The sequence below is a fragment of the Rhizobium viscosum genome, from assembly GCF_014873945.1.
GTDB classification, from domain to species: domain Bacteria; phylum Pseudomonadota; class Alphaproteobacteria; order Rhizobiales; family Rhizobiaceae; genus Rhizobium; species Rhizobium viscosum.
In genome coordinates this window covers 2,745,001-2,859,205 of sequence record NZ_JADBEC010000001.1, presented here as the reverse complement: position 1 = coordinate 2,859,205, position 114,205 = coordinate 2,745,001, and the positions used below count along the sequence as shown (strand labels likewise).

Sequence of the window (114,205 nt, the reverse complement as noted above, 5' to 3'; positions counted from 1 at the left end):
CTTCGCCGCGATAGGCGACGTCGAGCATCTGCTTGTTGTCGGCGGCAAGCTGCACGGCCTTGCGCACGCGAATATCGTCGAACGGCTTCTGGTCGGACTGCATGCGCATGACAAGCGTGTGCGCAGCCTTGCCGGTCAGGATCTGGATGTTCGGCAGCGACTTCATGAGATCGTATTCGGCGATCGTCGCGCGGTAGATGATATCGATCTGGCCGCTCGAAAGGGCTGCGAGATGCGTGGTGATATCAGTGCCGAGGTCGATATACTGAATGCCGTCAAGATGGGCCGGCGTGCCCCAGTAATCGGCGCGCTTGGAAAAGACGGCCTGACGGCCGACTTCGTAAGCGTCCAGCTTGAAGGGGCCGGTACCGATTGGATTGGCCGGCCAGTTGGCGCCACCCTTGACGAAATCACGGTGCAGCATCGGGCAGGTATAGGAATAGAGCTGTTCGGGCAGCGAGGAAACCGCGCGCGACAGCGTGATGCGGATCGCGTGATCGCCCGTCTTTTCAACCTTCTCGACGGCCGAGAAGGCTGTCTTGTTGGAAGACTGCGAGTCCGGTGCGATCCAGCGCTGGATGTTGAAGATCACGTCTTCGGGCGTGAAGGCATCGCCGTTCGACCATTTGGCGCGCTCGTCGAGTTCGAAATCCCAGGTCTTGAGATCGGCGGACGGCGTCCAGCTCTTGGCGAGATAAGGATGAGTGACGTTATCGGCATCGACATAGGTCAGGAATTCCAGGCTGTTGCGATAGAGGTTCGAGGCCTCGATCCAGCTCGTCATCATCGGATCGGTCAGTTCCTGGATCTGGCAGCCGAAACGCAGCGTGCCGCCATCCGTCGGCGTTTCCTCGGCGAGTGCCGGCTTGCTGTCACCAAGGAAGGCGCTGGCGGAGGCCGCCGTCACACCAAGCCATGCGACGGCACGCAGGAAACCGCGGCGATCGATCTTGCCGGCACGGACCTGTTCGCACAGTTCCGGCACCGAGGGATGCAGCGGATTGCCGCTGTTGGTTTTCAATTCAGTCATGATCTGCCTCCTCCTTGAATGGCAGTGTGTTCGCTATCAGACACCCTCTGTGCCAGACACGATGCGCAGGGCGGGCTTTTCACCGTCGTTCACCATACGATTGCTGAAGCGGCTGATGATCCAGGATCGAAACCCTGCAATCAGAGGATCCACCAGCCCTTCCGCATCGGTCTTCAGGTAATAGCCGAAGCCTTCGTAATAATGTGCGGTAACCGGCGCAACCAGGCGTCCGCTTTCTATTTCCTCTCGAAACAGCGCCGGGTCTGCTAGCACGAGGCCCTGCCCCGACAACGCGTACTGAACCCCGAGGCTGGCGCTGTCGAATGTCACCCCCCGCGCCACGGAAACCCCGCCAAGCCCGTTCTGCACAAGGAAGCGCTGCCAGGTAAGGTAGGGCTCCATGTCGACGATCTTGACGTGGATGATCTCGTTTGCGGCAATGAAACTCGCCAGATCCGAAATCCCTCCCCGCACCAGATCGGGATGGCACAGGATCGTCGGCCGCTCCTCCCAGAGCAGGTCGGTGATCCATTCATCGACGGCCGGCCGCGCATAGACGACCGCCACATCGAATTCGCTGTCCGGCACCCCGTAAGGCGTTGAAACCTCCAGGAGCACCTCAGGAAAGCTGCGTCGGAAATCCGTCAGCAGCGGCACGGTGAGTTTCATCGCAAAGCTCGGCGGCAGATTGATGCGCAGCTTGCGTTGGCGCTGTTCTTCCGGCGCGCAAACCTCCTTCAGTGCCTGTTCGATACGGTCAAAACCCTTGCCGATGCCGGCGGCAAGCGAGCGCCCGGCATCCGTCAGCGTCGTGGCCTTGTGCCCGCGTTCGAAAAGCTTGCGCCCGATGCTCTCTTCCAGACCGATGACATGCCGCGAAAGCGCGCTCTGCGAAATGTTGAGCGCGGCGGCTGCCGCCGTGAAGCTGCCATGATGCGCCACAGCCTCGAAGGCCCTGAGCGCATTCAGCGGCAACCGGCGGCGATCGACCGCTGGATCCTTCTTCGTCTGGGGAGAGCGATCCTCCGTCATTATCCTGCAAGCCCGCCGAACAGGACGTATTTGCTCTCCAGATATTCATCGAGCCCTTCGGCAGCACCTTCGCGACCGAGGCCGGATTGCTTGACGCCACCGAATGGCGCTACTTCCGTCGAGATCACGCCTTCGTTGATGCCAACCATGCCCGCTTCCAGCGCTTCGGCAACACGCCAGGCGCGGCCGAGATTTTGCGTGAAGAAATAGGCCGAAAGGCCAGTCTCGGTATCGTTGGCAAGCGCGATCGCCTCTTCCTCACCCTTGAAGCGAAAAAGGCCGGCGACGGGACCGAAGGTCTCTTCGGTCGCAAGCGCCATATCCTTCGTCATGCCGGTCAGCACCGTCGGCGCATAGAACAGGCCGCCGCGCTCGTGCCGCTTGCCGCCGGTCAGCACCTTGGCACCCTTTTCGACGGCATCACTCACATGCCGCTCGACCTTCGTCAGCGCCGGCGCATTGATGAGCGGCCCCTGCAACGCGCCATCCTCGACGCCGGGTGCCACCTTCATCGCCGCAACGGCCTTGGCAAGCGCCTCGGCGTAGCGGTCATAGATGCCGTCCTCGACGAGGATGCGGTTGGCGCAGACGCAGGTCTGTCCGGTATTGCGGAACTTGGAAGCGATCGTGCCGCGCACGGCCTGGTCGATATCGGCATCATCGAACACGATCAGCGGCGCGTTGCCGCCGAGTTCGAGGCTGATGCGCTTTACCGTATCGGCACTCTGTCGCATGAGCAGCTTGCCAGTGGCGGTCGATCCCGTGAACGAGAACTTGCGCACGACCGGGCTCTTCATCCAGACGCCGACCACATCGGCCGGCGACTTCGTCGTCACGACATTCACGACACCGGCGGGAACGCCGGCCTCTTCGCCGAGGCGAGCAAGCGCCAGCGCCGAAAGCGGTGTGTCCTCGGCCGGCTTGATGATGATGGTGCAACCGGCAGCGAGCGCCGGGCCGACTTTGCGGGTGATCATCGCCAGCGGGAAATTCCACGGCGTCACAGCTGCGACGACACCGACCGGCTCCTTCATTACAACGATGCGAGCATCCGCCTTGTGCGACGGCACGACACCGCCATGCGAGCGGCGCCCCTCCTCGGCAAACCAAGTCAGGAAGCCGGCTGCATAGGCGACTTCGCCGCGCGCTTCGGCTAGCGGCTTGCCCTGCTCGGCTGTCAGTAGCCGCGCGAGGTCTTCCTGGTTGGCGAGCATCAGCTCCGCCCAGCGGCGCAGCACTGCGGAGCGCTCTGAGGCGAGTGTCTTGCACCATGTCTTGAAAGCCCTGGCGGCAGCATCGACCGCCTGCTGGGCTTCAGCAGCACCGCAATCCGGCACCGTCGCAAGCTCGCTGCCGTCGGCAGGATTGAGCACGACGAAGCGCTTGCTATCAACAGCACCTCCCCAGCCTCCGCCGATCAGCGCATTGTCTTCGATGAGTTTCATATCAGGCGACCTTAGGCGTAAAGAACGGATTGCCGACCGTTGCTACGCCTTCGGCAAGCTCGGCACGCGACGGCCAACCTTTCACCAGTGCGCGCTTGGCGGCAAGATGCGTCGCAGCCTTGTTGTTATGATATACCTCTTCCGCGTCGTTTGCCGATGGATTGACCCATACGGCTGCAATCGCGACCCAGTCGTCCTCGGCTTCTGCCGGCAATGAGCCGTCGAGCAACGCCGCAGTGATGCCGGCGGCAACACCGGCCTGCGCCGGCCCCCAGGTCATCAGTTCATGCGAAGAGCCTGACTCCATCACGGCCTTGGCGATGAAGAGCGTCACCGGCTTTGCCGGCAGGTTCGGTTTCAAGACCGCCTGGAACGGCAGATGGCCGGGACCGGGGCTTGCTGCCGCACCGGCGAGTGCGCCGGAAATCGGGCCATTCTTCGGGCCGAGATAGAGGTTGATATGCGCGGCGTTCGGGCCGGAACCCTCGAAACCTTCACCGATATAAAGCATTGAAATCTCCAGTAGCGATGCCAGTCGAACCCATTATGCCTTCGCCCATTACGCCTTTGAAAGCGCGCGGGGGCGACGGACCGGGTTATAGTCGTTGATCATGTCGCGCGGGCGGTAGGGCTCTTCCAGGAAGGCGCGCTCTTCCGCCGTCAGTTCGATTGCAGCCGCTTCGATCGCGGCAGTGACGTGCTCGGGGCTCTCGGTGCCGACGATCGGAACCGTGCTGTTGCCGGAGCCGATGACCCAGGCCTGGGCGATCTGGCTGGCTGTCTTGCCGCGCTTGGCGGCGATCTCGTTGACGCGCTTGGCGATCTCCTGGTCGATCTCGTCGCCGAACCAGTCGAGATAAAGGTCATGGGCGATACGCGGCGCCGAACCGCCGCCGGCAAGATAACCGCGGGCGAGCGGCGAGAAGGTCGTGACCGCAATGCCCTCATCTTGGCAATAGGGCATCATTTCGCGCTCTTCCTCGCGGTAGAGCAGCGAATACTGGCACTGCATGTTGACGAACCGCGTCCAGCCGTTCTTGTCGGCGACATGGTTCATCTTGGCGAACTGCCAGGAATACATGGTGGAGGCGCCGATATAACGCGCCTTGCCCGACTTCACGATGTCATGCAGCGCGCTCATCGTTTCTTCGATCGGCGTTTCCGGATCGAAGGCGTGGATGACATAGAGGTCGACATAGTCGGTGCCCATCTGTTTCAGCGACTTGTCGATCGAGGCCATCAGATGCTTGCGAGACAGGCCCTTGTCGTTCGGATCGTCGCTCATCGGGTAGAAGGCCTTGGTGGCGAGCACCAGCTTTTCGCGATCCGTCAAAGACAGCAGCGTGCGGGCGACGACCTGCTCGTTGACACCGGTCGAATACCAATCTGCCATGTCGAAGAAATTGATGCCGACATCAAGCGCCTTCTTCAGGATCGGCACCGATTTTTCTTCGTCCAACACCCAACCCTTCCACTTGGATGTCCCGATACCCATGGTACCAAGGCAAAGCGACGAAACCTTCAGGCCGGTCTGGCCAAAGCGCACATATTCCACAGCAATGTCCTAAAAGTGTTTCTCCCTCCTAAGACTATGCCGTGGCGACACTATTGTGACAAATAGGTTTATTCGATGCGGCTATCTCAAAATGAGATAGCACCATCAACCGCCGCAGGAGCGAGCCTGTGCCGCAGGCTTTTCCCTTGCAGACCCGATGTCCAGCAGCACAGCGACAAGTCCGTAGATCGCGGCAAGTCTCTACGGCGTGAGGAACGGTTCCCGGGGCGCCTGAAGCGGAGCGCCGAGCTGCGACGCCTTAGCACGCCATAAAGTCGCGATCGTGTCGGAGGGATTTTCATCAGTTCTGCTTGCCACCTGCAGCGTCACTATTGCGATTGCGGAAGTCGTCGGGACAAGTTTCAAAGCCATTCGCCCAGGAAACCGACCTGCCGCTTTGTATGGCCGGACCAAAACCTAAGTATAGTTATGTCCCAGGGCTCTTGGATCTATCTTGTACTCGTAGCTCGGAACCGACCTGACCATTCACGGTTCCAAGCTAACCCGGTGGCACCGCCCCTTGCCACCTCTAGGGCAGGCGTCCCCCTCCGCCGAAGCCCTGCGGATCCTCCCATCCGCCAGAGACCGTCCCGCCGCCCGGGACGGTCTTTCTTTTTCAAGCGTAGAGACAATTCGGCCCATGCTTCCAACACTTTGGTATAGTTTTGCGCCGATAAACAGGCCATTAAGGTAAACCTTACTAGCCGGTATGGGTAGAAGACCTCAACCGACAGCGAGGGGGTATGGGATCAGCCATTGTATCGAAACTCATCAACCGGCGGGGAACGCTCTCGCATGAGATCACGCTCGGCCTGATCGCGCTGGTGCTCGGCGCCACCGTGTTCTACGTCGATGCCTTCACCGAGGTCGAAAGCGCCATCGCCGTCCTCTATGTTATCGTGCTGCTGCTATCGGCCGAAATGCTGACGAGGATAGGCACCACGCTGCTCACAATTGTCTGCGCCGCCCTTACCCTTTTCGCTTATTTCTATTCGCACGGTCTCGGAGAAAATGTCCCAGCCCAGTTGCGGTTAGCGGTCTCTCTCGCCGCCATCACCATCACCTGCGCCCTCATCCTCAGGAACGAAACCGCACGTGCCGGCCTCATCGAAGCCAACCTGCATCTTCGCGACAGCGAAACCCGCTATCGCTACATCTTCGAGCACAGCCGCATCGCACTCTGGGAGCGCGATTATTCGGCAGTGCGATCCTTCCTGATGTCTTTGAAGGCGGAAGGTGTGAGCGATCTCAAGGACTATTATCGAACAAATCCAGGCGTCATCGTTGCCTGCACGGGCCTTATTCGCACCATCGCCGCAAACGACGCGGCAATGGAGCTGCTGGGCCATATGACCGACGGCCTGCACTCGCGCACGATGCGCCGCTACATCGCGCCCGATGACGATACCTTTTTGGACCTGATGAACGCCATTTTCTGTGGCGAACGTCATTTCGAGGGCAAGGGCAATCTGATCACCGAGAATGGCGAAAGCAGGCTTGTCATCATGAGCATGAGCTTTCCGGAAGATCCCACCGCCTTCAATCGCGTGGTGGTGGGCATGGTGGATATCACCCAGCGGGAAATGATGCAGAAGGCCCTTCGTGAGGCTCAGGATGAGCTTGCCCGCGCCTCACGCGCCGCGACCGTCGGCACATTGTCCGCCTCGCTCGCTCACGAGCTCAATCAGCCGCTTGGCGCCATCGTCGTCAACGCCCAGACGCTGCTCAGATGGCTGAACCGCGAGCCGCCGGATCTGGCCGCCGTGCGCCGTTCGGCCGAGCGCATCATTCGCGACAGCCAACGCGCGAGCGAAATCATCCATAATACCCGCTCCATGCTGACGCAGGGCGATCGCACCCCCGAACGGGTCGATCTCGAGACGCTGATCGAGGAAACACGCGCCCTGATGGAGCACGACTTCCAGCGCGACATGGTCGACTTCGATGTGAACCCAGCCGAAATGCCGCTCAAGGTGAAGGCGATCCGCATCGAACTGCAGCAGGTCCTCATCAACCTCGTCACGAATGCAGTCCAAGCCATGCGAGAAACGGCAATCGACCGGCGCAAGATTCTGGTCTCGCTCGGCAGGAAGGATGATATATTCGTCAGCCTCTCCGTCAGGGATTTCGGCCCCGGCATCAGCGAGGAGGCCATGGCGAAGCTCTTCACACCCTTCTTCACGACCAAGCCCTCTGGAATGGGCATGGGGCTCTCCATCTGCCGCAGCACGCTGGAAGCAAGAGGCGGCCAGCTGATTGCCGGCAACCATCCTGACGGGGGCGCCATCTTCGAAATGATCATACCGATTGAGGACGACCATGACCAACGCTAGCGCCGCATCGAAGGCAACCTCTCAATCGGCATCGCCGATTGTCTATGTCGTCGATGATGACGAATCCATTCGCGAGTCGCTTGTCGACCTCTTCCGGTCGATCCAGATGGATGCCGTCTCCTTCGCGACGACGACCGCCTTCCTTGATACCGCCGACCTGCGCCGGCCGGGCTGCATTCTCCTCGACATACGTCTGCCCGGTCTCAGCGGGCTGGATTTCCAGCTTCATCTTGAACGGATCGGCAGCAGGATGCCGATCGTCTTCATGACCGGCTTCGGCGATATTCCGATGAGCGTGCGCGCCATGAAGGCCGGTGCTGTCGACTTCCTCACCAAGCCCTTCCGAGACCAGGATATTCTCGATGCGGTCGGTATCGCGATCGAGAAGGATATGGCCCGCCGGCGGGAAATGGCGGCAAGTGATGCAGTCGCATCACTTGTCGATACACTGACACCCCGCGAGCGGGAAGTCATGGCAGCCGTCGTCAAGGGTCTGATGAACAAGCAGATCGCCTACGATCTCGGCATCAGCGAGATTACCGTGAAGCTCCATCGCGGCAACGTCATGCGCAAGATGCAGGTCCGATCGGTGGCCGATCTGGTGCGCAAGGCCGAAATGCTGGAAGGCAGATAGTGGAACCTAGACCCTTGTATGGTACCGCGACACGGCCTCGATCCTCATAATATAGCCTAACGGAATGTAAGAATAAGCAAGGCTACCAATCTCGTGTCACATACATGCACAATCGCTATCGTCGATGACGACCAGGCTATCCGGGAGGCGCTTGACGATCTGATCCAGTCCTGCGGCTACCAGAGCAAGCTTTTCTGCTCGGCGGAAGAGTTTCTGGCCTTTGATGACAGGGCGGCAATCGACTGCATGCTGGTCGACGTCAAGATGCCCGGACTGAGCGGCATCGAACTGCAGGCAATCCTCAACGGCGAACCTGAAAAGCCGCCGATGATCTTCATGACATCCTATCGCGACGAAAGAACCCGCACAGCCGCCATGGAAGGCGGTGCGTTGGCCTTTCTGGGCAAGCCGGTCGAATTCGATTCTCTCATCAACTACCTGGAAATGGCTTTGAAGCTGTAAGGCTCTGCAGGGGAGTATTGTTTCCGCCAAAAGATCAAATCGAATTATACACCTATGTATAATTCAGGACTGAAGCAATAAAGTCTATAGTTAACCTCGTTGCATCCGGTAAAGCGGACAGAAGAAACGAGGTGAACGCCATGATAAAGCTCAAGCGCCCTATATTTATCAGCGTCGGAAAGAATATCCTCATGGATGTGATCTTTTCGAACATCGTGACCGGTGCGAATTACAAATTCCACTGTGCGCTTCTGCGCCTGGAACCGGAAAACCCGATCTACGAATACCAGCCGGTACGCATTGCCGCGCACCGTCGCCCGGAAGAAATCAACCGGACGCTTTTCTGATCCTCCCTCCTCCTGGCGCTGACCGGCTCCCTCCCGGCCGGTCAGCGCATTTGCCGGCAGATGATCCATGATCCTCAAGAATAGGGCAAAGTTCTCCTTCCCGGGGGAACAGCCAGCACCACAGTCCAGGCCGATCCCCACGAGAAGTTTCTCCATTTCCCTCCAGCATGTCATGCAGGCGCATGGCTTCCGCTTCTTTCTGGCTGCCAGCTTTCCGCAGGCTGACAAGCTCGGCTTTCGTGCCAACATCATCGCCAGCAACTGGCCACAGGAACTGATCGACCGCTACGACGCTTCCGATCTCTTTTGGCGCAGCCAGCTGATCGAGGACCTGAAGAAGACCATCATGCCGATCTATTCCGGCACGGACTTGTTCGCCCAGCCCGGCAACGCAAGCGGTTCGGAAGAACTCGCCCGCAATTTCGAGGATCTCGGCCTTCACAACACCGTCAGCTTCACGCTGCATGACGCCATTCTGAGGCATTATGTCATCATGTTCTCTGGCCTGCGCAGCCAACCCGACGAGCAGGAATGCGCGCGCATGGTCTTTGCCGTACTGAAGGCGTTGGACAGCTTCAGCTTGGCGACCGAGCCGCCGCTTGCCGATTACGAGCGCCTGACCGTTCGCGAGATCGAATGCCTGCGCTGGTCAGCCTCCGGCAAGAGCAGCGAGGAGATTGCCATCATCCTGCACATTTCCGCCCATACGGTGAATGGTTACTTGAAGACAGCGATGCGCAAGCTCGATGCCGTCAACCGCATGCAGGCCGTCCTGAGAGCCTATCGTTTCCGCCTCATCTGAAGGTCTGCAGGCCTGAAATTCCCCGGTTTCAAGCGCCTCAAGCTGTTCCGCATGATTCAACCTACGCATGCAGGGTAAATATCCGCGCTCTTATTCCCGTTGTCGACAGAACATGCTAAGTTCCTGGTGAGAAGGATATTTCTCAGGAGTTTTCTTGTCTGGCGAATACACGCCTGCCGATATAGTCCACGCCGTGGACGATCCACCGCATATCGACTCGCGCCAGCGTGCCGAGGCGGTTGCCGCGCGTCTCGTCACCGAACAGCATGACAGGCCGTCGCTTGTTTCCACCATCGCCCGCGAAGTGGCGGCCGAGATCATCGAGGACATTCGCAAACCGGGCGATGATCTGAACTCCGTCGAACTTGCACGACGCTACAAGACCAGCCCAGCCGGACGCCTATCCGCGAAGCCCTGATGCTCCTGGAAAAGGAAGGGCTCGTCGAAATCCCGCCGCGGCGTCGCCCGCGCGTCGCTAGTCTTTCGATCAAGGAAATTCGCGATATCTACCGCGTCCGCGCCAATCTGCTGGAACTGATCGCCGGCGATATTGCGCGTGACATGTCGCTGGACGATATCCGCACCCTCCAGCCGATCATGCAGGTCATGGAAACCGCAAGCAAGGCCGGCGACGTGAACGCCTATTTCTGGGCAAATATCGACTTTCACGAACGCAACACCGAACTCGCCGGTAATCGCACGGTCAAGAAAATCGTCGATTCCCTGCTTCTCAGAACACTTCGCTTGCGCCGTATAGGTCTATCCCAGCCCGGCCGCCTGCAGAAATCCTACGAGGATCACGAACGACTGTGCCGTGCCTATGAGGATCGCGATCCGACGCTCGCAGCCGCGCTCATCCGATCCAACCATGCCACCGGTCTTTCGGTGCTGGAGAAGATTTATTCACAGTAAGGGACGTCAGGGAAAAACGGCATGACAGGCATTACCGACCTCTCAGTTCTTCTCGCGACGATGGAGCCGGAATTGGTAGCGGGCGAATTCGTCTATTGCACCGTGCCGGCCTCGCAGCCGGAAGACTACCTCAATCTTCGCCCGCTCGCCCTCTTTCACGAAAAGGAAGGGCTTACGCTCATTCTGCGCCAGGATACGGCAGACAAAGCCGGCCTGCAGGCAAGCACGCCCCTGCGACAGATCACGCTGAAAGTGCATTCCTCGCTTGAAGCCGTAGGCCTGACTGCCGCCTTCTCCCAAGCGTTAACGGAAGTCGGCATCGGCGCCAACGTGGTCGCGGCCTATTACCACGACCACATTTTCGTGCCGGCCGGCGACGCCGAACGGGCCGTCGAAGCGCTGAAGCAGCTTTCGGCGGCAAACAGGAACTAAAGCAATTCCAGCAAAAGTGCGCAGCGGTTTTGCTGGAATTACTTGCAAACAGAAAAATCAGGTCGGCGGCGCGTCGAGTGCGTGCAGAATGCCGCGCAGCTCGGCAAGGCCGCGAAGACGGCCGATTGCCGGATAGCCGGGTGTGACATTCTTCTGCAAGTCGTCGAGCATGCGGTGGCCGTGGTCCGAGCGGAAGACAATCGACTGGTCGGCGCTGCGGCGACGGTCTTCGGCCACCAGTTCCTTCAGCACGGAAACCATGTTCACGTCGCCTTCAAGATGCGCGCTTTCGTGGAAGGTACGGCCGTCGCCCTCGCGGGTCGTGGCGCGAAGATGGGCGAAATAGATGCGCGAGGCGAAGCGTCGCGCAATCGCCGGCAGATCGTTGTCGGCGCGCACGCCGAGGCTACCGGTGCAGTAGCACATGCCGTTGGCGGCCGCCGGCACGGCATCGAAAAGCGCCGCATAATCCTCTGCCGTCGAAGCGATGCGCGGCAGGCCGAAGAGCGAGCGCGGCGGGTCGTCTGGATGCAGCGTCAGCTTCACGCCGCGCGCTTCCGCGACGGGAACGACGGCTTCGAGGAATTCGACGAGATGCTGGCGAAGTTTCTTCGCGTCTATGCCCTCATAGGCGATAAGCTTTTCGCGGAACGCTGGAATGGTGAGCGGTTCGGTCGTCGAACCGGGCAGAGCCGAGGTGATGATGCGGGTAAGCTCGGCAATCTCCGCTTCCGTCATGCTTTCGTAGACAACCTTCGCCCGCGCCTTGTCTTCGTCGGAATATTCGGCGGCAGCGCTCGGCCGCTGCAGAACGAACAATTCGAAGGCTGCAAAACGCTCGTGATCGAAGCGCATGGCGGTAGCACCGGTCGGCGTCACGTAATCGAGATCGGTGCGCGTCCAGTCGACGACGGGCATGAAATTGTAGCAGACGATCGGGATACCGCAGGCGGCCACGGCCTCGAGGCTGGCAATCCAGGCCTCGATCTCTGCCTTCGCCTGAGCACCCCTGCGCTTGACGGCATCGGGGATCGGAATGCTTTCCACGACACTCCAGGTCAGTTGCGAGCGGCCTGCCGGCGTGGTTTCGATTAGCGCCTGGCGTTCGCGTACTTCCGTCTCGGTCCAGGCACGGCCGATCGGCACCTGATGTAGCGACGAAACGATGTTCGTCGCACCCGTCTGGCGCACCTCGTCTAGCGTGACCGGCGCCTCCGGCCCGAACCATCTCCAACCTTGCCGCATCTCGTCTTTCTCTCCTTTTGTATCCCGCGTTTTGTCGTTTCGCCGTCAGCAGAAATAGTCGGGGAACTGCGAGCGCAGTTCCGCCACATCGGGTATGACGGCGCTTAGGTGATGAACCATCGCCTCGCGCGCCGCCGCGATATCATGCGCAGCAATGGCGTCGCGGATCACCATATGCTCGTGCACGACATTGTCCATGCGCCCGAGCACCGGCAACGTCAGACGCCGCGCCCGGTCGATCTGCACCTTCACCGTCTTCAGAATGGTCCAGATGCCGGGATAGCCGGCAATCTGCGTGATCGCCTCGTGAAAGGCCTCGTCTTCTTCATGAAAGCTCGAAGCATTGCCGAGGGCTGCATGCGTCTTCTGCCGGGCGATGATCGCATCCAGCCGCGCAATATCGGCCTCCGTCGCGATACCGGCGGCCATCTCGACCGTCGTCCCCTCAAGCGCCTTGCGCACGACGACCGCCTCCGGAATGGCCGAGACCGGCACTCTGGAAACCACCGTGCCCGATTGCGGATAGATATCGACGAGCCCGCCCTCGGACAGCCTCAGCAGCGCCTCGCGCACGGGCGTTCGGCTCACACCGAAATCCTCGGCGATCCGCTTTTCCTGCAGCACCGTACCGGGCGGGATCCTGAGAGAGACGATATCGGCGTGCAGCCGCCCGTGGATAGCGGCGGCCGTCGTCACGCGGCGGATCTTTCCGGCTGCGTCTTGGGACGCCGGAAAGGCAAGGATTTCAGGGTCGGAAGCCTGCCGCATGCATGGTCTCGGGACGTTGACACTTTCGTGCATACTAGTATATCAATTGAATCCTGTTGCCAAGATATGCCGCGGAGGAGAACGGCGGCATGGCATTGCACCCGGAGGAAAAGCTTCGAGCTGCGAGCATTTGATGCTGTCGGAAAACCGGCGCATCGAAGCATTGGACGTGCATTGCGATGCAAACGGGTGGGGCTCGGGGCAAAAGCCGGCACCGCCGCAAAGGAGGAGGAATAAAATGAAGATTACACGCAGAACCTTCGTCGGCGGAGCTGCCGGCGTCGCCGCCGCCGGAATGTTGCCGCTTCGCGCTTTCGCACAGGCCAAGGCGCCGGCAAACCCGGTCACCATCACTATCGTCGACGTCGCGGGCAACCTGGCGCTGACGCAGGGCATGTTCGAGAACTACGCCAAGGCCAAGCCTGAATTCGTCGCCAGCTTTTCCTTCACCAAAGCCCCCGCTCCGGAACTGCCGGCCAAGATCCAGGCCCAGCAGGCTGCCGGCAAGGTCGATATCGATCTCGTGCTAACAGGCACGGACGCGCTTTCGGCCGGTGTCGACCAGGGTCTCTGGGTCGACCTGTCCAGCAAGAAATCCGCCCTTCCCAATCTTGAAAGCATCCTGCTGCCGCAGGCTTTCAAGATGCAGGCACTCGCCAAGGACCAGGGCGTCGTCATCACCTATTACCCGTCCGGCCCGCTGATCGAATATATGCCGGACAAGGTGGCGACCCCGCCGAAGACGGCGCAGGAGCTGCTCGACTGGACGAAGCAGAACAAGAACAAGTTCCTCTATGCACGCCCCGCCAATTCCGGCCCGGGCCGCACGCTGCTGATGGGCCTGCCATACCTGCTCGGCGACAGCAATCCGCGCGACCCGGTCAATGGCTGGGCCAAGACCTGGGAATATCTGGCCGCTCTCGGTGAGAACATCGAATATTACCCGACCGGCACCGCAGTGGTCTTCAAGGAACTCGGCGAAGGCACGCGTGACATCGTCGCCACCACCACCGGCTGGGACATCAACCCGCGCGCGCTCGGCATCGTTCCCGAGGAAGCCAAGGTCGGCAAGCTCGAAGGCTTCCACTGGGTCACCGACGCTCACTATGCGGCGATCCCGAAAGGCGTTTCCGACGAGAAGGTTGGCGTTCTGCTCGACGTCCTGAACTTCATCTATCAGCCGCAACAGCAAGCAATCGCCTATGATGCAGGCTACTTCTACCCAGGCCCGGCGGTAAAGGATGTCACGCTCGAGATGGCGCCTGCAGAAAGCCAGGAAATCATCAAGGAATTCGGCCGGCCGGAATATGCCGACTGGATCGCCGGCAGCCCGCTGGAAGTGCCGCTCGAGCCCAAGCAGCTCGTCCAGGCTTTCCGCATCTGGGACGAGAAGATCGGCGCCAAGAAGGGCTGATTATCGGTGATTGAAATGAGCCGGCGCCGGGTATCTCGGCGCCGGATTTCTAACGGCCATGGTTGCCGATAAATGGAGATTGCATTGACTTTGCCGGTTCAAAACGCAGCAACAGCGTCATCGCGGAAGAATGCGCGCCTTGAGCTCGATGGCATCAGGCGATCTTTCGGCGCCTATAACGCCCTTGATGGCATCGACCTCACGATCGAACCCGGCGAATTCATCGCACTTCTCGGCCCCTCCGGCTGCGGAAAATCCACCGCGCTGAACTGCATTGCCGGCCTGCTTGGCCTATCCGGCGGCGAAATCCGCCTCGGCGGCAATCGCATCGACCAGTTGGAGCCGGAAAAGCGCGGCTTCGGCATGGTCTTTCAAAGTTACGCCCTCTTCCCGCACATGAGCGTTCGCAAGAATGTCGGTTTCGGCCTTGCCATGCAGGGCATTCGCGGTGCCGAAGCCGACAAGCGCATCATCGATGCGCTGGCGCTCGTGCGCCTGGAAAGTCAGGCGGACAAGCTGCCCGGCCAGCTCTCCGGCGGCCAGCAACAGCGCGTGGCGATTGCCCGCGCAATCGTCATCCGCCCGCCGATCGTATTGATGGACGAGCCGCTCTCCAACCTCGACGCCAAGCTGCGCCTGGAAATGCGCGCCGAAATCCGCGGTATCCACGACCAGATCGGCTCGACGACCATCTATGTCACGCATGACCAGGACGAAGCCCTGTCGCTTGCCGACCGCATCGTTGTCATGAGCCAGGGTCATATCCAGCAGATCGGCACGCCACAGGATCTCTACCAGCGCCCGGTCAACCTCAACGTCGCCGATTTCATGGGTTTCCGCACCCGCATTCCCGGCCGCGTCGTCTCCATCTCCGGCACCGAGGCCGAAATCGAAGCCGCTGGCGCGCGGCTGACCGGCACGATGCGCGACACATTGAAGGTCGGCGATGCCGCAGTGCTCTCCGTGCGTCCTGAAGATCTCGTTGCGACCACCGACGACAGCGGCATTCCCGTCATTGTCGCGAACACCGAATATCGCGGGCGTGCCTTCTTCGGTATGGCCCGTTCGGCGGACGGATCGGAGCTGTATTTCCGCTCCGATGATGCGTTGCCGCGCGGCTCTGCCACCACTCTGCAGCCCGTCGCGGGCCGTTCGCTGGTCTTCAAAGGGGCGCCAGCATGAATGGCGGTCCCTCACTGAAAACCCGGCTTGCCGCTCAGGGCCTTGATGGCACGACATTGCTGGTGCTGCCAGGCCTGATCTTCATGATCGCCCTCTTCATCTACCCCTTCGTCTACGGCGTTGCGGATTCACTGATGCCGAAGGATGGCGGCGTTTGGTACGAAAATTACGCGAAGTTCTTCTCGGACCAGTTCCAGTACGGCACGATCGCCAATACGATGTGGCTTGCCTTGCCGGTCACGATCGTCAACCTGGCCTTCGCAGTCCCGGTTGCGTTTCGCGTCCGACTGATGCGGCGACAGCGGCTACTGACGACAATCCTCGTACTGCCGATTACGCTCGGTACTGTCTTCGTCGCCGATGGTCTGCTGACCTTTCTCGGCCCGCGCGGCTGGTTCAACGAGACGCTCATCCTGTTCGGCATCCTGGATTCACCGGTCAAGCTCACCAACAACTACTGGGGTGTCTTCGCCTCGCTGCTGATTACCGGCTTCCCCTTCGCCTTCCTGCTGACGTTGTCCTATATCACAGGCATCGACCCGGCGATCGAGCAGGCTGCCGCCACGCTCGGCGCCAATGCGCGCCAGCGCTTTACGCGCGTGTTCCTGCCGCTCCTGGTGCCCGGCCTCGCCGTGACCTTCTGCCTTTCCTTCGTGCAGGCCTTTGCCGTCTTCCCGTCCGCCGTCCTGCTCGGCGCGCCGGCTGGTCCGACGCGCGTCATCTCGATTGCAGCCTATCAAGCCGCTTTCGAGCAATATGATCATTCCTACGGCACGGCGATCGCCATTATCATGGGTGGCGTCGAGCTTATTGTTGTCGTCGCCGTCCTCGGCGCGCGTTCCTTCTTCTACCGCGGCCCGGCCGGCGGCACGAAAGGCTAAGCCATGATCCGTGACCAGGGCCTTACCTCGAAGATCTGGCGCATCGCCGTCTGGGCGCTCGCGACCCTCTTTGTCCTCAACCTGCTTGCGGTCATCGCGGCCGTGATCGTCAACTCTTTCGCCACACGCTGGCTCGGCACATGGCTGCCGCGCGGCTGGACGGATCGTTGGTATTTCAGCGCCTGGAGCGAATTCCAGCTATCCAGCGTCGTCATCGTTACCTTCGAGATGGCCTTTGTCGTCGTCATCATCTCGGGCATTCTGGGCGTATTGACAGCCTATGCTCTGGCGCGGCGCGATTTCCCGGGCAAGCGCGCCATCATTCTGCTCTTCCTGCTGCCGCTGCTGATCCCACCGCTGACCTACGGCATTCCGCTGGCAACAGTGCTCTACCAGCTCGGGCTCGGCGGCACCTTCTGGGGCGTCGTGCTGATCAACCTCGTGCCGTCTTTCCCCTTCGTCGTGCTCGTCATGATCCCGTTCATCGAGCAGATCGATCCGCGCATCGAGGCCGCCGCCCGTGTCTTCGGTGCCGGCACCACCAGCCTCTTTATCCGCATTCTGCTGCCGCTCCTGCTGCCCGGCATGCTGGCAGCACTTCTGCTCGTTCTGGTGCGCACGCTCGCGATGTTCGAGCTGACCTTCCTCATCGCCGGACCGCAGACCCAGACGCTTGTTGTCTCTCTTTATTACGCGGTCTTCGCATCCGGCGTACGAGCCAGCCAATCAATCGATGCGATGGCGGTGATCTATATGGTGACGACGCTCTTCTGGCTCATCATCGCGCTGCAATTCGTCAATCCGACCCAGATCGTCGCCCGCGCCAAGCAGCAATCGGCGCATTGAGGCATGTCGCGCAACGCTTGAATCGGTTTTGCGCGACATGCTGAAAAGGCGCTGCTGCCGGAAACCGGCCGCAGCCATTTCAATCAGTAGACTTCGGGAACATACATTTCCGGCGGAACCGGGGTGCGATGGTAGTCATCGTGACGCACGCGATCCGGCAGCACGATCCCTTCCTTCGGAACGTCCTCATACGGGATCTGGCCGAGCAGATGGGCGATGCAATTGAGGCGCGCGCGTTTCTTGTCGACGGCCTGAACGACCCACCACGGCGCTTCCTCAATATGGGTGCGGGCGAGCATTTCTTCCTTGGCCTTGGTATATTCCTCCCAATGGACGCGGCTCTGCAGGTCCATCGGCGAGAGCTTCCACTGCTTCAGCGGATCGTGGATGCGCATGTTGAAGCGGAACTCCTGCTCCTCATCGGTGATCGAGAACCAGTACTTGATGAGGATGATACCGGAGCGGACCAGCATGCGCTCGAATTCCGGCACGGAGCGGAAGAACTCTTCCAGCTCGTCCTTCGTGCAGAAGCCCATGACCCGCTCGACGCCGGCACGGTTGTACCAACTGCGGTCGAAGAGCACCATCTCGCCCGCCGACGGCAGATGCGACGTGTAGCGCTGGAAATACCACTGGTTCCGCTCGCGTTCGGTCGGCGCCGGCAGCGCCACGACGCGGCAGACGCGCGGATTGAGGCGTTGGGTCACGCGCTTGATTGCGCCACCCTTGCCGGCGGAATCGCGGCCCTCGAAAAGCACGACCACCTTCAGCTTCTTGTACTGGACCCAGTCCTGAAGGCGAACCAGCTCATGCTGCAGGCGGAAGAGCTCGCGGAAATAGAGTTTGCGCTCGAGCGTCTGTTCCGCTTCGCCGGACATGCCCTCGGCGACCAGCTCGTCGAGCCGGTCCTCCTCCATCTGCATTTCCAGCTCCTCGTCGAAGCTGTCGGCGATTTCATTCTTGATACGGTCGAGCTGAGTGTTTTCGATCATGGCACGCTCCCTGTTCAATTCGCTCGATAAAGCACGTTCTCGCCATAGCTATATGACAGAGTTGCGACGATCGAAAATTTGCTTTCGCAAAACGCAAAACTTGCAAGCGCAAAAGACCGTCCGCCGGGCCTTTCGTGATCAGTCTGCCAGGCATGGTTTGCAGGTCTGACAGGTAGCGGCAGCTTGTACCATGTCAAGTTTTATGTATACATTGATGTCGCTGAGCAATTTTCGCGACAATGGCGTTTTCCTCTGGAGGAGAGAAGAAAAACGTTCAGGTCGCGGCATATCTCCGGGAGAGAGATATGATGCACAACAATGGGAGGAGTATACATGATTTCGTTTTCAAGAAGACTATTGATAGCCGGCGCGGCGCTCGCCACACTTGCTGGCGTGCCTGCATTTGCGCAGGAAACGGTGAAGATCGGCGTGATCCTGCCGATGACAGGTCCTTTTGCCTCAACCGGGCGTCAGGTCGAGGCCGGCGCTCGCGCATACATGGCAATCAATGGCGACACGGTTGCAGGCAAGAAGATCGAGCTTGTCCTGCGGGACGATGCCGGCACGGCCGACCAGACCCGCCGCATCGCCCAGGAACTCGTCGTCAACGACGGCGTGAAAATGCTTGTCGGCTTCGGCCTGACTCCGCTTGCCATGGGTGTCGCCCCGGTTCTCAACCAGGCAAAGATTCCGGCAATCATCACCTCGGCCACGACCTCGGCCATCATGAAGCAGTCGCCCTATTTCGTGCGCACCTCGATGGCAGGCCCGCAGTCTGCCGTTCCGGTCGCCACCTGGGCCGTCCAGAACAATCTGAAGCGGGTCGTCACGCTGGTGACCGACTATGGACCGGGCATCGACATCGAGAAGGGCTTTACCGACCAGTTCAAGAAAGACGGCGGCACGGTTGTCGAAGCACTCCGCGTTCCCCTGCAGAATCCGGATTTTGCTCCCTTCCTGCAACGCGTGCGCGATGCCAAGCCTGATGCCCTTTTCGTCTTCGTCCCCTCCGGTGTCGGCGCAATCTTCATGAAGCAGTTCGTCGATCGCGGCCTTGCGGATGCCGGCATCAAGCTGATTGCCACCGGCGATGTCACCGATGACGATCTCCTGAACGGGATGGGACCGTCCGCCAAGGGCGTCATCACCGGCCACTTCTATTCGACCGATCACGACAGCCCGGAAAACAAGGCCTTCGTCGCCGAAGTCCGCAAAGCCAACAAGAACATGCGCCCGAATTTCATGTCGGTCGGCGGTTATGATGCCATGCATGTCGCCTATGCCGCCCTCGAAAAGACCGGCGGTGACACCGATGGCACCAAATTGGTCGATGCAATGAAGGGCATGGAATTCGTCAGCCCGCGCGGGCCTATCACCATCGATCCTGATACCCGCGACATCGTGCAGGATATCTACATGCGCGAGGTCAAGGAGAAGAACGGCGAACTCTACAATGTCGAGTTTGCGACTTACCCTGACATCCACGATCCGAATACGGCTGCCAAGTAAGCCTTTGGAACAGGCGGCGGAGGCAATTCCGCCGCCTGGATGCAGTGAGGTCTCATGCTGACAATCCTGTTCGACGGCATCGCCTATGGCATGCTTCTCTTTGTTCTCGCCTGCGGATTGTCAGTCACGCTGGGCCTGATGAATTTCGTCAATTTGGCGCATGGCGCCTTTGCCATGGCAGGCGGTTACGTCACCGTCATCATGATGAATAGATACGGCATCTCCTTCTACTGGTGCCTGCCGGCGGCCTTCATCGTCACGGCGCTTGCCGGCGCCGTATTGGAACGGCTGCTCTACCGCCGCCTTTATTCGGCTTCGCATCTCGATCAGGTGCTGTTTTCGATCGGCCTCGTCTTCATGTCGATTGCCGCAATCGATTATTTCATGGGCGGCCAGCAGCAGTTGATCAACCTACCGCCCGAACTCAGCGGCCGCTTCGGCTTCATGGGCATCGATATCGGCCGCTACCGGCTCTTCATCATCGTCATCTGCGCAGTGCTGACGGTTGCACTGCAACTGGCGCTCACCCGCACCCGTTTCGGCAGCCAGTTGCGCGCCGCCGTCGATGACGGGCGCGTCGCTCGCGGCATGGGCATTAACGTCTCCGTCATCTTCGCGCTGACTTTCGCGCTCGGCTCCGGTCTCGCCGGCCTTGGCGGTGCGCTCGGCACCGAACTGCTCGGCCTCGACCCAAACTTTCCGCTGAAATACCTGATCTATTTCATGATCGTCGTCACGGTCGGTGGCACCTCATCCATCACGGGCCCCTTCATTGCCGCGCTCCTACTCGGCATCGCCGACGTCGCCGGCAAATATTATGTGCCGCAACTCGGCGCCTTCATCATCTATGCCGTCATGATCCTTGTGCTGATCCTCCGGCCCCATGGCCTCTTCTCCCGGGAGGGTGGCCGATGAGCGGTGAACGCAACAACGCCTCCACGGAGGCCATGGAGCTCCTGAGGCGCGCCGGCCGCTGGCAGATCTGGGAATTCGCGCTGTGGCTGGTGGCCATCGCCGCGATCTTCGTCCTGCCGTCACAGATGCTGATCCTGACGGAGATCGCCATCCTGGCGCTTTTCGCCGTCTCTCTGGATCTCATCCTCGGCTATGCCGGCATCGTCTCGCTGGGCCATACCGCCTTCTTCGGCCTCGGCGCTTATGCAGCAGGTCTCTTTGCCGTCCATGTCTCCGGCGAGCCGGTGATCGGCCTGTTCGCGGCCGGCCTTGTCAGCGGCCTCTTTGGCTTCCTGACGAGTTTCCTCGTGCTGCGCGGCTCTGACCTCACCCGCCTCATGACCACCTTCGGCGTCGCCATGCTCCTCGCCGAACTCGTCAATCAGGCGGCATGGCTCACCGGCGGCGCGGATGGCTTGAGCGGTGTGATGCTGAATCCGATCCTCGGCTATTTCGAATTCGATCTCTGGGGCCGGACCGGCTACATCTACTGCCTCATCGTTCTTATTGTTCTGACCTATGTCGCCCGTCGCATCGTCAACTCGCCCTTCGGCCTGTCGCTGAAAGCCATCAAACGCAACCAGCGCCGCGCCTCCATGCTCGGTATTTCGCCGACCCGCCGTATTGTCGCGATCTACACGGTCTCCGCTGCTTACGCCGGTATCGCGGGTGCGCTGCTCACCCAGACCACCAGCTTCGTCTCGCCTGACGTGCTTGCCTTCCACCGTTCCGCCGAAGTGCTGCTCGTTCTGGTCATCGGCGGCGTCGGTTACCTCTACGGCGGCGTCTTCGGTGCGGTCGTCTTCTCCATCCTGCGTAACTGGCTGTCGGTCATCACGCCGCAATACTGGATGTTCTGGATCGGCCTCGTGCTCATCATCATCGTTCTGGTCGGCCGCGAGCGTCTGACAAGCTGGCAGACGCTGTTGCCGGGCTCGGCGCGCAAGCGCGAAGCTCGCATTCAGCACACCATGGCGGAGGAAGGCAAATGACGCTCGCCCTCGAAACACGCCACCTTGTCAAGCGTTTCGGCGGCTTCATTGCCACCAATGACGTCTCGCTGCAGATCCGCCAGGGCGCCCGCCATGCGCTGATCGGTCCGAACGGAGCCGGCAAGACCACGATCATCAACCTGCTGACCGGCGTTCTCTCACCGAACAGTGGCGAGATCCTGCTAGGTGGCGAGGACATCACCAGCGTCTCCTCATACCGGCGCGTCGGCAAAGGTCTTTCCCGTACCTTCCAGATCAACCAGCTCTTCGGAGACCTCACCCCGCTCGATTCCGTTATGCTGGCAATCAGCGAACGGAAAGGCCATGGACGCTTCGCCTGGCGGCCGCTATCAGCCGACCGGGAGGTTGCCGATGAAGCTGCCAGCCTGCTGGAGCGCTTTCGTCTCGTCGATGTTATGGGAATGCCGACGACGCTCCTGCCCTACGGCAAACAGCGCCTGCTGGAAATCGCCCTTGCGATTGCCATGCAGCCGAAGGTGCTCTTGCTCGACGAGCCGGCCGCCGGCGTTCCTGAGGAGGAACGGCATGAGGTTCTCGGCATCGTCCGCGAGCTGCCCGCCAATGTCACGGTCGTGCTGATCGAACACGACATGGATCTCGTCTTCTCCTTCGCAGACCGTATCTCGGTGCTCGCTGCCGGCGCTGTCTTTGCCGAAGGCACCGTCGCCGAAATCTCTAGAGATCCGCAGGTCAAAGCCATCTATCTCGGGGAGGATGCCTGATGGCCGAGCTGCTACGGGTCGAACGCCTCATCGCTGGTTATGGTGAAGCCCATGTGCTTGCCAAGGTCGATTTCACACTGGAGGAAGGCCGCTCGCTGGCCTTGCTTGGCCGCAACGGCGCAGGCAAGACGACCCTGCTCAACACCATCATCGGCGTCACCACACACCACGCCGGCTCCATCCACCTGCAGCAGCGCGACATCACCCGGCTGCGCGCGGAAAAACGCGCGCCGCTCGGCGTCGGCTGGGTGCCGCAGGAACGCAATATCTTCCGTTCGCTGACAGTGGAAGAAAACCTGACGGCAAGCGCGCGGCCCGGCGCCTGGAATGTCAGCCGCGTCTACCAGATGTTCCCGCGCCTGCAGGAGCGTCGCCGCAACCTCGGCAATCAACTATCAGGCGGTGAACAGCAGATGCTCGCCATCGCCCGCGCCCTGATGCTCAACCCGAAAGTCCTGCTGCTCGACGAGCCGCTGGAGGGCCTTGCACCGATCATCGTCGACGAGCTGCTGGCGGCGCTGCGCCGCATCGTCACCGGCGAAGGCATGTCGGCGATCATCGTCGAGCAGAAGGCACGCAAGGTGCTGCCGCTGACGGATGAGGTCATCGTGCTGGAACGCGGCGCGGTGACCTATCGCAACACATCCGAAGCGCTTCTCGCCTCACCAGAAATCCTCGAAGCGCATCTCAGCGTCTAGATTTATGCCTCGCGCGGCGGCACGCGGGTAATGCGCGCGCCGAGCGCATTGAGGCGCTCCTCGATCCGCTCATAGCCGCGTTCGATCTGCTGGGCATTGTTGATGACGCTCGTTCCCTCGGCGCACATGGCGGCGATAAGCATCGCCATGCCGGCACGGATGTCAGGGCTTTCCACCTGTGCGGCGCGCAACTTGGACGGGCCGGCGACAATTGCGCGGTGCGGATCGCAAAGCACGATGCGCGCGCCCATGGTAATCAGCTTGTCGACGAAGAACATCCGGCTTTCGAACATCTTCTCGAACATCAACACCACGCCGTCACACTGCGAGGCAGTGACGATGGCAATCGACATTGTATCGGCCGGGAAAGCCGGCCAGGGCTGATCCTCGATCTTCGGAATGTGCCCACCGAAATCCGGCTGGATCTTCATCTCCTGCCCCGTCGGCACCACAAGATCGTCGCCTTCGATACGGCAGCGGATGCCGAGACGCTCGAAGGTCATCAGCGTCGAACGCAGATGCTCCACACCCGCGCGGCGGATGACGATCTCGGAACCGGTGACGGCAGCAAGGCCGATCAGCGAGCCGATCTCATTATGATCGGGGCCGATGCGATGCGAGGCGCCACCAAGCGGCTGGCCGCCATGAACGATCATGGTGTTGGTGCCGATACCCTCGATCTTCGCACCCATGGCGATGAGGAAATGCGCGAGATCCTGAACATGCGGCTCGGACGCGCAATTGCGCAAGATTGTCTTACCCTCGGCAGCAACAGCCGCGCAGAGCGCATTCTCCGTCGCGGTGACCGATGGTTCGTCCAGGAAAACGTCGGCACCGCGCAGGTGTCCGGCGCGGAAACTATAGGAACCGTTGACGCTGATCTCGGCACCGAGCTGTTCGAGTGCCAGGAAGTGGGTGTCGACGCGGCGACGGCCGATGACATCGCCGCCCGGTGGCGGCAGCGTGATCTCGCCGCAACGCGCCAGCATCGGGCCAGCAAGCAGGATGGATGCGCGAATGCGGGCGCAGAGGCCAGGGTCGAGATCGGCCGGCTTCAGATCACTCGCTTCAATCTCGAGTTCGTTGCGGCCGAGCCAGCGCGCCTTGGCACCGACGGACTGGATTAGCTCGACCAGCGCTTCGACATCACGGATGCGCGGCACGTTGGTCAGATGCACGAGCTTGTCGGTCAGCAGCGAGGCGGCAATGATCGGCAGGGCAGCATTCTTGTTGCCACTCGGCTGGATCTCGCCGGCAAGGCGATGGCCGCCCTCGACGATGTACTGAATTCGCTCATGCGGCTGGGCCTGTGCCACTGCTGTCATCCTTGTTCGATTCGATTTTTCAGGAGGCATATCTGCGTTGTCATTGTGACATCGGAGTGATCGCCGATCGGGAAGTGTGGCTGTTTTAACAGCTGCCATGCGTGGACGGCTAGAGGCAATGCGCGAGGACGAATCCATGAAAAACGGCGCCCTCCCGGGCGCCGTCGTTAACACCGTGGATGGAAGTGTCGGATTTCAGCCCTTCTTGCTACGCCAGCTGTCGGCGTAATTCTCGCGGGCTTCACGGGAATAGGGAGTGGGCGACACACGCACACGGATTTCCGCCTGCTTGTGCGGCTCGACCGAGGTCTTGCCTGACCCACCATCGGGTTCGCCCCAGACGAGGGTCAGTACATCGCCAACCTCAATATCGGCATCGACGATGCCGAGCGAGAGCATGCAGCGCTCGTTGTAGCTGTAGCCATTGAACATCGACATGCCGACCATCTTGCCGTCGCGCATGATCTTGTCGGCGCTTGTCGAGGCATAGTTCGGCTGCGGGAAATCGATCCACTTGAAATGATCCTCGCCCGGCCGGAAGGCCGAGGCGATGACATTGACGACATCCTCGGCATTCCACTCAAAGGTCACCTTCTTGCGGCTCGTCTGGCCCTTCATTTTCTCGAGCGCGGACTTGCCGATGAAATCGTCCTTCTTCCAGCCGATGTAGAAGTCGTAGCCGAGTTCGAACGGCGTGACGTAATAGTCCTCGATATTGCTGGTAACGAAGCTGCCGCCGATCGCGCCTGTTGCCTCGTAGCTGTCAGCGCCCAGCCAATCGCGATAGGCCGCCAGCATGCCGTCACCCGTATAGATGCCGGGCAGCGGCGACGGGATCCAGCCGGATTCCAGCGTATTGGTGGAATAGGCGCGGCTGCCGCAGCGAACGAGATCGACGCCGGCCGCCTTTGCCGATTCCAGGATGACAGAGTGGATATAGGCCTTGTCTTCGTAAGGCCCCCAGATTTCCAGGCCCGGCGCGCCGGACATGCCGTGACGCAGCGCATTCACGGTCTTCGAGCCGACCTTGATCTTATCGACATGGAAGAACTTGATGTCGGGGATCGGTCCGCCATTCATCTTCTCGAAGATCTTGGGAGCATCCGGTCCCTGGATCTGGTAGCGGTAGTGCGTGCGCAGCACACGCTCGCCTTCCGGACGTGAGGGCGAACGTGGGTCATATTTCAGGCGCACGTTCCACTTGCCATAGGCAGCGCAGAACATCAGCCAGTTGGAGGTCGGCGCGCGGCCGACGAGGATGAATTTGTCTTCCCGTTCACGGAAGATGATCTGGTCGCCAATCACATGACCGGCAGGCGTGACCGGCACGAAATGCTTGGCGCGGTTGGTATCGAAATTCGCGAAGGAGTTGACGCCATGATGGGCAAGGAACTTCTCCGCATCCGGGCCTTCGACGGTCAGTTCGTCCATATGGTGCGACTGGTCGAAGAGGACGGCGGAGTTGCGCCACGCGGCCTGCTCCGAACGCCAGTTGGAAAACTCGGCCGCCACGACCGGGTATACATACATGCCGACTTTGGAGTTACGCAGCAACTCCACCGTATTGCCGGCCGACTTCAAAACTTCGGATAGGTTCGATCTCGCCACCTGATGTCCTCCCATTGGCATGCGATAATGTATACATGAAATGCCCAATGCGATCAGATTGCAAGCCCATTTTCACCCGGCAGCACCCAGTTTAATGCTCCGAAAATGAAAAGGGCGGCCGTCAGCCGCCCTTCTGAAGCAGGAATTATCTGAAAATTACCGGTGAATCAGCGCAAGTCCCCTGATCTGCTCGATCAGGGTTGGGTCCTCCGCCAGAATGTATTCAAGATTACGCCGCGCCGTCCGTGCGTGCTCCCGCGCGATCGCTTCAGCACGGCTGCCTTCGCGCGCCTCGATCGCACTGACGAGGGCTCTGTGCTGGTCCTGTGCGGAGCGCAGCGAACGGCGGAAGGCGGTGATATCAGCCTTGTCGGGCAGGAACGCCGAGGGCGAGGCAAAGGGCAACGAACTCGCCCGCTCCACCTCACGCCTGATAATCTCGCTGCCGGCGAGTGCTGCAAGCTGATGGTGGAATTTTTCGTTGAGGTCGGAATAGGCGTCAAAATCGACATCGTCGAGTTGCTCGCCGAAACAGGCATCAAGCTTGATCACCGTGTGCTTGATCTCATCGAGCGCTTCGGGCGCGGCTCCGCGCTCCGCTGCCAGCCTTGCCGCCATGCCTTCCATGACACCCCGCACCTCGATGGAATCCACCACATCGGCAAAGCCGAAGCGGCGGACCACAAAGCCGCCATTTGGCAGACGGTCGAGTAGCCCCTCCTCCGTCAGCCGGGACATGGCCTCGCGCACCGGTGTGCGTGAAATATCGAGCGCCTCCGCCAGCGGCACTTCAAAGAGGCGCGTGCCGCCCTGCAACTCACCGCTCAAAATCTTTTCCCGCAACTCGATAACGGCGCGACGGCCATGCGTTGCGGCTTCACTCTGCTTCATCGGCGCCTCCAATCCCGGCTAAATGTATATAGCAGCGCGAACGCATACAAAACCCCACGCCGAACCATCACCCTAGCACAGATTTGTATGCATATGAGAGGCCCTGCCCACGTGAAATAGCAATTATCGCAGCCATATCAGCCGATCTCTTGACATAATGTATACATTTGTGATGTCTGGTTAACGGGAGGAAAATCATGTCAACGCTCGTCCTCATTCCGGGGCTTGTGTCCGACGGCATTGTCTGGGCGCCGCTTGCCGAGGCTGTCGCGCAGCACATGGCTGTGCATGCAGCCGATATCTCTCGCACCTCCTCGATATCAGCCATGGCGGAAAGCGCTCTCGCTGCCACCGACGGCGATCTGATCGTGGTTGGCCACTCCATGGGCGGTCGCGTCGCCATGGAAATGGCTCGCATTGCACCGGACCGCGTCCGCGGGCTGGTGCTTGCCAATACCGGCCATCACCCGAAACGCGACGGCGAGGAAATCAGACGTCAGCAGATGATCGACCTTGGTCACCGCAGTATGGAAAAACTGGCGGATGAGTGGCTGCCGCCCATGCTGAGTCCAGCCCGGCTGGCGGATGCGGAACTCATCACCAGCCTGCGCGCCATGGTGCTGCGAGCCGGCCCCGATCTGCATGAGCGGCAGATCCGCGCATTGATCAGCCGGCCGAACGCCAGCGCCTATATGGCCGAACTCGGCTGTCCTATCCTGCTCGTTGCCGCGCGCCACGATGGTTGGAGCCCGATCGTCCAGCATCAGGAAATCGCGGACGCGGCATCCGATACAGAACTCGTCATTATCGAAGATGCCGGCCACTTCGCACCGGTAGAACGGCCAGTCGAAGTTACAGCCGCAATCGCCAACTGGCTGACGCGCAGATTTGGAGGAATTCATGCCTGAGAATACCGCGACCATTCCCGATACGCCGCTCTTCGACCGGGCCGGCTCGATCCGTGGCTACCGGCTCAACAAGATGGCGATGGCACTGAGTCAGCCCGCTAACCGCGACGCCTTCAAGGCGGATGAGGATGCCTATCTCACTCGCTTCGGCCTGAGCAACGAGGAAAAGGCCGCCGTCAAAAGCCGCGACTGGCATGAGATGGTGCGCCTCGGCGGCAATCTGTTCTTCATCCTGAAGATCGCCGCTGTCGACCCGACGCCGATCACTCAGATCGGTGCCGCGCAGGCCGGCATGTCGCATGAGGATTTTCTCTACGAAAGACTGGGAAAGAAAAGACATGGCTAAAATCATCGGCGGCCTCGGAACGAGCCACGTCCCATCGATCGGTGCTGCCCTGGACAAGGGCCTGCGCGACACACCGGACTGGAAGCCCTTCTTCGACGGTTACGAAGCCGGCAAGCAATGGATGCGTGAGGCAAAACCCGATATCGCCGTCGTGATCTTCAACGACCACGGCAACAGCTTCTTCCTCGACCGCGTGCCGACTTTCGCAGTGGGCGTAGCGGAAACCTATCAACCGGTCGATGAAGGCTGGGGACCACGGTCCATTCCAGCCTTCGAAGGCGCCGCCGATTTCTCCTGGCACTTCGTCGACAGACTGGTCGAACGTCACTTCGATCCGCTGGTCTGCCGCGAGATCGAGGTCGATCACGGCTTGCAGGTGCCCATGGAACTGTTCTTCGGAAGGCCGGCGCGCTGGCCGGTCAAGGTTCTGCCGATCTGGGTGAACACCATCCAGTATCCGATCCCCACACCGCAGCGCTGCTGGGAAATGGGCAAAGTGCTGCGCGAGGCGATCGAAAGCTGGCCCGGCGACGAGCGCGTCGTCATTCTCGGCACCGGCGGCCTGTCGCATCAGTTGCAGGGCGCGCGCGCCGGTTTCATCAATCAAGCGGCCGACCGCGCCTGGCTGGATGGCATCGCCGCCAATCCGGAACACTACCGCGCCATGAGCCGTGAGGATTATGTCGAGCAATTCGGTTCCGAAGGCGCCGAACTCATCATGTGGCTGGTCATGCGCGCCGCCATGAACGAGCAGGTCAATCTCATCCACAAGCACTATCACGCGCCCGCCTCCATGACCGGCGCCGGCATGGTCGTTCTAGAAAACGCCGCCTGATGCCCGCCTTCTTCCTTATGCGCTGTTTGCATCGTTCCGGGCAGGATAGCGCCCGCGACCTGCACCGCCCGGCCCATCGCGCATGGGTACAATCCGGCGGCGAGGGCCTCGCGACAGTGCTGATTGGCTCTGCCTTGCACGATGACAATGGAGCCTCTATCGGCAATTTCGGCATACTGGAGACCGCAGGTCTTGCTGAAGCAAAAGCCTTTGCTGAAGGCGACCCTTTCAACAAGGCGGGCATTGTGGCAGAGATTGAACTTACGCCATTGCCGGCGACATTCCCGGCCGGACGCATCAGCGACCCGATGACACCAAGGACATAGAATTCAAGTTCCGCACCAGCGGGAGGGGTGCCCCGGAGAGGGGCAGATGAGGGGGCTGGCAAAGCAAGGGAGGGAACGACCGGATCGAGAGAGACGGTTGCTTGCGCGCTACGGCCCCCTCATCCGCCGTACGATCCCAACCTCGGATACTCATCCCTTCTGAGGCTTCAACCGCAACTCCAGGACACGCCCGACAGTTTCTTCCAGCCCGCCAGTCTGGCCGAGGCCGCAAGCACCCATGCGCTCCTGCACCTCGGCAATCTCCATCGCCAATCCGTCGCGAAGCCCAAGCGCATTGAGCGTCGCGGCACTTTCGCGCATCTCCGCCGCCCGCCGCCGCCCATGTCGCGTCGTGCGCTCCATTTGATATTCGGCAAATTGCGGCCAGTTGAGGCCAGGGAAAGAACCGGAAAGGGATGAAAGGATTTCTTCGTAACAACCTGACGCCTTCGCCGCGAGCAAGGCCTCGACAGTGATCGCCTCCAGTCCTTTGACGAATAGCGAGCGCACCATCTTGATTGCTGTCGCAGCACCAGCCGCCGGCCCCGCAATCTCAGCAGAAAACCCAAGGGCCAAAAGCTCCGGCAGCAACCTCTCAGCAGGAGCACCCGCAAGTAAAACGGGCGTCTGGTGTTTACGCGGATGAACCGGCGCCATGACAGCCATGTCGAGATAATCGCCGCCTGCAGCCTCCACGGCGGCTGCCGTCTCCCGCTTTCGGCCCGGTGATACGGAATTGATATCGATAACCACCTGCCCCTGCCGCAGATGTGGCAGGAGCGGTTCGACGGCAAGCAGGCTCTGGTCGGCGGTCACAGCGCTGAACACCCAGTCCGCCTCCGAAAGTCCGGCAATGGTCTCGGAAATATCGGCACCACGGGCGCGCATCGCCTCGCGTATGGCTTCGTCCTCTGAAGCGAGCAGGATATCATAGGCGATGAAACTCAAACCAAGCCGGCTCAAACCCTCATGAAAGGCTCTCGCTGCTTCGCCATAGCCCAGAAACCCGATCCTCATCTCAGTCTCCTATTTTGCGAAAGACCGCGCCGCGACTGAACGCTGCCGCAATCAAGCAAAGACATATCCGTCGAAAAGCTTGCGGGCGGTGCGCAGCACTGCGGCATTGGTCACGACGCCGCTCCTGACCGTCGCGATCACGCTCATTTCTCCGGTCGGATGCTCGACCGAGATCAGTTTCTCGTCACCATCAGGCACCACAGCCAGTTGCGCCGCCGGCCCTTCCGGCAGAAGGCAGGCTGTCGCAATGCTGACGGCACCGAGCACGCCGATCGCATCATGGCAGCGATGCGGAATGAAGGTGCGCGTCGAGATCACACCCCCGGCCTTTGCGGGCGAAACCATCGTCATCTTCGGCACCGATTTCTTGGCGACATCGCCGAGATTCATCATCGGCCCCGCCCGTAGCCGGATCGCCTCCAGCTTCGATTTGAGGTCTCCATTGGCTTCAAGCACGTCAGGCGTTTCCGTCCCTTCGATACCGAGGTCGCTGGCCAGCATGACGACACAGGGCATGCCGTTGTCGATCAACGTGCATTCGATACCCTCGACGACGTCGACGACACGGCCCGTAGGCAGCAGGGCTCCACAGCTTGAGCCCGCGATATCCGCAAAGGTGATTGACACCGCCGCTGCTGTGCCCGGTACCCCATCGATGCGGGCATCCCCCGCATAGGTCACCCGCCGATCCGGCGTGGCGATCTTCGCGGTGGCGATCTGTCCGGTGTTTTCCATGAATATCCGCACTTCGGTCTGCCCGTCCTCGGCCTCGATCAAACCGCGCTCGATGGCAAAGGGTCCGACACCGGCAAGGATGTTGCCGCAGTTCTGCGTATCGGTGACAATGGGCTCATCAACAAAGACCTGCAGGAAGAGATAGTCGACATCGACGCCGGGGCGTTCGGATCGCTTGACGACGGCGATCTTGGAGGTCAGCGGATCCGCCCCGCCCATGCCGTCGATCTGCCGCGGATCGGGCGAGCCCATGACCCGCAGCAGAAATAGGTCACGATCCTCAGGCAGATCTTCCGCCAGGAAATAGCCTCCCTTGGAGGTTCCGCCGCGCATCCACATGCAGCGCACGCCTTCCCCCGCGCTGGGCCTAGACATATTTCAGCCCCTTCTCCGCCAGCCGTTCGCGCATCTTGTAGATATCGAGCCCGAGCTCACCTGCGGCAAGCCGCCGGCGCTTTTCCTCTTCCGCCGCGACCCGCTGCTCCGCCTTGTCGGCAACGTCAGTAGCCTCCTCTAGCCGCACAACGCAGACGCCGTCATCGTCGGCGACGATCACATCGCCCGGATTGACGAGCGCCCCGGCACAGACGACGGGGACATTGACCGAGCCCAGTGTCTCCTTGACGGTGCCCTGCGCAAAGATCGCCTTCGACCAGACCGGAAAATTCATCGCCTTGAGATCGGCGACGTCACGCACCCCGGCATCGATGACAAGCCCGCGGCAGCCTCGCGCCATGGCTGAGGTCGCCAGGAGATCGCCGAAATAGCCGTCTTCGCAGGGGCTGGTCGGTGCAAGCAGCAGGAGATCGCCCGCTCTGATCTGCTCAATCGCCACATGCAGCATCCAGTTGTCGCCCGGAGGAGCGGAAACGGTCACCGCGCTCGCCGCGATCCGCGCGCCCGGATAGATCGGCCGCATGTAGCTTGCGAGCAATCCCTTGCGGCCCTGCGCCTCGTGCACCGTCGCCACTCCGCAGGCGGCGAGGCGATCGACGACGGATTGTTCCGCCCGCTGAATATTCTGAACGACGACACCCATCAGAGCTCGTCCACCGTTCGTGGAAAGACCGACTGGAAGCCCTCGGCATGCGTCGCCTTGCGACCACCAGATTGGCCGCCGGAATTGCGCATGAAATGATTGCCGCGGTTCTCAGCGACATTCTTGTAGTAATGCCAGAGGTGCTCCTGCCCCTCCATGCACTGGATTGCCGCCCACTTCTTCTCCCAGACCGGCGAAATATCGAGAAAGACGTCAGGCTTCCATTCCATCTGCTCGGTCTGATGCGGTTCGAAGAGATAGAGCTGCGGGGCGCCGAGAACCTTCTCGCCGGGATTATGGCCCCAGGCCTGCGCGATCATGCGCGCCTCGAGTGCCACCTGCGTCGCGTACATATGGTCCGTATTGTAGGGATCCCACTTGGAGTGGCTGAGCATGAATTCCGGCTGCACGGCACGGATCACATCGACCAAGCGAAACTTTGCCTCCTGAGCGACGACCAGCGGGTAATCGCCGAGATCGAAGAACTGGATGTCGTGCACGCCAAGCGCCTTGGCGGCATTCTCGGCCTCGACACGCCGAGCCGCTTTCACCTTCTCCAGCGTCATCCCGGCATGCTTCCAGAGCTTGGCGCTCTCGCCGCGTTCGCCATAGGACAGGCAGAGAACGGTGACCTCGTAGCCCTTTTCCTGATGCAGCGCGATAGCACCGCCGCATCGCCAGACGAAATCCGCCGAATGCGCGCTGATGACCAAGGCCGTCTTCGCCATGAACTAGTCCTTCCTCGCCACAGGGGGCGTGCCATGCGTGTGAAATGTCTCGATCGTCTTCAGGCCCCAGGCCTGGCCCTTCTTGCGCTCGGTCTCCGTCCAGGTGACGGTCGGCCAATCGGGCCTCAGGATCAGCCGCGCCCCGGCATTGGCGAGCTCGACGCGATTGCCCGCCGGCTCCCAGACGTAGAGGAAGAAGGTGCCCTGGATTGCATGCTTGTGCGGGCCGGTTTCGATATGGACGCCGTTTTCGAGGAAGATATCTGCCGCGCGCAGAATGTCCTCGCGCTGATCGACGGCGTAAGTAACGTGGTGAAACCGCCCCCTCGCCCCAGTATGGTCCTCGGAATAGGCGATATCATAGGTCTTGTTGTTGACAGTGAACCAACAGCCGCCAAGCCGTCCGTTGTCGAGCTGGATCTGTTCCGTCACCCGGCTGCCGAGCGCCCTGGTCATGAAATCACGGATCGCCCCGACATCGCTTGCAAGCAGGTTCAGATGGTCGAGCCGGCGCGGGCTGGCGCCGCGCCCATGATAGCGCTGGGCGATATTCTTCAGCGCCGGACGCTCACCTTCAGGCGCCTCGTAGACATGCGTGTCGTAGTAGAGCTCGAAAACATGACCGTCCGGATCGGTGAAGCGATAGGCGCGGCCATGTCCCGCATCGCCCTCCACCCAGCCGATGCCGCAGCCCATCTCCTCGATCACCTTCACCCGCCGCTCCAGGGCTTCCGGAGACGAGGTGCGATAGCCGACATGACCGACACCCGTTGTGTCATGGCGCACGAGCTTCAGCGTATGGAATTCATAATCGTCGAAAGCGCGCAGATAGGCGACGCCGTCTTCGATCAGGCTCGGCGTCAACCCATAGACCCGCGTGAAGAAATCAAGGCTTTCGTCGAAGCGGTCGCTGTAAAGCTCAACATGCCCGAGATGGGCGACATCAAAGCAAGGCTCGGTCATGCGCCAAAACCCCAAGCGACGGCTTCGCCGGCTTTCAAAAATCTCATGAGAATCCTCCTCGCAGGCGGACGCCTCCACGTTCACCTGTCGTTGAAAACACTAGGAAGGTTGGCAGCAACGGGCAATTTCGTTCTGCTGACGGGTCATAAGCTGAGGTTACAGATCGATACGGAATCGATCTGATAGGAGCTATTTCATTCGAGATAATGCATACTTTTCTGATTGAGGTAGCGACGATTTTGTCGTTTTTTCATACAAAAATGACTCATAATGATTGAAATAGAATCCATTATGTATACATTTTGAACAGCACGGAGGAGTGCCGAAAGGGAGCGATGGAATGGCTTTGTTGAATTTCACCGGCAAATCCAGGGAGCTTACTACGGAGCCGAAATTCGCAGACATGATCGAGGGGTGGTCGATCGAGGTCATGCCACGCACGGCCGCTAAGGTTGACGACTTTCGCGAACTCCTGCCAGCCGGGACTCGCGTCTATATCGCTCACCTCGACGGCACTCCGATCGAGGATATGGTGGCGACAGCAAGACGGCTGAACCGACAGGGCTTTCCGGTCATGCCGCATCTGCCTGCGCGCAGCATTCCTGATATCGGTACATTGGCGGATTGGTTGGAACGATATCGCGGCGAAGCCGATGTTCGCCAGGCTCTCCTGCTCGGTGGCGGCAGGGCCACGCCTGTAGGAGACTTTCACAGCTCCATGCAATTGGTCGAGACCGGGCTTTTCGACCACCACGGCTTTACTCATCTGCATTTTGCCGGTCATCCGGAAGGCAGCCGTGATGTCGATCCGAATGGATCAACTGCCATGGCCGATCGGGCACTGCGCTGGAAGCAGGATCTCGCCTCCCGAACCGATGCCAGGCTTGCTATCACCACTCAATTCGCCTTCGATCCTCAGCCTGTCATCGACTGGGCTGAACGCATCCAGGCCGCCGGCGTTACCATGCCCATCCATATCGGCATTGCCGGCCCTGCCAGGCTGCAGACGCTGATCAAATACGCCATCTCCTGTGGCATTGGCCCCTCCATGAAGGTGCTGCAGAAACGCGCCATGGACATGAGCAAGCTGCTGCTGCCCTATGAACCGACCGATCTCGTCGCTGCCCTCGCCGATTACAAGGCAAGAAGGCCTGAAAGCCTTATCAGTCAACTGCACATCTTCCCGCTCGGCGGCATCCAGGTGGCGGCCGACTGGATGAACAAACACCGTTCCGTCGAAACACCTATCGCGCTACCCTGACGCGGCCCGGCTGCGGGCTTTCAGGAAGAGCCATGTCGAAGCCGATCCATCCGAACTTCCGCCACATCAGGCTATTCACTGCTTGCGCAGAGACCAGCTCGCTGACATCGGCCGCGACCGCCCTCGGCATCACCCAGCCGGCGGCGTCTCAGGCCCTGCGGCGGTTGGAAGAGCTTCTGGACGCGACCCTGATCGAACGCGATACCATGGCACTGACAGCGGAAGGAAAGATCGTCCTGCCGCGGTTCCGCCGCCTCTGCGACCTCATCCGCCAGGCATGCATATCGACCGCGAAAGCGGCAATCGACATCACCGAGGCGCGTCTGACATGGCCGCACCTGCACGCCCTCACTTCCTTTGCCGAGCACGGAAGCTTCAGCGCCGCAGCTCGCATGATGGAACAATCGGAGCCGGCCGTGCAGCGCGCGGCTCGCGAGGCCGAAGCCGTTATGGGCATTTCCCTCTTCGAAAATTTCGGTCGTAACCTCCGCCTGACGGCGGCAGGTCTTTCCGCCACTCGCTGGTTCAGCCTGGCGCTTGCTGAATTCGAAAGCCTGCGCGACGAGCTCCAGGAGGCCCGCAATCACTATGCCGGCCGTATTTCGGTTGGTACCCTGCCGCTGACCCGAACCTTCCTGGTGCCTGACGTAATCGCGCATCTTGCCAACCGCCATCCGCTCGCACGCTTCGAAATCGTGGAGGGCAGCTACGAGGTGCTGATAGACGATCTCGAGCGAGGCCGCGTCGATATCCTTGTCGGCGCGCTGCGCAAAAACCTCGTCTCGAAAACCCTGTATCAGGAACCGCTCTTCGATTTCGAACTCAGCATCGTCGGGCGCGCCGACCATCCGCTGACGCAGCATCGCGGGATCACCCCCGACGATCTCGCTGACTACTCCTGGGTCGTCGCCCGCCGCGATACGCCTTCGCGCGAAACCTTCAACACCATGGCAGCAACCTTCCCAAAGGACAAACCCGCCCGCCAGAGCGTCGAGACCGGCTCGCTCAATGCCATCAGGGGCGTGCTCCTGAAATCCGATCACCTCGCCCTGCTCTCACGCCACCAGATCCGTTATGAGCTGGAGGCAGGCTTCCTCGCTACGATGGATCATCCGCTGTCTGGTTCCCGCCGCCCCGTCGGCGTCACGTTACGCCGCCATTGGCTGCCGACTGCTCTACAGGCGGAATTTCTGTCTCTGCTCAGAAAGCATTCGGCAGAACTCATCTAGCCCAAACGTCTTTCACGATTGCGCGAGCGGTCCCCATATCCTCGGAATATGCGGTAATGGTTCTCTGGCCGGGACAGCCAGCAACGATGTTTCATGGAGTTCTTCGAATGCCTTTACGCTGCGCCATTCTCGATGATTACCAGCGCGTCGCCCTGTCCATGGCCAACTGGAGCAGCATCGAGGCGAAGGTCGAGATCGACTGTTTCAACGACCGTGTCGCAGACACAGACGCCCTCATTGCTCGGCTCGCGGACTACGAGATCATCGTCGCCATGCGGGAGCGCACCGTCTTCGATGCCGAATGCCTTGGCCGCCTGCCGAAGCTCAAACTGCTGATCACGACCGGGATGGCCAATGCCTCGATAGACATGGCCGCTGCCGCCCGTCTCGGCATCACGGTTGCCGGCACAGGCGGCTTCGTCGGTTCGGCTGCCGAACTCACCTGGGCGCTGCTGATGGCGATCGTTCGCCATATCCCCACGGAAGTCGCGAATTTCCGCGCAGCAAAGGACCCATGGCAACTGTCGGTCGGGCGCGACCTCAGAGGGCTGACGCTCGGCGTCGCCGGGCTTGGCAAGCTCGGCCGGCAGGTTGCTGCTTACGGCCACGCTTTCGGCATGAACGTTATCGGCTGGTCGCGCTCCAACACGCCGGAGAAGAGTGCCGAACTCGGCATCGGCTATGCCGCTACCGTGGACGAATTGCTCCGCGCCGCCGATATCGTCTCGTTGCATCTGACCCTGAATGCCGAAACAAAGGGCATCATCGGCAATCATGAACTCGGCCTGATGAAACCGGGCGCCATCCTTCTCAACACATCCCGAGGACCGCTTGTCGATGAGCAATCACTGATCGCAGCACTGGGAAGCGGCCGTCTCGGCGGCGCCGGCCTCGATGTTTTCGACGAGGAACCACTGCCTGCAAATCACGCCTTCCGGCGGCTCGCCAATGTCGTGGCGACCCCGCATCTCGGCTACGTGACGGAAGAAACCTATCGCATTTTCTACGGGGACGCCGTGGAGGATATCGCAGCCTGGATCGACGGAAAGCCAGTGCGTGTCCTCAATGCGCAGAATTGAGCGGGCTCCCGCTTTGCCGCGGGGAGCCGTTTTCGTCAAACGGGTGCGCGTGGATCATGCCGCGCAAGACGGCGCAGTAGATAGTCGACCTCCGCCCGCGCCGTGGCGCTGAGTACGCTTCCGGGCTTACGCTGCGCATCCGAGGTGATGACGCCCCGGCGCATCAGGACATGCTTGCGAACGGCAAGGCCGACGCCGAGCTGCTGCTCGTAGCGGATCAGCGGCAGATGGGCATCAAAGAGGTCATGCGCCTCATCACGTTTTCCCGCAGCAAACAGATTGACCAGTTCCACCAGCATGTCCGGGAAACCGTAGCCAGTCATGGCGCCGTCGGCACCACGCTCCGGTTCGAAATCGAGGAACATGCCGCCATTGCCGCAGAGGATCGAGATGGGCCGAAGCTCGCCGGCTTTCTGCATGGCGCGCAGCTTTGAGATCTTCTCCAGCCCCGGCCAGTCCTCGTGCTTGAGCATGACACAGGAGGGATGATCGGAAATGATCTTGGCAACCACGCTGGCCGACATGACGACCGTCAGCGTCAGCGGATAATCCTGTAGCACCCACGGAACGTCCGTGCCGACGGCTTCGACGGCCTGCGCGAAATACTGGACGATCTGCTCATCGGTGCGAAGCGCCGGCGTCGGCGCGATCATCACGCCGGCAGCCCCCATGTCCATCGCATCGCGGGCGAGCGAACGCATCGCCGCAAATCCAGGTGCAGAGACGCCGACAACGACCGGCACTCTTGAACGGCCGACCACCTGGCGAATGACTGCTCGCGATTCCGCGGGCTCAAGCTTCGGCGCCTCGCCCATGATCCCGAGGATGGTCATGCCGGTAACGCCGCTGTCCTGATAGAAGTCGGTCAACCGATCGATTGACGGCGCATCGAGAGTACCATCAGGCAGGAATGGCGTGGTTGCGATCGCATAGACGCCCTTTGCGTCAGTTCCGAAGCTCATTGTGCATCCTTCCACGCCTGATAGCGTACCTTGGTTTCCGCGTTCATGGGATAGAGACCGGGCAGCGGCACGCCCCGGTCGATTTCGGTCATGATCCAGCCTTCCATACGCTCCTGTTCCGGCGCTTCAGCAAGCACCACGTCGAGCAGGGCGGCCGGGATGAGCACGGCGCCGTCCTTGTCGGCAACGACGATATCGCCGGGGAAAACCGCAACACCGCCGCAGGCAATCGGCTGCTGCCAGCCGACGAAGGTCAGCCCGGCGACGGAAGGCGGTGCCGCCATGCCGTCGCACCAGACGGGCAGCCCGCTCGCAAGCACACCTTCCAGATCGCGAACCACACCATCGCTGACCAAGGCCGCGACCTTGCGCTTCATCATCCGGGCGCAGAGAATATCGCCGAAGATGCCGGCATCCTGCACACCCATCGCATCGACCACGGCGATGCATCCTTCGGGCATATCCTCGATCGCCGCCCGTGTGGAGATCGGCGAAGCCCAGCTTTCGGGCGTCGCCAGATCCTCCCGCGCCGGCACGAAGCGCAGCGTGAAGGCTGGGCCGACCACCCGCTCCTGGCCCGGCCTTAGCGGCTTTGTGCCGCGCATCCAGACATTCCTGAGCCCCTTTTTCAGAAGCACGGTTGTCAGAGTCGCTGTGGAAACGCCCTTCAGAGTTTCGATAACGGCTGGATCTAGAGACATGGATTGCACCTCATATGCTCTGGATGAGGCCGCCGTCGATGCGGATGACGGAGCCGGTAATATAGGATGCGCGCGGGCTGGCGAGAAAAGCAACCGTGTCGCCATATTCCTCCGGCCGGCCGTAACGCCCGACAGGAATGGCGGCTGTGCTCTCGGCCGTCACCTCTTCCACCGGCCGGTTTTCGCGCTTCGCCTTCTGCTCGTCGAGGAAAGTAATGCGGCCGGTCGCGATGCGCCCTGGCAGCACGATATTGGCGGTAATCCCATCTCGGCCGATCTCACGGGCGAGTGTCTTCGACCAGCCGACTAACGCCAGGCGCAGGCTGTTGGAGATACCCAGATTGGGGATCGGCGCCACGACGCCTGATGACGTGGAGGTGATGACACGGCCCCAACCGCTCGCCTTCATGCCGGGCAGCACGGCATCCGTCACGGCAATCACCGAGCGCACCATCATGTCGAAATATTTCGACCAGGTTTCCGCCGATTGACCGGAGGCCGGTGTCGGTGGCGGTCCGCCCGTATTGTTGACGAGGATATCGACAGCCCCAAAAGTATCGGCGATCACAGCCAGCCTCGCCTCGATGACAGAGAGATCGGCGATATCCCAGCCGATCGCCAGTGCCTTCCCCCCCGCGGAAACGATGCCTTCCGCCGTCTTTGCGGCCGCGGCTTCATCGATATCGGCAACGGCGACGCGAACACCTTCTAAGGCCAATGAGCGGGCAATCGCACCGCCCAATCCACCACCCGCACCGAACACAAGCGCGGTCTTTCCATTCAATTGCATATCCAAGGCAGATACTCCGGTTTCGCCAGCATTATGGCGATCACGAAAAGGAGAAAAATCTCGCTTTTTCTGGTTTCAGAAGATAGAAAAACTTTTCTTATGGAAACGCGCTTTCTCGATACCTTCCTGCTGGTTGCCGAACTCGGATCGCTGGCCGAAGCCTCCCGCCGCCTCGGCATTACGCCGGCCGCGGTCGCCCAGCGCATGCAGGCGCTGGAAGACGATGTCGGCGTGCCGCTGCTGACCCGGGTCGGCCGTCGTGTCCGCCCGACCGATACCGGCCACGCCATCATCGAAAAGAGCCGCAGGATCCTCGCCGAGGTCCGCGATCTGCGCAGCCTTGCCAATGCCGATCTCCCCTCGGGCGAACTCCGCCTCGGCGCCATCACTACTGCGCTGACCGGGCTGCTACCATCAGCCCTGCATGAGGTCTTCGCCAGCATGCCACTAGTGGAGCTCTTCCTGCTGCCAGGGCCGTCGACCGACCTCTACCAGCGGCTGATAGACCGGAATATCGACGCGGCAATCATCGTAAAACCACCTTTTTCGATACCGAAAACATTGGAATGGGAGCTGCTGCGGGCCGAACGTCTGGTTCTCGTGGCCCCCGCCGATTGCCGGGGCGAGAACCCGCACGCGCTCCTGAAGACCCGCCCCTTCATCCGCTACGACCGGAACAACTGGGGCGGCCGCCTTGCCGACGAATATCTTCAAAGACAGGGTTTGAAGCCCGCTGAACGTCTGGAACTCGATTCCCTCGAAGCGATCTCGGTCATGGTCGCTAATGGGCTCGGCGTCTCGCTGGTGCCGGACTGGGCAAGACCCTGGCCGGAAGGCCTCAACCTCGCTGTCCTCGAACTGCCTGTGCCCTTTCCACCGCGAGAGGTCGGGATGCTCTGGCCGCGCAGCTCCCCATCGCGCCGGTTGACCGGCATCGTACTCGACGCGCTCAAACGCTCGCAGACCGCCATCCGGCCCTAATCGTTTTTGGCCGAAATCAGGTTCTTGCGCTGATAGACATGGATATAATCGACCAGCAGATAGGACGGATTCGGCGTTTCATCGATCGGCCAGCCTGACCCGAGCGCAAGATTGACCAGCGGATAGAAGGGCATGTGGAATTCCGGCGGCGTGTCGAAGCTCCAGAGGGGATTGCGATCCAGATAGAAGGTTGATTTCTGCGGGCCGATATCGACGCCAAACGTGTGGTAGTTGCTGCTGAGCGAGCCTTCGGGCACATTCGTCAGATGACCGTCCGTCGTGTGCTGGTTGCTCGGGCGCCAGACATGATAGCCCATGCTGAACTCGCCGGGCGCGCGACCATAATATTCGATCACGTCGATTTCCGAGGTAAATTTGGACCGGTCGAGGCCGATCAGCCAGAAAGCTGGCCAGACGCCCTTGCCGGGCGGCAGCTTCATACGCGCTTCAAAATAGCCGAACGTCTGGGAGAAGCCTTCGCCCTTCGGATTGGTGGAGGCGAGCAGACCAGAGCGCCACTTACCATCCGCATCCTTCCGGGCCTCGATCCGCAAGATGCCGTCATTGACCGTAAACGGGAAACCGTCCATCGGGTCGGTAAATTGGGCATCGCCGAAATCGCCATTCCACGGTGTATGCGCGATCCAGCGCGACCCGTTCTCGCCCCAGGCCGAAGCATCGAGCGTGTTGAAATCTTCGGCAAAGGTCAGCTGGAAATCGTCGAGATTGAGCGGCTCTTCTGCCTCGCTCGGCCGCGGACCAGGCGGGCCGAAAAGGCCGATGACGATCAGAAGCGCAAATCTTCCGGCAAATTTCGCGTGACGCATGTTTCTCCCTCCCGGAGATTTCGACCCCGTCGCGGGGTTTTGCGAACCGATCATGAAACGACGACTCCGTTCCGCCAGGGCATGATCTTCCTGACGACGATGGCCTCCAGCCCGTCGGGCCGCCCCACGGCCTGCCACAGGAGCAGGGAGAAAACCCAGAAGATCGCAAGCGCGGCACCGCTGCATAAGCCGACACCAACGACGAGTTCGATGCCGAGCGGCATGGCAATGAGAACAGGCTGAACCCAGAGCAGGAAACCGATCATCGGCAGGCAGGCCGCAAGCGGCCGGACAAACGCGTAGAGCTGCGCGCCAATCGAAGCACCGATCAGCCGCTCCGTGATGACAAGGCAGACGACGTAGGCAACGACAGCGGCGATGACACGCGCTGCCAGCGCACCGTCAAGCCCGAACATCATGACGCCGAGCACTGTAACCGGCGCCCTAACTGCGAATTCAACAAACATCCTGAGCGCCACATAGCGGGTTTTATCGAGAACCATGACAAGCGGCGGCATGATGGTCGTCGGCAGACCGATCAGGCTGACGATGCAAAGCCACTGCAGGATCGGCGCTGCAACGACCCATTTCTCGCCAACGACGATGCGCAGGATCGGTTCGGCCAGAAGAATGATGACGAGCAGGATCGGCGCCGCAACGACCATGATTGCATTAGTGGCCTTCAGATAGGCGGTGATCTGCTTGCCCCGGTCGCTGACATTGGAGAAGGCCGCCATCAGCGGGCGGAGCAGCGGACCGACGAATGTCTGATAGGGAATGCCGGCAAGATTGTCCGCGACGCTGAAGGCACCGTAGGTGGAAAGGCTGGTAAAGCGCGGCAGCAGCAGCCGATCCATCTGCCAGTTGAGTGAGTTGAGAACCTGCGAAATCGTATTCCAGCCGATCATGTCCTGGAAGTGCTTCCATTCCGAAAGGCTGAGCCTCGGCCGCATCGGCGCGAAGATATAGGAGACGATGGTCGACGCCGTCGGACCGGCAACGGCGCCAATTGCCAGCCCCCAGTAACTGTTGGTCGCAACCGCGACACCGACGCCGAAGATGAGGGTCGATCCCTTGGCGATGATGTCGAGGGCGAATTCGCGCCGGAAGTCGAAGCGCTGCATGAAAAGCACCATGCGCGGGCTGATCAGGCTACGCATCGCAGGCGCGATCGAAACCACGGCAACCAGCTGAAAAAGCCGCGGATCGTTGTAAAGGAGAGCCATCGGCCAGGCGATGATAATCATCAGCAGGCTGATCGCCGTTCCCCTGATGAGGCTCAATGTAAAGGCTGTTGCAAACATCCGCTCGGATGGCGAGGGAATGCGCACCAACGCCTGGGTGAGCGGCAGATCGAGGATCGCCTCGACGATGACAAGAACCGATGTGGCAATGGCGACGATCCCGAAATCTGCCGGGCTCAGAAGTCTTGCAAGAATGAGCAGGCTCGCGAAATCGAGCAGTCGTGCCAGGAATTTTCCGCTGATCGTCCAGATACTTGCTGTCGCCGTTCTATGCGATACGCTTGACACGATTTATTCCTTGGCCATGAGCAACGAACCTCTTCTGGGGAGCGCCGGGGCCGCCGCTCCGGGGTTTTTGGGCGTGTCAGCTTACTTTCCTCCTGACGGGGCTTGCGGCCGGATGGCCATGCTTGGCGAGTTGCTCATCGATGAGCGAGCCGAGACGGTCGCGGAAAACCGCTGCGGAGAATTTCAGGGCGTGGTTATGGATCGCCACCGGATCGAGCGTGTCCTCGACCGCTTCGAAGGCTGCCATCGTTTCCATCAGCGCTTCCGTACTCTGCTCGGCAAAGCGGAAGCCGACATGCGGTGCGCAGACAGTTTCGCGTGCGCCACCCGCATCGAAAGCCAGAACCGGCCGGCCGGACGCCATCGCCTCCACCGGCAGAATGCCGAAGTCTTCGATGCCGGGGAATAGTAGCGCGCGGCAGCGCGACAGATGATCGCGCAAAGCCGGGAATGGCTGATGGCCGAGGAATTGCACCGTCGGGCCGGCGATTGACTTCAGATAGGCTTCCTGCTCGCCCTCACCGATCACGACCAGATTGCGGCCCATTTCGGTGCAGGCCTTGACGGCGATGTCCGGCCGCTTATAGGCGGTGAGCTGGCCCGCATAGAGATAGAACTCACCCTTACCCTGCCCGATGGCGAAATCGTCGGTCGCAACCGGCGGATAGATGACGACGGCGTCGCGGTCATAGAAGCGGCGGATACGGCCCGCGACATAGCTGGAATTCGCAACGAACGTATCGACGCGCGAGGCGGTCGTCACGTCCCAGGCACGCAGTATGGGAGCCGTGAGTGACATCATTGCCTTGCCGATCCAGGAAACGCCGCGCCGGTACAGGTGAAACTGGTCCCAGATATAGCGCATCGGCGAATGGCAGTAGCAGATGTGAAGCGCATCCGCCCGCGTGATGATTCCCTTGGCGGGACCGGATTCGCTTGAAATAACAAGATCATAGTCCTGAAGGTCGAAATGCTCGAGCGCGAAGGGCATGAGCGGCAGCATCTTTGTATAATGGCGCGTAGACCGCGGAATCTTCTGCAGGAAGGACGTTTGGATGTTGCGACTGTTCAGGAAATCGCTGGTACGATCGGGATTATACACCAGCGTGAAGATGTCTGCCTGAGGGAACATGCGGCACAGTTCTTCCACCACCTTTTCACCGCCACGCATCGATACCAGCCAATAGTGGACGATAGCAACGCGAAGCGGCTTCGCATCGGCCCTGCTGCCGGCTTCGACGGCCCGGCTTCTTGCCACGACGGGCGCATCGCCACGGAATGTCATTGTTTCGGGGAGAGAGCTTGCTGCTTTGACAGTCACCTGAACGCTCCTTGTACGATCGCCCCGCCCTTCGGCTCGGGCACTACATTCGTCGGAATCAGACTGCGGTATTGCGCGAGAAGGGCATCGCGCCATTCTTCGTGTGTCGTTGCCAGATTGGGCGACAGCCGGAAGGCACGCTCGCTCATGAGGCGAACATCCTCCTTCGGCATGTGCCGGAAAGCCGTCAGCGTTGCTGCAAAGGCTTCCTCATCTATCGTGTTGCAGGAGATGGCCATTCCAGCCCTCTCCATCTCCTCGGCAAGGAAGGCACCCCTCGTCATGATGACGGGAAGGCCGCTGCGCGCCGCCTCGATCGCCACAAGGCCAAACGGCTCCGGATAACGGGACGGCATGACAAGCGCGCTTGCGCTGCGGATGATCCGGCCGATCTCGGCATGCGATTGCCAGCCCATGGCCCGGACATGATCGCCGGCCGCCACGACCTTCGGCATCAGCGGCCCGTCGCCAATCACGCAAAGGCTTGCTCCGGCTCTGCGCGTCGCGGCAAGCGCGTCTTCGATACCCTTTTCCTCGTCCAGCCGACCGATGAAGACAAACTCGTCGTTGTCCTCGGCTGCGACACGCTCTGCCGTCAGTGGCGCGATCGGATTGCGGATGGTGACGAGCCGTTCCGGCTGGTAGCCGGAGGCCACCAGGAATTCGGCCATCTTTTCATGGAGCAGGATGATCTTGCTGAAGGCGGGACGGCTTCTCAGCGCACGCAAGAGATTAGCACCGCGGGCCGCACGCCACAGCTTTTGCGCATAGCTGCGCTTGTCGCAGGAGGTGGTGATGCAGCCTGCCCCGAGCGGGCGCCGCCGGCAAATCTCCTGCGCCTGATAATCGAAAAAGGCCCCATTGGGACAACCGGTAAAGAAATCATGGGCGTGAACGACGCATCGGTCGGCAACGGGTGCAAGCGCGTCGAAGACCGCCGGCGACAGGATCTGATGCCAGCCATGAACATGATAGGCTGTCTTGGGCGTATCGTTGGCGCGCACCCAGGCGGAAATCATGCTGCCGGCTGCCGGATTGTGAATGCCGGTCGCAAAGGCCTTGGCTCGATTGGAACTTAGGAGGTCACGGCTATTCAGCTTGACGATTGAAACGCCAAGGGACGCAAGCTCCTCGTTCGCTCCGCCGTCGCCGCAGATATAGGTCACGGCAATGCCAAGTCCGCAGAAGAGCGTCGCCGACAGGACCGCAAGGGCGGTTGCCCCACCCCTCGCCGTCGAATAATCGTCAATGACGACCACACGGTCGAGCACCGGGTGCGCCGCGATGCCGTCCCTCCATATTTTTGCGTAGCGTCCGGAAGCCGGCCACCGCAACGTCGAAACAGCAGGCCCATTCTCATCAGGACGCAGTTGGCCGATGTCGTTCATAGAAGCTCTCCGACGACAGACACAATGGATGCTTTTGACGGCCAGGCCCCTAAGCCGTCCATGAGGGTGAATTGGTCACGGACCGGCTGCGGATAGCAGCCGGATCGTGATGAGGTGCATTATTTTGCCGACGCCGCACCTTCGGCATAGGCTTCCAACGCCTTGCGGTTGAGAATACGGATCCTGCCCTGGGCTCCGTCGATCACCTTGCATTCACGCAGGCGCCGCAAGCACTGGTTGACTTTTTCACGAGAAGCCGGAAGCGTCGCCGCCAGATCGTTCTGGGAAATTATCAGCACATCCCGGTTCGCCGGCGCATCCTTTCCGTAGACCGAAGATAGCCGCAGAAGCATTGTCGCCAGGCGCGACTGAAGGCTGGATCCGGCGTTCGAAATGATGCGGCGCTCCAACTCGGAAACACGCGCAAGCGTTCTCGAAAAAACCTTCTCCTGGAACTGCGGATCGGTTGCGTACCTCTCCCGCAACAACCTACCCTCGAAGAAGTATAGCTCGCAATCCGAACTGGCTCTATACTCCAAATTCAGTATTTGCTTACGTAATACTTCGAGTTCGCCGATCAAACCGCCCCTCGGAATGATCTCGACGATGAACTCCCTGCCGTCCGGCAGCATCGTACTGGCGCTGACCAGCCCGCGCTGCACGCGAGCGAACATGTCCACAAAGACTCCAGCGCCTGCAATAAGTTCGCCGCGACGGAAGTTGCGTACAGTCGCGCGGCAGAACGGGAAGTCGTCGTCACTTGAGATGCGATTGTTCAAAGATGTATCCGGAACAACGCTAATAGCCGCTTTGCCCATAGCGACTCTATAGTCTCTCGTTTGTGTAGCTCCGTCCATGCGCATAACTCCCCAACAAAACAGATTGGTCGTAGCTGATGCTGCACTGCATCATTTATATTGTCCTAACTTGAGAGTCAAATAACAATCGAAGATGACAAGAGCATCTCAAATAATAGTGACAATACCACCAGTTATGTAGATTATATTTTTTCTAGTATCCGTCGAATTCAGGGGGAGTACTACGCCAACCTGCCCATTTTTGGGGCTATCGGGATTAAAATTGTTCAGAAAATAGCTACAACGCCCGGCTTCATCTATTCAAGCCGTGCGCGCAAGCCGTCATATAAGTTAAATTTTCGAATAAATTAGGGTGTAGAAATCCCCTGCCGCCGAATTCGTAGAGAACTCCGTAGCATTACAGTATTAGCATAAAGAATTTGCTAATCATTATGACCGCGGTCACAGACAAGCACATTGCGCTGCACCAAACTTCATGAGGTTCTAAACTTTTGGAGTCGGTCGATGACTTGGGAAGCACAGAGTATTGAAGTTCGTGAATCCTGGCCGAACGTTGACCAGTCCGGGCCGAATAAGAATCCTCGTAGAGTATCGCGGCCTCATGTGGTCGGCAAGGCATCCAAGCGGGCGGTTGATATCGTCTTGGCAACCGCTGCTCTGGTCTTGCTGTCGCCTCTAATGCTCATCGCAGCACTCATCGTAAAGTTGAGCGATCCCGGGCCGGTCTTCTATTCGCATACGCGCATCGGATATGGGGGCGCCGCCTTCGGCTGTCTCAAGTTCCGCACCATGAAGACCGATGCCGCCGCCCAGCTCGCCGAGTTGCTACGCGCCAATCCCTCGGCGCGGGCCGAGTGGGAAACGACGCGGAAGCTGAAGAACGATCCGCGCATCACCGCTGTCGGTGAGATCCTGAGGAAGTCCAGCATCGATGAGCTCCCGCAGCTCATCAATATCTTGCGCGGCGAAATGAGCGTTGTAGGCCCGCGGCCGGTGACGGCCGACGAACTCGCCCGCTACGGCGAGCATGTCACGAGCTATATGGCGGCAAGACCGGGGCTGACAGGACAATGGCAGACAAGTGGTCGCAATGATGTCAGCTATGAACATCGCGTTGCGCTCGATGTCCAGTATGTCCGCGACTGGTCGCTCACGCGCGATTTCATCATCATCGCGAAGACGGTTCCCGCTCTGTTCTCACAACGCGGCTGCTACTAATCCAAGAACGCCGTGGCTCCGACCAGGGCCATGCGCACTTGCTGGATACCAACGAAGAAGACACTCTCGCCCTTTGGATCAGGACACTATGAACTCAAATCACGTCTTCAGCAGCGTCGCCCCGATATCTTTGCCGGCCACCGCCAGCGGTAGTTCGTCGCTCACACTGCGGGACATGTCCTTTTTCGTCAGGATGCGTTGGCCGTGGATCGTGTCTACCATCCTGATCTTCCTGGCACTTGCCGCCGCCTATCTTTTCATCGCCAAACCGACCTACGTGGCGAGTACCCAGCTTATGGTCTTCCCGCAGGTGAACGGCTCGGACGCTCAAAGAGCGTTCGCCGAAGACGCCTTCATCGATGCACAGCTTGAAATAGCGAAGTCCAGCGACGTCCTTGGCGGCGCCGCCAGCGCGCTGAATCTCGCCAACGATCCGGCCTTTGCCAATCAGTCTCTTTCCCTGCAGGACAAGGTCAAGGACTGGCTGACCGGCAACCCTGTCAGCACCGCCCAGCCGGAGACGGCTCAGGTTGATACGACCTCGGGCAATGCCCAGCCCGCTGCGGCGAACCGGGAAGCGCCGCGGACCGACCGGGCGATCGCACGGCTGCGCAATATTGTCGCGATGCGCCGCATTGGCCAGTCGACGATCCTCGAAATATCCGCATCCGCATCCAACCCGCAGAGGGCGGTTGAGATCGCCGATGCGGTTGCCCAGCAATACATACGCAAGAATGTTCAGATGAAGGCTGCTGCGGCCCAGCAATACAGCGAATGGCTGGAACAGTTCGTCAATGAGCAGCAGCGCGGGCTTGCCGATGCCGCAAGTGCGCTTGCCACCTTCAAGGCGAATCCGCGCGACCAGTTCAAGCTTGCTGAGTTGCAGAGCGCGACCGACGCCCGCCGCACCCTCTTCGAAAACACCCTTACGCAGTACACCGAGGCCAAGCAGCGCATTTCCTATCCTGTCTCCGACGCCACCATCGTTTCACAGGCCACCTCACCGCTCTCCAAGGCGCAGCCGAACAATTCGCTGATCCTCGCCTTCGCGCTGGTCGTCGGCGCCGGCTCGGGCCTCGGCCTTGCCATGATCCGCCATGTCAGCGACCGGCGCATCATGCGCACCAACCAGCTCTCGCAGGCGGCCGGCCTGTCTTTCGTCACACCTCTCGGACGCGCAAAGAGGACTGCCCGCGCAGCGGCGCTGTCTACTGCCAACGATAGCGGCACCGTCACCTATCCGATGATCCCCGGAATGGCCGAACTTGGTGCGACTGTCACCGGCTTCCGTCGCAGACGGCGCGTGGTGATCGGCATCGTGGCCGTTAACCCCGGCGGAGGAGCATCCACCATCGCGTGCGAGCTTGCCGTTCTCTCGGCGATATCAGGCGCACGCACCCTGTTGATCGATGCCGCGGCGACAAAATCCTCCTTGAGCAAGTCCATTGCGCCGAACAGTTCAGCCGGCCTGATCGACGTGCTCGACAATATCGAGGCGATCCGCACCGCCACCCTGTCACTGACCCCGACGCTTAAGTTCCTGCCTCTTGGCAAGGTCCGCGCCGTGACGCCCGCCATCCGCCTGAGCTCGCGCCGCACCCAGCTGAACTTCGCCGACCTGAAGAAGGAATTCGACGCCATATTCGTCGATATCTCCGCCTTCACCTCGTCGCCGGACGCCAACGCGATCGCACCGGAATTGGACGGCGTTCTCGTCGTAACCTCTTACGGCCGCACTTCGATTGACGAGACCGTTCGTGTCATCGACAGCATGCGCAATGTCGGCGCAGAAATCCTCGGCGCTATCATCAATAACACGCCAGCGAGTGTTCAGACATGATGGCTCCGACGCTACAAGCACCCACGCTGAAGATCGCCGTCGGCATTGCCTCGGCGGGCCGGCCGGCGACGCTTCTGGAGACGGTAACCTATATCGACAGCCTTGAGCCTCACCCGGAGCGCATCATCATCTGCGTCCCCAACCTGGATGACGCTGCCGGGCTCGCCGACCGAAAGGGCGTGGAATTGAAGGTCGGCCCCCGCGGCCTGACCTGCCAGCGCAACCGGATCATTGAAGCTGCAAGCACGGACATGGACGTGCTGATCTTCCTCGACGACGACTTCATTCCCGCGCCCGGCTTCATTCCGCGCATGGCAGCCGTTTTCGCCGACAATCCGGATGTGGTCATCGCCACCGGAGACGTCCTCGCCGATGGCATTCTCGGCAGAGGGCTGACCCAGTCCGAAGCCGTGCACGTTATCAAGACCGCAGGCGAAAGAGGTGAGAAGGTGACCGAGGTCTATAACGCCTATGGATGCAATATGGCCGTTCGGTTGGCGCCAATTGTCGGCCACGGGCTCGCCTTCGACGAGGAGTTGCCACTCTATGGCTGGCTCGAAGATGTCGATTTCAGCCGGTCCATCGCCCGCTACGGACGATCGGTGCGTATTTCGGGCGCCTGTGGCGTCCATCTCGGCGTCAAGTCCGGACGCCAGCCCGGCAAGAGGCTCGGCTATTCGCAAGTCGCAAATCCCATGCATCTGGTGCGCAAGGGCACCATGTCGTTGAACCGTGCGCTGGCGCAGATCGGCCGCAATATCCTGGCGAACGCCCGGGGCACCCTGCTCAATGATCGCGCGGTCGACCGTCGTGGCCGGCTGAACGGCAATTTCCTGGCTTTGTCCGATCTGCTGATGGGACGTGCATCTCCCATGCGCATCCTCGAACTCAGCCAGTCCTCAAATCGCGAGATGCCTTCGCCATCCATCGCGGCAAAACGGAGGTAACAGACGCCATGTGGCCCATGTCGTTCCTTGATCGTCTTCCATTCGTTGGCCTGGCCGCCGTCTTTACCTGCGCGATGGGATGGAGTGCTGCCCACGCCGACAACTACACGCTCGTCCCCGAAGACAAGATAAAGCTGCGGGTCGTGGAATGGCGTTCCACCGATTCCAAATATGCGAGCTGGGAAGCTCTCGACGGAACCTACAGCGTCGATGATGCGGGCAATCTGTCAATCCCGATCGCTGGACAGATCAGGGCCTTCGGCCAGACGACCGAGCAGTTGTCGGATACCATTTCGGACGCATTGGCAGAAAAAGCCGATCTTCCCGGGAGGCCCTTCATCGCCGTCGAAATTGACCAGCACGCACCGATCTTCGTCAACGGCAGCATAGAGCGGCCGGGACGCTATCCGTTCGAGGCCAATATGACCGTCGTGAAAGCCGTCAGCATTGCAGGCGGTTACATGCGGGCGCGTGATGACAGCAGCTACTACGACCGAGACCGCATTCAGGCGGCTGGTGACTATCGCACAGCCGTCCTGAACCGCCGCGATCTCCTGATGCGTGCCGCACGCCTGCGCGCCGAGATCGCCGGTCAGCCCGATTTCGACATTCCCTCGGAGATCGCCGGCGTGCCCGATATCGACAAGCTCAAGGCCGAAGAACTGAACCTGATGCGCCTGCGGGGTGTCGAGACCAACAGTAAGGTCGAGGCGGCTGATGACCTGAGCCGTCTCTACACGCAGGAAATCCAGTCTCTCGAGGCCAAGATCGTCTCCCAGAAGCGGCAGATCGATCTCGCGCAGCAGGAGCTGAACAACGTCAACAGCCTCGTCAGCAAGGGCTTGACCAGCAATACCCGCCAATTTTCCGTCGATCGAAGCTTGGCAGAAACCCAGAGCGAACTGCTGGATCTGGAGATCGCACTCACCAAATCCCGTCAGGGCCTGAATGAGAGCCAGCGCGAAAAGGCTGACGTCATCAATAAGCGCAATGCCGAAAACCAGCAGGAGTTGAACACGCTCAGCCTCGCCATCAACAAGGCGGGCATCGACATGCAGGTGGCGCAACTCCTCGGCGATCAGGCCGGATACAGCGCCGAACTCGCCCGCATGGGTGCGGAATCGACGCTCCTCGGCAAGGCGAAAAAGAACTTCAAGATCGTTCGCCGCAACGAGGACGGCAGCTACAGCAATATCGTGGCTGATGAAAACACGGCCCTGTTGCCGCATGACATCATCGAAATCGGCGTCGAGGCAGCTGTCGATACCTCATCAGCTGCCCCGCAGACCCGGCAGGCCCAACAGCCGGCTGCCGCCCTTGTTCCCAACGTAGCCCGAGGCGACGCGCCTCCTCCGAATTGGGTATCGCAAACGGGATCGAATTAGGAGATCATAATAGGAATATGCCTGTTAGCGTGAGAATTGAGTTCATGCCCGGATTTGGTCTTTCGTCGTGCAGCGCGCATGGTCTGTATGGTAAGGCGGCAGCGGACCTTGGACATTCACCGGAGGTTGCCGCATGAGCATCGAACCGATCGGCTTCCTCGTCTTCCTGCTCGGCCTGGCGCTCGTCTACTATGGATCCCGCTTTGCGATCACGGCGCTCTGCATCTCAACGCTGCTCGGTGCAGCCGCAGCCTTCCAGCTTCCCGCGCTCGGCGGCAGCAGCATTCAACCGAGCCATCTGCTGCTGCTCTTCGTCACGATCGGCGTGCTGCTGCGTCCGCGCCAGAAGCAGGCAGCCCTGACGAGCCTGGCCTATCCCGGCCCCGGCTTCTGGTTTGCGGCCTATGTTCTGTTTTCCGCCGTATCGGCCTTCTTCCTGCCCCGGATTTTCGCCGGCGCGACACTGGTTTATTCATCCGCACGCAGCAGTTCCGGCTTGATGTCGATCATGGCATCGCCGCTGGCGCCGGGGTCCTCCAATCTCACACAGTCCGTCTACCTGCTCGGCGACCTCATCTGCTTCGCCGTTGTCTGCGGCTTTGCCCGGCTCGGGCACGGGCGCTTCATCGCCCGCCAGCTCATCGTCACGGCGCTCGTCTGCCTGGGTTTTGCCCTGCTCGATATTGCGACGTTCACGATAAGTCAGCCGGACCTGCTCGATTTCATGCGCAACGCCAACTATACGATGCACACAGCTGAGGTCATCGGCGGCTTCAAGCGCATCGTCGGTTCCTTCCCGGAGGCAAGTGCCTATGGGGCGGCGGCTCTGGTGTTTTTCAGCTTCACCCTCATCCTCTGGCTTGAGCGCTTCCCGAGCCGCTTTACCGGTTTTGCAACGGTATCGATCGGCCTAACGCTGATCCTTTGCACCTCGACGACTGCCTATGTCGCCGGCCTTTTCATGATCGGTGTTGCGATCCTGTTTAGCCTCAAGCGGCTTTTGAGCGGCCAGGCCACACGTCCTTATGCGACCTTCCTTTTGATCACTCTGCTCATGGTGCCCTGCGTGATCATGGCTGTAGCCCTGATCCCGAGCGCATGGAACGCCGTCAGTGATTTGGCGAACATCACCTTGGCCAACAAGCTCGAATCGCAATCCGGCGAGGAACGCACCGCCTGGAACACATTGGCGCTGATCTCCTTTGTGGAGACGGCCACTTTCGGGGCAGGCCTCGGCACCGTTCGCGCATCGAGCTTCGCCGCCGCACTTCTGTCGAACGTCGGCCTCACCGGGACGGTTCTATTCGTGCTCTTCCTTTACAGCCTGCTGAGGGCTGCTGCTCGCAGCAAGCTGGCGAGCCGTGAAAACCGGGCGATTGGGATGGCTGCCGTTTTCGCCTCCGTCGCGCAGATTGCCTCGGCGACCATTTCCGGGAGCAGCACCGACCTCGGCCTGCTTTTCAGCATCACGGCCGGGCTTGCAAGCGGTTGCCTGACCGCCCCCTACGCGCAGCAGAACCGCATGACCCGTCTGCAGAGGACGCCGGCATCTCTGATGAGTACGCCGGTATTTCCATCACGATGATGTGCGGGGCAGAAAACATGTCGGTGATGTCAGCCCTGCCGCTGCTTGCTCGGCACGGGCGCCGGGTCGACAATCGCACTCTCCTGGGACGGCTTGCGGCTGCGGCGCCAAAGCCCGGCCACAAAGACAGCCGTCACATAGCAGACCTGCATCAACACGAGGATAGCGAGACCGTAAAGCGCGGCTCCAAGCAGCGAGGCGCTTTGATGAGCTACGATGCCGAAACCGAGGGCCACGACGATCGCAAAGATAGCGAAGGCCCAGGCGCGAATGGCCGCTCCGGCTGCGAGCGAAATCAGTATCACAATGATCGTGCCGTTCAGCATTGCGATGCCTTATTCCTTTCCATCGTCCCACATGCGCCCCGTGCCGACCTTCACATTACAGAGCTAAATCCACAACACTTGGCTTTTGGTAGTGGAGCGATAGCAATGGTTAATTTTCTCACAATCCGCCGCGTTCAAAACGCCGACAAGGCACGATTGGCTCCCGCTCGGATAAGAAACTACCCGCTTGTGACAAGTACAGGACAGCAACTCGACAAAGAGAAGTTTTTTACAAACTCAATAAAGACACTTGCCGACAAAGAACGACGAGAAGGATTGTACCATGAGTAATCAGTGCGTGGCCTACGTTACGGATGTCGAATATTCCTTTCCGACTATTCTTTCGGCGCTGCAGGCCCGAAAATTTGCAAATCCTGAGACGGATGTCTGTGTCCTTATGTCTGAACATCTGGACAATTTTGAGGAGCTGAAGAGCCTGCTGGCGTTGAGCGGTGTCAAGCTGATGGATGCGACAGAAGCACTGCACCAATCCCTCGGCAAGCTCGATGGTTCGCATTTCATGGGCCGTATCAGCGTCAGCACCATGGCCAAGCTCGTACTCGCCCAGATCCTGCCGGACAATTATACCCAGATCATCTATTTGGATGGCGACACGCAGATCGTCAGCAGCCTTGCCGATCTCGAAAATGCGTTCGCGCCCCCTGGAAAGTTCTTCGCAGCCCGCGACTACACGTCCATCAACGGCCTGCTGCAGAACGGCAAGGACAGCAATTACTTCAACGCGGGCGTTCTGAAATTCCACCGCGATGGCTGGATCGGGCCGGAAGCGCTGCAACTCTTTGCCACGAACCCGGAAGCATGTGACGGCAAGCATGATCAGGGGGCGTTGAACTATGTTTGCGGCTCCTCGCTCATCCTGGTGTCGAACCGCTGGAATTTCCCCAAGCAGTTCCTGCATCTGGTGGACATGTCCTCGCTCGCCATCGTTCACTACATGGCGCACCCCAAACCCTGGCACGGCACGTTTTTCCCGTGGAGCGATACCGAAAGCCAAGTCTATATCGATCTGCGCAAGACACACCCAGCCTACAACGCGCTCTACCGGGGCATCAGCTTCGATCGCAAGGTGGTCTACAAATATCGTTCGATGCGCGAGCGCGTGAGACATGCACTTCAGAATGAGATGCCCAATCCGCGTGTCCAGACCCTGCTCGCCGGCGACTATGTCGTCTGACGAAAAGTCAGCCCGATCCCTGCAGGCAGAGCTGGTCATTAAAGCCGGCGCGAGTGTTCAGGAGCAGAAATGAGTGCTTTGACGACCAGCATCTCGCACTACGCCAAGGCCCGTCTGCGCCGTTCGCTGAAGGCCGGCCAGGTCGGCTATGCCGGCCTTCGCGACAGCCTGAAGCAGGCACGCCACGTGCTGATCTGCGTAATCCGCGACGAAGGACACCGAATGGAGTTCTTCCTGCAATATTATCGCGATCTCGGTGTCGAGCATTTCATCTGCATCGACAACGGCTCAGGCGACGGCACGGCCGAGCTCCTCTCCGGCATGGAGGATGTTTCACTGCTGTCAGCTACCGGTTCCTACAAGGCTGCACGCTTCGGCAATGACTGGATCAACGCCGTCATGAACCGTCTTTGCCAGGAGAAATGGGTTCTCTATGTCGATGCGGATGAGTTTCTCGTCTATCCGCATTGCGATACGCGTTCGATCAGCCAGTTGACCGCCTACATGGAATCCGTCGGTGCCCGCTCGCTGCGCTCGGTCATGATCGACATGTACAGCCGCAATCCCGTCAGCGAAAACATCTGCGAGCCCGGCCGCAACCCGCTTGAGGTCTGCAGCCTCTTCGACCGTTCGGGCTATGAATCGCATTTCGACAGGAACAGCCGCACCATCTGGATCAAGGGCGGCGTGCGAGGTCGCGTCTATTTTCGCGGCCGCATCTGGGATGGCCCCGCGCTCAACAAGATCCCGCTGATCTACGTATCCGGCGAGCGCCTCTATCTCAAATCCTCGCACCAGGTCTGGCCGCTCGCCTTGAACCTTGGTGAAATGCGCGGCGCCGTTGGTATTACCAGTGCCCTCCTGCACTTCAAGTTTCTGTCGAGCTTCCTCAACAAAGTCGCCGATCCCGCCAACCGCTCGGAGCATACCGCCGAATACACTATGTATTCCTCGCCCGAAGACGCCCGCAATTTCGTCTATACGGACACTGGCACTTTCAGCCACTGGAAGGATCTCGCCGACAGCGGTCTTATACAGGGCGAAGGCTGGCAATTCTGGCGCAGCGCCTCCGATAGCGAGGTGCAGCAGCAGACCTTGCTCTCGCAGGAAAAAGCAGCCCCCCCGGCGCAGGGAGGCACAGTCATCGTGGGCGAGGCGCAGGCTTCCCGTTGAGTTCGCGACCCTTCACCTCGTCGCTGTCGAGGCTGCTACAAAGACTCGTATTAACACCCGCATTTACGGTAACTTACTTCCATCCGCGATGTGGCGCGGCCTAAAGTGCCGGACTGTTGAACCAGGAAGTGATCATGCTGCGACGCATTCTCCTCGCCGCACTTTCCGTGCTGGCAGGCTGCGGCCATCCGACCGGGGTGATGACCCCTGTGGCCCTCACGGCCAATACTCCGAAAACATCGCAGGTCGAGATGCTGGTGGCGACTACCCGTCAGCCTTCAGCAAATCCCGCGACGCTGTTCAATGGGGAGCGCAGTCCGAAGCCCTACCTGACGGATATCGCAATTTCCATTCCGCCGAAGCGTGCGGCCGGCACCGTACAATGGCCCGAAAAACTGCCGCCCAACCCGGCCACCGATTTCGCCGTCACGCGGGTCGAGCAGCTCGAGACGCGGGCAGAAGGACGCGCCTGGTTCCAACAGCATCTCGTTGACGGCCACGCACTCGTTTTCATACACGGCTTCAACAATACCTATGAGGATTCCGTCTTCCGCCTCGCCCAGATCGTCCACGACAGCGGCATGAAGGCGACGCCGGTCCTTTTCACCTGGCCTTCGCGTGCAAAGCTGACGGCCTATGAATACGACAAGGAAAGCACGAACTATTCGCGCACGGCACTCGAACAGGCGCTGCGAATCCTCGCCCAGGATCCGAGCGTCAAGGATATTACCATCCTTGCCCATTCCATGGGAACCTGGCTCGCCATGGAATCTTTACGCCAGATGGGCATCCGTGACGGGCATGTGAATCCTAAGATCCGCGACGTCATTCTGGCCTCACCCGATATCGACATACAGGTCTTCGCCAAGCAGTTCGGGGAAATGGGCACGCCCCGTCCGAAATTCACGATCTTCGTCTCGCAGGATGATCGGGCTCTGGCAGTCTCGAGCTTCATCACCGGCAAAGTATCCCGGCTTGGCGCCATCGACCCGTCCAAGGAACCTTATCGCAGCAGGCTGGAGGCGGCCGGTATCACGGCCATCGATCTGACGAAGGTCAACACCGGTGACAAGCTCAATCACGGCAAATTTGCCGAAAGCCCTGAAATCGTCCAGCTGATCGGCCAGCGGCTGATGACTGGCCAACCCCTGACGGATTCCAACATCACCCTCGGCGAGGGCGTTGCCGCCGTCGTAGGCGGCACGGTGCAGACAGTGGGCAAGGTCGCCGGCACGGCGGTCGCAGCACCGCTGACGATCGTCGGACAGCCTCTGCCAGCCGCCGCAAAACCAGTAGAAGTCGAAGACACGCTTCGCGCCGATCCGCAATCGAAGCCGCTGACGCAGTAACGAGCGCGATTTACGTGGGCGGTTACGTCTAGCAACACCGGCATTTACGGTAACGTACTTCCGCGAACGCCCTCAAAGTAGAAGTCTCTCCCGGTTGAATGGCGATGATCCAGTTCCGGCAGGGCCGCCCTGCCTGACACCAGGGAGAGCGTAATGTTGAACGACCTTGTGATGGGGAGGACGTGATGGCCACGACACTCTCCGGGAGACTTCTTTCGGCAACGGCAGCAGTCGCGATGAGCCTCGTGGCTGCACCCTTCATTTCGACGACCTATGCCCAGGAGGCGGCTCCTGCGACGCCTGACAAGCCGAATATCCTCGTCATCTTCGGTGATGACGTCGGCCAGACGAATATCAGCGCCTATTCCTTCGGCGTCATGGGCTACCGCACGCCCAACATCGATCGCATCGCCAAGGAAGGCCTGATGTTCACGGATTATTATGCCGAGAACAGCTGCACAGCGGGCCGCTCCACCTTCATAACCGGCCAGGTCTGCCTGCGCACTGGTCTATGCAAGGTCGGTATTCCCGGCGCAACGGTTGGCCTGCAGTCGCGTGACATCACCATCGCCCAGGCCCTCAAACCGCTCGGTTATTCGACGGGTCAGTTCGGCAAGAACCATCTTGGTGACCGCGACGAATTCCTGCCGACGAAACACGGTTTCGATGAGTTCTTCGGCAACCTCTATCACCTGAATGCCGAAGAAGAACCGGAACGTCCCTATTATCCGAAGGACGATGCCGAATTCGTCCGCACCAATTCGCCGCGCGGCGTCCTGAAGGCCACGGCAGACGGAAAGATCGAAGATACCGGTGCGCTCAATACGAAACGCATGGAGACTATCGACGATGAAACCACAGCCGCCGCGATCGATTTCATGGACCGGCAGGTCAAGGCGGGCAAACCCTTCTTCACCTGGATGAACACCACCCGCATGCATGCCTTCACGCATGTGCGGGCCTCGATGCAGGGCCAGAGCGGCATGCCCGGCAACGAATATGCCGACGGCATGATCGAGCATGACGGCGACGTCGGCAAGCTCCTGAAAGCCCTTGATGACCTTGGCATCACCAACAATACCATCGTGGTCTACACGACCGACAACGGACCGAACCAGTGGTCCTGGCCGGATTCCGCTACGACGTCGTTCCGCAGCGAGAAGGATACCAACTGGGAAGGCGCCTTCCGCGTTCCGGCTCTGGTGCGCTGGCCTGGGCATATCAAGGCCGGCGAGGTTTCCAACCAGATGATATCAGGCCTGGACTGGTTCCCGACGTTGCTTGCGGCCGCTGGCGATCCCGACATCAAGGACAAGCTGGTGAAAGGCACGACGATCGGTGGCAACCAATTCAAGGTCCACCTCGACGGCTATAACCAGCTTCCCTATCTCACGGACCAGCAAGAGAAATCGAACCGTCAGGACTTCTATTACTTCAATGACGACGGGCAGCTCGTCGCCTATCGCTACAACAACTGGAAGATCGTCTTCTGTGAGCAGCGGGAGCCGGGTGGCTTTGTGGTATGGGCCAATCCCTTCGTCTGCCTGCGCGCGCCGAAGGTGTTCAATCTCAGGATGGATCCATACGAGCGAGCCGATGTCGTCTCTGACCAGTATTACGACTGGCTGGCGAAGAACGCCTATCTCATCCAGTACGGCGTCTGGCGTGTTGCGCCATTCCTCCAGACCTTCCGCGAATTCCCGCCAAGCCAACGTTCGGCAAGCTTCAGCGTCGACCAGATGGTTGAGGCACTGATGCGATCGCTCGACCAGAGCCCGAGTAAGGCCCAGTAGCGTCGTCTGGCGAAAAATCGCAGGCGCGGCGAATTCTATCGCGCCTGCAATTCGAACTCCCACGGAGCGCACATGACAGCACGTGACGATATCCTCGATCTCGGCAGGCGTATCGGCCAATCGATCATCGGACAGGAGACGATGGTCGAACGGCTGCTGCTCGGGCTGCTCGCCAATGGCCATCTGCTGGTCGAAGGCCTTCCAGGCCTTGCCAAGACGCGAGCGATCAAGAGCCTGGCAAAGAACCTCGATTCAGAGCTTTCGCGCGTCCAGTTCACGCCGGACCTGCTGCCTGCCGATATCACGGGATCGGAAGTCTACTTCTCCGAAGGCGGCAAAGGCGAATTCAAGTTCCAGCAGGGGCCGATCTTCGCCAATCTCATCCTCGCCGATGAAATCAACCGTGCGCCCGCGAAGGTGCAATCGGCACTGCTGGAGGCGATGGAAGAGCGGCAGGTCACCGTTGGCGGCAAAAGCTATCCGCTGCCCGCACTCTTCATGGTCATGGCGACGCAGAACCCGATCGAACAGGAGGGTACCTATCCGCTACCCGAAGCCCAGCTCGACCGTTTTCTCATGCATGTCGAGGTCACCTATCCCGATGAGACATCGGAAGCTGCGATCATGCGGCTCAACCGCGATGAAGAGAACGCTGCCCATAACGAAGGCTCCGCACCGGCCACCGAGCGCCTGAACCCGCAGGCGGTCTTCGATGCCCGCAAGGAAATCGGCGTGGTGACGGTTTCCGAACCGGTCGAGAAATACATCGTCGCCCTCGTCTTCGCCACCCGCTACCCTGATCGTTACGACAAGGATTTGGCCAAGCTGCTGCAGGTCGGCGTCAGCCCGCGCGGCGTCATCGGCCTCGACAAGGTCTCACGCGCTTATGCATGGCTGAAAGGCCGCGACTACGTCACGCCTGATGATGTGAAGGCCATCGTCAACGATGTTTTCCGCCATCGGCTCATCCTGTCCTACGAGGCGCATGCGGCCAATACAAGCGCCGATCAGGTCATCGACCGCATCACCGAACTGGTTGCGGTCTCATGAGCACCGCGGCCCTGAGCAGCGATGGCGTCTATGTCACGACGGAACAGCTCGTCGCTCTCGAAGGCCGCGCCCGCAACCTGACTTTCGTCCAGAAGGCGAGAAGCCACCAGCAGCTCGCCGGCCGCATGCAATCGGCGCTGCGCGGCCGCGGCCTGATCTTCGAGGAATTGCGCGACTACCTGCCGGGCGACGATATCCGCTCGATCGACTGGCGCGTGACGGCCCGGACCAGCAAGCCGGTGGTGCGTATCTATGGGGAGGAAAAGGAGCGGCCGGCAATCCTCGTCGTTGATCAGCGGATCAACATGTTCTTCGGCAGCCGCCGCGCCATGAAATCCGTCACCGCCGCTGAGGCCGCCATGCTCTGTGCCTGGCGCATTCTCGGATCGGGCGACCGGGTGGGCGGCTTCATCTTCGGCGATGGCGATATAGAGGAGGTGAAGCCACATCGCAGCCGCAATGCCGTCATCGCGCTTGCCAACAAGATTGCCGCCAAGAACGCGGCGCTGAACGCCGGCTTTGCGGGCGCGCCCTCTCCAGCCTCGCTGGATGAGGTGCTGCAGCGCGTTGCAGGCGTCGCCCATCACGATCATCTCATCGTCGTCATCAGCGATTTCGGCGGGCACGGCGAGACGACGCGCGATGTGCTGCTCTCGCTCGCGGCCCGCAACGACGTGATCTGCCTGCTGATCTACGACCCCTTCCTTCTGGAGCTTTCCAAATCCGCCGATATCGTTATCAGCGGCGGCGGGTTGCAAGCGGAACTGTCGCTCAGCCAGGCCGGAGTGCGCAAATCCATCGACACGTTCGCCCGCAATCGCGGCCGCGAACTGATGGCCTGGCAGCGCGAACTCGGCCTTCCGATGCTGCCCGTCTCCACCGCAGAGGAGACAGCCCCACAGCTTCGCCGCCTGCTCGAGCAATCCGCCTGGCGGCAGCGGAGGCGCTGATGGAGCCGAAAATCCAACTCGATCCGATGACCGAAACGGCGCTCCGCTCTTTGCACGACATCGCGGTTCCGCCGCCGGTCTCCTGGCTGCCTCAGACCTGGGGCTGGGCAGCGCTTGCCGCCCTGCTCGCCATTGCAGTTTTGGCGGTTTTCCTTGTCTGGCTCAGGCGATATCGTCGCAATGCCTATCGGCGGGAGGCCCTGCGGTTACTGGATGGCATCGAAGCCGACATCCGCAATCCGGAACGCCGAGAAAAGGGTGTCCACGAATTGTCGGAACTGTTGAAGCGCACGGCGCTCGCGGCATGGCCCAGAAGCGATGTTGCCGCGCTCACCGGCCGGGCGTGGCTAAAACGCATGGACAGCCGGGGAACAGACGATGCGCTGACGCGCCTGCTCGATGATCTCGAATATCACGACGGAGCTGCCATCGCCGCCCTTCCTCCTGATAGTGCCAATGAGCTCATGCTCGATTCGAGACGGTGGATCAGGAGGCACCATGTATCAGCTTGAGCATCCATGGCTGCTTCTGCTGCTTCCGCTTCCGCTTCTGGTCTGGTGGCTGCTGCCGCCGCATCGGGAAACATCGGCATCAATCCGCCTGCCGTTTTTCGATCAGGTAACACGCGCCGCCGGCGTTCAGCCGACCGAGGGTTCCGTCGTCCCCAAACGAGCCTGGCTGCAGATGATCGCCGAGGATCTCGCATGGTGTCTTGTCGTGCTGGCGCTCGCCCGGCCGCAATTCGTCGAGCCGCCGCTCGAAAAGGTAGAGCCGCAGCGCGATATCCTGCTGGCGCTCGACCTGTCACAATCGATGGAGACGCGTGATTTCCCGATACCCGACGGCAGTCTGGGAGCGCGCGTCGACGCGGTACGGTCAGTGGTCGCCGATTTCGTCACGAAACGGCCCAACGACCGGTTGGGCCTGATCGCCTTCGGCGATGCGCCCTACCCGCTTGCGCCCTTCACCATGGATCATGACCTCGTGCGGATGATGATCAACGGATTGCTGCCGGGCATCGCCGGCCCGCGCACATCGCTCGGGGATTCGATCGGCCTCGCGCTCAGAATGTTCGAAAAGACCACCGTTCCCGAAAAAGTACTGATCCTGCTGACCGATGGTAATGATACGGCGAGCAAGATGCCGCCGCTGAAGGCGGCCGAGATCGCCGGAAAGAATAGCATCACCATTCATGCAATCGGCATAGGTGATCCCGCCGCCACCGGCGAGGAGAAGCTGGACATCGCCACATTGCAGAAGATTGCCGCAGATACCGGTGGCCGTTATTTCTTCGGTAGCGACCAGAGCCAGCTCGCAACGATATACGACATTCTGGATCAGATCACGCCGGAAGATCAGAAGATACTGTCCTGGCGCCCGCGTGTCGAACTGTTCCATTGGCCGCTTGGCGCCGCAATCGTCATTCTCGCCCTTTATCACCTCTTTGCAGGCTTGTACGGCCTGATCCGCAGGAGGGCAGCGGCATGATCACGGATCTGCATTTCCTGCGGCCATGGTGGCTGGTGGCCCTGCTTGTTCCACCCCTCATCCTCTGGCTGGCAGCCCGCTCAGACGATATTCGCAACCGCTGGAAGGGCATGATCGCGCCGCATCTGCTCGACAAGCTGATCGTCGAGCCTGCCGGCCAGGGACGGATCAATCCGTCATGGCTGCTCGCCGGCCTGATGGCTTTGGGCACGATTGCCGCCGCAGGCCCGACATGGCAGCGCGAGGCCCCGCCCTTTGTCGAGGATACCGCGCCTCTCATCATCGCCGTCGATCTTTCGCCGACCATGGACGCGATCGATATCAGCCCCAGCCGCATCGAACGCGCAAAGCTCAAGATCCGGGATATTCTTGCTGCGCGACCGGGAGCAAAAACTGCAATCGTCGCCTATGCCGGCAGCGCCCACCTCGTCGTACCGCTGACGGAAGATGCCTCCTTGATCGAGAGCTACTCGGATGCCCTGGCGACACGGATCATGCCCAAGCCCGGCAAGGACACGTCAGCTGCGCTTGCGCTGTCGAACAACCTTTTCAAGACCGAGGGCATGGCCGGCACGATCCTGTTTCTGACCGATGGGATCGAGCCGGCTGCGCTGGATGCGCTGAAGGCTGCAAACGCCAATGGTATCGTCGTTCTCGGCATCGGCACCGCCGAGGGTGGGCCGGTCAAGACGGCCGACGGCAGCTTTCTGAGCGGTGCCGGCGGCGGGCGCCTCCTGCCCAAGCTCGATGTCGAGGCCCTGAAACAGGTACAATCGGCCACGGGCGCAGATGTCGCGACGATCACGGATGACGATACCGACGTGCGCTGGATCATCCAGCGCATCGGCACGAATTTTTCCGATGCACAGGCTTCCGAGGGCAATCGCTGGCGGGATGCCGGCTGGTGGCTGATTGCTCCGGTTGCCTTGCTGCTCGCTTTCTCCTTCCGGCGCGGCTGGGTAGTCAGGGTCGGCGCTCTGTTCCTCGCTATCCGATTGCTGACGCCGTCCCCGGCGGAGGCGGCTGACTTCATGGATCTGTGGCTGACGCCGGACCAGCGGGGGCGACTGGCTTTCGAACAGAACGATTTCGAGAGAGCTGCCGGCCATTTCCGGGATCCCATGTGGAAAGGCGTCGCGCATTACCGGGCTGGCCATTTTCAGGATGCACTCGACACCTTCGCCGCCGTCGATACGGCCGAGAGCTGGTACAATCAAGGCAACACCCTCCTGCATCTCGGCAAGTTCGAAGGCGCCGTCGCGGCCTATCAGAAGGCGCTCGAAAAGCGGAGCGACTGGCCGGATGCTCAGGCAGATCTCATCATCGCTGAAAGGCTGCTGAAAGAGCAGCAGGACAAGGAACAGGAACAGCAACAGGAGCCCAACCAGAAACCTGATAGCGTTCAATTCGACGACAAGGGCAAGCAGGGCAAGGAGGGGCAGGTCAGCATCGCCGAGCAAACCTCGGAAATGTGGATGAAAAACATCCAAGTGAGCCCGGCCGACCTGATGGCGCGCAAGTTCGCACTCGAAGCACAGGGGAGCAAACCATGATGCGCTTTGCCCTGTTGTTTTGGCTGTTGATATCGGGGAGCGCGCTCGCCGCAGAGCCGTTTGCGCGGGCGGCGATCGAAGGCGATGACGAGATCGTGCCTGGGCAGCAGGTGCGCCTGACGGTCGATGTGTTCGTACCTGACTTCTTCACCTCGCCGCCGCAATTTCCCCTTTTCTCCGTCCCGAATGCCATGGTGACCCTGCCGGAAGAACGCAGTTTCAACCTCACCCAGACCATCGACGGCGTGCAATATTCCGGCATCCGTCGCAGCTACGCGGTCGTGCCGGAAGCGGCCGGCCCCTATACACTGCCGGATGTCCCGATCGAACTCGGTTATGCGGTGGATGGAAAGCCGACCAAGGCGACCGTCATCATGCCCGGCATCTCCTTCACGGTCGGCGGCAACGCCCTGCCGGAAGAGCCGGTATTTGCGACCCATGGTCTGACGATCGAACAATCCTTCGATCGCGATCCCGCCAAACTGAAGGCCGGCGATGCGCTTTTGCGCACCATCACGATCACGGCCCTGGACACGCAGGCGATGATGATCCCGCCGGCGGAACTCGGCAGCGCATCCGGCCTGCAGCAATATATGAAGCCGCCGAGAATCGAAGACGGCATAGAGATCAACAGGGAGACGGCCGGTCGGCACACCGAAACCATCGTTTACACTACCGCCGCTGCCGGAACATTCGACATACCCGCGGTTTCCTACCCATGGTTCGATGTCGACAGCAAAACCCGGAAAACCGCGACACTTCCTGATGTGAAAGTCACGGTCGGCACTGCAACGGCCAGACAGGCGATCGCCCCTCGCCTTTCGCAGGAAGAGAATTCCTCGTTTCGCTCGCCCCGCATCTGGCTCATTGCCGCAATCGCCGTCGTATTGACCGCGGCTGTCCTCATTGTCCGCTGGCTCGCCCCCCGCTTCGCGGCGTGGCGCTCGAAACGCCGGAATCTCCGGCACAATTCCCGTTCTTACCGGTTTCATCGGATGAAGCAGACCATCAAGGCCGGCAACGAAACCGCGGTCTATGCGGCCCTTCAGGCCTGGGCCTCGGAACTCGGATACCGAACCATCGCCGACTGGCTGGCGAGGGAAGGTTCTCCCGCCCTCAGGCAGCAGATCGATCTCTTGGAACGCAAGCTTTTTGCGGCACAAGTCGGGACAAAGATCGACAGGGCAGCAATTGTAAAAGCCGTTACCCGGCGAGGCGCTGTCATCGACGAGAAAAAACGATCTGCTCTGCCGCCGCTCAACCCCGGTCGATGGAGGATCGCGTGCCTGATGGCATTGGTCATGCCGAAGATCCCGCAAAGCGCGAGCAGGCAAAACGCGGACTCGACGCGCCCCATCACATCCCTCCGATACCACGAAGCACAAGAAGACACAGGCGCGCGCCGGCAAACAAATACGTTACGGTAAATTTACGCCCACCGTTAACGCCGCGCGCCGGCGCGTTTACAGTAACGTACTTCCGTCCCTTCCACAGACGCGCGAAGCTCCCAACTCACATTTCGGAGGTGACAATGTCATTGGCATTCGGCGATGGACGGGCCACAGGCATCGCTCCCGAAGGCATGGTCTGGATTGCTGGCCGGACCTTCACGATGGGCTCCAACAATCATTATCCGGAAGAGGCTCCAGCCCATCCCGTCAAGGTCGATGGCTTCTGGATCGACGAGATTCCAGTCACGAACCGGAGGTTCATGGAATTCGTCAAGGCGACGGGCTACGTGACCTTTGCCGAAAAGGCGCCTGAGGCAAAGGATTATCCTGGCGCCAAGCCAGAGATGCTCCGCGCCGGATCCCTTGTCTTCGTTCAGCCAAAGACGGTCAGCGGGTCTGATATCAGCCAGTGGTGGACCTTCAAGTTCGGTGCGAGCTGGCGCCGGCCGCTCGGTGGTCTGAGCGACCTGCGCGGCAAGCTCGACCACCCCGTCGTTCATGTCGCCTGGTGCGATGCCAAGGCCTATGCCGACTGGGCCGGCCTTGACCTGCCGACTGAGGCAGAATGGGAGCTTGCGGCTCGCGGCGGCCTCTACGATACCGAATTCGCTTGGGGCGACGAGTTGATGCCCGGCAGCACCCCCATGGCCAACACCTGGCAGGGAGCCTTCCCCGTGACATCCACAAAACCGAAGGGCCATGAACGGACCTCGCCCGTTCGCAACTTTCCGCCGAACGGCTACGGCCTCTACGACATGATCGGCAATGTCTGGGAATGGACCACCGACTATTGGTCCGGCCGCCATCCTGAACCCGCTGCAAAAACCTGCTGCATTCCAAGCAATCCGCGCGGCGGCGGCGTGGAAGCGAGTTACGATCCCCGCCAACCCAGCATCCGCATTCCGCGCCGTGTGCTGAAGGGCGGCTCGCATCTTTGTGCACCGAATTACTGCCGCCGCTATCGCCCGGCCGCCCGCCACGCCGAGCCGGAGGATACATCGACAAGCCATCTCGGCTTCCGCTGCATCAAACGCGTTTCAGCGCCAACGGAGGATGTCCATGAGACGATCCACTCAGGCCATTGATGCCTGCCTTGCCTCCCTAGCCGTCGCTCTCATCCTTCTGATCGCGGCGGCGTTGAACCCGGTCCTCGCGCAGGAGCCGCTGCCCTCGTGGAATGATACGCCCGCCAAGACCCGCATCATGGATTTCGTCAAGGCGACCGTCACGGAGGGTGGTGAGGGCTATGTTGCACCCGTGGACCGCATCGCCGTCTTCGACAATGACGGCACCCTCTGGTCCGAGCAGCCCTACTACGTCCAGCTCGGTTTTGTGCTCGATCGCGTCAAGGCGCTGGCACCCCGGCATCCCGAGTGGAAGACCAGAGAGCCCTTCAAGAGCGTTCTGGATGGCGATCTGAAAGGCATTGCCAAGGGCGGCGAGAAAGGCATGGTGGAACTGATGATGGCGACGCATGCCGGAATGACCACCGACGAATTCACCAAGATCGCCACAGACTGGTTCGCATCTTCAAAACATCCCAAGACCGGCAAGCCCTATACCGAGATGACCTACCTGCCGATGCGCGAACTGCTGGACCATCTACGCGCCAACGGCTTCCGAACCTATATCGTCTCCGGCGGTGGCGTCGAGTTTATGCGCCCGGTCACGGACCAGCTCTACGGGATCCCGCCCGAACAGGTCGTCGGCAGTACGATCGCAACCGAATATGATCTCGCCGGAGACGTTCCGGTTCTCAAACGCCTGCCGAAGATCGACTTCATCGATGATGGTCCAGGCAAGCCGGTGGGCATCAACAAGTTCATTGGTCTCAGGCCGATCTTCGTCGCCGGCAATTCGGACGGCGACTACGAGATGATGCGCTGGACGACGGCAGCCAAGGGTCCGAGCTTCGCCATGCTGGTCCACCATACCGACGCCACGCGCGAATATGCGTATGACCGAGATTCAGCCTTCGGAAAACTGGATAAGGCGCTCAACGAGGCCGAGCGCCGCAACTGGCTGGTTGTCGACATGAAAAACGACTGGAAAAAGATCTTCGCATTCGAACAGTGAGAAAGCGCTCGCTTGGTTGCCGCAAGCGCCCTCGCGCAATCTCAGAAATGGAAGACGACGCCCAGGATCGGGCCATGCTCGACGATATCATTGGTCAGGGTATCGTCACTGTAGTTCACGCCGAGAGCGCGATAGCCGGCAACGGCGGAAATGGCGTCGTTCCATTTGTAGCCGATAGCCGCCATGACATCCCAGTCGAGATCGGCACCGCCGGCGCCAATCAGGCCCCAGCCGGTCAAATAAACCGAAGGCGTGATCGAGTACATCCCTCTGACACCGGCCACGGCATCGACCCAGGTGGCATCGTCGGTGCCTGACACGCCGCCCAGCGGGCCGCCGGAAAAGGAGATCGTCGTTTCGGTATACCAGATCTTCACGCCACCGATCACATCAAGGCGGCCCTGGGGCTCGTCAATCACCGAGTAACCCGCACCGATCATCGCCGTGAAGGTTTCCGTTTTCAGGTCGACTTCGTCGGCCAATACGCCGCGCGGCGTGGCCGAGTCCGTCGTTATGCGGGCATAGATAATATCGGTCACGATGCTGAAACGGTCATAACGGGCGTCGCCCGCTGCCATGAAGCCGAAATCGAGATCCGAGAGGATGTCGCCGAAACTCTCATCGACATGAACCTCCGGAAGGCCGAAAACGCCGGTGTCGCCGGTGATCCCGGCGGCCCAGAAATAGGGCGCCATCGAAAAGGTCCATTTGTCGGCATCTGCAGGCCTCGGCTGCGGCGCGAGAACGGGAGCAATATCCGCAGCCTGCGCGACTACCGGAGCGGCCAGAATGGCCGCGGAAAGCAATAGCATGGTGGTTCGCATCCAATATCCCTCTGCTGACCCACGAATTCAAACTTGCCCCTGTAACGATAGGATACATCTCCGCCTCCAGGCGGAAGTACGTTACGGTAAACCGCGCCGTAAATGCCGCCGTAAACGGGCCTGTCGTTTTCGAGATATTGCGCCACTTCCATCCCGGAAGCCGAAAGAAAAAACGCTTCGAAATTTCTCTTCGCAGCGGCCGACCGGGTTGCAGGAGAGTGTTGCAGAAAGCAGCTAATCCCATCTACGGTTTCACGGCTCCGGTGACGTCATTGAGCGCGAACACGGCACCCGCCTTGGTCAGTCCCGCTACGATCTCTTCCGAAAGCAATGGCTGGAAGCGCCTTGCCTCCAGCTTTCGACGCAAGGTGCGCTCGAAATCCGGATCGCTGCCCCGCACATCGGCAAGCCGCTTCTTCGCTTGGTCGGAACCGAGCTGGCCGAGTGCCGCCGCCCGCAGGGCTCGCACGACGAAGTCGCTGCAATTCACCTGTTCGGCAAGTAATGAGGCCTCCGACCAGTCACCGCGGCGATAGGCATCCAGTGCAAGCACGAGCATGGCATCACGCGGCACGATATCGACGGCCCGCCCCGCATCCTGCGCCATGGCAACACCGGCGTCGAAGTAACCGGCCGAAAACAGTACGGAAGCAAGTTTCGCCACCGCATCCGGATTGCTCGGATTGAGCGAGATCGCCCGGTTCCCGGCCTGCAGCGCCGCATCGATGCGCCCATCGGCGAATTGCGTCACCATCAGCGCCACATAGGCGCGGTCCGACATGGGGGCGATCGAAACCGCGCGGTTCGCCAGATCGAGAGCCTGGGCGCGCACCGCGGCATCCCCGGCCGCGGCCTCCGGCGCGATGAGGACACGCGCGAGCAGCGCCTTTGCATCGGAATTGCTTGGATCAGCGGCAAGCGTCCGTTCAAGACAGGAGCGCACCGCAGCCATATTGTCCGAGCTGCCGTCATCGAGCTGATATTCGGCACGCAGGACGCAGGCGTTTCCGATCGACTCCGCGCTGCCGGCATGCGTTTCGATATTGTTGATCGCGCCCCGCGTCGCTGCAAAGCGGCGAGCAAGAACATCGACGATCTCCTGACGTGTCGCTGCTGCACTCCTGCCGTCGATGGCTATCTTTTCGAGCCCCGATTTCAGGAGGTCACCGGACTGGCTGTCGACGATTTGCCACCATACGCTCCTGATATCGCCGTCGCCGTAATATTTCATGTCGATTTCATAGGCCCGCCCCGCGACCTTCTGGGTTCGCATACCGGCATAACCCGCCTTCGCCACAGTCAGCGTCTGGAATTGCGTCAGCGCCGTCAGCAGCATATCGCGCGTCTGGCTAGCCTCGCCCTGCAACCTGGTGTCGACGGCATCCATGGAAAGAGCAACTGACGGACGGACCGTCAGGGACGGCTTCGATGCATAGGCGATAGCGCCGCCGGCAATCGCGACGCACAGCAGCAACGCCGCGCCGGCATGTACCGCCAAGGGTCGCCTTGAGGATGAGGCGGCAACAGGGCTCTCCGCAACTTGAGAAACCGGAACATCATCCAGCGTCTCGGGCAGATCGCTTTCCAGCACCAGTTCTTCCACGTCGTGTTCATAAGCCACATGCGAACGAGGGAAAAGCGTGACATAGGTTCCCTTCGGGATGTGGATCGTCACATCACGCTCAGCACCGAAAGCTTCGTAGTAGTTCTCGACCGACGAGCGCAACCGGCTCACTTCGATGCGCACGATCGGATCGTTCGATGCATCGAAATTGCTGGCACGCCCGAGAACGTCAAGTGCAATCGAATAGGCCTTGACCCCCTCCTCGCAGCCGGCGAAACGCCTTTCCGCAAGATACCTCAGAATGGCCCGTTGCCGTTCAGTGGCGTGGAATCTGGGATCGGACAGAATTCGTTCGAGTTCCGCCCTGGCCTCCGGCAACGATACTTCGCATGCCCTGGTATCGTGTACTTCAGCACCCATGATCGCCCCGTACGCGCTGATTAGGCTAAAGTATAACAGAGATGTTTATCGCCGAGACAGCAGCAGGTTGCAACCGAAAATGCTAACAAAACCAATAGATGATCGATTTAACGCGAGTCTGCGCCTCAATCCGGCCCGCTCGGGCGATGTTCCAGGACATATTGGATGACGTCGGATTCGATTTCGGCACAGATCGTTTCGTATTCTCTCACCATCGGATGATGCTCGTCTCCAGGTTGCCGCATCAGCCGCCCCAGAGCGAGGCTTGCTTCTTCATAAGCCTCGAAGAGATCGTCGAGCGAATGGGATTTCGAGGCGAGAAGCTGCAGTCTGCCGCGCATGGCAGGCAATTTCAGCATGAGCCGCCACAGTCCGCGCTGTGCGGTTTCGGTACTGCTACGATTGATACCTCCTTTCCCGGCCATCGGAATTTCAGCCTCCTGCTCATCCCGCCGACTATGAAGTGGCGGATGGAAGATGGAAGTACGTTACCGTAAATCCCCCACCGTTTACGCCTCTTCCCTCGCCTTTACCCCAGAGTTTACTGTAACGTACTCCCATAAACACATCGGCTGTGCTCATCCTTCTGTCGTGGAAGGATGAGAGTATGGACAGATCGGCGATGGCCTCTGCTGCAGCCGGCAGCTTTGCCGGGAGACATCTAGGATGATCAGGCTGGCGGTATTTCTTCTGGCTTTCCTCGTCGTGACCTCGGTGGCGGCGCAAACCGCGCCGCCACCGCCCCAGCAGAAGATCGACCAACTGATAGGCCTGTTGCAGGATCCCGAAATCCAAACCTGGCTGGAAAGTCGGAAGAAGGAGCAGCAATCAGCGCTCGCTGTCGCAGAGCCATCCGGCTTTGCAGCCTGGGAAGTACGGGTGCGCTCGCGCATCAACGGTATTCTCACCGCCATTCCGCGCATCCCCTCCGAAATGTCTGAAGGCGCCGCTCGTGCTCGCCAGGATGCCGTCTCACACGGATATGCGCCCATCTTCCTGATTTTTGCCGGCTTGGTCGCAGTAGGGGCGGCCGCCGAGTGGCTCTTCAGACGCGCCCGGTCTCCGTCAATCGGCCCGGTCGCCCGCCTTCTTCCGGTCGCGGTTTTCACGGTGGTCGTGGCAGTCATATTCTTCGCCGTTGAATGGCCGCCGCTCGCCAGGCTGGTTCTCCTCGCCTATCTGGTCGCCTTCATCGTCTACCGTGTCGCCGCTGTCTTGATTGGCCTCGTGGAAAGCAACCGCCCCTCACTCACCATCCGCGCCCGGCTCTTCGTCGGCATCGCATTATTTGCCGCGGCGACCGCGACGCTCGGCGCACCGCTTGGCGTCGACCGGGCCGTTGCGGAGGCCATCTCCTATTGTTTCTCGGCTCTTCTGCTGGCACTTGCTATCGAAACGGTCTGGTCGGCATTGGCCCGTCCTATTGTCATAAAGGCAGGCCTTACCGCCTTCCTCGGCCTGTTGTGGGTCCTCTGGTGCGTCGATCTAAAAGGGCTTTTCTGGATCGGCATCTACGCCCTTGTCTTGCCGGATCTATTGCGCGCCACGGGCAGGGCTGCAGCAACGCTCACCTCGGCGCCATCAGAGAGCCCCAAAAGCATATTGCTTGTCCGTGGCAGCCGGGCAATCGTCATCGCGCTCGCCGTCGGCTGGTTGGCCCTCGTCTGGCATTTCAATCCGGATTCCTTGGCAAATCAGAACGCGACGATGGCCGCCGTCCTCAATGGATTGCTGAAAGGCGTTATCGTGCTTTTGATCGCCGATCTTCTCTGGCAGCTTGCCAAGGGCTGGATCGACCGCACTATTACGACCTCTGCGGACGCGACCGGGCTCGCCCCCGCCGAAGTGGCAAAACGCGCGAGATTCCGCACGCTTTTGCCGATCTTTCGCAATGCGCTTGCCGTCATGGTGGCGGTCATGGCCGGCCTGATCATTCTCTCCCAGCTTGGCGTCGAGATCGGACCTCTGATCGCCGGCGCGGGCATCTTCGGCGTGGCGATTGGATTCGGCTCGCAGACTCTCGTCAAGGACGTCATCAGCGGCGTTTTCTACATGCTCGACGACGCCTTCCGCGTCGGCGAATACATTCAGGCGAAAAACTACAAGGGAACGGTGGAAGGCTTCAGTCTGCGTTCGGTGCGCCTGCGCCACCATCGCGGCCCAGTCTTCACCGTGCCCTTCGGAGAGCTCGGCGCGGTGGAGAATATGAGCCGTGACTGGGTGATCGACAAGTTCCGCATCTCGGTCGCCTATAACACCGACATCAACAAGGCCCGGAAAATTACCAAGGCGATCGGCGCAGAACTGAAAGAAGATGCCGAGGTCGGTCCCCTCTTCATCGAGCCGCTCAAGATGAAAGGCGTCGAGGAATTCGGCGACTACGGCATCGTCCTCAGTTTCGCCATGACGACCGTGCCCGGCATGCAGACCTATATCCGCCGCAAGGCCTACGCCATGATCCGCGAAGCTTTCCAGAACAACGGCATCGAATTCGCCCAGCCCATGGTGCAGGTCGGCGGCGACGACAAGAACGGCGCTGCGGCCGCCGCAACTACGCTGCGCACCGCCCAGCAGGCAAAGGCCGCCGGCGCGGAAGGCTAACTTATTATTGTAACGGCAGCGACCGTCCTTATTCGGCCTCGACGAGATAACGCGTCAGCGCCGCAGCCGACATTTCGCGTGCAAGGCTTGCGGCCTGACCAGCCCACATATTGCTAAAATCCGATCTGCCGTCCCTCTCGGTCACCGCCCTCAGCGGCGTGAGCGCGCCGCCGGCGGTCGGAAATGCCGGCGCGGTGTCCGACAGCGGCCCGATTTCCCGCATGATGCGATTGACGATGCCGCGCGCGGGACGACCGGTAAAGATATTGGTCAACGCGGTATTGTCGTCCCGCGCCGATTTCAGCGCTTCACGATGAAAGGTCGTGACCTTTGCTTCCGGCGTAAAGAGATAGGCAGTACCCACCTGAACTGCGGACGCGCCAAGCACAAAAGCGGCGCGAACACCACGCCGATCGCTGATGCCGCCGGTCGCGATGACAGGCACGGAAACAGCATCGACGATCTGCGTTATCATGTCGTCATCAAGGAAATTGCCCCGATGTCCGCCAGCTTCCAGGCCCATTGCAATGACCGCATCGACACCACGATCCACCAGCCAGCGCGCCTCCGCAACTGTCGTCGCCGCAGCGATGATCTTCGCGCCGGTGCGCCGCACGCGCTCGAGCAGGTCCGCTCCCGGCAGGCCGAAATGGAAGCTGACGACTTCGGGCCGATGGCTTTCGACAACCGTACAATAATCGTTATCGAAAGGTGCGCGCCCTGCCGCCGGAACCGGCGCGCCAGGATCGAGCCCCAGCTCGACATAATAGGGCGCAAGCGCGGTGCGCCATTTCATCTGGGCGACGGGATCAACTGCAGGATTGGCATGTGCGAAGAAATTGACATTGATCGGCTTTGATGTCGCCGAGCGTATCTGGTCAAGCGCCGCCTTCGTCTGCTCGATCGTCAGTAGCGCGGCAGGAAGCGATCCAAGGCCGCCGGCTTCGCTTGCCGCAATCACCATCTCGGGCGTGGTCGCGCCTGCCATCGGTGCCTGAATGATGGGAAGCTCGACCCCGAAGAGGTCGATGATGCGATTGTCCTGCCAGTTGCCCATGACACTATGTTCCATGCGTTGCGCTTGATCATAAAGCGAGTGGCGGCCTTGCGGGCCGCCACGACACTATTTCTGCTTTGCTGCTTTCTCCGCAAGCTGCTTGCGATATTCAGGCACAGGCAGACCGCCGACACCCCAATTTTCCATCTCGACTTCATCAATGACGACAAAAGTGGAGTCATGCGGCTTGCCCATAATCTCGAAGAGCAGATCGCTGACACCCTTGATCAAGGCGGCCTTCTGCTCCGGCGTAGTGCTGATTGCGCCCGGAGCCGTGCCTTCCCGCGTCACTTTGATATTCACATAAGGCATTGTCGTTCTCCTTGAAGGACGGGCGCTATTGAACGCTCCGTCCATTGTCCACTCTCTCTCGGCTTTACCAGCGACCGGCGTGCTGGCCGCCGTCGACATTCACCGTCTCGCCGGTCACGAAGCCTGCTTTCTCCAGATAGAGAACCGCATCGACGATTTCGCTCACCTCGCCCAGCCGGCCGACCGGGTGCAGGCCCTTGAGGAAGTCATGTGTTTCCGGCGCATGCATGGGCGTCCTGATGATGCCAGGTGCGACCGCATTCACGCGAATGCCGCTCTTGGCATATTCGATGGCAAGCCCACGGGTGACCGCATCGAGGCCGCCCTTGGTCAACGTCGCAAGGCCTGTGGGAACATCGGCGATCGGCTGGTCCACAAGGGCTGTCGTGATCTGAACGATGTGACCATGGCCCTGCTTCAGCATCTGGGCAATGCCAAACTGGGTGACATGGAAGAAGCCGGCAATGTTGACATCGATGACGTTGTTGAAGTCTTCGACCGTGTAATCGGTAAACGGCTTGCCGATGAAGATACCGGCATTGTTGATCAGCGTATCGACACGACCGAAACGCTCGACGGCAGTCTTGACCACCTCTTCAGCGACACCGCGTTCGCCGATGCTGCCGGGCACTGCGACAATGCCCGCATCCGACGACGGCCGAATGTTGCGGGAGTTGGCGACGACCACATAGCCTTGCTTGCGATAGGCCTCGACGATACCGGCGCCGATACCCTGCGAGGCACCGGTGACGATTGCGACTTTCTGTTCATTGCTCATGATATTTCTCCTTGGAGGATGGCGCCTTGCACCATGTTTGAGGGATGATCAGGCCTTCAGGTCGACGACGAGCGGTTTGCCTTTTTCGAAGAGCTTCAGGCGCTCCTGGAGGTTGAAGACCGAGAAGGTGTGTGCGAGCTGGTCTTGATTTTCACGGAAATGCACCCAGCCCTCGTTGTGCGCGGGTACGAGCAGCGCGTTCGGGAAGGCATGTGCCGCCTCCAGAGCGTCCTCGCTGCCCATCGTCATGTGGAAGCGGCCACGGGGCTCGGCAGCACCCGTAAACAGCAGCACCACTTTGGGAGAAAAGAGCCGCGCGACCTCGGCCGTACCCTCGTACCAGACTGTGTCACCGGTCACGTAGAGAAGGTCACCCGGCTTTTCGCGGCCAAGCGCAAAGCCGACGACATCGCCTGAAATCGGCTCGATGCCGACAGGGCCATGACGGGCCGGCGTTGCCGTAACCAGTAGCCTCTCGCCGTCAGCACCTTCCAGCGTAACGGTCTCGAACGGAGCAAGGCCAAGCACATTGCCACCGAGCCGTTCCGCACCGGCTTTGGTCGTGTAGGTGGTGCCAACTGTCGGCAGCATCGCCCGACCGGCGCTGTCGAGATTATCGAGATGCTGGTCATGGCTGAGCAGGACGGCGTCCAGCCGGCCGATCTCTTCGACCGACAAAGCCGGTCCGGAAGTCTTTTCGAAGCGCACGGGCTTCTCCCTGTAGAGGCCCGGCGGGTCGAATGTCGGATCGGTGAGAAGCCGGAGCGCGCCGTATTCGATCAGCACGGTCGGCCCGCCGATCAGCGTAAGATTGAGAGTGGAAGAACTCATGTCGGCAACCCTTTCTGTTTCGAGGTCGCCTCCTATCTAGTCCCGTTCCCTTCTGCGAAAAATTCGCTATTCTTTGCCAATGGCTGATAAAAAACGCACAGAGCCGGACTGGCAGGACATCAGGGTTTTTCTCGCGCTCGGACGGCACGGCAGCCTGTCGGCTGCCGCCCGCACGCTGCGCGTCAATCATGCAACGATTGCCAGGAGGCTTCATTCCCTGGAGGAAACGCTCGGCGAAAAACTGGTCGAGCGCCGCCCGGACGGCTATGTGCTGACCCCAGCCGGAACGCGCGCGCTGACAGCCGCAAGCGACATGGAAGCCTCGGTCCAGACACTCGGGCGCGGCTGGAAGGATGACTCGCCGAAGGGCCTCGTGCGCATCAATGCCTCACCCGCACTCTCGCAGGGTTTTCTCATCCCCCGCCTGGCGAAGATAACAACGCAATTTCCCGGCCTCGACATTGATCTCGCAACCGACCTGCGCACCATCAGCCTCGAACGCCACGAGGCCGATATCGCCATTCGCCTGGGAAAACCGCAGGACGGAGATCTCATCGCCAAACAACTCGCGACGATCGGTTACGGCTATTACGGAACACAGGAGATCTGCAGACAGGTCGAGAATGGCACAGAGCCGGTCTTCATCAGCTTTGACGAGGTAAACACCTATGTGCCTGAGGCGATGTGGTTGGCCCGCCATTTCCCGCACTCCCGGATATCCTTCCGTGCCAACAATCAGGTATCCCAGGCAATGGCAGCCAGGGCGGGCGCCGGTCTGGCGCTCTTGCCTCATTATCTCGGCCGCACGGAAAGAGATCTCAGTCTCTGCACGTTGGAGCCAGTTCCGCCGCCGCGCGAAGCCTGGCTTCTTACCCGACGCCAACATCGCAAGGATCTGCCGATCCGCACTGTTGCCGAATACATCACCAGGATCTTCGCGGCGGAAAGTGCCTTGTTCGAGAAATAAGCAGCCGCGCCTTATCAGAAGGAAAGGTCGAGCACACGACCTTCGAACAAACGATCCCTCGAACCTTCGAGATGGGCCCGCATCAGATCGCGGGCATCCTCTGCTCTGCCCTCGGCAATCGCTTTGTAGATTTCGTTATGTTCCTGATAAACCTGCTCAAGGCCCGGCCGCGGTCCGAGCAGCGACAGCCCGTGCAGATGCATGCCGACGGCGATATGCGCTTTCAGCGCATCCATGGATGCCGTGTAATAGTGATTGTTGGCAGCTTCGGTAACAGCTCGGTGGAAGACGAAGTCTGCATCCACCCGGTGCAACTGATGGCTTGTTGCTTCGCGCAGATCCGCAAGGGCTGCGGCAATCTTCTGGATCGCGGCATCGTCGCGGCGCTTGGCGGCAAAATAGGCGGCCGCCGGTTCGATCGTCAGGCGGAATTCGTAGCAACGCTGGATGTCGGCAATCGTCTTGACCGGCGAATAAGCAAGTTGCGCTGTCGGCGAGCCATGCGCGCTGACGAAGGTACCGGCCCCCTGCCTTGCATAGACGATCCCCTGCTCACGCAGGCGCGCCAGCGCATCGCGCACGATGGGGCGCGAGACGCCCAGCAGAGAGGCAAGTTCATGTTCGCCCGGAAGGCGTGAATCCGGCGGATAGTTACCGGCGCGGATACGCTCCATCAGCTGATCGAAGACACGGTCGACCAGCTTCACGGCCCTGCCCGGCCGGGCTGCCGGCGCAGCTTCCGGATTCACCGATCCGCCATTCGCTTCATCCACTCTCATTCTCCCTGCTGGCATCCGCTCAAGCCGCCTGATTCCGAACGATCAGTCTTAGCAAACTATCGGAATTGCCGAAGCCCCCCGACTTGACCGCGCAACGAAATTGCCGCCCGTTGGCGCCGGTGACGTCGAACCACGGAATACCGGCCTCGATTTCACCCTTCGGCAACAGGACCGAAACGCCCAGTTCACGGAAAACGGCAAGCGCGGTATCGCCCCCGCCCACCATGATCATATCCGGGCTCGTATCATCTATGACCGATTTCACGCCCTGCGCAAAGCGAGCGGCAACGAGCGCGGCATTGCTGTTCATCTCGCCCGTGCAGCGCATCAGCGCCGGCAGCGCCAGCCCCTCACCGCTTTCGACCGCACCCATCGGCGCATCGACGACGATGCGCAGCGCACCCGATGCTTCGAGACGATCCATCTGCCCAGCCGTGATCGGATCACGGGACCCGAAGGCGAAGAGCGTCTTTCGTGTCGCGAGAAATTCCGGCATCAGCCGCGCAGGTCCGCCGAGCCGGCGCGCCAGGGCCGAACCCAGACCACGAGCCCCGACGGCAAGGGTGGAAAGCCAGTCATTCTCCATGGCGACAATATCGAGATCGGCATCGTCTTCGGCATCCGCAACCATCACGTCACGGCCAAATCCGGCAAAGAGGTCGGCGATCGGCAACGGATGCTCCACACCGCGCCCGACCATGCATCCGCGATAAGTGATCCGCTCCTGATCGGGAATGGCGGGCGCCATGAGGATAGTCTTGAGACCCAGCACGTCGGCCAGCGCAATGCTTTCAGCCGCGACATTGCCCTTCAGCCGGGAGTCGATTTTCTTCATAAAGACGGCCGGCCCGGCAGCGCGCAGGGCCTCGGCGACGACCCGCACGCGCGCGGCCGCTTCCTCTTCCGGCAGGCTGCGCGAGGCAGTATTGACCACAACGACTTCGGCGCCGGTTTCCAGCACCTTGCCAACCGCTTCGACATCGATCGCCACGGCGACTGACAACCCGGCCTCTACAAAGGGTGTGCCCGTATCAAGCGAGCCGGTCAGATCGTCGGCAATGATGGCGACTTTCAGCGTCATGAAGTCTGCCCCGGATTGACGGCATGGCAGGCAACGAGATGGCCGGGCTTCGCTTCCTTCCATTCCGGAACGACCTTGCTGCAAACCTCCATGGCGATCGGGCAGCGCGTGTGGAAACGGCAGCCTGTCGGCGGGTTCAGCGGGCTCGGCACATCGCCCTGCAGGATCTGGCGCTTGCGGCTGCGCTCGAGTTCCGGATCGGTCTCCGGCACGGCCGAAAGCAGCGCCTTCGTATAGGGATGCAGCGGATTGTCGAAGAGCTCTTCGCGCGTGGCAAGCTCGGCCAGGCGGCCGAGATACATGACGCCGACGCGTGTACTGATGTGGCGCACGACAGCCAGGTCATGAGCGATGAAGAGATAGGTCAGGCCATATTTTTCCTGCAGGTCGAGCAGCAGGTTGATGATCTGCGCCTGGATCGACACGTCGAGCGCAGAAATGGCCTCGTCGCAGACGATGAATTTCGGCTGGCAGGCAAGCGCACGCGCTATGACGACACGCTGGCGCTGACCGCCCGAGAGCTCATGCGGATAGCGCTGCGCAAAACGTGTCGGCAGGCCGACATCCGTCAGCAGCGCCGCGATCTTGTCCTTCAGCTCGGCTTTGGTGGCAAGCTTGTGGAAGAGAATCGGCTCGCCGATCGCCTCGCCCACGGTCATGCGCGGGTTCAGCGTCGAATAGGGATCCTGGAAGACGATCTGCAGGTCGCGGCGGAAGGGCCGCATCTGCTTTTCATCCAGCGTCGCAAGATCCTGGCCCTCGTAGACCACCTTGCCGCTGGTCGCCTTGTAGAGATTGAGAATGGTGAAGCCGGTCGTCGACTTGCCGCAGCCGGATTCACCGACGAGGCTCAGCGTCTCGCCTTCCATGATCTCGAGATTGACATTGTCGAGCGCATAGACGGTCGCCGAGCGCTCGCCGAAAGCGCCGAGCTTGACGTGGAAATGCTTGACGAGGTTTTCGACCTTCAAGAGCGGTTGAGCACCCATCACGCAGCCTCCTGTATTCTCTGAACGACGAAACAGGCGGCGCGATGCGCGCTGTTGCCGGAAATCGGCTCAAGCCGCGGTACACGCTCATGACAGACGGCTTCCGCCAGCGGGCACCGCGGTGCAAAGGGGCATCCTTTAGGGCGACGGCCAGGCTCGGGTGGGGTGCCGCCGATCGAGGACAGGCGGCTTGCGGGCGCATCCGAAAGCTTCGGGATCGAGGACAAGAGGCCGCGCGTATAGGGATGGCTGGGACGAGCATAGAGCTCGTCCACCGGCGCATCTTCCACGACCGTGCCGGCATAGAGCACGGCGACGCGATCGACGAGACCCGCAATCAGCGCAAGGTCGTGGGTGATCCAGACGACGGACATGCCGAGCTTGGCGCGCAGATCCTTCACCAGATCGACGATCTGGGCCTGGATCGTCACGTCGAGCGCGGTCGTCGGCTCATCGGCGATCAGGAGCTTCGGATTGCAGGCAAGGCCGATCGCGATCATCACGCGCTGGCGCATGCCGCCGGAAAGCTCGTGCGGATAGGCCATCAGCCGCTCTTCCGGGCCGGGAATGCCGACAAGGCGCAGAAGCTCGACGGCGCGCGCTCTGGCATCCGCCTTCGACATCTTGCGATGATAGATCAGCGGCTCGCAGATCTGGTCGCCGATGCGCATGACCGGATTGAGCGAGGTCATCGGATCCTGGAAGACGAAGCCGACATCGCCGCCGCGCACCTTGCGCAACTCGCCGTTCGACATCTTCTGAAGGTCGCGGCCGTCAAACTTGGCCGTGCCCTTCGTCACCTTGATCTTGTTCGGCAGGAGCCGCATCAGGCTCAGCATCGTCAGGCTCTTGCCGCAGCCGGATTCACCGACGACGCCGAGCGTCTCGCCCTTGTTGACGTAGAGGTCGATGCCGTCGACGACGACGGCGGGGCCGCGGCGCGTATCGATCTCGATAGTGAGATCCTTCACGTCCAGCAGGCGTTCGTTGCTCGTTGCATTCATCATTTGCTGCCCCGCGGATTGAGTGCGTCGTTGAGGCCGTCGCCGAGGAAGCTGAAGGCCACCGAGGCAAGACCGAGCACGGCCGCCGGAGCGGCGAGGAGATGCGGATAATGCTGCCAGACGCGCAAACCGTCCGAGATCATGTTGCCCCAGCTGGGCGTGGGCGGATTGACACCGACGCCGAGGAAGCTGAAGGCGCTTTCCAGCACCATTGCCGTGCCGAGGCCGGCGCTGACGGAAACGATCAGCGGCCCGAGTGCATTCGGCACGATATAGCGCAGGATGACGATCCAGTTGGAAAGGCCGAGCGCCTGTGCCGCCATGACGTAGGGACGATTGCGGATCGACAGCACCTGGGCGCGCACGAGGCGCGCATAGGGCGGCCAGGAGATCAGCGCCATCGAGCCGAAGACCAGGATGAAATCCACCCAGACCGTCTGGCGGTAGAAGGGGTTCAGGGTCGCGAGATACTGCGCCTCCATCCACCTGGTGATCGGCGTCTTCAGCGATGCATTGATGACGACAACGAGAAGCAGGTTCGGCACCGACATCGTCACATCGGTCAGCCACATGATGGCCCGGTCATAGGGATTGCCGAAGAAGCCGGCGACGGCGCCGAGCAGCAGTCCGATCACGACGGCGATAAAAGTGACGATAACGGCGACGAGGAAGGCCGTGCGCGTCCCGAACACGATGCGGCTGAAGACGTCGCGGCCGAGGTCGTCAGTACCGAAGAAATGCGCGAGCGACGGCACCGCATTGCGCGAGGCGAGATCCTGGCTGAGGTAATCGTAGGGCGTCAGATATGGGCCGAAGATTGCCGTGAAGGCAAGTATCACAATCACGATCAGGCCGAAGATCGCAAGCTTGTTGCGCTTCAGGCGATGCCAGGCATCGCGCCACAGGTTGACCGGCGGCTCCTCGGCCGTGTCGATCGTCGAAAGAGGAATGGCGGACATGGTCAGCGGCTCCTTCTGGAATCATTGGCGCGCGGATCGAGCAGCGGGTAGAGCACATCGACCAGCAGGTTCGACACCATGACCAGGAAGGATCCGATCAGGGTGATCGCGAGAATGACGGGATAATCAGAATTGGTAAGCGCCTGCACGGTCAACCGGCCGAGGCCAGGCAAGCCAAAGACGAGCTCGACGAAGATGGCGCCGTTAACGATGGTGATCATGATGAGGCCGAGCTGCGTCACAATGGGCGTCAGCACCGGACGCAGGATATGCTTCAGCGCCACCACGATTTCCGGCACGCCCTTGGCACGCGCGGTGCGAACGAAATCTTCAGACAGAACCTCGATGACGGCGGCGCGCGTCTGGCGCACGATCAGCGCGATCGGCTGGAAAGAGAGCACGATCAGCGGCAGGATGATGCGCACGTCGAAGACGCCGCCCCAGCCATAGGGCACCTTGATCATCGGCAAGAGCACGATCAGCGCCACCATCAGCAGCGGGCCTGCAACATAGGCCGGGATCGCCCAGAGGAAAAGCGCCGTACCGAGGATCGTATAGTCGACGCGGCTGTTCTGGTTCAGAGCGGCGATCATCCCGAGCGGGATCGCAACGACCGTCGTCAGGATGATGGAACAGAGCGCAAGCTGGAAAGAGACGGGAGCAGCTGCCGAAACCATTGCCCAGACAGAGCGGCCGGATGTCAGCGAATTGCCGAACTGCCCGTGCAGGAGGTTCCAGATGTAAAGACCGAACTGCTCGATGAAGGGCTTGTTGAGACCAGCACTTTCACGGATCGCCTCGATACGCTGCGGGTTGTAGGCAACGTCACCGGGCGCGCGAAGGAAGATCAGCTTGATCGGATCGCCCGCACCATAGAAAGCCATCGCGTAGACGGCCATCATCACGACCAGGACAGACGGAATCCAGATGGCAAACCGCGTGAGCACATAGCGTAGCAAGGCCACCTCCCATTCTTGCCCGGCGCATTCCCGCGGGAGGCCGCAGCCGCCGGTTCTTCTTGAAATGTAGCGCGAAGACCTTTCGGCCTTCGCGCCGCTGCTTTGGCCGCATCATGCGGCCTGCTATCGGCTTCAGCCGATGGAAACATCCCAGGGAGCCACGACCTGCCAGTCGAGGTTCTTTTCCATTGCCTTGACGTCCTTGGTTGCCCAGCGCGACATCGCTTGAGAATACCATGGAAGGAAGGCCCAGTCGTCGCGGAAGGCCTTCTGGGCCTCCTGCGCGAGCTTCACGCGATCCGGATCATCGGCAGCCTTGGTTGCGGCTTCCGCAAGCAGGCTGTCCACCTTGTCATTCTTGTATCCGCCGAGCTTGTTCTGGGCGTTGGACGAGGTGGAGGCAATCGAGCCGGCAAGATAAGAAACGGCATCGGGAACACGCGTGCCGACGTCGTCGCGGAAAATCTGAACCGAGTTCTGGTCCGGACCTGCATAAGCGTCCTGCTGCGGCTTCATATCGACGGCGGTGATGCCGAGATTCTGGCGCCATTGTTCGGCGATGAACTGGGCAGCCGCCTGGATCGCCGGACCGGAAATACCAACGAAAAGCAGCTTCGGAAGACGCTCCGGACCGCCATAGCTCGATTCCGCCAGCAGCTTCTTGGCTGCTGCGGGATCATACGGATAGGGCTCGAAGCCGGAATTGTCCGCACCCGGAACCGAGTTCAGGATCTGGTCGGCCTTCTTATGAGGACCATCCGGATAGGACGCCTTGAACAGGCCGTCGCGATCGACCGCCATGATCAGCGCCTGGCGAACCTTGGGATCGTCCATCGGCGCGCGCGACGTGTTGAACCAGAAATGCTGGCTGGTCGGGATGAGAGGGCCGGCAGAAAATTCCGGGCCGAGATCCTGGATGATCGTCGAGGTGACAAGCTCGGTGTGAGCATTATACTCGCCGGACTTGATCAGCGAGGTCGCGGTGACATTGTCTTCGATCGAGCTGATCTCGATGCGGGCAAGCTTCGGCTTCGGTCCGAAGAATTTCTCGTTCGGCTCGAAGGTCAGCGTGCCGGCGTCGATATCAAGCGCCGTCAGCTTGAAGGGGCCGGAATAGACGGCGCTACTATCAGGCTTGTACCAATCGGCCACTTCCTCGCCATCGCTGCCGCGCGATTGGGCGGCCTTGGTGATTGGGACGATGTGGTTGGCAAGGCGCATGAAGAAGATCGCATCGGCTTGCGTCAGCGTGCAGACAACCGTCGATTCATCAGGCGTTGTTACGCCGGTCAGCTCGTTGGCGGAGCCAGCAGAGATTTCCTTGTAGCCCTGCACCTTGCTCAGCACCTGGTCGACGCGCTGGTTCTTGGTATTGGGCATGGAAGCAACTTCCCAGGAGCCCTTGATATCGGCCGCGGTGATCTTGCTGCCATCGGAGAAAACTGCCTTCGGATCGATCTTGAACGTCCAGACCTTCTTGTCTGGCGAGTCCCAGCTCGTGAAGATGTAAGGCTGGATCTTGCCCTCGGCGTCGAAATACATCGGCGACGCCCACCAGAAGGAATTCCAGCGGAAGGTTCTGCCGCCGCCGCGCAGCGGCGACCAATCCTGGTCGAAGGCCGGATTGATGGCCTTCAGGACCTGTCCGTCCTGCGCCATGACGATGCGCGCACTCGCACCGAAGAGCGAGAAGCCGACACCGGCCGCAAGCCCGAGCTTCAGCGCCTCACGACGGGAAATCTGCGAAAAGTTCTCAATTGTCATTTGCTCCTCCCTGGCAAATAGCGCGCCTTTCGAAAGACCTCCCCGAAGCTGCGCGATATGGCACTGACATTTGCGCGATAATGTAAATCTGTCAATGGAAAATAAGAAATGAAAGATCAAAAATGATTTGTGCAATTATTTAATGATATAAATCAATGATTTAAAAATAGGCGCGCAGAGTTTTTAAATTTGTAAGATTGACAACTGCCCTGCATTAGGATGAATACGGCTGCGTAAGAACGTGCCGGGAAGGCCCGGTCTGACGAGGAGGATACTTTGAGCGATCACAAGATTACAGGCGTCTATAGCGCCGCCACCACCCCTCTCAATACCGATGGCAGCCCCGATCTCGGCCTTTTCACCGAACATTGCCAGCGACTGATCGAAGAAGGTTGCCACGGCGTGGCGCTGCTTGGAACGACGGGCGAAGCCAACTCCTTCTCTTCCCCCGAACGCCGCATGATTCTCGAAGCGGCTCTGAAGGCTGGCATTCCAGCCGACAAGCTGCTGCCGGGCACCGGCGTCGTCGCCATTCCCGAGACGGTCGAACTGACGAAGCATGCGCTTTCGCTCGGCATTACCAAGGTGGTCATGCTGCCGCCCTTCTACTACAAGGGCGTCTCAGACGAGGGGCTATTCGCTGCCTATGCGCAGATTCTGGAGAAGATCAGCGATATCAGGCTGCAGGTGATCCTTTATCATATCCCGCAGGTCTCAGGCGTTCCGCTCTCCGTTCCGCTGATCAGCCGGCTGGTCGAAGCCTTCCCGGAAACGGTTGTCGGCATTAAGGAATCTGCAGGCGATTTCAACAACATGCAGGCGATCATCGCAGCCTGCCCCGGCTTCTCGGTGCTCTGTGGCGCCGACCCACTGCTGCTGCCGCTCCTGAAGGCCGGCGGCACCGGTTGCATTACCGCGACCTCGAACCTCGTCGCAAATTCGCTACGCACGGTCTACGACCATGTCCACGACGAGGCAAAGAGCGCAGAGGTCGAGGCTGCGCAGGCGCGGATCAATGCCTTCCGCACCCTGTCGAACTCCTATGTCCAGATCCCGACGATCAAAGCCATGGTCGGTCTGAAGACCGGCAATGCCGACTGGCGGCGCACACGTCCACCGCTGGTGCCGCTCAATGATGCCGAATATGCAGCGCTCGCCGAAGGCTACGCAAAGCTGCCATAAAGGAGGATGCCATGCAAACGACAGGTTTGAAACCCGAAGAAGTTCCGTCGCTGATGGACGGTGTCCTCAGGGTAAATACCGCCCAGACCGGCCGCTTTGACGCCTATCTGCCCTCCCCCTGCATCCAGAACCATGCCGCCAATCTCGCTTTTCTGGCCGATGGCACGCTGACCTGTGTTTGGTTTGGCGGCACGATGGAAGGCATGGGCGACATATCGATTTACATGTCGCGACTGGCGCCCGGCACGGATCGCTGGTCCGAACCGGAGAAAATGTCTGATGATCCGGCAAAATCCGAGCAAAATCCCCTGATTTTCAATGCGCCGGATGGTCGGGTCTGGCTGCTTTACACCTCGCAGACATCTGGGGATCAGGACGGCGCAGTTGTCAAATGCCGGATCTCCGAAGATGATGGCAAGAGTTTTGCTCCGCCCACCATTCTCTGCGACCTGCCCGGCACCTTCGTGCGCCAGCAGATTGTCGTTAATAGCAAAGGCGACTGGTTACTTCCCGTCTTCCGCTGCATCAGCCTGCCCGGTCAGCGCTGGAGCGGCGATGCCGACACCGCAGGCGTTCTGATCTCCCACGATGTCGGAAAGAGCTGGCGGATGAAGGAAATAGAAGGCAGCCTGGGCGCCGTGCACATGAATATCGTACCGCTCGAGAGTGATAGGATGATTGCCTTCTTCCGCGATCGTTATTCGGAGAACATTCGCGCTTCGCTGTCCTTGGACCAAGGCGAGACCTGGAGTGCGCCGGAGCCGACCAATCTGCCCAACAATAATTCCTCGATCCAGGCCGCAGGGCTGACGGACCGGAGAATCGCGATGGTTTACAACCACAGCAACGCTGCGTCCTCCGACGCGCGACGCCACTCGCTCTACGATGAAATCGAAAGCGACAAGGCGCCTGTCGCGGAAGTTTCGAGCATATCGGCCAGAAAAGCCATCTGGGGTGTTCCGCGCGCACCGCTCAGCCTTGCAGTTTCCGCCGATGCAGGTGGTTATTTCGAACGCAAGTTCGATCTCGATACCGGCGACGGTTACTGCCTGAGCAACAACTCCAAGGATATGCTCAATCGCGAGTTCTCCTATCCCTCCATCACACAGGGACCGGATGGCGCGCTTCATGTAGCCTACACCTATTACAGACGCGCCATAAAATATGTGCGTCTTCCTTTGGAATCAATTACTTAGAAGACCATCTTAGTAGCCGACAGCGTATGGGCAGGCCGAATGTTTGAAACAATTCGGCCTGCTTAAGCGTGCGGCCATTTTTACAAATGCACGACAACGGTTGACAGCTGAGTTACCTGGATAGGCTGCCAGTCCAAGTGCAAGATATTATAAAATATATCAGTGTGTTACATGATTTTTTAAGCTCGAAACCCCGCTGGGCTCGCCAAAAACTGATCAATGGACGATAAAAATCCGCATTCATTATTGCTAAAAACCGTGCGACAGGATAACAAATTTACATGATTGACGGTTAAGCCCGTCGCGCATCGGGAGGACCGCCTATGGTCAGTTTGGATTCACCTATTACCGTTGTCCGGCCACACCTGATCGAGTTCGGTGTCGGAACTGCGGGGAAGTTGGGCGCCTGGGCGGCCGGCAAGGGTTATTCCCGAACGCTGGTTATCTCAGATACTTTCAATGCCGCACGCATCGATGTGTTGCAGCTGAAGGGTGAGGTTTCGGTCTTCTCTGACGTAACGCCCGAGCCGGATATTGCCAATCTCGACAAAGTGCTGGCCGCGGCAGAAGCTACACAGGCTGAGCTTATCGTCGGCTTCGGCGGTGGCAGCGCCATGGATCTTGCCAAGCTCGCTGCCGTGCTTGCCGGCTCGCAGCAGACGCTCCGCGAAGTTGTCGGTCCGAACAAAGTGCAGAGGGCGCGCAAGGCAGCGCTCGCGCAGGTGCCGACCACATCGGGCACGGGCAGCGAGGCCGGCATCCGGGCGCTCGTCACCGATCCCGAGACCAAGGCTAAACTCGCGGTCGAGAGCCTTCACATGCTCGCCGATATCGCCGTCATCGACCCGTCGCTGACCTTCTCCGTGCCAGCACGCACCACCGCCGCAACCGGTGTTGATGCCATGGCGCATTGCGTCGAGGCCTTCACCAATCGCAAGGCGCATCCGATGATCGACATGTATGCGATCGAGGGAACGCGGCTCGTCGGCAAGTATCTTGCAAGAGCCGTCCGCGACGGTTCGGATGCTGAAGCCCGTGCCGGGCTTTCGCTGGCCTCGCTCTACGGCGGCTTCTGCCTTGGTCCAGTCAATACCGCCGGCGGCCATGCTCTTGCCTATCCGCTCGGCACACGCTGGCATGTCGCCCACGGCGCAGCCAATGCGCTGATCTTCCCGCATGTTCTCGCCTTCAACACTCCGGCCGTGCCGGAAAAGACAAAGGCGGTCATGGAAGCGCTTGGTTACGACACATCCGATACCGTCAAATCGGTCTTCGACGCGGCTTATGCCTTCTGCGCCGAACTCGGCATCGAAATGACGCTCTCCGGCCTTGGTGTGCCGGAAAACGATCTCGACGCCATGGCCGACGATGCTTTCGCGATCCGCAGGCTCCTCGATAACAATCCGCGCGACTTGACGCGCACTGACATACGCTCGATCTACGAAGCAGCCTATTGAGGCAGGGCTTTCAAGAGGAATTTGACTGATGGACAGAAATGCAAAAGTCGCAGTAACCCTCGGCGACCCCGCCGGCGTAGGCCCTGAAGTGATCGTCAAGGCGCTGGCTGCACTGCCCGCCGCCGAACGGCGCGATTTCGTCATCGTTGGCAATGCCGAAGCATTGGAACGCGCTGCGCGCGCCACTGACGTCAGCCTCAATTTCGGCCCCTCTGCCTCCCAAGACGGAAACACTGTCGCCGTCGATGAGGTACCGCTTGGCGCCCCTCTCCCCGAAATCGGCAAGGTCAGCCCGGTCGCCGGCGACGCCTCCGTTCGCTACATCGCCCGCGCCGTCGACCTCGCAATGTCGAAGGAGGCCGACGTCATTGTGACGGCACCGATCAACAAAGAAGCGATGAACCTCGCCGGCCATCATTTCGATGGCCATACCGGCCTGCTGGCACACCTGACCGGTTCCAAGAGCTCCTTCATGCTGCTCGCCTCCGAGCGGCTGAATACCATTCACGTCTCCACCCATGTCTCGCTGAAGGGTGCGATCGAGCGGGCGAAGACCGAACGCGTGCTGGCAACGATCGAAGCCGGCCACAATCACTTCATGCGCCTCGGCAAGAAGGCTCGCATCGCCGTTGCCGGTCTCAACCCGCATTGCGGCGAAAACGGCCTCTTCGGAACCGAAGACACGGAATTCCTCGCACCTGCCGTCGAACTCGCGCAGGCGAAGGGTATCGACGTGGTCGGCCCCATCTCCGCCGACACGGTCTTTGCCCGCGCTTATAACGGTGCCTTCGATCTGGTGATCGCGCAATATCACGACCAGGGTCACATCCCGATCAAGCTGGTCGCTTTTGATACCGCCGTGAACGTCTCCCTCGGCCTGCCGATCGACCGCGTCTCGGTCGACCATGGCACCGCCTTCGACATCGCCGGAACCGGCCGCGCCAACCACGTCAACATGCTGTCAGCCATCGCATATGCGCGGCTGATGGCGAGGTCGCCGCGCGCGGCCACAGCGCCGGCTTCCTGAGCAAAGAGTTTTTCATTTCAGCTTGTGGCCCGCAAAAAGCCCGCTTGAGAGCGGGCTTTTCCGTCAGCGGCTGGGCGCTATTTCAGCTTACGCACGGGACTGCAGCCGTTGTCCTCGACAGGCCAGGATACAGATTTCTATCGCGACCACCGCGCTATGATTTGGTCTGTATTCGCCAGTACCCTGCGGACTGCGTTGCGCGCCATGTTCGGTCGTCGCAAGCGGACGCTTTTCTCAATATTTTCATGAAGTTTCATGACATATTGCAAGTCGTCTTCCTCTCGCGTGACATAAGCGAAAAGGTGGTTCAGCGCCGATTCGATCAATACACCGAGCGGCACCAGCAGATCATTTCCCGAGGCCCGCAAGATCGCGATGTGAAATCGCGCATCGGCTTCTGTCCGCTGCTGGAGTGATGTCGCCTGATCCATATCTCGCAGGGCCTGACTGATCGTCTCCATTTGCGCCTCGGTTCGGCGCTCAGCAGCAAGCGCTGTCGCTTCCGGCTCGATCATGTGCCTGAGTTCTTGCACCGCCCGTAAAAACGATTCACGATCGGGAGATGCCACATACCAGCCCAATACATCCCGATCCAGCAGGTTCCAGCGCTCCTTGGGTTCGACCCAACTGCCGATTTTCGGGCGGGAGGAAAGCAAGCCCTTTGCCATCAGCATCTTGATCGCTTCACGCACTGCCGACCGGCTGACGTCAAAAACTTGCGACCATTTTGCCTCGTTTGGCAGGATCGTGCCGGGCGGATAGTCACCGCGCACGATCCTGAGGCCGATCTCGCCTGCCAAAGAAAGATGAACACTCGCTCCGGTCATGCGGGCGGCATTTGGGCGCCTCGTGGTAGCTGAGCGGTCAGCCGTCGCCATCTCGACCGGGGTCGTCGGCTTTCCCGATTTCTTGTCAGGCATCTATTTCTACTGCCTCAGCATTCTTTCGACTGTCCGCACGGACTATCAAAACAATCGTAATAACGAGGAAGTCGCCTGCGATTGGATCCGGCACAGAGCGCAGATTTCAGGGCGCGTCAAGCCCTGCAGATCTTTCGATCCGTCACGTGAAGGCAGTCGGCGCACCCTGACCTGGTGCGCCGAGCCATAAGCCTACTTTTGAATGCAGGTATCGACCGTGTCCTTCGTGCACTCATCGAGCCCGGTGAATACCGGATCGTCGACTGCCTTGCCCGCAATCAGATCCATCATCACCGTCGGTGCCTTGTAGCCCATCTCGAACGGCCGTTGACCGACGAGTGCAGTCACCAGGCCTTCCTTCGCAATGGCAACCTCGTCGCCGATCGTGTCGGCCGCACCGATGACGAATTCATTGCTGCCAATCTTCTCAGCCATCGGCTTGAACAGGTCACGATAGGGTTGCGGCGCGCCGAACAAGGGCCAGCCGCCCATGATGCCGAATGCATCGAGGTCGGGATTGGCTGCGAGGATATCAGTCATTGCCTGCACGCCCTTGGCGCCGTCGTCATTGGTGAAGACCGGGCAGCCGGCGACTTCCGTCCAACCACCCTCGCCTTTCAATGCCGTAAGGCCTTTCTGGCCAGTGAGCGTGTCACGCATGCCTTGCGCGCGACGCAGAATATTGTCTGCTCCCGGATTGCCTTCGATCGTGCAGATCTTACCGCCCTTCGGCTTGGCCTTCTTGATGTACTCGCCGATACGTGCGCCCATCAGATAGTTGTCGGTGCCGAGATAGGTCTTGCGCAAGGCCGCATCCTCGGCAGCAAGATCGGCATCAAGCGTCATCACCGGAACGCTCGGATTGGCGGTCTTCAGGGTCTGGGCGATGAGCTTTGCATTTGACGGCGAGATCGCGATCGCGGCAGTGTCCGCCTTGCCCAGCATATCCTGCACGATCTGCGCTTCGCCGGCTTCATCGGATGTCGATGCCGGACCGGTGTAGAAGCACTCATATTCCGCGGAAGCGTTTTCCTTGTTCCACTTCTGGCAACCTTGATTGATTGCTTCGAAGAACGGATTGTCGAGACCTTTCACGACGATGACGAGTTGCTTCTTCGCCAGGGCCTGCCCTGCGGTCAATGCTAAAACTGCGGCTGTAAGTAGTAATGCCTTCCTCATGGTTTCCTCCCTTGAAACAGACGGACACGACATGCCCGCCATACGAAATCAACCCGGATACCACACGATACGAGGCTCCTCCTTCGAACGCTCGTATTGCCACGCCGAGTCGATAAGCATTTCGAGATCGTAGTTTGGCCGCCAATTGAGCAGGTATTTCGCCTTGCTGTTGTCCATCCAGTTCGAATGGAAGCGGCTTGGTATCTCGACCGAGTCGAGATTTCGCGTGCGGGACAGGTAGGCAGCGACTTCAGCATAGTCGACAGGTCGGTCCATGCAGATATTGAAGAGTTGCCTCTCCGCTCGGGGGTTGTCGATCGCTGACAATATTGCGGATACGAGATCGTCGACATGCACGAAGTTGCGTTTCAACGAACGGCCGTCAGCATCGAGCAACAGCGGCACTGTGCCCATGGCCGCATAGCGTCGCGCCGCTTCTTCCGGAACGAGCGTCTTCCAGTCCGGGCCGCCAAAGACGTCATTCCCAAAGGACAGTGAATACTTGAAATCGTCCTTTTCCATGATCCACGGCGCCCGCAGGCAACACCCGTTAAGGCCATACTGAATGCCGAACTGCTCCAGCATGACCTCTTCCAGAACCTTGGAGAGCGCATAGCTTCCCGGATAGGCGCAATGGCGGACGCTCTCGGTGATCGGGCCGGAGTGGCGATAGTGGAAATGCCCAATGCCCGCATCGCCGCCGATCAGGATAAACTGACGTGCCGTGGCGCTTCCGCGGAACTCCTCGAGAAGCCAGAAGAGACCCTTGACCGTAACGTCCATGATGTTTTCAGGGGTTTCCTTGCATGTGGCGAGATGAACGACATGGGTAACATCGTTGAGCGCGGCTGCCACAACATCGCGATCGGCGATCGAGCCGCGGATGACTTCGACACGATCGGTCGCATCGCACAAACGGTTATGGCAAAGCGCGCGAACACGGGCTTTGGAAAATCTCGGATCGTCAAGCAGCCCAGCAATGAAGCGCTGCCCGACCTTGCCCGTGGCACCGGTAACAAGGATCAGCATGCTCTCTCTCCCAGTAATAGCTAATATTCGCGCGCCACTTCCGTCAATTGATATTTGTCTGACAAAACAGATTTTTGTTACAATAGGCTCAGCATCTCGGACAATGAGTTGACGCTGTCGCAAGGTTTTGCGTAAATGCTCATATTCGCTTTTCCTGGGAGGATATTGGAAAGGCGAGTTCGCCTGAGCCTCGCGTCGAAACAGGCCGGGCTCGGAGCGAACGGATAGCGACAAGTTTTGGGAGGCCAGGAGGCTGGTGGCGGTTCTCGAGCTCACCAATATTTCCAAACATTTCGGTGCCATCCAGGCCGTCAACGACGTTTCGTTTTCGCTAGAAGCGGGGCAAGTCGTTGGCCTCATGGGCGATAACGGCGCGGGCAAGTCGACGTTGGTCAAGATGATCGCCGGCAACTTTCGACCGAGCCACGGAACCATGCGTCTCGATGGTGCCGAGATCGTGCTGCATCGGCCGAAGGAAGCGCGGCTGCACGGCATCGAAATCGTTCATCAGGATCTGGCGCTCTGCAATAATCTTACGGCAGCAGCAAATGTGTTCCTCGGACGAGAATTGCGACGCGGCATATGGCCCTTTCGCATCCTCGACTACAAGACCATGTACAAGCGCGCCGGCGAGATCTTCCGCGAGCTCAAGTCGGAGACGCGACCACGCGATCTCGTCAAGCAAATGTCAGGTGGCCAGCGGCAAGCGGTCGCGATTGGCCGGACGATGCTGTCGGAGGCGAAAATCGTGCTGATGGACGAGCCAACCGCAGCCATTTCCGTGCGCCAGGTCGCCGAGGTTCTCAATCTGATCCGCGAATTGCGCGACCGGGGCATTGTCGTCGTCCTGATCAGCCATCGCATGCCCGACGTCTTTTCGGTCGCAGACCGTGTGATCGTGATGCGGCGGGGCAGAAAAGTAGCCGACAAGCCAATTGCGGCGAGTTCGCCTGAGGAAGTGACAGGGCTCATTACCGGCGCCATCGAACAGGTGTGATCGATGCTGTCTTTTGCCGCAGCGAGAAAGAAGAAGGTCGACGATGGCGATTACACTTGACCAGACGATCGGGCAGAAGCAACGGAGTTGGCTTGCGACAATCTTGGGCGGCCAGACATTCTGGGTTCTGATTGCGGTCATTCTCGCCTGCATTTTTCTGTCGATGACGACAGACTCTTTTGCAACGTCGAAGAACATCTACAACATCACCCGCAACGTCACGTTCGTCGCGATTATCGCGCTGGGCATGACGCTGGTCATCATCACTGGCGGCATCGATTTGTCCGTGGGCTCCGTGCTCTGCCTGTGCAGTATGGTGCTGGCGGTCGTCATGCATGCGGGGTACAGCATTGAGATCGGCATCGCTGCGTCGATCGGTACTGCTCTCGTGGTAGGAGCTTTCAACGGCCTATTGATTGCCTATCTCGGCTTCCCACCCTTCGTCGTCACGCTCGGGATGCTGTCGATTGCGCGCAGCCTGGCGATGGTTGCATCCAACAACACTGTCGTTTTCCAGTTCGGGCCTGATCACGACAAGCTGCTGGCGTTGGGTGGCGGCGCTTGGTTTTTCGGCATCGCCAATCCAGTGCTCTACATGGTCGTGCTGGCGCTCCTTACCGGCTTTGTGCTGCGCTGGACCAAGTTCGGCCGCTATGTTTTTGCCATCGGCGGCAATGAACATGCCGCGACACTGACGGGCGTTCCCGTACAGGTGATCAAGGTCGTCGTATATATGATCTCCGCTCTCTCGGCGGGGGTTGCCGGCATCATCCAAACCGGCTGGCTCGGCGCAGTCACCACAAATATCGGCGCCGGGATGGAACTCCAGGTCATTGCCGCCGCGGTTATCGGCGGCGCCAATCTGGCTGGCGGCGTCGGCACCGCCTTTGGGGCCTTGATCGGCGCCGCGCTCATCGAGGTTATCCGAAACAGCCTCGGCCTGCTCGGCATCAATGCGTTCTGGCAAGGTAGCTTTATCGGCGGAGCGATTGTGCTCGCCGTTCTCTTCGACCGAATTCGCAACTTGCGACGCGACGAGTAGGCGAACCCGATCCACATACTCAAGCCTCATGAGACCGGCATGTGAACTATGTGAGGGTCGTCTGAGTGAAGCCTACCGGATGAACACACCTGCCCAAGGCGAGCGGAAACACGCTTGCCTTGGCGCTTGGATCTCTGTGCGTTACTGCAGGCTCCCGTCGCCGCCGCGGTCGGCGGTCTTGAAGTCCGCCATCACCCTAGTCAGGAACTCATTCTGGCTGACTTTGCCGTCACCGTTAGCGTCGGTGGCGGAAAATTGCTGGACGGTCAGAACTCCGACGACCTCGTCAGAGTTCAGGCTGCCGTCCTTGTTCTTGTCCAGGCTCGTGAAGGCCGACGTCATGAAGGCTTGATATTCGGATCGGTCGACCGCTCCGTTCTTGTCACGATCGAGCCGGTCCATTTGGCCCTGGTTCATAGCTACCGGTTGATTCTGCGCGGCGGCAGCGATGGCGGTAAAAAAAACGAATCCCGTCAGCAGGGCTACTCTTTTCATGATTCCGACCTTTCGCGTCAATAACATGTCAAGGCATTGCCGCCCGCAGCGCCAAGCGTGGCGCCGCCGCCAACAGCCCAGAGCTGCCCGGTCCCTGCGCCAATGGTCGCGCCAAGCAATCCGCCGACGACCGCGCCGCCGACGGTACCGGCGATGCAGCCGAACTCGTTACTGCGTCCTGCTTGGGACGTCGAAGCAGACTGGCAGCCAGACAAGGCAAGGCAGCCTAAGAGAGTAAGACCTATCGTGCACCTGGTCATTTTTTCCTCCAGTATATCCGTTCACGTTTAAGACAAACAGGCGGAGGCACCGTTGAGCGGCGGCGGTCGAAAACAAGCTTCTGAATATGTTCCTCATATCCGAGAGTTTTTCTGCCAATCAGAAGCAACTCATAGACGAAACATCCAGAACGCGCGCCAAAGCTGCAACGTTACTACCGAATACTACCACTGCGCATGGGTGAAGACAACACCTGCACCTGTCTCCACCGCTGATCCTGTCGAAGCGGGGACGATCACTGGTTTCAGGACCCCCAGACCGGATACGATCCCGCTCCTGTCTCGTTATAACGATCGTCGGCCTGCTTCAGCCGTGAAGCCGGCGCAACAGCACACCAAATCGTTCTTCAGGCGCGTACGCCTTGAGATCGGCCGCCGGCTTGTACGGCAGATCGACCTTTTGCCCGCTCCTTACATCGGTGGGACTGCAACCGAATTCGCGCCGAAAAGCGCGGCTGAATTCCGTCCCATCGTTGAAACAATGTTGCTCGGCGATCTCGATGATACGGCGTTGATCGGTCGGGTCACTCAGTGCCGAATGTGCATCGAGAAGGCGCCGATGCTGAATATAATGCATGACGCCGCCGAACGGTTCAAACAGCCGATAGAGCCGCGAGCGTGAGACGCCAAGTTCCCGACGCAGGGACTCTGCCCCAAACTTCGGATCGAATAATCTGGCCTGGATAATTCGATGCGCCCTTTCGATCAGCACCGACGCAATCGGCTCGCGCGCTTCCTCTATACGGTCTGCAGAAGGCGACGCACAGGCAAGTATCATTGCCCGCGTGGCAGCCACCAGTGCTGGAAGTTCAGCTTCATCAATCACCGGCAACCGCTTGGCAAGGCCAATCATATAGTCCGTGAACAGCCGACCCATTCCGGTGCTGAGATTGGAGAATTCCGCGGCATTCAGGGCGCTCGTGACCTCGGTGCAAAAATCACGTGGAACGAACAACATCAGCATTTCGCTATTGGTGATATTCCCTTCGAAGGGTCGGGCAAGAGAATGGACCTGAACCACACCCGCACTGCCTTCAAATGTCCTGGCTGGTGCGATGGTATTCACGCACCCGTAAAGTAACGTTGTCAGCGTCCAGTGATCCAGTGGATCCCGTCGTGTATGTCCAGGCAGGCTGACGAATCCCAATGCGTCGGTCTCGATACGAGAGAAGGCAAGGCAACCGAGGTCCCAGGTCACTTGCTTGCCGCCAAAGCCGACTGTCATGTCGTCGGGTTCGTCGAACTCGAGCATGGGTGCAAAATTGTTGCGCCAGGCTTCAAACTGGTACCCCGGGGGGAGATCGTGTGTCGTGAGCTCATAAGTGGGCAGGTGCGTGGGGCCACACGCTCTTTGTCCGGGCTCAACTGGTGTTTGCTTCGCCGCCGAGGGGTTTTCACCTGAGATCGCGCCGCTGGGCAATTTATCTCGTCCAATTGCGCCTTCGGCTCTCATGGTCTCACACCCCCAATGACTAGGAGAGCATGCAACCGGTCGCCTCCTACCGCGACTGCGTCTACTGGAATCAAGCAAATCACCCTGAAGATGCTGCTCCGACATCGCTCCACCCCCCGGCGATCAGGACTCACCTCTGCGTAGCAATAACGCATAACACAATTAATCCGAATTGTTTAGATGTTGCTTACATGCAAAGCTGCACAGGGAATCGCCCGGCACAACTGCAACGCCGGTGGTTAGCAACATGCGAACGCTCACATGCGACTTCTGGGTGGTGCCCGGAATTGCTTGGACGATCACTGCACGTCAGCAGCAAATTGTGGGCACATCTCTTGGGCGTGCACTTCACTGTCAAACTGTCCTCTATTCGCTCCACATCCCAAATCTTGGCAATCAGTCCATTTCTATGGGGAGTGGTGGGGAATTCCTTGTTCGCATAGTGGCCTGCAATATATATTTTCTCCGTGCGACGATGCGATCGCCTTGGAGATCCAGATGAAAAATATCTCCTGGACTATCCTTGCCATCTCTCCTTGGCTCGTCTTTTTTTCAGCATTGCCAGTCCACATTTCAGCACAGGACACCCCTCCTGCGAGCCGACCGCCTCCCAGTGTCGTGGTGCAATCGGTTGTCGATGGACCGGTTGAATCTCCGAGCGAGAATATCGGCCGCGTCGAGGCGCTGGAGGCGGTGGACGTTCGTGCTCGCGTTTCGGGTTTCATTGAGGAAATCGCATTCAGTCCAGGCGCAACCGTAAGCGAGGGCGACATTCTGTTTGTCATTGAGCCTGCGCGTTATGAAGCTGCCGTCGCCACTGCCAAGGCGCAGGTCGCGCGTGCCGAGGCAACCCGTCAGCAGGCCACGGATAATCGAAACAGGAATGCGGAACTTGTCCGACGCAACACCGCGCCGCGCGCCACCTATGAGGAGTCTCAGACGGCCCTTGAGATTGCGACCGCCGACCTTGCCGCAGCTCAGGCAGGCCTCACGAAGGCTGAACTCGACCTTTCCTACACGCGCATAACAGCGCCGATCTCGGGCCGCATCGGTCAGCCGCTTTTTACCAAGGGTAATTTCGTTGGTCCGGATGTCGGAGCGCTTGTCCGATTGGTGCAGGTCGATCCGGTGCGCGTTGCCTTTTCTGTCACCGAAGGAGACATCACAACCTTTCGTCAAAGAAACGCGGCGGATATGAAATCGACAGCCGAGGCCATAAAGCTGAGCCTGAGGTTACCGAACGGCAGCGTTTACGATCAGAATGGTACTCTGGAGTTCCTATCGCCAGAAGTCGATTCAAGAACAGGAACGGCAACCGTCGGAACGATATTCCCAAATCCCGAGGGACTGTTGATGCCTGGCCAGTTCGTCAAGCTCATTGTCGGTAGCGCCCAGCAGGCTATGGGGCCGTCCGTGCCTCAAACCGCCGTCCTGCAGGACCGTGACGGTCGCTTCTTATACGTGATGGGCGAGAACAATATTGTTCGGCAACGCCGTATCGACACCGGGGCGAAGGTCGGTGATCTGTGGGCTGTCCGACAGGGTGTGAAATCGGGAGAAAAGATCGTTGTGCAAGGGACGCAACGGCTCTCCGATGGCATCGCTGTCCAGCCTGTCGAGCAGGATGCTGGGAAGCAGCCATGATTTCGGGCTTCTTCATCTCTCGTCCGCGGTTCGCAATTGTCGTCGCCGTTATTTTGTGCCTTGCCGGCGGCCTATCAATTTTCGGACTTCCCATTGCCCAATATCCCAACATAACGCCGCCAAGCATCACGGTTTCAGCTTTCTATCCCGGCGCCAATGCCGAGGTTATCGCAAAGGTGGTCGGGGACCCGCTGGAAACAGCGATCAATGGCGTCGATGACATGATATATATGTCATCAAACAGCTCCGATGCCGGTACCTATACGCTAACGGTGACCTTCGCCGTCGGCACCGATCCCAACCTCGCCCAGATCAACGTCCAGAATCGCGCTCAACTTGCAACCGCACAGCTGCCGGCCGCGGTCTCCCAGCAGGGGATCACCGTGCGGGCCCGCTCTCCTGATTTCCTGGTGGCCTTCGGTTTCTACTCCCACGATCACACGCTCAGCGAACTCGACATTGCCAATTACCTCTCCATGAATGTGACAGACGCCCTGTCGCGCGTGCCGGGTGTCGGCGAAGCGTCGGTGATGGGATCGTCACAATATAGCATGCGCATCTGGATGGATCCGGTGCGCATGGCAGCGCTCGAGATAACGCCGGATGATGTCGCATCGGCAATTCAAGGTCAGAATATTCAGGCGTCGATCGGCCAGGTCGGCGGTCCACCTTCGCAAGACAATGCGAAGGTTCAGTACACGCTGGTCGCCCAAGGACGACTTGAGGAGACCGAAGCCTTCGGCGACATTATCGTGAAGACAGGCCAGGCGGGTGCCCTCGTTCGCATTCGCGATATCGGCCGGGTCGAACTCGGGGCGCAAAGCTACGCGTCCAGCGTGAGAGTGAACGGAGCTCCCGGTGCAATGCTCGTCGTCAATCAGTCGCCGCGCGCCAATGCGCTGGGTACGGCAGATGCTGTGACCAAGGAGCTTGAAAGTCTCTCGCAACAGTTTCCGCGCGGTCTGAGCTATGAGCCGGTTTATGACTCGACGCAGTTCGTGCGCGCATCCATTCGCGAAATCATCATAACGCTCGCTATCACCTTCATAATTGTGGTGGCGGTCACCTTCTTGTTTCTTGGCGAATGGCGCGCCACCGTCATTCCCGCACTCGCAATTCCGGCATCGCTGATCGCCACATTCGCCGTTCTTTATGTCGCGGGGTTTTCAATTAATCTCATCACGCTGCTTGCGCTCATACTGGCGACGGGACTTGTTGTCGATGACGCCATTCTCGTCGTGGAAAATGTGCAGCGGCTGATGAAGGATCAGGGATTGGACGCAAAAACTGCCAGTGAAAGAGCCATGCGACAGGTCACCGGCCCGATCATTTCCACGACGATGGTGCTGCTGGGTGTCTTTGTTCCGACGGCATTTCTGCAGGGCATTAACGGCCAGCTTTACCGGCAGTTTGCGATCACAATCTCCGCATCGCTCGTCTTTTCATCTTTTATCGGTCTAACCTTGAGCCCGGCCCTTTGCGCGACCCTTCTCCGCAGGCCGGCAGAACTCAGCGGGCCGTTGGCGAGATTCGAGTCCGCGCTGGAAAAGACGCGAAATGGCTATGCCCGTGTTGTCGGCGGTCTCGCTCGGCGTGTCGTCATCGTTCTTGGCATCCTTGCCGCCACGATCGTCGTAGCAATGCTGCTTTTCCTGAAAGTACCGTCGTCATTCCTGCCGGATGAGGATCAGGGCTTCCTCTTTGTGGATCTTCAGCTGCCCAATGCATCTACACTTTCGACCACGGAAAAAACGATGCAACAGGTTGAAGCGGCGCTGCGAGAAACGGAGGGCGTTGCGAAAGTCGTGACGATATCCGGTTTCAGCCTTCTGCAGGGCGGCTCTGTGCCGAATCGCGGCTTCGCCATTGTTATGCTGGATCCTTGGGAAAAAAGAGACGCGCCAAACCTGTCAACAACAGCCTTGCTGGCATCGCTCAATGCGCGCTTCTCGACCCTTCCGCAGGCCAACGTTGCGGTATTCGCTCCTCCGCCGATCCCCGGCATCGGGCAGGTGGGTGGATTGGACTTCAGGCTGCAAGCTCGCCTGGGTCAGTCGCCGGAAGACATCAGTCAGGTGGCGCGGGCACTGATAGCCGCGGCCAGCCGGACACCGGAGATTGCGATTGCATCCAGTTCTTTCTCGGCGGATGTTCCCCGGGTTTTCGTAAATGTCAATCGCGTGCGTGCCGAAAGCCTGGGCGTGAGCGTCGATCAAATTTATTCAACGCTCGGTGCGCAGTTCGGCGGAAGATACGTCAACGATTTCACGCATGACGGCAGATCATTCAAGGTCAACCTGCAGGCGGACAGCCAGTTCAGATCAATTCCGGATGATGTTCTCAATCTGCATGTCAGAAGCCGCGATGGCGCGATGGTACCCCTGCGCACCCTGGTAACCCTGGAACCGGACCTCGGACCGTTTACGCTGTCGCGGTATAATCTTTTTCCCGCCGCTCCGATAAACGGAATCCCGGCTGTAGGAACCAGTTCGGCTCGGGCGATGGCGGCTTTCGAGAGCGCGGCCTCAGAAGTGCTGCCTGAAGGCTACGGCTACGAATGGTCGGGGCTGTCCCTGCAGGAGCGGCAATCTGCGGCGCAGACCCCTATGATTTTGGCGCTGGCGCTCATCTTTGCGTTCCTGTTTCTTGTTGCCCAATACGAAAGCTGGACTCTGCCGGTCTCGATTATCCTCTCGCTCTCCTTTGCCGCTTTAGGCGCAATCACGGCGCTCGCGGTATCAGGGCTGGAAAACTCGCTATATGCCCAGATTGGTATCGTTCTGCTGATTGGCCTCGCTTCGAAAAATGCCATCCTGATCGTCGAATTTGCGCGCGTTGAGCGGGAGCGCGGGCTCTCGATTGTTGATTCAGCGGTTTCCGCAGCGGGTCAGCGTTTTAGGGCGGTCATGATGACTGCCGTTTCGTTTATCTTGGGGATGATCCCGCTGGTGGTCGCAACGGGCGCCGGCGCCAACGCCCGCCAGGCACTTGGCGTCACCATCCTCGGAGGCATGTTGGCGGCAACGACCGTTGGAATATTGTTGATCCCGGGATTGTTTGTCGTTGTGGAACGATTTGCAGAATGGTTTTCCGGCCGGTTCACCCGCCCGCTCGACGATGCTCGGGAAGCAGAGAGGGCGGAACAGCGACGGTCGTCACGCTGACCGACTGAGATCCATTGCCGGTCATCTGGACGGCCCTCTCGAAGCGAGTGTCGCGATCCATCGCGTGGATTTCTCGCCTGAACAATAGACAATGAAGGCAATGAGAATCGGCACACCGATGAAGGCGCCAGGAACACCCCACATGAAACTCCAGAAAAACACTGCGAAAATTACCGCAAACGGCGAAATCGAAAGAGAAGTGCCAATCAGCAGCGGCTCAAGATAGCTCCCGATAACAAATTGGATCAGGTTGAGCCCCACGAAGACCCCGACCGCCATCGGCCATGACTCGAATTGAGCAATGGCGAACAGTGTCGGCAATACCGTTGCGACAAACGGACCCAGGAACGGGATATAATTGAGCGTGAAGGCGATCGCGCCCCAAGCGGCCGCAAGTTCCAATCCTGCCGCGAGTGCGAAGATCCAGACGACGAGCCCCGTCAACAAACTGGCGAATGTCCGCACGATCATGAAGCGGCGCAATTTCACGCCAATCTCGCGGTTTGCAAGGAGAATGCGCGCGCCATAAGGCTGTGCAGCAGAGGTCTTCAGTCTTTCGTTGAAATCGTCAACCTCGAGCAGGCCAAGCATGGTGAAGACAAGAACCAGCAGTGCGAAGCCGGCGAAACTATTCACTCGCCCAGCCATTCCCTGCGTGAAACCGACCAGCCACCTTACATCGAAACGGTCAGCGAGCGCGCCGGCGATTGCTATGCCATGCCCTTCAAGCCAGTCCGTCCAGCTCGTGTAGATGAGCTGGAAACGGCTCGCATTGGCGAAAAGCCATTGACCGAGTTTGCCGAAGCCCCAAGCGACCGATGAACTGATGGCGGCAATGATTGCCATCGTTAGAATGAGGGTGAAAAGAAGCGCTATCAGCTGCGGCAGCCGCCGCTGCAGTGCGGATTGGATTGGACAGACCAACGCAATGAGAAACAGCGAGAATGCAAGCGGAACGAAGATCCCCTGAGCGAAATGAAGGAGGGCAAGAATCAGAATGCCGGTCGCAATAGGTCCGAATTGCCTTTGTCCCGTCATGTTCGCTCCTATCGGCTCGCCAAACGGAATATCACTATGCTCATGTGCCGATTGGACGTCGCCTGGATTGCTTGGCGACTTCGAAAATTTCGATTTTCGCATACCTCCTTCTCGCCGGCTCGATGCCTTCGATCACAATGGGTTACGCTGCAGGGGTGAACATCGGCGGTTTACCCAACGGGTACCCACGCGCGGAGAGTATTTCTACCCGTGGCCCAGCAAGGGATGACGATGACTATCCATAATTACGCTGCCGCATCTTTCTGCAGGGCGTCACGTAATATCTGCTCCTTGGTCTCATCCAAGGAGGTCTTAAGCACCACACCGCCAAAACCGGATATTTCCTTCAACAGCTTATCGGCCGTCATTTCCTGCACCAGCACAAACAACGCCGCATTCCCAGGCTGCAGACTGCTCGCAAGGTCTTTCATGAATGCATCGTCTATGCCGACATCGGTTAGTGCGCCTGCGATGGCTCCCGATGCCGCCCCCACCGCTGCGCCGATGAGCGGGTTCAGAAACAGGACACCCACGAGAAGGCCCCAAAAACTGCCCGATACAGCTCCAGACGTGGTCATACTTACAAGCTGGTTCAGCCTGACTTTGCCGCCCTGTGTCTTGGTTGCGATGACCGCGTCACCAAGTTTGATCAAATACTCCTTTTGCAGTTCGATAAGGCGTCGGCGCACTTCCTCAGCCTTTGCTTCCGTTGGATAGACGATGGCGATGAGACTAGACATGACACCCTCCAAGTTGTGAACCGAACCCTTAGACCTTGATCACCAGGCCACACCGAAACATATCGCGCGAACGCAGCGAGGAAATTGGCATAGAATCCCAGAGGAATGCGTTGCGTCTCTTTTTGAGTGCGCCGCCAGCAATGCATACGGCACTACAGTCGGCCGGCGCCGCCGATCAAAATCCTATCCATGCGCGGCCGGCTCAGCACCACTTCGAAACTTGTTCTCGAAAAATGTCTTGAGGCGCCCAACATCGTTGGGAGAAAGACCCTGCGGATCAGTCACAGCAATCCACGCATCGATATAGTGTTCCGGCGCGTAAACATGGCCATACCCGATCGGAGATGTGGTGGCTGTTGCCATGTCCAATAAAAGTTGCGTCATTGTGACCAAGGGGAACCAGCGCAACTCGGGGGACACATCCGGACCGCGCGGCATCTTCATCCAATCAGGTTCCCGGTAGAGCGAATGAAAATCGAAAAACGTGACTGGATCGCTGGCATACTGCAGGTAAACGATCCGGATCGGCCCCCAGACGGAACCCGGGATGTTTAACGCATCGTGCTGATTGGTAAATCGAATGATGGAGCCGTCGCGGAAACGCGGCAACCAGGCAGGTGAACCGGGATTGCGATTGGCAGTCACTGACTTCCACGTGCGGCTCTGGAAGGGAGGCCCGCTCCACAATGCGCCCTGAAACGGGTCGGCAACGATGTCGAAGAGATCGGCCGAAAGCTCTGAATTCATTGCGCCGAGACTGAGGCCATGCAGGTACAATTTCGGGCGCTGGTCACGAGGGAGTGTGACCCAGTAGCGATAAACTTCACGAAAGAGCGCGCGCCCCGCTTCTGCGCCGTAGGCTGGCTCGACTAACAACGACAGCCAACTGCTCAGGTATGAATACTGGAGAGCTACGCTCGCAACGTCGCCCTTGTGAAGGAATTCAACTGTGTCCACTGCCGCAGGGTCAACCCAACCAGTCCCCGTTGGAACAATGACGATCAGAATGGATCTCTTGAAAGCCCCGTTTCGCTTGAGCTCCGCCAGAGCCAACCGAGCTCTCTCCTCAGCAGTATCCGCGCTGTTAAGTCCAACATAAACCCGGATAGGGTCGAGAGCATTTTCGTGGAAGAAATTGCCAATTTCAGCGCCTGTAGGCCCGGAAATAATGAATTCGCGGCCCCGCCGACCCAGTTCTTTCCAATCGATAAGAGAAGCCGCACTGCCTGTTTTGACGGGATCACCCGGCATCGCCAGATCATCGTCAATCATGGCGTCGAGCTGCTGGAACGAGGTATCCGCAATCCGCAACGCTGTTCTGAAAAGAAGACCCTCTGCGATCGACCAAAACAATCCGACCGCAATCAAACCGCCGACGAGAACGGACACTCGTCTTGGAAGAAATCGTTCGAACAAAGCCGCGAGCACCATGCAGGTCAGCCTGAAAAGCCGCGCGAACAACACAAGCAAACCGAACACCGCCAGCGCAATGACAACAAGCTCAAGAGGCTCCGCGCTTTGCACTGGATCGAGCCCCATCAGCTTCCGGATGGAGTTCTGCCATTCAGTGGCTCTCCAAAGAACGATAGCTGCAATTGCGACGCAGATGCCAATAGCCGCGATCTTCACAGTTGTTCGAGTGCGCGGCAGCGGCAACTCCAAATAGAGCCAAAGCCAACGCATCAAGACCCCGACTCCATAACCCAGCGCCGCGCAGAAACCGGCAACAATGCCTTGAACCAAGTAAGTTCGCGGCATCAGGCTCGGGCTTAGGGATGCAGCGAAGAAGACAGTGCCGACAACCAAACCGAAAATTGAGAATGATCTTCCCAATGCAATGATTTTCGCCTGCAACTAACCCTCCGCACGGCAGACACTAGACTTTGCTACTATAAAGCGTGCGCAGTATTTGCGGTAGCGATCAGAGCATCCCAGAATTAGTAGTCCACCGCGTCGCGGATAATCGGGCACGTCATGCAGTGGCCGCCACCACGACCGCGGCCAAGCTCGGCGCCTATGATGGTAATGACCTCAATGCCCTGCTTGCGCAAAAGCGTGTTGGTGTAGGTGTTGCGGTCATATGCGAAGACGACACCCGGGGCAGCGCAAACGAGATTAGCACCGCTGTCCCACTGCGTGCGTTCGCGCATATAATCGTTGCCACCCGTTTCAACGACACGCAGCTCCTTGAGACCTAGAGCATCGCGGACAGTCTCGACGAATGTTCCCTTATCCTTGCGCAGTTCGACTGTTCCCGGCGTTGCACCGGGCCGATACGAAAAGGCGGAGATGCCATTGACGATATCGGGATAGAGCAGCACGCAGTCGCGGTCGGCAAAGGTAAACACTGTGTCGAGGTGCATCGCGGCGCGCAGCTTCGGCATCGCTGCGACGATGACCCGTTCGGCTGCACCTTGCGCGAAGAGATTGGCGGCAACCTGGCTGATCGCCTGGCGCGAGGTGCGTTCGCTCATGCCAATGAGCACATTGCCTTTGCCGATCGGCATGACGTCTCCGCCTTCAAAGGTGGCAAGACCCCAGTCCTTGGTCGGATCGCCCCACCATACCTTGACCTTGCCGGCAAAGTCGGGATGGAATTTGTAGATGGCGGTGGTGAGTATGGTCTCCTCGTGGCGCGCGGGCCAATAGAGCGAGTTCAGCGTCACACCGCCATAAATCCAGCAGGTCGTATCGCGGGTGTACAGCGTGTTGGGCAGTGGCGGCAGAAGATATTCGGTGACGCCAGCCGCCTCGCGTACTAGCTTCAGCATCTCGCCGCCGTGCGTCTCCGGAAATTCCTGCGTCGACAGGCCACCGATCAGAGTTTCCGCCAACTCGCGGTTGGACAGTCCTTCAAGATAGCTGCGGATCTCATCGACGAGGCCTAGACCGACCTGGTTTGGCACCACCTGATTGTCGAGGATCCACTTCTTGCCTTCAGGGACCGCAACGGTTTCAGCGAGCAAATTGTGCATCTCCACCACTTCGATGCCGCGGTCGCGCATTTTGGTCATGAAGTCGAAATGATCGCGCTTGGCGTTGTCGACCCAGAGAACGTCATCGAAGAGCAAGGCATCGCAGTTGGTCGGCGTCAGGCGCTGATGGGCACGGCCGGGCGCGCAAACCATCACCTTGCGCAATTGGCCCACCTCGGAGTGAACGCCAAAGGTGGCGGAATCAGCGGCAGCGGACATGTTTAGCCTCCTCTATTTGCTCCATTAAATCGTGATGTAACCGGTCGATAACCCGACGATGGCAGCAATGCAGCCGATGACCGCAGCGGCGAAAATCGCCCAGTCTACCGAGGTGTTGAACACTTGCTTGTTCTGCTCCCGACGAGCCCAGAAGTATAAGAGCGTGCCCGGTGCATAGAGAAGTGCAGACAGCAGCACAAACTTCAGGCCGCCGGCTGCGATCATGAAGAGGGTATAGATACAGGCGATGGCGGCGATGGCCAGATCGCGGGACCTTTCCTGCGGCCGAACGTCGTAGGTCTCCGCCCGCCTCGCAAGCAGTAGGCCAAAAGCAGCAACAAACAGATAGGGTATTAACGACATCGCGCTTGTCAGATTCAGCATCAGCGCGAAGGCGTCGCGTGACCAGTAAGTGCTGATGACAAAGACTTGGACCACGATATTCGTGAGCCAGAGGGCCGCGGCTGGCACCTTGTTTGCGTTTTCGGTGCCGAATAGCCTCGGCATGTCGTCCGTTCTGGCGGCGACGAAGAGCACTTCTGCGCAGACCAACGACCATGCGAGGTAGGCGCCGAGCACCGAGACGATCACACCGACGCTGATGAAGACAGCGCCCCAGTGGCCAACGACTGCTTCCAGAACGCCTGCCATGGAGGGCTGTCCCATCATGGCGATGTCAGTGCGCGGCATTACCGCGTAGGGCAGCAGCGTTACCAGCACCATCAGGGCGCTGACGCCGATGAAGCCTATGATGGTGGCCGTGCCGACATCGGATCGGGTCCTGGCGTAGCGCGAATAGTTGCTTGCACCCTCGATACCGATGAAGACGAAGACCGTCGCCAGCATCGTTGCCCGCACCTGCTGGAACAGCGTGGCATCGGGCATTCCCGTGCCGCCCCAGAAATTGGCGCTGAACATATCCGTCTTAAAGGCGACGATAAGGATCAGGATGAAAGCCAGGATCGGCACGATCTTGGCAATCGTGACCACCGTGTTGATGAAGGCAGCCTGCTGGACGCCTCTCAGGATCATGAAGTGGAACAGCCAGATGCCAATAGAAGCCACCGCGATGGCGGTCACGGTATTGCCATCGCCGAAGACCGGAAAGAACCCGCCGAGCGTCGACTTGATCAGCACCCAGTAGGAAACGTTGCCGATGCAACTGCCGATCCAATAGCCGAATGCCGACAGAAAGCCCGGATAATCACCGAAACCCTCCTTGGCATAGGCATAAACGCCCGCGTCGAGATCGGGCTTGCGTTCGGCCAGCGCCTGAAAGACACGGGCCAGCATATACATCCCGCCGCCGGCGATGCACCACGCTATGATCGCGCCGAATGGCCCGGTGGCGTTGCCAAACGTGCGGGGAAGAGAAAAGATACCGGCGCCGACCATCGATCCGACGACCATGGCTGTTAGCGCAAACAACGAGAATTTCTGAGTAGAGTCTGAAGTCATGATGTCCTCTACAAAACTCTATCAAGTGTCCGAGTGCGCTGGCCGCAGTGGGTGCTGATTGGAATTATAGTGTTGTTCGGTCCTCCAGTGGATCAGCACAGAATCCCACGACCATTCTTCGCGTCCCAATTTTCGTGGCGACTTACGCAAGCAGCGACCTTTTGGACCGCAATGAAACGCTGCGACCGGCTGAGCCAGCAATGGCGCCATCGACGCACACCATTGCAGCACTCGGTCAGACGGAAATGAGACCTGTTGTGATGGAATAGATCGCTATTGCTGCGCCAAGACCTGCAGCTGCGAACATGATCAATTCGGTTGGGGTAAAGACGGTTTTGCCCCCTTCGCGGCGCGCGACAATAAAGAGAATTGAACCAGGCCCATAGATCACCGCTGACAGCAGCAGGTGTTTTGCTCCGGCCGCATAGATCAAGCCCGCAGTGTATATCAGGGCGATCCCAGCACGCATCAGATCCGTCCGGTGGCCAACCGGATCCCGGTCATATGTTTCGCCTGACCGGGCAAGTTTAAGCCCGTACGCAGCAACGAGGAGATAGGGAACGAGGATCATCGAGCTCGTCAGCTCGAGCGCGAGTCTGAACGCATATTGCGTAAACAGCGTCAGAATCAAAAACGTCTGGACGACGATATTGGTGAGCCACAACGCGTTCGACGGCACTCCATTTCTGTTTTCGTGCGACAAGAACTGCGGCATGGTTCCGTATTTCGAGGCCGAAAAAAGAATTTCTGCGGCGAGAAGCACCCACGACAGGTAGGCGCCCAGAACGGAAATCAACAATCCCAAGCTGACGAATACTGCCCCCCAAGGCCCAACGACGCTTTGCAGAACGCCGGCCATAGACGGATTGCGAAGTCCTGCGAGATCGGCGCGCAACATGGCGCCATAGGAAAGGATCGTGACAAGAGCAAGCAGGCATAACACGCCGAGGAAACCCACAAGCGTTGCCACTCCAACATCGTTGCGGTTCCGCGCATAACGGGAATACACACTGGCGCCTTCTATCCCGACAAAGACGAAGACGGTCACAAGCATCGTGGCACGAACCTGGCTGGCGACATTGCTGACACTAACGTCCTCGCCGCCCCAGAAATTGGCAGCGAAGATATCCGCATGGAATCCCCAGGCAACAAAGGCAATGAAAAGGATGATTGGAATGATCTTGGCGAAAGTCACGATGGTGTTGACCGCGGCTGCGCCCCTGACACCGCGCAGAATGAGCGTGTGAAAGAGCCATAGCAGGATCGATGAGCAGAAGATCGCTATGATTGTGTTACCATCCCCGAAGACGGGAAAAAACAACCCAAGTGTCGACTTGATCAGTACGAAATACGAAACATTGCCGAGACAGGCAGCCGACCAATATCCAAGTGCAGAGAGAAACCCGAGATAGTTGCCGAACCCGGCTTTCGCATAAGCGTATATCCCTGCGTCCAGCTCCGGCTTCCGTCGAGACAGTGTCTGAAATACGAAGGCCAGCATCAGCATGCCGATACCGGCGATCGACCATGCGATCAGTGCGCCGAACGGACCGGTCGCGCGTCCAAAGGCCTGTGGCAGAGAAAAAATTCCAGCCCCGACCATTGAGCCCACGACCATTGCCATCAATGTCCAAATGGAAAAATGCCGATCTGAATCTGAAGCCATCGTCGCGCGCTCCTGGCGGACTGGTCGTGTTCGTCGAATTGTCACTTTAGCCTTGCCCTGGAGTCCCGGTAATCGGCATGGAATCCCAAGACTGTGCTTCAAGTCCATTTCGACCTGGAAAGACCCGACTGCAATGGCGAGGCGGAGCGGTCCGGGCTATGCTTTGCCGACCGGTACACGCAAATATCTGAATAGCCTGAAGGATTGGCCAGAGCTCCTTCCTCCGATCTTCAGGCTCAGGATCATTAATTACCTTTTGCTGACACGGGGTTGCTGGGCACACGCCGATGGGCCCCACTATAGCAAGGCGGTTTGACCACCGTCAGTTTCGCCGATGGAGTACGTTTATGCTCTCGCTGTTTCTATCGCTGCGCTATGTCATTATCGTCGCACCTTTAGGCCTTTTGAGCGGTGCTGCACTCACGTTCTGGGAGGGTGCGCTGACGCTCCGCAATGCGTTTGCGGCCGTTCGCATGGATCTAAGTTCATCCGTTATCGCGGCAGTGCTGCGTTCTACCGATAAGTTCATTTTCGGCATCATTCTGATCATCTTTGCATATGCGATTACGTTCGGATTCGTTTTCGATGTGTCGGATGATGAGCGTCGAAAAGTGCCAAGGTGGATGCTATTGTCCACAATTAATGAACTGAAGATTCTCTTCTTCCAGGTCATCATTTTGTACTTGGTGGTTCATTTTGCGACGCTCATCGCAGAAACTGAGGGCGAGCTGGAGTGGAACACTCTCGTGCTACCCGGCGCTATCGTCCTACTCGCTGCCGCAATGAAACTGGTGGCGAGTTCGTCGCATGATGAGAACCGCAGGCGAGCGGCGCAAAAGTGATTGCTTTGCAGTCTCTCATCTCAAGCTGGCCCAGCCGTCGAAGCTCTGCCGCCCGCTTGGGCGAGTTGCAGTAGGCATGTGCGTACAGAATGCCGATGGCAGTCAACGCCTCGATATGGCCGGATCACCGTTGAGAGACTTGGAAGGAAGGTTTGATTGCGTTGTCAGGCTTTATGGGTTTCCTGTGCCGCTTTGTTTGCTTTGGCTGCTTGCGGCCTCTTGGGGAGAGGTTAGGTCCTGGACTGTTTGGCAACAAAAAAGCCCGCTTGAGAGCGGGCTATTTGTTTGGTTGCGGGGGCAGGATTTGAACCTGCGGCCTTCAGGTTATGAGCCTGACGAGCTACCGGGCTGCTCCACCCCGCGTTATCCAGGCGACACTTGTGTCGTCCGTCCAGGTATTTTGCCGATTGGCAAAATACCGATTGCGCAAATCCGTAGGATTTGTCGCGATAGAGTAGACCGCTTGGCGGTTTACTCTCACTGCCGGAGCAACTTGGCAAAGCCGAGTTGTCTCCTGTAAGGGACGCACCATTATCCGGTGCACCAATTTTTCAGTCTGCATATAGGGCACCAAACACAAAAGGCCGCTTTGATAGCGGCCCTTTGGTCGGCTTTGGGCCGTAAGATTTCGTTTTGAGAAGATATTCACGAGTTGCGTTTAGCAGACCTGGCAGCGACCGACTCTCCCGCGTCTTAAGACGAAGTACCATAGGCGCTGGGGCGTTTCACGGCCGTGTTCGGAAAGGGAACGGGTGCAGCCACCCCGCCATAACCACCAGGTCAGCGAAGCGCAACTTGTGTGAGAAGCTGGCAGGCGTTAGCCTGTTTTCTTTTTTCTTTTGAACACGTCTTAAAACCTTTCGCGAGGCACTGCCGGCCAGAGGCCGCAAGCGCAAGGCGCGTCGCCGGAAGTCCGGCGCGCCGTCCGCAGCGCCTTTGGCGCGTGAGGACAGAAGGTCAAGCATCATCGATCCGGACAAACACTTCGTGTTTGCCGGGAGATGAGCATAGTCAATGAGAACGATCAAGCCAATCGAGCTATTAGTACCGGTAAGCTTCATGCGTTGCCGCACTTCCACACCCGGCCTATCAACGTGGTCGTCTTCCACGGCTCTGATAGGGAACACTCGTTTCCAGGTGGGTTTCCCGCTTAGATGCCTTCAGCGGTTATCCCGTCCATATATAGCTACCCTGCTATGCCCTTGGCAGGACAACAGGTCCACCAGAGATATGTCCATCCCGGTCCTCTCGTACTAGGGACAGATCCTGTCAATATTCCTACACCCACGGCAGATAGGGACCGAACTGTCTCACGACGTTCTGAACCCAGCTCACGTACCGCTTTAATTGGCGAACAGCCAAACCCTTGGGACCTGCTCCAGCCCCAGGATGCGATGAGCCGACATCGAGGTGCCAAACAACCCCGTCGATATGGACTCTTGGGGGTCATCAGCCTGTTATCCCCGGCGTACCTTTTATCCGTTGAGCGATGGCCCTTCCACGCGGGACCACCGGATCACTATGACCGACTTTCGTCTCTGCTCGACTTGTCAGTCTCGCAGTCAGGCGGGCTTATGCCATTGCACTCGACGACCGATTTCCGACCGGTCTGAGCCCACCATCGCGCGCCTCCGTTACTCTTTCGGAGGCGACCGCCCCAGTCAAACTACCCACCATACACTGTCCCGGACCCGGATGACGGGCCGCGGTTAGACATCCATGACGATAAGGGTGGTATTTCAAGGATGGCTCCACAGAAACTGGCGTCCCTGCTTCAAAGCCTACCACCTATCCTACACATGCCGACACGAATGCCAGTGTAAAGCTATAGTAAAGGTGCACGGGGTCTTTCCGTCTGACCGCAGGAACCCCGCATCTTCACGGGGAATTCAATTTCACTGAGTCTATGTTGGAGACAGCGGGGAAGTCGTTACGCCATTCGTGCAGGTCGGAACTTACCCGACAAGGAATTTCGCTACCTTAGGACCGTTATAGTTACGGCCGCCGTTTACTGGGGCTTCGATTCAAAGCTTGCACCTCTCCTCTTAACCTTCCAGCACCGGGCAGGCGTCAGACCCTATACGTCGTCTTGCGACTTCGCAGAGCCCTGTGTTTTTGATAAACAGTCGCTACCCCCTGGTCTGTGCCACCCCACCATAGTTGCCTACAATGGGGTCACGCTTCTTCCGAAGTTACGCGTGCAATTTGCCGAGTTCCTTCAACATAGTTCTCTCAAGCGCCTTGGTATACTCTACCTGACCACCTGTGTCGGTTTCGGGTACGGTCTATACGGTGGAGCTATTTCCTGGAACCGCTCCGCTGCCCTGATAATCCAATAAACCAGAACAACTTGTGCGATCCGTCACTTCCACCAGGCCCACGAATATTAACGTGGTTCCCATCGACTACGCGTGTCCGCCTCGTCTTAGGGGCCGGCTAACCCTGCTCAGATTAACTTTAAGCAGGAACCCTTGGTCTTTCGGCGAGAGGGTCTCTCACCCTCTTTATCGTTACTCATGTCAACATTCGCACTTCCGATACCTCCAGGAGCCCTCACGGGTCTCCCTTCATCAGCTTACGGAACGCTCCGCTACCACTCCTCAAAGAGGAATCCTCAGCTTCGGTGCATGGCTTTAGCCCCGTTACATTTTCGGCGCAAAGACCCTTATTTAGACCAGTGAGCTGTTACGCTTTCTTTAAATGATGGCTGCTTCTAAGCCAACATCCTGGTTGTTTTGGGATCCTCACATCCTTTCCCACTTAGCCATGACTTGGGGACCTTAGCTGGAGGTTAGGGTTGTTGCCCTTTTCACGACGGACGTTAGCACCCGCCGTGTGTCTGCCTGGTAGTACTTCCCGGTATTCGGAGTTTGGTTAGGATCAGTAAGACGGTGAGTCCCCATAGCCCATCCAGTGCTCTACCCCCGGGAGTATTCGCCAGACGCTCTACCTAAATAGATTTCGCGGAGAACCAGCTATTTCCGAGTTTGATTGGCCTTTCACCCCTAGCCACAAGTCATCCCAATCTATTGCAACAGATGCGGGTTCGGTCCTCCAGTTGGTGTTACCCAACCTTCAACCTGCTCATGGCTAGATCACTCGGTTTCGGGTCTAATGC

105 protein-coding genes, 1 tRNA gene and 2 rRNA genes (2 of these 108 running past the window's edge) are annotated in these 114,205 nt (G+C 59.6%); 53 read left to right on the top strand and 55 right to left on the bottom strand.

Annotated features, from left to right (window positions below):
- The 5 genes in view from H4W29_RS13995 to H4W29_RS13975 are tightly spaced (at most 48 nt apart) and all read right to left on the bottom strand, a layout consistent with a single transcriptional unit that may run on beyond the window.
- Positions 1 to 1,030 carry the 5' portion of an ABC transporter substrate-binding protein gene (locus H4W29_RS13995; RefSeq protein ID WP_192729437.1) on the bottom strand. 596 nt of this gene lie to the left of the window's left edge, so the window shows 1,030 of its 1,626 coding nt (coding positions 1–1,030); its start codon is at positions 1,028 to 1,030; the stop codon falls past the left edge of the window.
- Between the two features lie 36 nt (positions 1,031 to 1,066).
- On the bottom strand, positions 1,067 to 2,062 hold the full coding sequence (locus H4W29_RS13990; protein ID WP_192729436.1) for a LysR family transcriptional regulator: 996 nt from the start codon (positions 2,060 to 2,062) through the stop codon (positions 1,067 to 1,069).
- Positions 2,062 to 3,507, bottom strand: a complete 1,446-nt coding sequence (locus H4W29_RS13985) for an NAD-dependent succinate-semialdehyde dehydrogenase (RefSeq protein ID WP_192729435.1) — start codon at positions 3,505 to 3,507, stop codon at positions 2,062 to 2,064. Before H4W29_RS13985 ends, H4W29_RS13990 begins: the two co-directional genes overlap by 1 nt.
- A gap of 1 nt (position 3,508) precedes the next feature.
- Positions 3,509 to 4,018, bottom strand: a complete 510-nt coding sequence (gene fae / locus H4W29_RS13980; RefSeq protein WP_192729434.1) for a formaldehyde-activating enzyme — start codon at positions 4,016 to 4,018, stop codon at positions 3,509 to 3,511.
- 48 nt (positions 4,019 to 4,066) lie between these two features.
- On the bottom strand, positions 4,067 to 5,062 hold the full coding sequence (locus tag H4W29_RS13975; protein WP_192729433.1) for an aldo/keto reductase: 996 nt from the start codon (positions 5,060 to 5,062) through the stop codon (positions 4,067 to 4,069).
- Between the two features lie 743 nt (positions 5,063 to 5,805).
- On the opposite strand from H4W29_RS13975, the gene H4W29_RS13970 reads away from it, so the two are divergent.
- From H4W29_RS13970 to H4W29_RS13940, 8 genes are all read left to right on the top strand, one after another.
- Entirely contained in the window at positions 5,806 to 7,395 is a 1,590-nt protein-coding gene (locus H4W29_RS13970; RefSeq protein WP_192729432.1) for a sensor histidine kinase, read from the top strand.
- Positions 7,382 to 8,029 carry a response regulator transcription factor gene (locus H4W29_RS13965; RefSeq protein WP_192729431.1) on the top strand — a complete coding sequence of 216 codons (648 nt, stop codon included), beginning with the start codon at positions 7,382 to 7,384 and terminating at the stop codon, positions 8,027 to 8,029. The genes H4W29_RS13970 and H4W29_RS13965 overlap by 14 nt, the downstream gene beginning before the upstream one ends.
- A 93-nt stretch (positions 8,030 to 8,122) precedes the next feature.
- Positions 8,123 to 8,491, top strand: coding sequence for a response regulator transcription factor (locus tag H4W29_RS13960; RefSeq protein ID WP_192729430.1), 369 nt, complete (start codon positions 8,123 to 8,125; stop codon positions 8,489 to 8,491).
- A 140-nt stretch (positions 8,492 to 8,631) separates the two neighbouring features.
- A complete protein-coding gene (locus H4W29_RS13955) occupies positions 8,632 to 8,838 on the top strand; it encodes a hypothetical protein (protein ID WP_192729429.1) in 207 nt (68 codons plus the stop codon).
- A 67-nt stretch (positions 8,839 to 8,905) separates the two neighbouring features.
- Complete coding sequence (locus H4W29_RS13950) at positions 8,906 to 9,640, top strand: helix-turn-helix transcriptional regulator (RefSeq protein WP_246517178.1); 735 nt, start codon at positions 8,906 to 8,908, stop codon at positions 9,638 to 9,640.
- A gap of 154 nt (positions 9,641 to 9,794) precedes the next feature.
- Complete coding sequence (locus tag H4W29_RS34330) at positions 9,795 to 10,058, top strand: hypothetical protein (protein ID WP_246517176.1); 264 nt, start codon at positions 9,795 to 9,797, stop codon at positions 10,056 to 10,058.
- Positions 10,058 to 10,552 (top strand): GntR family transcriptional regulator, encoded by a 495-nt coding sequence (locus tag H4W29_RS13945; protein ID WP_246517175.1) that lies wholly within the window; start codon positions 10,058 to 10,060, stop codon positions 10,550 to 10,552. The genes H4W29_RS34330 and H4W29_RS13945 overlap by 1 nt, the downstream gene beginning before the upstream one ends.
- A 21-nt stretch (positions 10,553 to 10,573) precedes the next feature.
- Positions 10,574 to 10,984 carry an ACT domain-containing protein gene (locus H4W29_RS13940; RefSeq protein ID WP_192729428.1) on the top strand — a complete coding sequence of 137 codons (411 nt, stop codon included), beginning with the start codon at positions 10,574 to 10,576 and terminating at the stop codon, positions 10,982 to 10,984.
- 57 nt (positions 10,985 to 11,041) lie between these two features.
- On the opposite strand, the gene uxuA is transcribed toward H4W29_RS13940, so the two are convergent.
- Positions 11,042 to 12,229 (bottom strand): mannonate dehydratase, encoded by a 1,188-nt coding sequence (uxuA, locus tag H4W29_RS13935; protein WP_192729427.1) that lies wholly within the window; start codon positions 12,227 to 12,229, stop codon positions 11,042 to 11,044.
- Between the two features lie 45 nt (positions 12,230 to 12,274).
- Complete coding sequence (locus H4W29_RS13930) at positions 12,275 to 12,997, bottom strand: GntR family transcriptional regulator (RefSeq protein ID WP_192729426.1); 723 nt, start codon at positions 12,995 to 12,997, stop codon at positions 12,275 to 12,277.
- A 238-nt stretch (positions 12,998 to 13,235) separates the two neighbouring features.
- On the opposite strand from H4W29_RS13930, the gene H4W29_RS13925 reads away from it, so the two are divergent.
- The 4 genes from H4W29_RS13925 to H4W29_RS13910 all read left to right on the top strand — a co-directional run bounded on the left by H4W29_RS13925 (position 13,236) and on the right by H4W29_RS13910 (position 17,320).
- Complete coding sequence (locus tag H4W29_RS13925) at positions 13,236 to 14,411, top strand: extracellular solute-binding protein (RefSeq protein ID WP_192729425.1); 1,176 nt, start codon at positions 13,236 to 13,238, stop codon at positions 14,409 to 14,411.
- A 72-nt stretch (positions 14,412 to 14,483) separates the two neighbouring features.
- Positions 14,484 to 15,593: an ABC transporter ATP-binding protein gene (locus H4W29_RS13920; RefSeq protein ID WP_192729424.1), complete on the top strand. Its 1,110-nt coding sequence runs from the start codon at positions 14,484 to 14,486 to the stop codon at positions 15,591 to 15,593.
- Positions 15,590 to 16,474, top strand: coding sequence for an ABC transporter permease (locus tag H4W29_RS13915; protein WP_018114718.1), 885 nt, complete (start codon positions 15,590 to 15,592; stop codon positions 16,472 to 16,474). The genes H4W29_RS13920 and H4W29_RS13915 overlap by 4 nt, the downstream gene beginning before the upstream one ends.
- 3 nt (positions 16,475 to 16,477) lie before the next feature.
- Positions 16,478 to 17,320, top strand: coding sequence for an ABC transporter permease (locus H4W29_RS13910; protein WP_018114719.1), 843 nt, complete (start codon positions 16,478 to 16,480; stop codon positions 17,318 to 17,320).
- An 83-nt stretch (positions 17,321 to 17,403) separates the two neighbouring features.
- On the opposite strand, the gene ppk2 is transcribed toward H4W29_RS13910, so the two are convergent.
- Positions 17,404 to 18,312 carry a polyphosphate kinase 2 gene (gene ppk2, locus H4W29_RS13905; RefSeq protein WP_192729423.1) on the bottom strand — a complete coding sequence of 303 codons (909 nt, stop codon included), beginning with the start codon at positions 18,310 to 18,312 and terminating at the stop codon, positions 17,404 to 17,406.
- A 333-nt stretch (positions 18,313 to 18,645) separates the two neighbouring features.
- Here ppk2 and H4W29_RS13900 point away from each other — a divergent pair, with 333 nt between their 5' ends.
- Genes H4W29_RS13900 through H4W29_RS13880 form a run of 5 tightly spaced genes read left to right on the top strand, consistent with a single transcriptional unit; the run spans position 18,646 to position 23,208 of the window.
- Positions 18,646 to 19,821: an ABC transporter substrate-binding protein gene (locus H4W29_RS13900; RefSeq protein WP_192729422.1), complete on the top strand. Its 1,176-nt coding sequence runs from the start codon at positions 18,646 to 18,648 to the stop codon at positions 19,819 to 19,821.
- Between the two features lie 54 nt (positions 19,822 to 19,875).
- On the top strand, positions 19,876 to 20,736 hold the full coding sequence (locus H4W29_RS13895; RefSeq protein WP_192729421.1) for a branched-chain amino acid ABC transporter permease: 861 nt from the start codon (positions 19,876 to 19,878) through the stop codon (positions 20,734 to 20,736).
- A complete protein-coding gene (locus H4W29_RS13890; RefSeq protein WP_192729420.1) occupies positions 20,733 to 21,767 on the top strand; it encodes a branched-chain amino acid ABC transporter permease in 1,035 nt (344 codons plus the stop codon). Before H4W29_RS13895 ends, H4W29_RS13890 begins: the two co-directional genes overlap by 4 nt.
- Positions 21,764 to 22,510, top strand: a complete 747-nt coding sequence (locus tag H4W29_RS13885) for an ABC transporter ATP-binding protein (protein WP_192729419.1) — start codon at positions 21,764 to 21,766, stop codon at positions 22,508 to 22,510. The genes H4W29_RS13890 and H4W29_RS13885 overlap by 4 nt, the downstream gene beginning before the upstream one ends.
- Complete coding sequence (locus H4W29_RS13880) at positions 22,510 to 23,208, top strand: ABC transporter ATP-binding protein (protein WP_192729418.1); 699 nt, start codon at positions 22,510 to 22,512, stop codon at positions 23,206 to 23,208. Before H4W29_RS13885 ends, H4W29_RS13880 begins: the two co-directional genes overlap by 1 nt.
- Before the next feature lie 2 nt (positions 23,209 to 23,210).
- Here the strand turns inward: H4W29_RS13880 and murA are convergent, their stop codons facing one another.
- From murA to H4W29_RS13865, 3 genes are all read right to left on the bottom strand, one after another.
- Positions 23,211 to 24,533 (bottom strand): UDP-N-acetylglucosamine 1-carboxyvinyltransferase, encoded by a 1,323-nt coding sequence (murA, locus tag H4W29_RS13875; protein ID WP_192729417.1) that lies wholly within the window; start codon positions 24,531 to 24,533, stop codon positions 23,211 to 23,213.
- Between the two features lie 195 nt (positions 24,534 to 24,728).
- Positions 24,729 to 26,141 carry a vanillate/3-O-methylgallate O-demethylase gene (gene ligM / locus H4W29_RS13870; RefSeq protein ID WP_192729416.1) on the bottom strand — a complete coding sequence of 471 codons (1,413 nt, stop codon included), beginning with the start codon at positions 26,139 to 26,141 and terminating at the stop codon, positions 24,729 to 24,731.
- A gap of 156 nt (positions 26,142 to 26,297) precedes the next feature.
- A complete protein-coding gene (locus H4W29_RS13865; protein WP_192729415.1) occupies positions 26,298 to 27,032 on the bottom strand; it encodes a GntR family transcriptional regulator in 735 nt (244 codons plus the stop codon).
- A gap of 197 nt (positions 27,033 to 27,229) precedes the next feature.
- On the opposite strand from H4W29_RS13865, the gene H4W29_RS13860 reads away from it, so the two are divergent.
- Genes H4W29_RS13860 through H4W29_RS13845 form a run of 4 tightly spaced genes read left to right on the top strand, consistent with a single transcriptional unit; the run spans position 27,230 to position 29,447 of the window.
- Positions 27,230 to 27,940 carry an alpha/beta fold hydrolase gene (locus tag H4W29_RS13860; protein WP_192729414.1) on the top strand — a complete coding sequence of 237 codons (711 nt, stop codon included), beginning with the start codon at positions 27,230 to 27,232 and terminating at the stop codon, positions 27,938 to 27,940.
- A complete protein-coding gene (locus H4W29_RS13855) occupies positions 27,933 to 28,286 on the top strand; it encodes an extradiol ring-cleavage dioxygenase (protein ID WP_192729413.1) in 354 nt (117 codons plus the stop codon). The genes H4W29_RS13860 and H4W29_RS13855 overlap by 8 nt, the downstream gene beginning before the upstream one ends.
- The gene (locus H4W29_RS13850; RefSeq protein ID WP_192729412.1) at positions 28,279 to 29,121 is read left to right on the top strand and encodes a class III extradiol dioxygenase family protein; all 843 of its coding nucleotides are present in this window, start codon (positions 28,279 to 28,281) and stop codon (positions 29,119 to 29,121) included. Before H4W29_RS13855 ends, H4W29_RS13850 begins: the two co-directional genes overlap by 8 nt.
- Positions 29,121 to 29,447 carry a YciI family protein gene (locus H4W29_RS13845; protein ID WP_192729411.1) on the top strand — a complete coding sequence of 109 codons (327 nt, stop codon included), beginning with the start codon at positions 29,121 to 29,123 and terminating at the stop codon, positions 29,445 to 29,447. Before H4W29_RS13850 ends, H4W29_RS13845 begins: the two co-directional genes overlap by 1 nt.
- Positions 29,448 to 29,597: 150 nt before the next feature.
- Here the strand turns inward: H4W29_RS13845 and H4W29_RS13840 are convergent, their stop codons facing one another.
- The 5 genes from H4W29_RS13840 to H4W29_RS13820 are packed head-to-tail and all read right to left on the bottom strand — an operon-like array spanning position 29,598 to position 33,929.
- Positions 29,598 to 30,464 carry an NAD(P)-dependent oxidoreductase gene (locus tag H4W29_RS13840; protein WP_192729410.1) on the bottom strand — a complete coding sequence of 289 codons (867 nt, stop codon included), beginning with the start codon at positions 30,462 to 30,464 and terminating at the stop codon, positions 29,598 to 29,600.
- 51 nt (positions 30,465 to 30,515) lie between these two features.
- Positions 30,516 to 31,574, bottom strand: coding sequence for a 4-oxalomesaconate tautomerase (locus H4W29_RS13835; protein ID WP_210332173.1), 1,059 nt, complete (start codon positions 31,572 to 31,574; stop codon positions 30,516 to 30,518).
- Complete coding sequence (locus H4W29_RS13830; RefSeq protein WP_192729409.1) at positions 31,567 to 32,238, bottom strand: 4-carboxy-4-hydroxy-2-oxoadipate aldolase/oxaloacetate decarboxylase; 672 nt, start codon at positions 32,236 to 32,238, stop codon at positions 31,567 to 31,569. Before H4W29_RS13830 ends, H4W29_RS13835 begins: the two co-directional genes overlap by 8 nt.
- Positions 32,238 to 32,966, bottom strand: coding sequence for a PIG-L deacetylase family protein (locus H4W29_RS13825; protein WP_192729408.1), 729 nt, complete (start codon positions 32,964 to 32,966; stop codon positions 32,238 to 32,240). The genes H4W29_RS13830 and H4W29_RS13825 overlap by 1 nt, the downstream gene beginning before the upstream one ends.
- Before the next feature lie 3 nt (positions 32,967 to 32,969).
- Positions 32,970 to 33,929 (bottom strand): VOC family protein, encoded by a 960-nt coding sequence (locus H4W29_RS13820; protein ID WP_192729407.1) that lies wholly within the window; start codon positions 33,927 to 33,929, stop codon positions 32,970 to 32,972.
- A 340-nt stretch (positions 33,930 to 34,269) separates the two neighbouring features.
- On the opposite strand from H4W29_RS13820, the gene H4W29_RS13815 reads away from it, so the two are divergent.
- The 3 genes from H4W29_RS13815 to H4W29_RS13805 all read left to right on the top strand — a co-directional run bounded on the left by H4W29_RS13815 (position 34,270) and on the right by H4W29_RS13805 (position 37,498).
- Complete coding sequence (locus H4W29_RS13815; protein WP_192729406.1) at positions 34,270 to 35,190, top strand: methylenetetrahydrofolate reductase; 921 nt, start codon at positions 34,270 to 34,272, stop codon at positions 35,188 to 35,190.
- 32 nt (positions 35,191 to 35,222) lie between these two features.
- Positions 35,223 to 36,419 (top strand): LysR family transcriptional regulator, encoded by a 1,197-nt coding sequence (locus H4W29_RS13810; protein ID WP_192729405.1) that lies wholly within the window; start codon positions 35,223 to 35,225, stop codon positions 36,417 to 36,419.
- 107 nt (positions 36,420 to 36,526) lie between these two features.
- A complete protein-coding gene (locus tag H4W29_RS13805; protein ID WP_192729404.1) occupies positions 36,527 to 37,498 on the top strand; it encodes a D-2-hydroxyacid dehydrogenase family protein in 972 nt (323 codons plus the stop codon).
- Between the two features lie 35 nt (positions 37,499 to 37,533).
- Here H4W29_RS13805 and H4W29_RS13800 read toward each other — a convergent pair whose 3' ends face one another.
- The 3 genes from H4W29_RS13800 to H4W29_RS13790 are packed head-to-tail and all read right to left on the bottom strand — an operon-like array spanning position 37,534 to position 39,957.
- Positions 37,534 to 38,460 (bottom strand): dihydrodipicolinate synthase family protein, encoded by a 927-nt coding sequence (locus tag H4W29_RS13800; RefSeq protein WP_192729403.1) that lies wholly within the window; start codon positions 38,458 to 38,460, stop codon positions 37,534 to 37,536.
- The gene (locus tag H4W29_RS13795) at positions 38,457 to 39,161 is read right to left on the bottom strand and encodes a ribonuclease activity regulator RraA (protein WP_192729402.1); all 705 of its coding nucleotides are present in this window, start codon (positions 39,159 to 39,161) and stop codon (positions 38,457 to 38,459) included. The genes H4W29_RS13800 and H4W29_RS13795 overlap by 4 nt, the downstream gene beginning before the upstream one ends.
- A gap of 10 nt (positions 39,162 to 39,171) precedes the next feature.
- Positions 39,172 to 39,957, bottom strand: coding sequence for an SDR family oxidoreductase (locus H4W29_RS13790; protein ID WP_376776565.1), 786 nt, complete (start codon positions 39,955 to 39,957; stop codon positions 39,172 to 39,174).
- A gap of 93 nt (positions 39,958 to 40,050) precedes the next feature.
- Here H4W29_RS13790 and H4W29_RS13785 point away from each other — a divergent pair, with 93 nt between their 5' ends.
- A complete protein-coding gene (locus tag H4W29_RS13785) occupies positions 40,051 to 40,932 on the top strand; it encodes a LysR family transcriptional regulator (RefSeq protein WP_192729401.1) in 882 nt (293 codons plus the stop codon).
- Here H4W29_RS13785 and H4W29_RS13780 read toward each other — a convergent pair.
- From H4W29_RS13780 to H4W29_RS13760, 5 genes are all read right to left on the bottom strand, one after another.
- Positions 40,929 to 41,759, bottom strand: a complete 831-nt coding sequence (locus tag H4W29_RS13780; RefSeq protein ID WP_192729400.1) for a glycoside hydrolase family 16 protein — start codon at positions 41,757 to 41,759, stop codon at positions 40,929 to 40,931. The two genes, H4W29_RS13785 and H4W29_RS13780, sit on opposite strands and share 4 nt — an antisense overlap.
- A 50-nt stretch (positions 41,760 to 41,809) precedes the next feature.
- Complete coding sequence (locus H4W29_RS13775) at positions 41,810 to 43,291, bottom strand: lipopolysaccharide biosynthesis protein (protein WP_192729399.1); 1,482 nt, start codon at positions 43,289 to 43,291, stop codon at positions 41,810 to 41,812.
- A gap of 76 nt (positions 43,292 to 43,367) precedes the next feature.
- Positions 43,368 to 44,612: a glycosyltransferase gene (locus H4W29_RS13770; RefSeq protein WP_192729398.1), complete on the bottom strand. Its 1,245-nt coding sequence runs from the start codon at positions 44,610 to 44,612 to the stop codon at positions 43,368 to 43,370.
- Complete coding sequence (locus H4W29_RS13765; RefSeq protein ID WP_192729397.1) at positions 44,609 to 46,000, bottom strand: glycosyltransferase family 4 protein; 1,392 nt, start codon at positions 45,998 to 46,000, stop codon at positions 44,609 to 44,611. The genes H4W29_RS13770 and H4W29_RS13765 overlap by 4 nt, the downstream gene beginning before the upstream one ends.
- Before the next feature lie 119 nt (positions 46,001 to 46,119).
- Positions 46,120 to 46,857, bottom strand: a complete 738-nt coding sequence (locus H4W29_RS13760; RefSeq protein ID WP_376776564.1) for a Crp/Fnr family transcriptional regulator — start codon at positions 46,855 to 46,857, stop codon at positions 46,120 to 46,122.
- 465 nt (positions 46,858 to 47,322) lie between these two features.
- On the opposite strand from H4W29_RS13760, the gene H4W29_RS13755 reads away from it, so the two are divergent.
- The gene (locus tag H4W29_RS13755) at positions 47,323 to 48,036 is read left to right on the top strand and encodes a sugar transferase (protein WP_192729395.1); all 714 of its coding nucleotides are present in this window, start codon (positions 47,323 to 47,325) and stop codon (positions 48,034 to 48,036) included.
- Between the two features lie 99 nt (positions 48,037 to 48,135).
- Here H4W29_RS13755 and H4W29_RS34665 read toward each other — a convergent pair whose 3' ends face one another.
- Positions 48,136 to 48,258 (bottom strand): hypothetical protein, encoded by a 123-nt coding sequence (locus H4W29_RS34665; protein ID WP_281401423.1) that lies wholly within the window; start codon positions 48,256 to 48,258, stop codon positions 48,136 to 48,138.
- Between H4W29_RS34665 and H4W29_RS13750 the strand changes: the two genes are divergently transcribed.
- The 4 genes from H4W29_RS13750 (at position 48,248) to H4W29_RS13735 (ending at position 53,793) form a co-directional block, all read left to right on the top strand.
- A complete protein-coding gene (locus tag H4W29_RS13750; RefSeq protein ID WP_312872302.1) occupies positions 48,248 to 49,876 on the top strand; it encodes a tyrosine-protein kinase domain-containing protein in 1,629 nt (542 codons plus the stop codon). The genes H4W29_RS34665 and H4W29_RS13750 overlap by 11 nt on opposite strands.
- Positions 49,873 to 50,823: a glycosyltransferase family 2 protein gene (locus H4W29_RS13745; RefSeq protein WP_192729393.1), complete on the top strand. Its 951-nt coding sequence runs from the start codon at positions 49,873 to 49,875 to the stop codon at positions 50,821 to 50,823. The genes H4W29_RS13750 and H4W29_RS13745 overlap by 4 nt, the downstream gene beginning before the upstream one ends.
- 8 nt (positions 50,824 to 50,831) lie before the next feature.
- Positions 50,832 to 52,208: a polysaccharide biosynthesis/export family protein gene (locus tag H4W29_RS13740; protein ID WP_192729392.1), complete on the top strand. Its 1,377-nt coding sequence runs from the start codon at positions 50,832 to 50,834 to the stop codon at positions 52,206 to 52,208.
- A gap of 133 nt (positions 52,209 to 52,341) precedes the next feature.
- Positions 52,342 to 53,793 (top strand): hypothetical protein, encoded by a 1,452-nt coding sequence (locus H4W29_RS13735; protein WP_192729391.1) that lies wholly within the window; start codon positions 52,342 to 52,344, stop codon positions 53,791 to 53,793.
- A gap of 29 nt (positions 53,794 to 53,822) precedes the next feature.
- On the opposite strand, the gene H4W29_RS13730 is transcribed toward H4W29_RS13735, so the two are convergent.
- Complete coding sequence (locus tag H4W29_RS13730; RefSeq protein WP_192729390.1) at positions 53,823 to 54,119, bottom strand: hypothetical protein; 297 nt, start codon at positions 54,117 to 54,119, stop codon at positions 53,823 to 53,825.
- 283 nt (positions 54,120 to 54,402) lie between these two features.
- On the opposite strand from H4W29_RS13730, the gene H4W29_RS13725 reads away from it, so the two are divergent.
- The 12 genes from H4W29_RS13725 (at position 54,403) to H4W29_RS13670 (ending at position 68,197) form a co-directional block, all read left to right on the top strand.
- A complete protein-coding gene (locus H4W29_RS13725; protein ID WP_192729389.1) occupies positions 54,403 to 55,314 on the top strand; it encodes a glycosyltransferase family 8 protein in 912 nt (303 codons plus the stop codon).
- A gap of 69 nt (positions 55,315 to 55,383) precedes the next feature.
- Complete coding sequence (locus H4W29_RS13720; RefSeq protein ID WP_192729388.1) at positions 55,384 to 56,487, top strand: glycosyltransferase family 2 protein; 1,104 nt, start codon at positions 55,384 to 55,386, stop codon at positions 56,485 to 56,487.
- Between the two features lie 134 nt (positions 56,488 to 56,621).
- Positions 56,622 to 57,836, top strand: coding sequence for an alpha/beta hydrolase (locus H4W29_RS13715; protein WP_192729387.1), 1,215 nt, complete (start codon positions 56,622 to 56,624; stop codon positions 57,834 to 57,836).
- Between the two features lie 185 nt (positions 57,837 to 58,021).
- A complete protein-coding gene (locus tag H4W29_RS13710) occupies positions 58,022 to 59,629 on the top strand; it encodes an arylsulfatase (protein WP_192729386.1) in 1,608 nt (535 codons plus the stop codon).
- 72 nt (positions 59,630 to 59,701) lie between these two features.
- Positions 59,702 to 60,679, top strand: a complete 978-nt coding sequence (locus H4W29_RS13705; RefSeq protein WP_192729385.1) for an AAA family ATPase — start codon at positions 59,702 to 59,704, stop codon at positions 60,677 to 60,679.
- Positions 60,676 to 61,629, top strand: coding sequence for a DUF58 domain-containing protein (locus H4W29_RS13700; protein ID WP_192729384.1), 954 nt, complete (start codon positions 60,676 to 60,678; stop codon positions 61,627 to 61,629). The genes H4W29_RS13705 and H4W29_RS13700 overlap by 4 nt, the downstream gene beginning before the upstream one ends.
- Positions 61,629 to 62,141 carry a DUF4381 domain-containing protein gene (locus tag H4W29_RS13695; protein ID WP_192729383.1) on the top strand — a complete coding sequence of 171 codons (513 nt, stop codon included), beginning with the start codon at positions 61,629 to 61,631 and terminating at the stop codon, positions 62,139 to 62,141. The genes H4W29_RS13700 and H4W29_RS13695 overlap by 1 nt, the downstream gene beginning before the upstream one ends.
- Positions 62,128 to 63,117 (top strand): VWA domain-containing protein, encoded by a 990-nt coding sequence (locus tag H4W29_RS13690; RefSeq protein WP_192729382.1) that lies wholly within the window; start codon positions 62,128 to 62,130, stop codon positions 63,115 to 63,117. Before H4W29_RS13695 ends, H4W29_RS13690 begins: the two co-directional genes overlap by 14 nt.
- Positions 63,114 to 64,670 (top strand): VWA domain-containing protein, encoded by a 1,557-nt coding sequence (locus H4W29_RS13685; protein WP_192729381.1) that lies wholly within the window; start codon positions 63,114 to 63,116, stop codon positions 64,668 to 64,670. Before H4W29_RS13690 ends, H4W29_RS13685 begins: the two co-directional genes overlap by 4 nt.
- Positions 64,667 to 66,097: a BatD family protein gene (locus H4W29_RS13680; RefSeq protein ID WP_192729380.1), complete on the top strand. Its 1,431-nt coding sequence runs from the start codon at positions 64,667 to 64,669 to the stop codon at positions 66,095 to 66,097. Before H4W29_RS13685 ends, H4W29_RS13680 begins: the two co-directional genes overlap by 4 nt.
- Positions 66,098 to 66,201: 104 nt before the next feature.
- Positions 66,202 to 67,206 carry a formylglycine-generating enzyme family protein gene (locus H4W29_RS13675; RefSeq protein ID WP_192729379.1) on the top strand — a complete coding sequence of 335 codons (1,005 nt, stop codon included), beginning with the start codon at positions 66,202 to 66,204 and terminating at the stop codon, positions 67,204 to 67,206.
- Positions 67,181 to 68,197, top strand: a complete 1,017-nt coding sequence (locus tag H4W29_RS13670; protein ID WP_192729378.1) for an HAD family hydrolase — start codon at positions 67,181 to 67,183, stop codon at positions 68,195 to 68,197. The genes H4W29_RS13675 and H4W29_RS13670 overlap by 26 nt, the downstream gene beginning before the upstream one ends.
- 41 nt (positions 68,198 to 68,238) lie before the next feature.
- On the opposite strand, the gene H4W29_RS13665 is transcribed toward H4W29_RS13670, so the two are convergent.
- The 3 genes from H4W29_RS13665 to H4W29_RS13655 form a co-directional block, all read right to left on the bottom strand.
- Positions 68,239 to 69,021, bottom strand: a complete 783-nt coding sequence (locus H4W29_RS13665) for a DUF481 domain-containing protein (protein ID WP_192729377.1) — start codon at positions 69,019 to 69,021, stop codon at positions 68,239 to 68,241.
- 244 nt (positions 69,022 to 69,265) lie between these two features.
- Positions 69,266 to 71,005, bottom strand: a complete 1,740-nt coding sequence (locus tag H4W29_RS13660) for a tetratricopeptide repeat protein (protein ID WP_192729376.1) — start codon at positions 71,003 to 71,005, stop codon at positions 69,266 to 69,268.
- 125 nt (positions 71,006 to 71,130) lie between these two features.
- Positions 71,131 to 71,430 carry a hypothetical protein gene (locus H4W29_RS13655; RefSeq protein WP_192729375.1) on the bottom strand — a complete coding sequence of 100 codons (300 nt, stop codon included), beginning with the start codon at positions 71,428 to 71,430 and terminating at the stop codon, positions 71,131 to 71,133.
- A gap of 241 nt (positions 71,431 to 71,671) precedes the next feature.
- On the opposite strand from H4W29_RS13655, the gene H4W29_RS13650 reads away from it, so the two are divergent.
- Positions 71,672 to 73,606, top strand: a complete 1,935-nt coding sequence (locus tag H4W29_RS13650) for a mechanosensitive ion channel family protein (protein ID WP_192729374.1) — start codon at positions 71,672 to 71,674, stop codon at positions 73,604 to 73,606.
- A 28-nt stretch (positions 73,607 to 73,634) separates the two neighbouring features.
- Here H4W29_RS13650 and H4W29_RS13645 read toward each other — a convergent pair whose 3' ends face one another.
- The 4 genes from H4W29_RS13645 to H4W29_RS13630 all read right to left on the bottom strand — a co-directional run bounded on the left by H4W29_RS13645 (position 73,635) and on the right by H4W29_RS13630 (position 76,584).
- Complete coding sequence (locus H4W29_RS13645; protein WP_192730734.1) at positions 73,635 to 74,663, bottom strand: NAD(P)H-dependent flavin oxidoreductase; 1,029 nt, start codon at positions 74,661 to 74,663, stop codon at positions 73,635 to 73,637.
- Positions 74,664 to 74,729: 66 nt separating this feature from the next.
- Positions 74,730 to 74,975 (bottom strand): tautomerase family protein, encoded by a 246-nt coding sequence (locus H4W29_RS13640; protein ID WP_192730733.1) that lies wholly within the window; start codon positions 74,973 to 74,975, stop codon positions 74,730 to 74,732.
- Positions 74,976 to 75,039: 64 nt separating this feature from the next.
- The gene (locus H4W29_RS13635; RefSeq protein ID WP_192729373.1) at positions 75,040 to 75,753 is read right to left on the bottom strand and encodes an SDR family NAD(P)-dependent oxidoreductase; all 714 of its coding nucleotides are present in this window, start codon (positions 75,751 to 75,753) and stop codon (positions 75,040 to 75,042) included.
- Between the two features lie 48 nt (positions 75,754 to 75,801).
- Positions 75,802 to 76,584, bottom strand: a complete 783-nt coding sequence (locus tag H4W29_RS13630) for an MBL fold metallo-hydrolase (protein ID WP_192729372.1) — start codon at positions 76,582 to 76,584, stop codon at positions 75,802 to 75,804.
- A gap of 79 nt (positions 76,585 to 76,663) precedes the next feature.
- Between H4W29_RS13630 and H4W29_RS13625 the strand changes: the two genes are divergently transcribed.
- Positions 76,664 to 77,551 carry a LysR family transcriptional regulator gene (locus tag H4W29_RS13625; RefSeq protein ID WP_192729371.1) on the top strand — a complete coding sequence of 296 codons (888 nt, stop codon included), beginning with the start codon at positions 76,664 to 76,666 and terminating at the stop codon, positions 77,549 to 77,551.
- A gap of 14 nt (positions 77,552 to 77,565) precedes the next feature.
- On the opposite strand, the gene H4W29_RS13620 is transcribed toward H4W29_RS13625, so the two are convergent.
- From H4W29_RS13620 to H4W29_RS13590, 7 genes are all read right to left on the bottom strand, one after another.
- Entirely contained in the window at positions 77,566 to 78,324 is a 759-nt protein-coding gene (locus H4W29_RS13620; protein ID WP_192729370.1) for a FadR/GntR family transcriptional regulator, read from the bottom strand.
- Positions 78,325 to 78,349: 25 nt separating this feature from the next.
- Positions 78,350 to 79,411 (bottom strand): four-carbon acid sugar kinase family protein, encoded by a 1,062-nt coding sequence (locus tag H4W29_RS13615; RefSeq protein WP_192729369.1) that lies wholly within the window; start codon positions 79,409 to 79,411, stop codon positions 78,350 to 78,352.
- Positions 79,408 to 80,400, bottom strand: coding sequence for an ABC transporter ATP-binding protein (locus H4W29_RS13610; RefSeq protein ID WP_192729368.1), 993 nt, complete (start codon positions 80,398 to 80,400; stop codon positions 79,408 to 79,410). The genes H4W29_RS13615 and H4W29_RS13610 overlap by 4 nt, the downstream gene beginning before the upstream one ends.
- Entirely contained in the window at positions 80,400 to 81,404 is a 1,005-nt protein-coding gene (locus tag H4W29_RS13605) for an ABC transporter ATP-binding protein (RefSeq protein WP_376776582.1), read from the bottom strand. Before H4W29_RS13605 ends, H4W29_RS13610 begins: the two co-directional genes overlap by 1 nt.
- Complete coding sequence (locus H4W29_RS13600; RefSeq protein WP_192729366.1) at positions 81,404 to 82,363, bottom strand: ABC transporter permease; 960 nt, start codon at positions 82,361 to 82,363, stop codon at positions 81,404 to 81,406. The genes H4W29_RS13605 and H4W29_RS13600 overlap by 1 nt, the downstream gene beginning before the upstream one ends.
- Positions 82,364 to 82,365: 2 nt before the next feature.
- Positions 82,366 to 83,322, bottom strand: coding sequence for an ABC transporter permease (locus H4W29_RS13595; protein ID WP_192729365.1), 957 nt, complete (start codon positions 83,320 to 83,322; stop codon positions 82,366 to 82,368).
- 132 nt (positions 83,323 to 83,454) lie between these two features.
- On the bottom strand, positions 83,455 to 85,086 hold the full coding sequence (locus H4W29_RS13590) for an ABC transporter substrate-binding protein (protein ID WP_192729364.1): 1,632 nt from the start codon (positions 85,084 to 85,086) through the stop codon (positions 83,455 to 83,457).
- Between the two features lie 276 nt (positions 85,087 to 85,362).
- Between H4W29_RS13590 and H4W29_RS13585 the strand changes: the two genes are divergently transcribed.
- The 4 genes from H4W29_RS13585 to pdxA all read left to right on the top strand — a co-directional run bounded on the left by H4W29_RS13585 (position 85,363) and on the right by pdxA (position 89,948).
- Entirely contained in the window at positions 85,363 to 86,268 is a 906-nt protein-coding gene (locus tag H4W29_RS13585) for a dihydrodipicolinate synthase family protein (protein ID WP_192729363.1), read from the top strand.
- Between the two features lie 11 nt (positions 86,269 to 86,279).
- Positions 86,280 to 87,464 carry a sialidase family protein gene (locus H4W29_RS13580; protein ID WP_192729362.1) on the top strand — a complete coding sequence of 395 codons (1,185 nt, stop codon included), beginning with the start codon at positions 86,280 to 86,282 and terminating at the stop codon, positions 87,462 to 87,464.
- A gap of 323 nt (positions 87,465 to 87,787) precedes the next feature.
- Entirely contained in the window at positions 87,788 to 88,921 is a 1,134-nt protein-coding gene (locus H4W29_RS13575; RefSeq protein ID WP_192729361.1) for an iron-containing alcohol dehydrogenase, read from the top strand.
- A gap of 28 nt (positions 88,922 to 88,949) precedes the next feature.
- On the top strand, positions 88,950 to 89,948 hold the full coding sequence (gene pdxA, locus H4W29_RS13570) for a 4-hydroxythreonine-4-phosphate dehydrogenase PdxA (protein WP_192729360.1): 999 nt from the start codon (positions 88,950 to 88,952) through the stop codon (positions 89,946 to 89,948).
- A 137-nt stretch (positions 89,949 to 90,085) separates the two neighbouring features.
- On the opposite strand, the gene H4W29_RS13565 is transcribed toward pdxA, so the two are convergent.
- The 3 genes from H4W29_RS13565 to H4W29_RS13555 form a co-directional block, all read right to left on the bottom strand.
- Positions 90,086 to 90,868 (bottom strand): FadR/GntR family transcriptional regulator, encoded by a 783-nt coding sequence (locus H4W29_RS13565; protein ID WP_192729359.1) that lies wholly within the window; start codon positions 90,866 to 90,868, stop codon positions 90,086 to 90,088.
- Positions 90,869 to 91,060: 192 nt separating this feature from the next.
- Positions 91,061 to 92,047, bottom strand: a complete 987-nt coding sequence (locus H4W29_RS13560) for a substrate-binding domain-containing protein (protein WP_192729358.1) — start codon at positions 92,045 to 92,047, stop codon at positions 91,061 to 91,063.
- A 48-nt stretch (positions 92,048 to 92,095) separates the two neighbouring features.
- Positions 92,096 to 93,076, bottom strand: a complete 981-nt coding sequence (locus H4W29_RS13555) for an NAD-dependent epimerase/dehydratase family protein (protein WP_192729357.1) — start codon at positions 93,074 to 93,076, stop codon at positions 92,096 to 92,098.
- 256 nt (positions 93,077 to 93,332) lie between these two features.
- On the opposite strand from H4W29_RS13555, the gene H4W29_RS13550 reads away from it, so the two are divergent.
- On the top strand, positions 93,333 to 94,073 hold the full coding sequence (locus tag H4W29_RS13550) for an ATP-binding cassette domain-containing protein (protein ID WP_192729356.1): 741 nt from the start codon (positions 93,333 to 93,335) through the stop codon (positions 94,071 to 94,073).
- A 43-nt stretch (positions 94,074 to 94,116) separates the two neighbouring features.
- On the top strand, positions 94,117 to 95,115 hold the full coding sequence (locus tag H4W29_RS13545) for an ABC transporter permease (protein ID WP_192729355.1): 999 nt from the start codon (positions 94,117 to 94,119) through the stop codon (positions 95,113 to 95,115).
- 141 nt (positions 95,116 to 95,256) lie between these two features.
- Here the strand turns inward: H4W29_RS13545 and H4W29_RS13540 are convergent, their stop codons facing one another.
- The 3 genes from H4W29_RS13540 to H4W29_RS13530 form a co-directional block, all read right to left on the bottom strand.
- Entirely contained in the window at positions 95,257 to 95,610 is a 354-nt protein-coding gene (locus H4W29_RS13540; protein WP_192729354.1) for an EF-hand domain-containing protein, read from the bottom strand.
- 17 nt (positions 95,611 to 95,627) lie between these two features.
- Positions 95,628 to 95,870, bottom strand: coding sequence for a hypothetical protein (locus tag H4W29_RS13535; RefSeq protein WP_192729353.1), 243 nt, complete (start codon positions 95,868 to 95,870; stop codon positions 95,628 to 95,630).
- A 325-nt stretch (positions 95,871 to 96,195) separates the two neighbouring features.
- Positions 96,196 to 97,341, bottom strand: a complete 1,146-nt coding sequence (locus H4W29_RS13530; RefSeq protein WP_192729352.1) for an AraC family transcriptional regulator — start codon at positions 97,339 to 97,341, stop codon at positions 96,196 to 96,198.
- 498 nt (positions 97,342 to 97,839) lie between these two features.
- Between H4W29_RS13530 and H4W29_RS13525 the strand changes: the two genes are divergently transcribed.
- Together H4W29_RS13525 and H4W29_RS13520 are read left to right on the top strand one after the other, a co-directional pair.
- Entirely contained in the window at positions 97,840 to 98,985 is a 1,146-nt protein-coding gene (locus tag H4W29_RS13525; RefSeq protein WP_192729351.1) for an efflux RND transporter periplasmic adaptor subunit, read from the top strand.
- Positions 98,982 to 102,149 carry an efflux RND transporter permease subunit gene (locus tag H4W29_RS13520; RefSeq protein WP_192729350.1) on the top strand — a complete coding sequence of 1,056 codons (3,168 nt, stop codon included), beginning with the start codon at positions 98,982 to 98,984 and terminating at the stop codon, positions 102,147 to 102,149. The genes H4W29_RS13525 and H4W29_RS13520 overlap by 4 nt, the downstream gene beginning before the upstream one ends.
- 21 nt (positions 102,150 to 102,170) lie before the next feature.
- On the opposite strand, the gene H4W29_RS13515 is transcribed toward H4W29_RS13520, so the two are convergent.
- The 6 genes from H4W29_RS13515 to H4W29_RS13490 all read right to left on the bottom strand — a co-directional run bounded on the left by H4W29_RS13515 (position 102,171) and on the right by H4W29_RS13490 (position 110,245).
- Entirely contained in the window at positions 102,171 to 103,187 is a 1,017-nt protein-coding gene (locus tag H4W29_RS13515) for an AI-2E family transporter (RefSeq protein WP_192729349.1), read from the bottom strand.
- 245 nt (positions 103,188 to 103,432) lie between these two features.
- Positions 103,433 to 103,927 carry a DUF1269 domain-containing protein gene (locus H4W29_RS13510; protein ID WP_007818359.1) on the bottom strand — a complete coding sequence of 165 codons (495 nt, stop codon included), beginning with the start codon at positions 103,925 to 103,927 and terminating at the stop codon, positions 103,433 to 103,435.
- A 183-nt stretch (positions 103,928 to 104,110) separates the two neighbouring features.
- Complete coding sequence (locus tag H4W29_RS13505) at positions 104,111 to 105,781, bottom strand: alpha/beta hydrolase (protein ID WP_192729348.1); 1,671 nt, start codon at positions 105,779 to 105,781, stop codon at positions 104,111 to 104,113.
- 83 nt (positions 105,782 to 105,864) lie between these two features.
- On the bottom strand, positions 105,865 to 107,121 hold the full coding sequence (gene arcA / locus H4W29_RS13500; RefSeq protein ID WP_192729347.1) for an arginine deiminase: 1,257 nt from the start codon (positions 107,119 to 107,121) through the stop codon (positions 105,865 to 105,867).
- Positions 107,122 to 107,145: 24 nt separating this feature from the next.
- Positions 107,146 to 108,579 (bottom strand): basic amino acid/polyamine antiporter, encoded by a 1,434-nt coding sequence (locus tag H4W29_RS13495; RefSeq protein WP_192729346.1) that lies wholly within the window; start codon positions 108,577 to 108,579, stop codon positions 107,146 to 107,148.
- A 235-nt stretch (positions 108,580 to 108,814) separates the two neighbouring features.
- On the bottom strand, positions 108,815 to 110,245 hold the full coding sequence (locus tag H4W29_RS13490; RefSeq protein ID WP_192729345.1) for a basic amino acid/polyamine antiporter: 1,431 nt from the start codon (positions 110,243 to 110,245) through the stop codon (positions 108,815 to 108,817).
- Positions 110,246 to 110,592: 347 nt separating this feature from the next.
- Here H4W29_RS13490 and H4W29_RS13485 point away from each other — a divergent pair, with 347 nt between their 5' ends.
- On the top strand, positions 110,593 to 111,087 hold the full coding sequence (locus H4W29_RS13485) for a YqhA family protein (RefSeq protein ID WP_192729344.1): 495 nt from the start codon (positions 110,593 to 110,595) through the stop codon (positions 111,085 to 111,087).
- A gap of 286 nt (positions 111,088 to 111,373) precedes the next feature.
- On the opposite strand, the gene H4W29_RS13480 is transcribed toward H4W29_RS13485, so the two are convergent.
- The 3 genes from H4W29_RS13480 to H4W29_RS13470 form a co-directional block, all read right to left on the bottom strand.
- Positions 111,374 to 111,450, bottom strand: a tRNA-Met gene (locus H4W29_RS13480).
- A gap of 302 nt (positions 111,451 to 111,752) precedes the next feature.
- Positions 111,753 to 111,867, bottom strand: a 5S ribosomal RNA gene (gene rrf / locus H4W29_RS13475).
- A 240-nt stretch (positions 111,868 to 112,107) separates the two neighbouring features.
- A 23S ribosomal RNA gene (locus H4W29_RS13470) occupies positions 112,108 to 114,205 on the bottom strand (it continues 701 nt past the right edge of the window).

Excerpts from the sequence above, each read along its gene's own strand:
- H4W29_RS13990 (WP_192729436.1), bottom strand. The coding sequence starts at position 2,062 with ATGACGGAGGATCGCTCTCCCCAGACGAAGAAGGATCCAGCGGTCGAT.
- H4W29_RS13985 (WP_192729435.1), bottom strand. The coding sequence starts at position 3,507 with ATGAAACTCATCGAAGACAATGCGCTGATCGGCGGAGGCTGGGGAGGT.
- fae (WP_192729434.1), bottom strand. The coding sequence starts at position 4,018 with ATGCTTTATATCGGTGAAGGTTTCGAGGGTTCCGGCCCGAACGCCGCG.
- H4W29_RS13970 (WP_192729432.1), top strand. The coding sequence starts at position 5,806 with ATGGGATCAGCCATTGTATCGAAACTCATCAACCGGCGGGGAACGCTC.
- H4W29_RS13965 (WP_192729431.1), top strand. The coding sequence starts at position 7,382 with ATGACCAACGCTAGCGCCGCATCGAAGGCAACCTCTCAATCGGCATCG.
- H4W29_RS13955 (WP_192729429.1), top strand. The coding sequence starts at position 8,632 with ATGATAAAGCTCAAGCGCCCTATATTTATCAGCGTCGGAAAGAATATC.
- H4W29_RS13950 (WP_246517178.1), top strand. The coding sequence starts at position 8,906 with ATGATCCTCAAGAATAGGGCAAAGTTCTCCTTCCCGGGGGAACAGCCA.
- H4W29_RS13945 (WP_246517175.1), top strand. The coding sequence starts at position 10,058 with ATGCTCCTGGAAAAGGAAGGGCTCGTCGAAATCCCGCCGCGGCGTCGC.
- H4W29_RS13940 (WP_192729428.1), top strand. The coding sequence starts at position 10,574 with ATGACAGGCATTACCGACCTCTCAGTTCTTCTCGCGACGATGGAGCCG.
- uxuA (WP_192729427.1), bottom strand. The coding sequence starts at position 12,229 with ATGCGGCAAGGTTGGAGATGGTTCGGGCCGGAGGCGCCGGTCACGCTA.
- H4W29_RS13930 (WP_192729426.1), bottom strand. The coding sequence starts at position 12,997 with ATGCGGCAGGCTTCCGACCCTGAAATCCTTGCCTTTCCGGCGTCCCAA.
- H4W29_RS13925 (WP_192729425.1), top strand. The coding sequence starts at position 13,236 with ATGAAGATTACACGCAGAACCTTCGTCGGCGGAGCTGCCGGCGTCGCC.
- H4W29_RS13920 (WP_192729424.1), top strand. The coding sequence starts at position 14,484 with ATGGAGATTGCATTGACTTTGCCGGTTCAAAACGCAGCAACAGCGTCA.
- H4W29_RS13915 (WP_018114718.1), top strand. The coding sequence starts at position 15,590 with ATGAATGGCGGTCCCTCACTGAAAACCCGGCTTGCCGCTCAGGGCCTT.
- H4W29_RS13910 (WP_018114719.1), top strand. The coding sequence starts at position 16,478 with ATGATCCGTGACCAGGGCCTTACCTCGAAGATCTGGCGCATCGCCGTC.
- ppk2 (WP_192729423.1), bottom strand. The coding sequence starts at position 18,312 with ATGATCGAAAACACTCAGCTCGACCGTATCAAGAATGAAATCGCCGAC.
- H4W29_RS13900 (WP_192729422.1), top strand. The coding sequence starts at position 18,646 with ATGATTTCGTTTTCAAGAAGACTATTGATAGCCGGCGCGGCGCTCGCC.
- H4W29_RS13895 (WP_192729421.1), top strand. The coding sequence starts at position 19,876 with ATGCTGACAATCCTGTTCGACGGCATCGCCTATGGCATGCTTCTCTTT.
- H4W29_RS13890 (WP_192729420.1), top strand. The coding sequence starts at position 20,733 with ATGAGCGGTGAACGCAACAACGCCTCCACGGAGGCCATGGAGCTCCTG.
- H4W29_RS13885 (WP_192729419.1), top strand. The coding sequence starts at position 21,764 with ATGACGCTCGCCCTCGAAACACGCCACCTTGTCAAGCGTTTCGGCGGC.
- H4W29_RS13880 (WP_192729418.1), top strand. The coding sequence starts at position 22,510 with ATGGCCGAGCTGCTACGGGTCGAACGCCTCATCGCTGGTTATGGTGAA.
- murA (WP_192729417.1), bottom strand. The coding sequence starts at position 24,533 with ATGACAGCAGTGGCACAGGCCCAGCCGCATGAGCGAATTCAGTACATC.
- H4W29_RS13865 (WP_192729415.1), bottom strand. The coding sequence starts at position 27,032 with ATGAAGCAGAGTGAAGCCGCAACGCATGGCCGTCGCGCCGTTATCGAG.
- H4W29_RS13860 (WP_192729414.1), top strand. The coding sequence starts at position 27,230 with ATGTCAACGCTCGTCCTCATTCCGGGGCTTGTGTCCGACGGCATTGTC.
- H4W29_RS13855 (WP_192729413.1), top strand. The coding sequence starts at position 27,933 with ATGCCTGAGAATACCGCGACCATTCCCGATACGCCGCTCTTCGACCGG.
- H4W29_RS13850 (WP_192729412.1), top strand. The coding sequence starts at position 28,279 with ATGGCTAAAATCATCGGCGGCCTCGGAACGAGCCACGTCCCATCGATC.
- H4W29_RS13845 (WP_192729411.1), top strand. The coding sequence starts at position 29,121 with ATGCCCGCCTTCTTCCTTATGCGCTGTTTGCATCGTTCCGGGCAGGAT.
- H4W29_RS13840 (WP_192729410.1), bottom strand. The coding sequence starts at position 30,464 with ATGAGGATCGGGTTTCTGGGCTATGGCGAAGCAGCGAGAGCCTTTCAT.
- H4W29_RS13835 (WP_210332173.1), bottom strand. The coding sequence starts at position 31,574 with ATGTCTAGGCCCAGCGCGGGGGAAGGCGTGCGCTGCATGTGGATGCGC.
- H4W29_RS13830 (WP_192729409.1), bottom strand. The coding sequence starts at position 32,238 with ATGGGTGTCGTCGTTCAGAATATTCAGCGGGCGGAACAATCCGTCGTC.
- H4W29_RS13825 (WP_192729408.1), bottom strand. The coding sequence starts at position 32,966 with ATGGCGAAGACGGCCTTGGTCATCAGCGCGCATTCGGCGGATTTCGTC.
- H4W29_RS13820 (WP_192729407.1), bottom strand. The coding sequence starts at position 33,929 with ATGACCGAGCCTTGCTTTGATGTCGCCCATCTCGGGCATGTTGAGCTT.
- H4W29_RS13815 (WP_192729406.1), top strand. The coding sequence starts at position 34,270 with ATGGCTTTGTTGAATTTCACCGGCAAATCCAGGGAGCTTACTACGGAG.
- H4W29_RS13810 (WP_192729405.1), top strand. The coding sequence starts at position 35,223 with ATGTCGAAGCCGATCCATCCGAACTTCCGCCACATCAGGCTATTCACT.
- H4W29_RS13805 (WP_192729404.1), top strand. The coding sequence starts at position 36,527 with ATGCCTTTACGCTGCGCCATTCTCGATGATTACCAGCGCGTCGCCCTG.
- H4W29_RS13800 (WP_192729403.1), bottom strand. The coding sequence starts at position 38,460 with ATGAGCTTCGGAACTGACGCAAAGGGCGTCTATGCGATCGCAACCACG.
- H4W29_RS13795 (WP_192729402.1), bottom strand. The coding sequence starts at position 39,161 with ATGTCTCTAGATCCAGCCGTTATCGAAACTCTGAAGGGCGTTTCCACA.
- H4W29_RS13785 (WP_192729401.1), top strand. The coding sequence starts at position 40,051 with ATGGAAACGCGCTTTCTCGATACCTTCCTGCTGGTTGCCGAACTCGGA.
- H4W29_RS13780 (WP_192729400.1), bottom strand. The coding sequence starts at position 41,759 with ATGCGTCACGCGAAATTTGCCGGAAGATTTGCGCTTCTGATCGTCATC.
- H4W29_RS13765 (WP_192729397.1), bottom strand. The coding sequence starts at position 46,000 with ATGAACGACATCGGCCAACTGCGTCCTGATGAGAATGGGCCTGCTGTT.
- H4W29_RS13760 (WP_376776564.1), bottom strand. The coding sequence starts at position 46,857 with ATGGACGGAGCTACACAAACGAGAGACTATAGAGTCGCTATGGGCAAA.
- H4W29_RS13755 (WP_192729395.1), top strand. The coding sequence starts at position 47,323 with ATGACTTGGGAAGCACAGAGTATTGAAGTTCGTGAATCCTGGCCGAAC.
- H4W29_RS34665 (WP_281401423.1), bottom strand. The coding sequence starts at position 48,258 with ATGGTAGACACGATCCACGGCCAACGCATCCTGACGAAAAAGGACATG.
- H4W29_RS13745 (WP_192729393.1), top strand. The coding sequence starts at position 49,873 with ATGATGGCTCCGACGCTACAAGCACCCACGCTGAAGATCGCCGTCGGC.
- H4W29_RS13740 (WP_192729392.1), top strand. The coding sequence starts at position 50,832 with ATGTGGCCCATGTCGTTCCTTGATCGTCTTCCATTCGTTGGCCTGGCC.
- H4W29_RS13735 (WP_192729391.1), top strand. The coding sequence starts at position 52,342 with ATGAGCATCGAACCGATCGGCTTCCTCGTCTTCCTGCTCGGCCTGGCG.
- H4W29_RS13730 (WP_192729390.1), bottom strand. The coding sequence starts at position 54,119 with ATGCTGAACGGCACGATCATTGTGATACTGATTTCGCTCGCAGCCGGA.
- H4W29_RS13725 (WP_192729389.1), top strand. The coding sequence starts at position 54,403 with ATGAGTAATCAGTGCGTGGCCTACGTTACGGATGTCGAATATTCCTTT.
- H4W29_RS13720 (WP_192729388.1), top strand. The coding sequence starts at position 55,384 with ATGAGTGCTTTGACGACCAGCATCTCGCACTACGCCAAGGCCCGTCTG.
- H4W29_RS13715 (WP_192729387.1), top strand. The coding sequence starts at position 56,622 with ATGCTGCGACGCATTCTCCTCGCCGCACTTTCCGTGCTGGCAGGCTGC.
- H4W29_RS13710 (WP_192729386.1), top strand. The coding sequence starts at position 58,022 with ATGGCCACGACACTCTCCGGGAGACTTCTTTCGGCAACGGCAGCAGTC.
- H4W29_RS13705 (WP_192729385.1), top strand. The coding sequence starts at position 59,702 with ATGACAGCACGTGACGATATCCTCGATCTCGGCAGGCGTATCGGCCAA.
- H4W29_RS13700 (WP_192729384.1), top strand. The coding sequence starts at position 60,676 with ATGAGCACCGCGGCCCTGAGCAGCGATGGCGTCTATGTCACGACGGAA.
- H4W29_RS13695 (WP_192729383.1), top strand. The coding sequence starts at position 61,629 with ATGGAGCCGAAAATCCAACTCGATCCGATGACCGAAACGGCGCTCCGC.
- H4W29_RS13690 (WP_192729382.1), top strand. The coding sequence starts at position 62,128 with ATGTATCAGCTTGAGCATCCATGGCTGCTTCTGCTGCTTCCGCTTCCG.
- H4W29_RS13685 (WP_192729381.1), top strand. The coding sequence starts at position 63,114 with ATGATCACGGATCTGCATTTCCTGCGGCCATGGTGGCTGGTGGCCCTG.
- H4W29_RS13680 (WP_192729380.1), top strand. The coding sequence starts at position 64,667 with ATGATGCGCTTTGCCCTGTTGTTTTGGCTGTTGATATCGGGGAGCGCG.
- H4W29_RS13675 (WP_192729379.1), top strand. The coding sequence starts at position 66,202 with ATGTCATTGGCATTCGGCGATGGACGGGCCACAGGCATCGCTCCCGAA.
- H4W29_RS13670 (WP_192729378.1), top strand. The coding sequence starts at position 67,181 with ATGAGACGATCCACTCAGGCCATTGATGCCTGCCTTGCCTCCCTAGCC.
- H4W29_RS13665 (WP_192729377.1), bottom strand. The coding sequence starts at position 69,021 with ATGCGAACCACCATGCTATTGCTTTCCGCGGCCATTCTGGCCGCTCCG.
- H4W29_RS13660 (WP_192729376.1), bottom strand. The coding sequence starts at position 71,005 with ATGGGTGCTGAAGTACACGATACCAGGGCATGCGAAGTATCGTTGCCG.
- H4W29_RS13655 (WP_192729375.1), bottom strand. The coding sequence starts at position 71,430 with ATGGCCGGGAAAGGAGGTATCAATCGTAGCAGTACCGAAACCGCACAG.
- H4W29_RS13650 (WP_192729374.1), top strand. The coding sequence starts at position 71,672 with ATGATCAGGCTGGCGGTATTTCTTCTGGCTTTCCTCGTCGTGACCTCG.
- H4W29_RS13645 (WP_192730734.1), bottom strand. The coding sequence starts at position 74,663 with ATGGGCAACTGGCAGGACAATCGCATCATCGACCTCTTCGGGGTCGAG.
- H4W29_RS13640 (WP_192730733.1), bottom strand. The coding sequence starts at position 74,975 with ATGCCTTATGTGAATATCAAAGTGACGCGGGAAGGCACGGCTCCGGGC.
- H4W29_RS13635 (WP_192729373.1), bottom strand. The coding sequence starts at position 75,753 with ATGAGCAATGAACAGAAAGTCGCAATCGTCACCGGTGCCTCGCAGGGT.
- H4W29_RS13630 (WP_192729372.1), bottom strand. The coding sequence starts at position 76,584 with ATGAGTTCTTCCACTCTCAATCTTACGCTGATCGGCGGGCCGACCGTG.
- H4W29_RS13625 (WP_192729371.1), top strand. The coding sequence starts at position 76,664 with ATGGCTGATAAAAAACGCACAGAGCCGGACTGGCAGGACATCAGGGTT.
- H4W29_RS13615 (WP_192729369.1), bottom strand. The coding sequence starts at position 79,411 with ATGACGCTGAAAGTCGCCATCATTGCCGACGATCTGACCGGCTCGCTT.
- H4W29_RS13610 (WP_192729368.1), bottom strand. The coding sequence starts at position 80,400 with ATGGGTGCTCAACCGCTCTTGAAGGTCGAAAACCTCGTCAAGCATTTC.
- H4W29_RS13605 (WP_376776582.1), bottom strand. The coding sequence starts at position 81,404 with ATGAATGCAACGAGCAACGAACGCCTGCTGGACGTGAAGGATCTCACT.
- H4W29_RS13600 (WP_192729366.1), bottom strand. The coding sequence starts at position 82,363 with ATGTCCGCCATTCCTCTTTCGACGATCGACACGGCCGAGGAGCCGCCG.
- H4W29_RS13590 (WP_192729364.1), bottom strand. The coding sequence starts at position 85,086 with ATGACAATTGAGAACTTTTCGCAGATTTCCCGTCGTGAGGCGCTGAAG.
- H4W29_RS13580 (WP_192729362.1), top strand. The coding sequence starts at position 86,280 with ATGCAAACGACAGGTTTGAAACCCGAAGAAGTTCCGTCGCTGATGGAC.
- H4W29_RS13575 (WP_192729361.1), top strand. The coding sequence starts at position 87,788 with ATGGTCAGTTTGGATTCACCTATTACCGTTGTCCGGCCACACCTGATC.
- pdxA (WP_192729360.1), top strand. The coding sequence starts at position 88,950 with ATGGACAGAAATGCAAAAGTCGCAGTAACCCTCGGCGACCCCGCCGGC.
- H4W29_RS13565 (WP_192729359.1), bottom strand. The coding sequence starts at position 90,868 with ATGCCTGACAAGAAATCGGGAAAGCCGACGACCCCGGTCGAGATGGCG.
- H4W29_RS13560 (WP_192729358.1), bottom strand. The coding sequence starts at position 92,047 with ATGAGGAAGGCATTACTACTTACAGCCGCAGTTTTAGCATTGACCGCA.
- H4W29_RS13555 (WP_192729357.1), bottom strand. The coding sequence starts at position 93,076 with ATGCTGATCCTTGTTACCGGTGCCACGGGCAAGGTCGGGCAGCGCTTC.
- H4W29_RS13545 (WP_192729355.1), top strand. The coding sequence starts at position 94,117 with ATGGCGATTACACTTGACCAGACGATCGGGCAGAAGCAACGGAGTTGG.
- H4W29_RS13540 (WP_192729354.1), bottom strand. The coding sequence starts at position 95,610 with ATGAAAAGAGTAGCCCTGCTGACGGGATTCGTTTTTTTTACCGCCATC.
- H4W29_RS13535 (WP_192729353.1), bottom strand. The coding sequence starts at position 95,870 with ATGACCAGGTGCACGATAGGTCTTACTCTCTTAGGCTGCCTTGCCTTG.
- H4W29_RS13530 (WP_192729352.1), bottom strand. The coding sequence starts at position 97,341 with ATGAGAGCCGAAGGCGCAATTGGACGAGATAAATTGCCCAGCGGCGCG.
- H4W29_RS13525 (WP_192729351.1), top strand. The coding sequence starts at position 97,840 with ATGAAAAATATCTCCTGGACTATCCTTGCCATCTCTCCTTGGCTCGTC.
- H4W29_RS13520 (WP_192729350.1), top strand. The coding sequence starts at position 98,982 with ATGATTTCGGGCTTCTTCATCTCTCGTCCGCGGTTCGCAATTGTCGTC.
- H4W29_RS13515 (WP_192729349.1), bottom strand. The coding sequence starts at position 103,187 with ATGACGGGACAAAGGCAATTCGGACCTATTGCGACCGGCATTCTGATT.
- H4W29_RS13510 (WP_007818359.1), bottom strand. The coding sequence starts at position 103,927 with ATGTCTAGTCTCATCGCCATCGTCTATCCAACGGAAGCAAAGGCTGAG.
- arcA (WP_192729347.1), bottom strand. The coding sequence starts at position 107,121 with ATGTCCGCTGCCGCTGATTCCGCCACCTTTGGCGTTCACTCCGAGGTG.
- H4W29_RS13495 (WP_192729346.1), bottom strand. The coding sequence starts at position 108,579 with ATGACTTCAGACTCTACTCAGAAATTCTCGTTGTTTGCGCTAACAGCC.
- H4W29_RS13490 (WP_192729345.1), bottom strand. The coding sequence starts at position 110,245 with ATGGCTTCAGATTCAGATCGGCATTTTTCCATTTGGACATTGATGGCA.
- H4W29_RS13485 (WP_192729344.1), top strand. The coding sequence starts at position 110,593 with ATGCTCTCGCTGTTTCTATCGCTGCGCTATGTCATTATCGTCGCACCT.